103 protein-coding genes are annotated in these 106,696 nt (G+C 65.4%); 45 read left to right on the plus strand and 58 right to left on the minus strand.

Annotated features, from left to right (window positions below):
- From BLS52_RS12525 to BLS52_RS12540, 4 genes are all read left to right on the plus strand, one after another.
- Window positions 1-338: transposase (locus BLS52_RS12525; protein WP_139186266.1), on the plus strand; the 338-nt coding region annotated here is incomplete at its 5' end.
- Window positions 339-686: 348 nt separating this feature from the next.
- Window positions 687-1,295, plus strand: coding sequence for an NYN domain-containing protein (locus tag BLS52_RS12530; protein WP_090587143.1), 609 nt, complete (start codon window positions 687-689; stop codon window positions 1,293-1,295).
- A gap of 45 nt (window positions 1,296-1,340) precedes the next feature.
- On the plus strand, window positions 1,341-3,080 hold the full coding sequence (locus BLS52_RS12535; RefSeq protein ID WP_090587145.1) for a hypothetical protein: 1,740 nt from the start codon (window positions 1,341-1,343) through the stop codon (window positions 3,078-3,080).
- Window positions 3,081-3,321: 241 nt separating this feature from the next.
- Complete coding sequence (locus BLS52_RS12540; RefSeq protein ID WP_090587147.1) at window positions 3,322-4,605, plus strand: M20 family metallo-hydrolase; 1,284 nt, start codon at window positions 3,322-3,324, stop codon at window positions 4,603-4,605.
- Between the two features lie 50 nt (window positions 4,606-4,655).
- Here BLS52_RS12540 and BLS52_RS12545 read toward each other — a convergent pair whose 3' ends face one another.
- The 4 genes from BLS52_RS12545 to BLS52_RS12560 all read right to left on the minus strand — a co-directional run bounded on the left by BLS52_RS12545 (window position 4,656) and on the right by BLS52_RS12560 (window position 9,747).
- A complete protein-coding gene (locus BLS52_RS12545) occupies window positions 4,656-5,255 on the minus strand; it encodes a dihydrofolate reductase family protein (protein ID WP_090587148.1) in 600 nt (199 codons plus the stop codon).
- A 211-nt stretch (window positions 5,256-5,466) separates the two neighbouring features.
- On the minus strand, window positions 5,467-6,732 hold the full coding sequence (locus BLS52_RS12550; protein ID WP_090587150.1) for an ArgE/DapE family deacylase: 1,266 nt from the start codon (window positions 6,730-6,732) through the stop codon (window positions 5,467-5,469).
- A 1-nt stretch (window position 6,733) separates the two neighbouring features.
- The gene (locus BLS52_RS12555) at window positions 6,734-8,059 is read right to left on the minus strand and encodes an MFS transporter (protein WP_090587152.1); all 1,326 of its coding nucleotides are present in this window, start codon (window positions 8,057-8,059) and stop codon (window positions 6,734-6,736) included.
- A gap of 2 nt (window positions 8,060-8,061) precedes the next feature.
- Window positions 8,062-9,747 carry an amidohydrolase gene (locus tag BLS52_RS12560; protein WP_090587153.1) on the minus strand — a complete coding sequence of 562 codons (1,686 nt, stop codon included), beginning with the start codon at window positions 9,745-9,747 and terminating at the stop codon, window positions 8,062-8,064.
- Between the two features lie 126 nt (window positions 9,748-9,873).
- On the opposite strand from BLS52_RS12560, the gene BLS52_RS12565 reads away from it, so the two are divergent.
- Entirely contained in the window at window positions 9,874-11,097 is a 1,224-nt protein-coding gene (locus BLS52_RS12565) for a PucR family transcriptional regulator (RefSeq protein WP_090587155.1), read from the plus strand.
- 28 nt (window positions 11,098-11,125) lie between these two features.
- On the opposite strand, the gene BLS52_RS12570 is transcribed toward BLS52_RS12565, so the two are convergent.
- On the minus strand, window positions 11,126-11,527 hold the full coding sequence (locus BLS52_RS12570; RefSeq protein WP_090587157.1) for a type II toxin-antitoxin system VapC family toxin: 402 nt from the start codon (window positions 11,525-11,527) through the stop codon (window positions 11,126-11,128).
- On the minus strand, window positions 11,524-11,769 hold the full coding sequence (locus tag BLS52_RS12575; RefSeq protein WP_090587159.1) for a type II toxin-antitoxin system Phd/YefM family antitoxin: 246 nt from the start codon (window positions 11,767-11,769) through the stop codon (window positions 11,524-11,526). The genes BLS52_RS12570 and BLS52_RS12575 overlap by 4 nt, the downstream gene beginning before the upstream one ends.
- Window positions 11,770-11,893: 124 nt before the next feature.
- Between BLS52_RS12575 and BLS52_RS12580 the strand changes: the two genes are divergently transcribed.
- Genes BLS52_RS12580 through BLS52_RS12590 form a run of 3 tightly spaced genes read left to right on the plus strand, consistent with a single transcriptional unit; the run spans window position 11,894 to window position 14,575 of the window.
- Window positions 11,894-12,463: a TetR/AcrR family transcriptional regulator gene (locus BLS52_RS12580; RefSeq protein ID WP_175460165.1), complete on the plus strand. Its 570-nt coding sequence runs from the start codon at window positions 11,894-11,896 to the stop codon at window positions 12,461-12,463.
- Between the two features lie 27 nt (window positions 12,464-12,490).
- The gene (locus tag BLS52_RS12585) at window positions 12,491-13,285 is read left to right on the plus strand and encodes a maleylpyruvate isomerase family mycothiol-dependent enzyme (RefSeq protein ID WP_217636758.1); all 795 of its coding nucleotides are present in this window, start codon (window positions 12,491-12,493) and stop codon (window positions 13,283-13,285) included.
- 54 nt (window positions 13,286-13,339) lie between these two features.
- A complete protein-coding gene (locus BLS52_RS12590) occupies window positions 13,340-14,575 on the plus strand; it encodes an NYN domain-containing protein (RefSeq protein ID WP_090587162.1) in 1,236 nt (411 codons plus the stop codon).
- A 31-nt stretch (window positions 14,576-14,606) separates the two neighbouring features.
- On the opposite strand, the gene BLS52_RS12595 is transcribed toward BLS52_RS12590, so the two are convergent.
- The 9 genes from BLS52_RS12595 to BLS52_RS12635 all read right to left on the minus strand — a co-directional run bounded on the left by BLS52_RS12595 (window position 14,607) and on the right by BLS52_RS12635 (window position 26,828).
- On the minus strand, window positions 14,607-15,005 hold the full coding sequence (locus BLS52_RS12595) for a type II toxin-antitoxin system VapC family toxin (RefSeq protein WP_090587164.1): 399 nt from the start codon (window positions 15,003-15,005) through the stop codon (window positions 14,607-14,609).
- Complete coding sequence (locus tag BLS52_RS12600) at window positions 15,002-15,268, minus strand: type II toxin-antitoxin system Phd/YefM family antitoxin (protein ID WP_090587166.1); 267 nt, start codon at window positions 15,266-15,268, stop codon at window positions 15,002-15,004. The genes BLS52_RS12595 and BLS52_RS12600 overlap by 4 nt, the downstream gene beginning before the upstream one ends.
- Window positions 15,269-15,319: 51 nt before the next feature.
- Complete coding sequence (locus BLS52_RS12605; RefSeq protein WP_175460166.1) at window positions 15,320-16,444, minus strand: Wadjet anti-phage system protein JetD domain-containing protein; 1,125 nt, start codon at window positions 16,442-16,444, stop codon at window positions 15,320-15,322.
- Between the two features lie 55 nt (window positions 16,445-16,499).
- Window positions 16,500-19,904, minus strand: coding sequence for an ATP-binding protein (locus BLS52_RS12610; RefSeq protein ID WP_090587169.1), 3,405 nt, complete (start codon window positions 19,902-19,904; stop codon window positions 16,500-16,502).
- Window positions 19,901-20,608: a DUF4194 domain-containing protein gene (locus tag BLS52_RS12615; protein ID WP_245702850.1), complete on the minus strand. Its 708-nt coding sequence runs from the start codon at window positions 20,606-20,608 to the stop codon at window positions 19,901-19,903. The genes BLS52_RS12610 and BLS52_RS12615 overlap by 4 nt, the downstream gene beginning before the upstream one ends.
- The gene (locus BLS52_RS12620; protein ID WP_090587171.1) at window positions 20,605-22,056 is read right to left on the minus strand and encodes a DUF3375 domain-containing protein; all 1,452 of its coding nucleotides are present in this window, start codon (window positions 22,054-22,056) and stop codon (window positions 20,605-20,607) included. The genes BLS52_RS12615 and BLS52_RS12620 overlap by 4 nt, the downstream gene beginning before the upstream one ends.
- A gap of 255 nt (window positions 22,057-22,311) precedes the next feature.
- Complete coding sequence (locus BLS52_RS12625; protein ID WP_090587172.1) at window positions 22,312-23,685, minus strand: protein kinase domain-containing protein; 1,374 nt, start codon at window positions 23,683-23,685, stop codon at window positions 22,312-22,314.
- 106 nt (window positions 23,686-23,791) lie between these two features.
- Entirely contained in the window at window positions 23,792-25,069 is a 1,278-nt protein-coding gene (locus tag BLS52_RS12630; protein WP_090587174.1) for an SAM-dependent methyltransferase, read from the minus strand.
- Window positions 25,070-25,190: 121 nt separating this feature from the next.
- The gene (locus tag BLS52_RS12635; RefSeq protein WP_090587175.1) at window positions 25,191-26,828 is read right to left on the minus strand and encodes an ABC-F family ATP-binding cassette domain-containing protein; all 1,638 of its coding nucleotides are present in this window, start codon (window positions 26,826-26,828) and stop codon (window positions 25,191-25,193) included.
- A 260-nt stretch (window positions 26,829-27,088) separates the two neighbouring features.
- Between BLS52_RS12635 and BLS52_RS12640 the strand changes: the two genes are divergently transcribed.
- Complete coding sequence (locus tag BLS52_RS12640; RefSeq protein ID WP_245702851.1) at window positions 27,089-27,433, plus strand: DUF427 domain-containing protein; 345 nt, start codon at window positions 27,089-27,091, stop codon at window positions 27,431-27,433.
- A gap of 146 nt (window positions 27,434-27,579) precedes the next feature.
- Here BLS52_RS12640 and BLS52_RS12645 read toward each other — a convergent pair whose 3' ends face one another.
- On the minus strand, window positions 27,580-27,999 hold the full coding sequence (locus BLS52_RS12645; protein WP_090587177.1) for a GlcG/HbpS family heme-binding protein: 420 nt from the start codon (window positions 27,997-27,999) through the stop codon (window positions 27,580-27,582).
- 163 nt (window positions 28,000-28,162) lie between these two features.
- Here BLS52_RS12645 and BLS52_RS12650 point away from each other — a divergent pair, with 163 nt between their 5' ends.
- The 4 genes from BLS52_RS12650 to dhaK are packed head-to-tail and all read left to right on the plus strand — an operon-like array spanning window position 28,163 to window position 31,535.
- Window positions 28,163-29,026, plus strand: coding sequence for a class II fructose-bisphosphate aldolase (locus tag BLS52_RS12650; RefSeq protein ID WP_090587179.1), 864 nt, complete (start codon window positions 28,163-28,165; stop codon window positions 29,024-29,026).
- 1 nt (window position 29,027) lies between these two features.
- Window positions 29,028-29,855 (plus strand): HAD-IA family hydrolase, encoded by an 828-nt coding sequence (locus tag BLS52_RS12655; protein ID WP_090587180.1) that lies wholly within the window; start codon window positions 29,028-29,030, stop codon window positions 29,853-29,855.
- Window positions 29,852-30,490, plus strand: a complete 639-nt coding sequence (gene dhaL, locus BLS52_RS12660) for a dihydroxyacetone kinase subunit DhaL (protein ID WP_090587182.1) — start codon at window positions 29,852-29,854, stop codon at window positions 30,488-30,490. The genes BLS52_RS12655 and dhaL overlap by 4 nt, the downstream gene beginning before the upstream one ends.
- A gap of 49 nt (window positions 30,491-30,539) precedes the next feature.
- Window positions 30,540-31,535, plus strand: a complete 996-nt coding sequence (gene dhaK / locus BLS52_RS12665; RefSeq protein ID WP_090587183.1) for a dihydroxyacetone kinase subunit DhaK — start codon at window positions 30,540-30,542, stop codon at window positions 31,533-31,535.
- Window positions 31,536-31,627: 92 nt separating this feature from the next.
- On the opposite strand, the gene BLS52_RS12670 is transcribed toward dhaK, so the two are convergent.
- On the minus strand, window positions 31,628-32,665 hold the full coding sequence (locus tag BLS52_RS12670) for an ATP-dependent 6-phosphofructokinase (RefSeq protein WP_090587185.1): 1,038 nt from the start codon (window positions 32,663-32,665) through the stop codon (window positions 31,628-31,630).
- Between the two features lie 188 nt (window positions 32,666-32,853).
- On the opposite strand from BLS52_RS12670, the gene BLS52_RS12675 reads away from it, so the two are divergent.
- Window positions 32,854-34,734 (plus strand): hybrid sensor histidine kinase/response regulator transcription factor, encoded by a 1,881-nt coding sequence (locus tag BLS52_RS12675; RefSeq protein ID WP_090587187.1) that lies wholly within the window; start codon window positions 32,854-32,856, stop codon window positions 34,732-34,734.
- Between the two features lie 40 nt (window positions 34,735-34,774).
- On the opposite strand, the gene BLS52_RS12680 is transcribed toward BLS52_RS12675, so the two are convergent.
- The 3 genes from BLS52_RS12680 to BLS52_RS12690 all read right to left on the minus strand — a co-directional run bounded on the left by BLS52_RS12680 (window position 34,775) and on the right by BLS52_RS12690 (window position 36,725).
- The gene (locus BLS52_RS12680; RefSeq protein ID WP_090587189.1) at window positions 34,775-35,674 is read right to left on the minus strand and encodes a sulfite exporter TauE/SafE family protein; all 900 of its coding nucleotides are present in this window, start codon (window positions 35,672-35,674) and stop codon (window positions 34,775-34,777) included.
- Window positions 35,675-35,721: 47 nt separating this feature from the next.
- Complete coding sequence (locus BLS52_RS12685) at window positions 35,722-36,021, minus strand: rhodanese-like domain-containing protein (RefSeq protein WP_090587190.1); 300 nt, start codon at window positions 36,019-36,021, stop codon at window positions 35,722-35,724.
- A 113-nt stretch (window positions 36,022-36,134) separates the two neighbouring features.
- A complete protein-coding gene (locus tag BLS52_RS12690; RefSeq protein WP_090587192.1) occupies window positions 36,135-36,725 on the minus strand; it encodes a rhodanese-like domain-containing protein in 591 nt (196 codons plus the stop codon).
- A gap of 128 nt (window positions 36,726-36,853) precedes the next feature.
- Here BLS52_RS12690 and BLS52_RS12695 point away from each other — a divergent pair, with 128 nt between their 5' ends.
- Entirely contained in the window at window positions 36,854-37,111 is a 258-nt protein-coding gene (locus tag BLS52_RS12695) for a metal-sensitive transcriptional regulator (RefSeq protein WP_026545554.1), read from the plus strand.
- A gap of 30 nt (window positions 37,112-37,141) precedes the next feature.
- Here BLS52_RS12695 and BLS52_RS12700 read toward each other — a convergent pair whose 3' ends face one another.
- Both BLS52_RS12700 and BLS52_RS12705 read right to left on the minus strand, forming a co-directional pair.
- Window positions 37,142-38,407: an MFS transporter gene (locus BLS52_RS12700; protein ID WP_175460168.1), complete on the minus strand. Its 1,266-nt coding sequence runs from the start codon at window positions 38,405-38,407 to the stop codon at window positions 37,142-37,144.
- An 88-nt stretch (window positions 38,408-38,495) separates the two neighbouring features.
- On the minus strand, window positions 38,496-39,905 hold the full coding sequence (locus BLS52_RS12705) for an MBL fold metallo-hydrolase (protein WP_090587194.1): 1,410 nt from the start codon (window positions 39,903-39,905) through the stop codon (window positions 38,496-38,498).
- Window positions 39,906-40,432: 527 nt separating this feature from the next.
- Here BLS52_RS12705 and BLS52_RS12715 point away from each other — a divergent pair.
- On the plus strand, window positions 40,433-41,653 hold the full coding sequence (locus BLS52_RS12715; protein ID WP_090587197.1) for an NRAMP family divalent metal transporter: 1,221 nt from the start codon (window positions 40,433-40,435) through the stop codon (window positions 41,651-41,653).
- Window positions 41,650-42,444: a putative hydro-lyase gene (locus BLS52_RS12720; protein WP_090587281.1), complete on the plus strand. Its 795-nt coding sequence runs from the start codon at window positions 41,650-41,652 to the stop codon at window positions 42,442-42,444. The genes BLS52_RS12715 and BLS52_RS12720 overlap by 4 nt, the downstream gene beginning before the upstream one ends.
- 144 nt (window positions 42,445-42,588) lie before the next feature.
- Here BLS52_RS12720 and BLS52_RS12725 read toward each other — a convergent pair whose 3' ends face one another.
- The 6 genes from BLS52_RS12725 to BLS52_RS12750 all read right to left on the minus strand — a co-directional run bounded on the left by BLS52_RS12725 (window position 42,589) and on the right by BLS52_RS12750 (window position 48,694).
- Entirely contained in the window at window positions 42,589-43,257 is a 669-nt protein-coding gene (locus tag BLS52_RS12725) for a GntR family transcriptional regulator (RefSeq protein WP_090587199.1), read from the minus strand.
- Window positions 43,254-44,993: an acetyl/propionyl/methylcrotonyl-CoA carboxylase subunit alpha gene (locus BLS52_RS12730; RefSeq protein WP_090587200.1), complete on the minus strand. Its 1,740-nt coding sequence runs from the start codon at window positions 44,991-44,993 to the stop codon at window positions 43,254-43,256. Before BLS52_RS12730 ends, BLS52_RS12725 begins: the two co-directional genes overlap by 4 nt.
- 2 nt (window positions 44,994-44,995) lie before the next feature.
- Window positions 44,996-46,690: a 5-oxoprolinase subunit B/C family protein gene (locus BLS52_RS12735; RefSeq protein ID WP_245702852.1), complete on the minus strand. Its 1,695-nt coding sequence runs from the start codon at window positions 46,688-46,690 to the stop codon at window positions 44,996-44,998.
- The gene (locus BLS52_RS12740) at window positions 46,687-47,445 is read right to left on the minus strand and encodes a LamB/YcsF family protein (protein ID WP_090587202.1); all 759 of its coding nucleotides are present in this window, start codon (window positions 47,443-47,445) and stop codon (window positions 46,687-46,689) included. Before BLS52_RS12740 ends, BLS52_RS12735 begins: the two co-directional genes overlap by 4 nt.
- A 159-nt stretch (window positions 47,446-47,604) precedes the next feature.
- Window positions 47,605-48,039 (minus strand): DoxX family protein, encoded by a 435-nt coding sequence (locus tag BLS52_RS12745; RefSeq protein ID WP_090587203.1) that lies wholly within the window; start codon window positions 48,037-48,039, stop codon window positions 47,605-47,607.
- Window positions 48,040-48,118: 79 nt separating this feature from the next.
- Window positions 48,119-48,694 carry an NADPH-dependent F420 reductase gene (locus tag BLS52_RS12750; RefSeq protein WP_090587205.1) on the minus strand — a complete coding sequence of 192 codons (576 nt, stop codon included), beginning with the start codon at window positions 48,692-48,694 and terminating at the stop codon, window positions 48,119-48,121.
- Between the two features lie 90 nt (window positions 48,695-48,784).
- Here BLS52_RS12750 and BLS52_RS12755 point away from each other — a divergent pair, with 90 nt between their 5' ends.
- Entirely contained in the window at window positions 48,785-49,264 is a 480-nt protein-coding gene (locus BLS52_RS12755; protein WP_090587207.1) for a MarR family winged helix-turn-helix transcriptional regulator, read from the plus strand.
- 206 nt (window positions 49,265-49,470) lie between these two features.
- A complete protein-coding gene (locus BLS52_RS12760; RefSeq protein ID WP_090587208.1) occupies window positions 49,471-50,937 on the plus strand; it encodes an HNH endonuclease signature motif containing protein in 1,467 nt (488 codons plus the stop codon).
- A gap of 180 nt (window positions 50,938-51,117) precedes the next feature.
- Here the strand turns inward: BLS52_RS12760 and BLS52_RS12765 are convergent, their stop codons facing one another.
- Window positions 51,118-51,894, minus strand: a complete 777-nt coding sequence (locus BLS52_RS12765) for an SDR family NAD(P)-dependent oxidoreductase (RefSeq protein ID WP_090587210.1) — start codon at window positions 51,892-51,894, stop codon at window positions 51,118-51,120.
- Window positions 51,891-52,613, minus strand: a complete 723-nt coding sequence (locus BLS52_RS12770; protein WP_090587211.1) for a FadR/GntR family transcriptional regulator — start codon at window positions 52,611-52,613, stop codon at window positions 51,891-51,893. The genes BLS52_RS12765 and BLS52_RS12770 overlap by 4 nt, the downstream gene beginning before the upstream one ends.
- 200 nt (window positions 52,614-52,813) lie before the next feature.
- Between BLS52_RS12770 and BLS52_RS12775 the strand changes: the two genes are divergently transcribed.
- Window positions 52,814-54,334, plus strand: coding sequence for a GntP family permease (locus BLS52_RS12775; RefSeq protein ID WP_090587213.1), 1,521 nt, complete (start codon window positions 52,814-52,816; stop codon window positions 54,332-54,334).
- 114 nt (window positions 54,335-54,448) lie between these two features.
- On the opposite strand, the gene BLS52_RS12780 is transcribed toward BLS52_RS12775, so the two are convergent.
- Entirely contained in the window at window positions 54,449-55,735 is a 1,287-nt protein-coding gene (locus tag BLS52_RS12780) for a hypothetical protein (RefSeq protein WP_245702853.1), read from the minus strand.
- A 60-nt stretch (window positions 55,736-55,795) separates the two neighbouring features.
- On the opposite strand from BLS52_RS12780, the gene BLS52_RS12785 reads away from it, so the two are divergent.
- The 3 genes from BLS52_RS12785 to BLS52_RS12795 all read left to right on the plus strand — a co-directional run bounded on the left by BLS52_RS12785 (window position 55,796) and on the right by BLS52_RS12795 (window position 58,331).
- Window positions 55,796-56,257 (plus strand): DoxX family protein, encoded by a 462-nt coding sequence (locus BLS52_RS12785; RefSeq protein WP_090587216.1) that lies wholly within the window; start codon window positions 55,796-55,798, stop codon window positions 56,255-56,257.
- A 48-nt stretch (window positions 56,258-56,305) separates the two neighbouring features.
- Window positions 56,306-57,268: an AEC family transporter gene (locus BLS52_RS12790; protein ID WP_090587217.1), complete on the plus strand. Its 963-nt coding sequence runs from the start codon at window positions 56,306-56,308 to the stop codon at window positions 57,266-57,268.
- Between the two features lie 67 nt (window positions 57,269-57,335).
- Entirely contained in the window at window positions 57,336-58,331 is a 996-nt protein-coding gene (locus BLS52_RS12795; protein ID WP_090587219.1) for a threonine ammonia-lyase, read from the plus strand.
- Here BLS52_RS12795 and BLS52_RS12800 read toward each other — a convergent pair.
- The 3 genes from BLS52_RS12800 to BLS52_RS12810 are packed head-to-tail and all read right to left on the minus strand — an operon-like array spanning window position 58,328 to window position 59,650.
- Window positions 58,328-58,882, minus strand: a complete 555-nt coding sequence (locus tag BLS52_RS12800; protein ID WP_090587221.1) for a hypothetical protein — start codon at window positions 58,880-58,882, stop codon at window positions 58,328-58,330. The genes BLS52_RS12795 and BLS52_RS12800 overlap by 4 nt on opposite strands.
- 34 nt (window positions 58,883-58,916) lie before the next feature.
- On the minus strand, window positions 58,917-59,177 hold the full coding sequence (locus tag BLS52_RS12805; protein WP_090587222.1) for a DUF3072 domain-containing protein: 261 nt from the start codon (window positions 59,175-59,177) through the stop codon (window positions 58,917-58,919).
- A gap of 17 nt (window positions 59,178-59,194) precedes the next feature.
- Window positions 59,195-59,650 (minus strand): hypothetical protein, encoded by a 456-nt coding sequence (locus BLS52_RS12810; protein ID WP_090587224.1) that lies wholly within the window; start codon window positions 59,648-59,650, stop codon window positions 59,195-59,197.
- 89 nt (window positions 59,651-59,739) lie between these two features.
- On the opposite strand from BLS52_RS12810, the gene BLS52_RS12815 reads away from it, so the two are divergent.
- Window positions 59,740-60,996 carry an MFS transporter gene (locus BLS52_RS12815; protein ID WP_090587226.1) on the plus strand — a complete coding sequence of 419 codons (1,257 nt, stop codon included), beginning with the start codon at window positions 59,740-59,742 and terminating at the stop codon, window positions 60,994-60,996.
- A 24-nt stretch (window positions 60,997-61,020) separates the two neighbouring features.
- Here the strand turns inward: BLS52_RS12815 and BLS52_RS12820 are convergent, their stop codons facing one another.
- Window positions 61,021-61,761 carry a FadR/GntR family transcriptional regulator gene (locus BLS52_RS12820; protein WP_026545572.1) on the minus strand — a complete coding sequence of 247 codons (741 nt, stop codon included), beginning with the start codon at window positions 61,759-61,761 and terminating at the stop codon, window positions 61,021-61,023.
- A 153-nt stretch (window positions 61,762-61,914) separates the two neighbouring features.
- Between BLS52_RS12820 and BLS52_RS12825 the strand changes: the two genes are divergently transcribed.
- The 9 genes from BLS52_RS12825 to BLS52_RS12865 all read left to right on the plus strand — a co-directional run bounded on the left by BLS52_RS12825 (window position 61,915) and on the right by BLS52_RS12865 (window position 71,003).
- On the plus strand, window positions 61,915-63,222 hold the full coding sequence (locus tag BLS52_RS12825) for an ABC transporter substrate-binding protein (protein ID WP_245702854.1): 1,308 nt from the start codon (window positions 61,915-61,917) through the stop codon (window positions 63,220-63,222).
- Window positions 63,223-63,349: 127 nt separating this feature from the next.
- A complete protein-coding gene (locus BLS52_RS12830; RefSeq protein WP_245702855.1) occupies window positions 63,350-64,273 on the plus strand; it encodes a carbohydrate ABC transporter permease in 924 nt (307 codons plus the stop codon).
- Window positions 64,270-65,169, plus strand: a complete 900-nt coding sequence (locus BLS52_RS12835; protein WP_245702856.1) for a carbohydrate ABC transporter permease — start codon at window positions 64,270-64,272, stop codon at window positions 65,167-65,169. The genes BLS52_RS12830 and BLS52_RS12835 overlap by 4 nt, the downstream gene beginning before the upstream one ends.
- A gap of 3 nt (window positions 65,170-65,172) precedes the next feature.
- Window positions 65,173-65,697 (plus strand): gluconokinase, encoded by a 525-nt coding sequence (locus BLS52_RS12840; RefSeq protein ID WP_090587227.1) that lies wholly within the window; start codon window positions 65,173-65,175, stop codon window positions 65,695-65,697.
- Entirely contained in the window at window positions 65,687-66,832 is a 1,146-nt protein-coding gene (dgoD, locus tag BLS52_RS12845) for a galactonate dehydratase (RefSeq protein WP_090587228.1), read from the plus strand. The genes BLS52_RS12840 and dgoD overlap by 11 nt, the downstream gene beginning before the upstream one ends.
- A 35-nt stretch (window positions 66,833-66,867) precedes the next feature.
- A complete protein-coding gene (locus tag BLS52_RS12850; RefSeq protein ID WP_090587230.1) occupies window positions 66,868-67,512 on the plus strand; it encodes a bifunctional 4-hydroxy-2-oxoglutarate aldolase/2-dehydro-3-deoxy-phosphogluconate aldolase in 645 nt (214 codons plus the stop codon).
- Window positions 67,502-68,470, plus strand: a complete 969-nt coding sequence (locus BLS52_RS12855; protein WP_245702857.1) for a sugar kinase — start codon at window positions 67,502-67,504, stop codon at window positions 68,468-68,470. Before BLS52_RS12850 ends, BLS52_RS12855 begins: the two co-directional genes overlap by 11 nt.
- 46 nt (window positions 68,471-68,516) lie before the next feature.
- The gene (gene manD, locus BLS52_RS12860; protein ID WP_026545576.1) at window positions 68,517-69,746 is read left to right on the plus strand and encodes a D-mannonate dehydratase ManD; all 1,230 of its coding nucleotides are present in this window, start codon (window positions 68,517-68,519) and stop codon (window positions 69,744-69,746) included.
- A gap of 108 nt (window positions 69,747-69,854) precedes the next feature.
- The gene (locus tag BLS52_RS12865) at window positions 69,855-71,003 is read left to right on the plus strand and encodes a carboxylate-amine ligase (RefSeq protein WP_090587232.1); all 1,149 of its coding nucleotides are present in this window, start codon (window positions 69,855-69,857) and stop codon (window positions 71,001-71,003) included.
- 83 nt (window positions 71,004-71,086) lie between these two features.
- Here the strand turns inward: BLS52_RS12865 and BLS52_RS12870 are convergent, their stop codons facing one another.
- A complete protein-coding gene (locus tag BLS52_RS12870; protein ID WP_245702858.1) occupies window positions 71,087-71,935 on the minus strand; it encodes an endonuclease/exonuclease/phosphatase family protein in 849 nt (282 codons plus the stop codon).
- 281 nt (window positions 71,936-72,216) lie between these two features.
- Between BLS52_RS12870 and BLS52_RS12875 the strand changes: the two genes are divergently transcribed.
- Both BLS52_RS12875 and BLS52_RS12880 read left to right on the plus strand, forming a co-directional pair.
- Window positions 72,217-73,563 (plus strand): GmrSD restriction endonuclease domain-containing protein, encoded by a 1,347-nt coding sequence (locus BLS52_RS12875; protein WP_245702859.1) that lies wholly within the window; start codon window positions 72,217-72,219, stop codon window positions 73,561-73,563.
- A gap of 225 nt (window positions 73,564-73,788) precedes the next feature.
- Window positions 73,789-74,820 carry a GTP pyrophosphokinase gene (locus BLS52_RS12880; protein ID WP_090587237.1) on the plus strand — a complete coding sequence of 344 codons (1,032 nt, stop codon included), beginning with the start codon at window positions 73,789-73,791 and terminating at the stop codon, window positions 74,818-74,820.
- A gap of 83 nt (window positions 74,821-74,903) precedes the next feature.
- On the opposite strand, the gene BLS52_RS12885 is transcribed toward BLS52_RS12880, so the two are convergent.
- Genes BLS52_RS12885 through BLS52_RS12930 form a run of 10 tightly spaced genes read right to left on the minus strand, consistent with a single transcriptional unit; the run spans window position 74,904 to window position 85,381 of the window.
- A complete protein-coding gene (locus BLS52_RS12885; RefSeq protein WP_090587238.1) occupies window positions 74,904-75,755 on the minus strand; it encodes a fumarylacetoacetate hydrolase family protein in 852 nt (283 codons plus the stop codon).
- A 42-nt stretch (window positions 75,756-75,797) separates the two neighbouring features.
- On the minus strand, window positions 75,798-76,544 hold the full coding sequence (locus BLS52_RS12890) for an SDR family NAD(P)-dependent oxidoreductase (RefSeq protein WP_090587240.1): 747 nt from the start codon (window positions 76,542-76,544) through the stop codon (window positions 75,798-75,800).
- 37 nt (window positions 76,545-76,581) lie between these two features.
- Window positions 76,582-77,295 (minus strand): GntR family transcriptional regulator, encoded by a 714-nt coding sequence (locus BLS52_RS12895; RefSeq protein WP_090587241.1) that lies wholly within the window; start codon window positions 77,293-77,295, stop codon window positions 76,582-76,584.
- On the minus strand, window positions 77,292-78,476 hold the full coding sequence (locus BLS52_RS12900; RefSeq protein WP_090587243.1) for a fumarylacetoacetate hydrolase family protein: 1,185 nt from the start codon (window positions 78,474-78,476) through the stop codon (window positions 77,292-77,294). Before BLS52_RS12900 ends, BLS52_RS12895 begins: the two co-directional genes overlap by 4 nt.
- On the minus strand, window positions 78,473-79,975 hold the full coding sequence (locus BLS52_RS12905) for an aldehyde dehydrogenase (NADP(+)) (protein ID WP_090587244.1): 1,503 nt from the start codon (window positions 79,973-79,975) through the stop codon (window positions 78,473-78,475). The genes BLS52_RS12900 and BLS52_RS12905 overlap by 4 nt, the downstream gene beginning before the upstream one ends.
- A gap of 26 nt (window positions 79,976-80,001) precedes the next feature.
- Window positions 80,002-81,306 carry an enolase C-terminal domain-like protein gene (locus BLS52_RS12910; protein WP_090587246.1) on the minus strand — a complete coding sequence of 435 codons (1,305 nt, stop codon included), beginning with the start codon at window positions 81,304-81,306 and terminating at the stop codon, window positions 80,002-80,004.
- 37 nt (window positions 81,307-81,343) lie between these two features.
- On the minus strand, window positions 81,344-82,624 hold the full coding sequence (locus BLS52_RS12915) for a TRAP transporter large permease (protein WP_026545584.1): 1,281 nt from the start codon (window positions 82,622-82,624) through the stop codon (window positions 81,344-81,346).
- Window positions 82,625-82,632: 8 nt separating this feature from the next.
- Entirely contained in the window at window positions 82,633-83,244 is a 612-nt protein-coding gene (locus BLS52_RS12920) for a TRAP transporter small permease (RefSeq protein WP_090587247.1), read from the minus strand.
- The gene (locus tag BLS52_RS12925) at window positions 83,241-84,278 is read right to left on the minus strand and encodes a sialic acid TRAP transporter substrate-binding protein SiaP (protein WP_090587249.1); all 1,038 of its coding nucleotides are present in this window, start codon (window positions 84,276-84,278) and stop codon (window positions 83,241-83,243) included. Before BLS52_RS12925 ends, BLS52_RS12920 begins: the two co-directional genes overlap by 4 nt.
- Window positions 84,279-84,337: 59 nt before the next feature.
- Entirely contained in the window at window positions 84,338-85,381 is a 1,044-nt protein-coding gene (locus BLS52_RS12930; RefSeq protein WP_245702860.1) for an Ldh family oxidoreductase, read from the minus strand.
- A gap of 151 nt (window positions 85,382-85,532) precedes the next feature.
- Here BLS52_RS12930 and BLS52_RS12935 point away from each other — a divergent pair, with 151 nt between their 5' ends.
- Window positions 85,533-86,129, plus strand: a complete 597-nt coding sequence (locus BLS52_RS12935) for a DnaJ family domain-containing protein (protein WP_090587250.1) — start codon at window positions 85,533-85,535, stop codon at window positions 86,127-86,129.
- Between the two features lie 19 nt (window positions 86,130-86,148).
- A complete protein-coding gene (locus tag BLS52_RS12940) occupies window positions 86,149-86,886 on the plus strand; it encodes a GAF and ANTAR domain-containing protein (protein ID WP_090587252.1) in 738 nt (245 codons plus the stop codon).
- On the opposite strand, the gene BLS52_RS12945 is transcribed toward BLS52_RS12940, so the two are convergent.
- Window positions 86,883-87,602 (minus strand): YoaK family protein, encoded by a 720-nt coding sequence (locus BLS52_RS12945; RefSeq protein ID WP_090587253.1) that lies wholly within the window; start codon window positions 87,600-87,602, stop codon window positions 86,883-86,885. The genes BLS52_RS12940 and BLS52_RS12945 overlap by 4 nt on opposite strands.
- 134 nt (window positions 87,603-87,736) lie before the next feature.
- On the opposite strand from BLS52_RS12945, the gene BLS52_RS12950 reads away from it, so the two are divergent.
- Complete coding sequence (locus BLS52_RS12950) at window positions 87,737-89,548, plus strand: gamma-glutamyltransferase family protein (RefSeq protein WP_090587255.1); 1,812 nt, start codon at window positions 87,737-87,739, stop codon at window positions 89,546-89,548.
- Window positions 89,532-90,227, plus strand: coding sequence for a GntR family transcriptional regulator (locus BLS52_RS12955; protein ID WP_090587256.1), 696 nt, complete (start codon window positions 89,532-89,534; stop codon window positions 90,225-90,227). The genes BLS52_RS12950 and BLS52_RS12955 overlap by 17 nt, the downstream gene beginning before the upstream one ends.
- 91 nt (window positions 90,228-90,318) lie before the next feature.
- Here the strand turns inward: BLS52_RS12955 and BLS52_RS12960 are convergent, their stop codons facing one another.
- The 9 genes from BLS52_RS12960 to BLS52_RS13000 form a co-directional block, all read right to left on the minus strand.
- Entirely contained in the window at window positions 90,319-91,575 is a 1,257-nt protein-coding gene (locus tag BLS52_RS12960; protein ID WP_245702861.1) for a phospholipase D-like domain-containing protein, read from the minus strand.
- Window positions 91,576-91,599: 24 nt separating this feature from the next.
- Complete coding sequence (locus BLS52_RS12965) at window positions 91,600-93,039, minus strand: APC family permease (RefSeq protein WP_090587258.1); 1,440 nt, start codon at window positions 93,037-93,039, stop codon at window positions 91,600-91,602.
- 103 nt (window positions 93,040-93,142) lie between these two features.
- Window positions 93,143-93,787 (minus strand): MBL fold metallo-hydrolase, encoded by a 645-nt coding sequence (locus BLS52_RS12970; RefSeq protein ID WP_090587259.1) that lies wholly within the window; start codon window positions 93,785-93,787, stop codon window positions 93,143-93,145.
- A gap of 65 nt (window positions 93,788-93,852) precedes the next feature.
- Window positions 93,853-94,383: a hypothetical protein gene (locus tag BLS52_RS12975; RefSeq protein WP_090587261.1), complete on the minus strand. Its 531-nt coding sequence runs from the start codon at window positions 94,381-94,383 to the stop codon at window positions 93,853-93,855.
- Window positions 94,380-95,675 carry a serine/threonine-protein kinase gene (locus BLS52_RS12980; RefSeq protein WP_090587262.1) on the minus strand — a complete coding sequence of 432 codons (1,296 nt, stop codon included), beginning with the start codon at window positions 95,673-95,675 and terminating at the stop codon, window positions 94,380-94,382. The genes BLS52_RS12975 and BLS52_RS12980 overlap by 4 nt, the downstream gene beginning before the upstream one ends.
- A gap of 85 nt (window positions 95,676-95,760) precedes the next feature.
- Window positions 95,761-96,426, minus strand: coding sequence for an aspartate/glutamate racemase family protein (locus BLS52_RS12985; protein WP_035779152.1), 666 nt, complete (start codon window positions 96,424-96,426; stop codon window positions 95,761-95,763).
- Between the two features lie 137 nt (window positions 96,427-96,563).
- A complete protein-coding gene (locus BLS52_RS12990) occupies window positions 96,564-96,758 on the minus strand; it encodes a hypothetical protein (RefSeq protein ID WP_026545596.1) in 195 nt (64 codons plus the stop codon).
- 42 nt (window positions 96,759-96,800) lie between these two features.
- Entirely contained in the window at window positions 96,801-97,601 is an 801-nt protein-coding gene (locus BLS52_RS12995) for a mechanosensitive ion channel family protein (RefSeq protein ID WP_084033785.1), read from the minus strand.
- A 160-nt stretch (window positions 97,602-97,761) separates the two neighbouring features.
- Window positions 97,762-98,604, minus strand: a complete 843-nt coding sequence (locus BLS52_RS13000; RefSeq protein WP_090587264.1) for an NAD-dependent epimerase/dehydratase family protein — start codon at window positions 98,602-98,604, stop codon at window positions 97,762-97,764.
- A 44-nt stretch (window positions 98,605-98,648) separates the two neighbouring features.
- Between BLS52_RS13000 and BLS52_RS13005 the strand changes: the two genes are divergently transcribed.
- Window positions 98,649-99,155, plus strand: coding sequence for a metallophosphoesterase family protein (locus BLS52_RS13005; RefSeq protein WP_090587266.1), 507 nt, complete (start codon window positions 98,649-98,651; stop codon window positions 99,153-99,155).
- 100 nt (window positions 99,156-99,255) lie between these two features.
- The gene (locus tag BLS52_RS13010; protein ID WP_090587268.1) at window positions 99,256-100,341 is read left to right on the plus strand and encodes a S1C family serine protease; all 1,086 of its coding nucleotides are present in this window, start codon (window positions 99,256-99,258) and stop codon (window positions 100,339-100,341) included.
- An 18-nt stretch (window positions 100,342-100,359) separates the two neighbouring features.
- On the opposite strand, the gene BLS52_RS13015 is transcribed toward BLS52_RS13010, so the two are convergent.
- Complete coding sequence (locus BLS52_RS13015) at window positions 100,360-100,929, minus strand: hypothetical protein (RefSeq protein WP_090587269.1); 570 nt, start codon at window positions 100,927-100,929, stop codon at window positions 100,360-100,362.
- Between the two features lie 306 nt (window positions 100,930-101,235).
- A complete protein-coding gene (locus BLS52_RS13020) occupies window positions 101,236-102,096 on the minus strand; it encodes a hypothetical protein (protein WP_090587271.1) in 861 nt (286 codons plus the stop codon).
- Between the two features lie 382 nt (window positions 102,097-102,478).
- On the opposite strand from BLS52_RS13020, the gene BLS52_RS13030 reads away from it, so the two are divergent.
- From BLS52_RS13030 to BLS52_RS13045, 4 genes are all read left to right on the plus strand, one after another.
- Window positions 102,479-104,002, plus strand: a complete 1,524-nt coding sequence (locus BLS52_RS13030) for an MDR family MFS transporter (RefSeq protein WP_425425041.1) — start codon at window positions 102,479-102,481, stop codon at window positions 104,000-104,002.
- A gap of 4 nt (window positions 104,003-104,006) precedes the next feature.
- Entirely contained in the window at window positions 104,007-104,555 is a 549-nt protein-coding gene (locus BLS52_RS13035; protein WP_090587272.1) for a GNAT family N-acetyltransferase, read from the plus strand.
- 60 nt (window positions 104,556-104,615) lie between these two features.
- Window positions 104,616-104,957, plus strand: a complete 342-nt coding sequence (locus BLS52_RS13040) for a YciI family protein (protein WP_026545603.1) — start codon at window positions 104,616-104,618, stop codon at window positions 104,955-104,957.
- Window positions 104,958-105,236: 279 nt separating this feature from the next.
- Window positions 105,237-106,625 (plus strand): DUF222 domain-containing protein, encoded by a 1,389-nt coding sequence (locus tag BLS52_RS13045; RefSeq protein ID WP_090587273.1) that lies wholly within the window; start codon window positions 105,237-105,239, stop codon window positions 106,623-106,625.
- Window positions 106,626-106,696 lie beyond the last annotated feature (71 nt).

The following is a 106,696-nucleotide window of genomic DNA, read 5'->3' on the forward strand; positions in this document are numbered from 1 at the left end:
GGGGTATCTATCAGCGGATCGTCGCCGCCTACCGGGAACCGAATAAAACACGAGGGAAGCAGATGATGCAGGCCGTGATCGGCTCGGTCACCAGCGGCGTTCCGGCTGCACTCATCGAGATCCGCCGGATCGGCCGGACACTGAAGCAACGTGCCGCTGACGTCCTCGCGTTCTTCGACCGCCCCGGCACCAGCAACGGGCCCACGGAGGCGATCAATGGGCGCCTCGAGCACCTCCGCGGCTCAGCCCTGGGATTCCGGAACCTCACAAACTACATTGTCCGCAGCCTGCTCGAATCAGGCGGCTTCAGACGCCGGCTACACCCTCAATTACGATGAGCCAATTAACCGGAAAAGTGCAGCCCTGATAAGAGTTGATGCCGTAATTCATCGGGTTTTCACTCGAGGGCTACCGCAGGGCGCGCGGGGGAAGTATTATTCGCCCGGGCAACTAGAATGACCGCAGGTTTCCAGTGGCCAACAAAAACGGCCCCTCATTGAGGGGCCGTCGAGCTACAGTCGTTGGACCGTAGCGGGGTATAAATCAAATATAGCAGAACCTGCCCGTGGCAGCGCCTGAGCTATCCGGAGACATCCCCCTGTGGATAACGATGCCGGGCGCGGACCGCACCACTGTATGTTGGCGATGAGCGACCCATTACTTAGGAGGAGACCCAACTGCCCAGAATGGTGATGTACGTCGACGGGTTCAATCTCTATAACGGCCTTCATCAGTCCTTCGGCCGCAAGTATTTATGGCTTGATTTGGTGAAGCTGGCAGAAGCATTACGGCCGAAAAACGACGTGCTGCAGGTTAAGTACTTCACCGCGCCAGTGCTGAACGAGCCGGGCGCACAGGCACGGCAGAATTCTTACTGGCAGGCTCTGCAGACTGTGAATGGCGGTCGCATCACCATCATCCAGGGCAGGTATCAGGGGAAGAACCGCACTTGCCGCTCCTGTAACTCAACCTGGACTGTCTATGAGGAGAAGGAAACAGACGTCAGCATAGCCGTCTCACTGGTTGCGGATGCAGCAAGAAATGCTGCAGATTCCTTCCTTTTGGTCAGCGGGGACAGCGACCTGGCCCCAGCGGTGAGGATGGCGAAGGAATTGAATCCAAGGTCATTCGTTACCGCGGCATTCCCGCCAGCCAGGTTTTCCGCCGAGTTGAAGAGATTAATGCCGGCGTCCTTTCATATCGGCCGCGCCAAGATCGCGCAGTGTCAGCTGCCAGACCCCGTACTTCAGGCGGACGGGACCGTCCTGCACCGTCGGCCGAGCAAGTGGAAGTGACACAGGTTCCATGGTCCGCGGACTCGAGGATGACATCATCGGATAATGAGCCCGAAGAGCCGTACCCGGAAGCCCAAGTCCGCAGGCAGGAACAAGGCGCGCAGAACCGGCCCGCCCGGCAACCCCATCGCCGAGGTGTACCGGTCGGTGGTCCAGTCGTTCACTGTGGAGGCGGACCACACATCGTCGCTGCACAGCGAGCTCCTGGCGTCCAACCTCTACTCGGTCATGCATGAGACCACCAACCTTGGGCCGGGCATCGACGAGCAGCTGTTCGGCGAGTGGGCGCGGTTTGTCGAACGGCAGCGGGACCGTCCGGCGGCTGCCATGCTGTGGGCTCTTGCCCAGGTGGCCGACCCGCCCGCCAATAGTCAGGCTGCAGCGGCCGCCCAGCGGCTTACCGACCTGGGCGTCCCAGAACCGGCGTGGCTTGCACCGTTGCGCAAACTGGAGGCGGCCGAAGCCTGGATGCTGACGGACGTGTTCGGGGATTCCATCGAGTTTGTCGTTGAGTTCCGCACCGGTCGCCGCAAACACGGCATGGCCATCACTATCGACACCAACCATCTGGGCGGGTACGCCACCAACATCGTCTTCGATCACAACGCCCGCAAGCTCCGACAGGACAGGGAACGGTTCGCCAAGCACATGGACCCGCTGATGCGCTTCGAGCCGGCGTCGCTGGCCGAGGTGCGCGCCCGCGGTATCGCCGCAATCGAAGCAACGGACGTGACCGAGGATCCCGACGTCGGCCCCGAGTATGAGGAGCACCGCGCACTGGCACTGAGCAGACTCCTCACGCTGCCGGGCGGTGACGTCGTCGACCTCGCCGAACACCGCATACCCGGCCCCGCCGAGGAGCTGGCGCGGTTCGAGGAGGACCAGGGCGAAACGGAAAAGCTCGTCGGCGACTTCCTGGCGTCCCTCGAGCACGACCCTGCCGAGCCCGACTCCGGACTCGACGCGAAGTTCGCCCGGCTTGCCGAACTGGCAATCGACTACGGGCGCAATTACGACGACGGCCGCCTCCTCCGCGTCAGCCCACCGAAAATCAGCACTTTTGCCGGCTGGTTCCTGCCTCACAAGGTAGGGCTCGACGACGCGGAGCAGGCTGCGCTGGCACCGTTCCTGAGCGCCTGGATCTCCTGGTGCGGCCGGCGTCAGGGCCTACCGTGGATGGCGGTCGAGATGGTGCAGGAGTCTGCCGCGGCCACACTTGACGCAGTAAGCCTGCTGGAGGAAGACGAAGAGGATGACCTCCCATCTCCCGGCATGGCTTTCCTCGAAGGGGTGGACGTGGACTCCATCGAGGACGCCCAAGCCGTCATGGAACGGCGGCAGTTTGCCATGCCCTACTTCGGCACCTGGATCGGTCAGGAAGACTATCCGCGGCTCAACCCGAACAGCGCTGCGGAGCTGCGGCTGCTGGTACTCGGCGAGCTGAAGGAACTCCATGGCGTAGGCAAGCAGGAGTATCCGCGGTCGGGGGAACCGGATGGCTCGCCCGTCTGGAATGCCGCGCTGCGGGAACTGGTGATCTCCCAGCTGTGGCATGACGAACCGCCTCAGGTATGGGAAGCGGCCCAACGGCTACTGGCTTTGGGGCTGGAGCGCGAGGACATACTGGACCGGCTGCAGGAGGCACTGTCCGGGCACGTGGACGCCCGCGAACTCGGACCACTGCCCGACGGCGGCATCAGCGCGGTGCACTTGCCGGGGTATGTCGCGTCGCTCGCCACACTCGGCGCAAGCGGAGGCAAGGGCGGACATCTGCGGCCGGTGTAGTCCTCTGCAGAGCAAAAGACCGGTCCAGACAGGAATCCCGAGAGGGGCGATACGCCGTTCGGAATGGTGCAGGCACTTTTCTGAGAGGACATACCCGCTTTGGCGCCCGTCGCAGGGAAAGGGTGAGACTGTGCAGAATCACAATCCGCCCACCCGAAGTGGTTGTCCGGTGCCAGTGCCCGCAACGGGTTGTCCTGCAACGATTGTGTAAACCAACCGATCAAGCTGAGGACAAGCAACCATGAGCAACGGCGCCGTGCCCGAACCCGATCCCACCAAGTTCACCGGCGCCGACGCCGCGTTCCTCCAGGACTTCGCCACCCTCTGCACCTTCGGCGCCACCTCCGGCGGGGGAGTGGACCGGCAGGCCGGCTCACCGGCCGACGGCGAACAGCGCGCCTGGCTGACCGGACTCCTGGAGGCCAAGGGGTTCTCCGTGTCCTTCGACCAGGTGGGCAACCAGTTTGGCTTGCTTGAGCTGCAGCCGGGTGCGCCCTACGTGCTGGTCGGCTCCCACCTTGACTCCCAGCCCACCGCCGGACGGTACGACGGCGCCTACGGCGTTCTCGCCGCAGCCCACGCAGCCTTCCGGCTGGCAGAGGAATGGCGGGCGGACGGCAGGTCCCCGCGCTACAACCTCGCCGTGGTGAACTGGTTCAACGAGGAAGGCGCACGCTTCAAACCGTCGATGATGGGTAGCTCCGTCTACACCGGAAAGATGACTGCGGAGACCGTCCTCGCCACCGAAGACCCGGCGGGCATCACCGTCCGTGAGGCACTGGAAGCGACCAGCGCGCTGGGGGAGGGTGAAGGCCCGAAGGCCGCCTACGCCGCCGAAATCCACATCGAACAGGGCCGCAGCATGGAGCGGAACGGCGTCACCATCGGCCTGGTCGACTCCAACTGGGCGGCAAATAAGTACCAGTTCGAGGTCCACGGCGAACAGGCCCACACCGGCTCGACAGTCATTGCTGACCGGCGTGACGCGCTCCTGGGCGCCTCGATGCTGGTGGTCACCGCGAGGGAAATCGCCGACTCCTTCCCCGACGGCGCCGTCCACACCTCCGTGGGCCAGCTGGACGTCTATCCGAACTCGCCCGTGGTTGTACCCTCGCTGGTGACCCTGCTCCTGGACCTGCGCTCTCCCGACGAGGAACTCCTCGCCCAGGCTGACCGCATGCTCCACGACCGCATCGGTGAGATCGAACAGTCGGCCCGGGTGGACATCCGCAAGACCGGATCCCATTGCTGGCCGGTCACCCCGTACCAGCCGGAGGGCGTGGCGCTCGCCGAGAAGATCGCAGCGAACCGGGGACTGACCCATGCACGGGTGAAAACCCTGGCCGGCCACGACTCCACCAACCTCAAGGACATTGTTCCCACGGTGATGCTGTTTGTCCCGTCTGTGGAGGGCATCTCGCACAACGAGCACGAGTACACCACTGACCAGGACATCATCGACGGTCTGCACACGCTCACCGACGTGGTCCGCAGCCTGTGCCTCGGGGAGCTCGACCAGCGCTAGGATCCGTCGGTCGCTCCGCCAGAGGAGGAGGCGCTCGCGGAGTCGGTGAATCAGTCCGTTGCGGAGTCGGCTGAGCGCTCGATCGAGTAGCGGAGCACTACCGCTCCGTTGCTGAATGTCCGGGTGCCCTCAAGCGTGAGGTTGAGCCGGATATAAGGGGACTCGAACGATGGCCGGCCCTGACCCAGTACCACCGGGTGCACGCAGAGGTGTATCTCGTCGACCAGCCCGAGCCGCAGAAAAGTGGTAGCCAGGTTCGCGCCGCCGATGGCGATGTCCCCGCCCGCCTGCGCCTTCAGTTCCGCAATCTGTTCAGGCACCACGTCGGACAGCACCGTTGCGTTCCAGCCCTCCCCGCCGATGTCCTTCTCGGTGAGGGTCCGGGAAAACACGAATTTCGGGGTCTCGCGCCAAATCTGCGCGAACTCGACGGCCACTGCCGGGCTGTCCGGATCCTGGTCCGCCGTGGGCCAGTACCCGGCCATCAGCTCATGGGTCACTCGCCCGTCCATGAAGGCTCCCATGGCACGGCACTGATCGTTGAAGTACTGGTGCAGCTCGTCGTCCACCCGGTGCCAACTGATGTCCCGGTCCAGCCCCTCGAAGAATCCGTCCAGTGACACGGACATCATCAGGATGATCTTGCTCATGCGGGTACCTCCGGGAGGATCGGAAGGCGGGGCGACCGCCGTCGTACTTTCCAGTGAAGCACCCGGTCGGTCAGAGGAACAGGGTGTGCATCCGGGCAGCCGACCGCCAGAGCCCAGCGAGGAGGCCTAACGCAGGAGGAGCCCGGCCACACGGCCGAGCTCCTCCCGCGAAATGGATCCTGCGAACCGAATCCTGTGGAGCTAACGGTTCCTACGCGGTTTCGGTGACGCCGCACCAGTCGGCGATGAACAGGGCGATGGTCTTGGTCACCTGGCGTACCGATTCGAGGTGCACTCGCTCATCGAACCCGTGGATCGCCTCGGACACTGGCCCGTAGACCAGCGCCGGAATCCCCGCGTACAGCGTGAAGACCCGGCCGTCCAGGTAGCCCGGCGTCGTGAAACTCTGCAGCTCCGCTCCGAAGACGTCCTGATGCGCGGCTGCAAGTGCAGCCTCGGCGTCCGACCCTTCCTCGAGCACGTAGCCCTCCGAGAAGAAGCCCGTCCGCTCGGCCTGCACCGAGGCGCCGCCACCGGTGTTCCGGAGGCACTCCTGGATCTCCTCCCACGCATCGGCGGCCGCGACACCCGGATACAGGGCCGCACGGACGTCGAATTCGCACCAGGAGGGAACGCTGGAGGGCCAGTCGCCGCCGGAGATCATGCCGATGTTGAAGTTGATCGGATGATCGAGGTCCTCGAAGTGCCGGTGGCTGCCCTGATCGGCGTTCCACTTGGCTTCGAGTTCCCGCAGCGCGCCCATGACCGGGTACGCGGCCTCGATCGCGTTGAAACCCGAGGCCATCTCCCGCACATGGGTCGGCTTGCCGGACACGCGCACCCGGAACCAGATCACCCCGACGTTGGCTCGCACCAGCATGTTCTCTTCCGGCTCCGGGATAACGACGGCGTCTGCCGTGTACCCGCGCTGGAGCGCCGCCAGCGAACCGTTGCCCGTGCACTCCTCCTCCACAACGGACTGGAAGTGGATGGTTGCCGCCGGTGCGAGACCGGCGGCGCGGAGGGCATCGAACGCGAAGAGGTTGGCGGCGAGCCCCGCCTTCATGTCGCCGGCGCCGCGGCCGTACATCCAGCCGTCCTTCACCACGGCGTCCCAGGGGCTGCGTTCCCACGTGTCCTCGGGCCCGGTGGGCACTACGTCGATGTGCCCGTTGAGGATCAGCGACCGGCCCTTCTCCTCCGGAGGAGTGTAGGTGCCCACCACGTTGGTGAGGTTCTCGAAGGCAACGGTGCTGGGACCGTAGCCCACATGCCCGGCGAGGGCTTCGCCGTCGAGCGTCCAGCGGTCCATTGTCAGACCCCGGGACTCGAACTCGACGAACATGAGGTTCTGCGCGCTGGCCTCGGCCGCCCTCAGCGAGGGATGCCGGACCAGCTCCGCAGTGAACTCAAGCTGGCGGTCAAAGGCTGCGTCAACGGCGTCGGTGATCCGGCGCGCTATCTCGGGATTCAGCATGCTACTTGACGATTGCCTTGTCCTTGACGCGGAGACGCTCACCGAAGAATCCGCCGGCAGCGGTGATCAGCGATACCACGATCAGCAGCACGGACGCGGTCCAGGACGCTCCGCCGGAAACACCCAGCAGTGCGACGGCGATCAGCGGCAGGAAGCCGCTCAGCGCGCCGGCCAGGTTGTAGCCGAGGGCAACGCCGCTGTAGCGCAGCTTCGGCGGGAACAGCTCGGTGAGCAGGGCGCCGGTCACGGAATAGGCCACGGACAGCAGCCCGATGCCGAGGGTGACGGCGAGGATGATGGCCGCAGGGTTGCGGGTATCGATCAGCCAGAAGAGCGGGAACGCTGCGGCAGCGGTCACGAGGCCGCCGATGAACGTCATCCTGCCCGGGCCGATCTTTTCGCTGATGCGGCCGATAACCAGGATGACGCCGATCTGCACCACAGCGGCAATCAGGGTTGCGTTCACCATGAGCTGGCGGTCCATGCCGAGGGTGGTGGTGCCGTAGCTGATGACGAAGGTGGTCATCACGTAGAACCCGCCGACTCCGAGGAAGGCGGCCATGATGGCGACGATCAGCCGGCCCCAGGCCAGGCGGAAGACGTCCACAGCGGGGATTTTGGCGCGTTCCTCGAGCTTGACCAGCTCGTTGAAGATGGGGGATTCCTCAACCTTCAACCGGATGTACAGGGCGACGAGCAGCAGCGGGAAGGCTGCCAGGAACGGCAGGCGCCAGCCCCACGAATCGAAGACCTCAGCGGGCATGAGGAGCACCAGGGCAAACGCGCCGGAGGACATCAGAGTGCCCACGGGGGAGCCCACCTGCACCAGTGCCGCATACCGGCCGCGCTTCTCGATCGGAGCGTGTTCCACGGCGATGGTCATGGCGCCGCCCCATTCGCCGCCGACCGCGAGGCCCTGCACCAGGCGCAGGATGGCCAGCATGATGGGCGCCGCGAGTCCGATGCTGCCGAAGTCGGGCAGCAGGCCGATGAGGCCGGTGGCCACACCGATCGCGACGATGGTGATCAGTAGAGCCGGCCGGCGTCCTACACGGTCACCGATGTAGCCGAAGAGCACGGCGCCCAGTGGACGGGCCGCGAAGCCGACGCCGAAGGTTGCGAACGCTGCCATGGTGGCGGCCGTGGGATCGAGTTCGGTGAAGAACAGGCGGTTGAACACAATGGCGGCGGCGGTGCCGAAAAGGAAGTAGTCGTACCACTCAAGGGCGGTGCCGACGAAGGCCGCGCGGGCGATCTTGCCCGCCTCGGCTCCGCTGACAACGGGAACGGTGACGTCCTCGCCCTGGGTTTTCTCAGGTGGTTGCATGATCAGTTGTTCTGCCTCTCAAGGTAGGACGGTGGTTGGACGGTGGGGGTGGTCTGTAGGTCGGTGAGGTAGTTGTGGCCGAAAACGCAGTTGCCCTCGAGCACAGTTGCCAGCACAGAGATCCGGGCGATTTCCTCGACGGGTACATCGGCCGGGTGGGCCGAGAGGAAGACGAAATCCGCGAGTTTCCCCGGTTCCAGGGTTCCGCGCTGGTCTTCCTCGCCGGCGGTCCACGCGGCGTCGACGGTGTACGCGCGCAGGGCGGTTTCGGCGTCGACGCGTTCCTGCGGGCTGATGGTGGCTCCGCCCGAGGTGCGGCGGGTGACCATGGACTGCATGCCGAGCAGGGGCGCCCCGGATGCCACCGGGCGGTCCGAGCTTCCGGGCACGCGCACCCCGGCGTCGAGGAAGGACCGGTGGCGGTAGATCCAGGGTTCCCGCTCGGGCCCGACGGCGTCTGCCATGGTATCGCCCACCTCATACAGGAAGTGGGGCTGCGGAACCGGCGTGATTCCGAGCTCGGCGAACCGCGGGAGCTGGTCGGGCCGCACCAGGCCGGAGTGCTCGATGCGGTGCCGCGCTTCGGGCCGCGGCAGCTTCTCCTGGGCGGCGGCGAAGGCGTCCAGGGCGACGTCGACGGCGGAATCACCGATGGCATGCGCCGCGACGTTCCAGCCGGAACAGTGGGCGTCCACCATCCGCCGGGTCAGTTCATCGAGGGAGAGCTGGAAGCTGCCGGTGCCGTGGTCGTGATCGCAGAACGGCTCGGTCACGGCGGCGGTCCGGCCGATCAGCGAGCCGTCAATGAAAATCTTCATGGCACCGAGCCGGACGTGGCTGTCGCCGAACCCGGACGCAATGCCCAGGTCTAGGCCGAAGGTGATGCCGTCCGCCTCATGGGAGTCCAGCGGGTGCAGGGCGTCGCTGACGGCCATCAGCTGGACGCGGGTCTTCAGGAGCCCACGGCGCCGGGCTTCGGTGTAGGCGGCGAGTTCCACGGGCGTGCGGCCGATCCAGCCGGACCCGATGCCGGCCTCCACCACGTGCGTCAGGCCCTCGGAGGCGTAGACCTCGCTGGCCGCGCCGATCGCTTCCGCCAGATCGACGACCGGGTAAGGGACCATCAGGGCGGTGACCAGCTTCTGGGCCTGCTCCTCGAGCAGGCCGGTCGGTCCGTCGTCGTCCGTGGCGACCGTCCCGCCTTCCGGGATGGGAGTTGATCCGTCGAGCACACCCGCGCGGTCCAGCACCTCGGTATTGACGGTGCACAGGTGCCCCGACCGGTGTTTGAGCCAGACCGGCCGGCCGGGCGCGGCGCCGTCGAGGCGGCTGCGGTGCGGATGCCCGCCCATCACGGTGTCGTCGTAGCCGGAGCCTACTACCCACGCGCCGTCGGGGAGGTCGGCAGCAAACCGGGCAACGGCGTCGTACAGCTCGTCCAGCGTGCGGCAGCCGGACAGCTCCAGCTCGGCCAGGGACTGCCCAAACCACGCCATGTGATTGTGCGAATCACCAAACCCGGGAACGACGACGGCGCCCGCACAGTTGAGCGTGCGCCTCGCCGGCAGGGCGAGGACGTCGTCGTCGAATCCCACGATGCGTCCGTGGAGCACGCCCATCGCGTGCGCGGTGGGGGCAGTATCAGCGAGGGGGAAGATGCTGGCGTTGACAAGTTTGAGATCGAGCATGGTCTGTGCGGATCGTCTTTCGGAGGTGGAGGGCAGCCGCGTGGAAACCGGCCCCTTCAATGGTGGTCTGGATCACCTCGGCAAACAATGGATGAACACAGTGCGCTCCGGTTCTAGAATGGGCATATGCCCAGTGAAGCGTCCGCGGATTTCCCTCAGGCGGCCCGCGGTCCAGCGGGCCGACCGGTGGTTTCGGAGGTGGTGGCCGCCTGCCTGGCCGACATCGACCGGATCGCCCACCAGTTCCTGCTGGAAGTGCAGGCCATTGAGGGATATCCGGGATCCTCGGTAGTGGACCGGGATCTGGAGGAGACGGCGGTGGCCTCGCTGGAGCTGCTGCTGCGGCTTATCGGCGAGCTGCCGATCCCGGAGCGGCTCGCGGGGATTTCCGATGCGCTCGGTCACCGCCGAGCCGCGCAGGGCGTACCCCTGGAATCGCTCCTGCGGGCAGTGCGCATGGACTTCCGGATCCTGTGGACCGCGATGCTGGAGAAGGTGCCGCCCGAGTTCCTGCCGGATTTCACCCAGGATGCGGTGCGGGTGTGGGAGGCGGTGGAGTTTCACACCATCCGGGTGCACGCCGGTTACCTCGATGAGCTCGCCTCCATGGCGCAGGAGAAGGAGGCACAGCGCGCGTTCCTGCTCTCGCGGCTCCTCACCTCTGACGGCAAGGACCCGCAGCTGCTCGGGCAGGCCGCGCGTGCGCTGGGGGTGAACCCGGAGAGCAGTTTCCTCGTTGCGGTGGCGGCCGGACACGCGCAGAAGGCGTTCCGGGCCGGCGTGGTGCGCGCCGGCGTCGAGCAGTTCCTGCACGAGCGCGATGGTGCGCTGATCCTTATTCTCGAGGACGTTCCGGCGCGGGCGGGGAAGAAGCCGGAGGGGACGCGGCCGTGGCTTATGCCGCTGGACTGTTTTGTTGCTCCGCCCGCTTCATCCCTGGCGGAGGTACCGAGGATGCTGCGGATAGCGCTGGAATCCTTGCCGGTGGTGACGCCGGAGAATCCCGGCCGGCAGACGGTCCGTGACGCGTGGGGTGAGGTTGCCGCTGTCCGGCTCGGCGAATACGGGACTGTTCTGGCCGACACTGTACTGGGGCCGCTCCCAGCGATTTCCGTACACGAAAAGGAGCGGCTGATCGAAACGGTGCAGGCGTACTTCCGGACCGGTTCGGTCTCCGAGACTGCCGCGGAGCTGTACTGCCACCGCAACACCGTGCTGAACCGGTTGGCACGGTTCAGCCGGCTCACCGGATTTGATCCCGCCAAACCGCAGGACGCGGCGACGGTGATCGCAGCGCTGCATGTCGAAAAGGCACGGGCGCAACTGCCGCCGTCGTCCGCCGGCTTGTAACCCATGAAACAGGCCTATGTCACGCTGCTCAGAGTGAGATGACCCGGACCAGATCCTCAAGCCCGGCGAAATCGTCACCATTGCGGGTGTAGAGGTCGAGATTGTGCGCGTGGGCAGTGGCGGCAATCAGGAGGTCCGCTACGCGGCTCCGCGGCTTCCGTCGCTGCCCCGCTACCGAGGCCACCACCAGCCCGTAACTGCGGGCGGCCGCCCCGTCAAAGGGGATTGGCTCGAACCTGGATTCAACCTCCTGCAGCCGCATCTGGCGCTTCGCAGCTTCACCCGGGCTGCTTGCGAGGTGAGGGCCGGCAGCGAGCTCGGCAGCGGTAATTGCTGAAATTGCAGCCTCGTCCGGCAGAGCTGCCGCAACGGCGGGGTCATGCCAGTCGATGACCACCGACGTATCGAGAAGGCCCCGTGTGGCGGTCACAGGCTCTGATCAATCTGTTGGTCGAGATCAGCGCGAAACTGATGCCGGTCAATCCGGACGCCCGCTCCCGCGAGGGCCGCTAATTCATTGCGGGGAACGAACACGCGTCGGCCGGCCCTGACCGGTACCAGTTCGGCGACGGGTTCGCCATTGCGCGTGATGATGAAAGTTTCGCCGGCCCGCACAGCGTCGATCACTTTCGCGTTGTCGTTGCGCAGTTCCCGTTGAGCAATGGTTTTCATGGGATAAGTATAGTGTTTCTGCTACATAGTGCTACGGTCGTCGCACTATAGGTGCATCCCTTGACCTGACGGTCTACAAAAGCGCATAATCCTAACTGTGTTAGGAAATCCTACTCGCGATAGGTTGGCCGAACGGCGGGAAGCGTCCCGCCGGGAGATCGTGAATGCGGCCTGGTCGATCGCGCGCGAGGATGGGCTGGCGGCCGTGACCCTGCGGGAAGTTGCGGCACGCGTGGGGATGCGGGCGCCGTCGCTGTATACCCACTTCGAATCCAGGAACGCGATCTTCGATGCGATGTTTGCGCAGGCCTGGCGGGACCTCATCGAACACATGGAAGCGGGCATCCGGGAAGCCTCCACGATGTCCCTGCGCGACTTCCTCAAATGGAACTCACGCACTTTCTTTGAGTTCTGCGTCAGCGATCCACCCCGGGCGCAGTTGATGAACCAGCGGACCATTCCCGGGTTCGAGCCCACGCCCGAGGCATACGCCCCGTCGCTCGCTGCCTGGCAGCGCTTCCGTGAGGAACTGGTTCCGTACGGTGTCACCCGGACCGAGGACATTGACCTTTATACCGCGCTGCTGGGCGGGCTCATTGACGCACAACTGGCCAACGATCCCGGCGGCGACCGCTGGGAGAAACTTCTGGACCGCGCCGTCGACATGTATGTCGACGGGCTCGACCTTCCCTGACCACTCTTCTTGCACAAGGAAAAAGCCATGACCATTTCCACCGCGCCGGCCGGCACCCGGAAGCACCCCCGCCGGCCCGCACTGGACCACAGCAATGCCATGCGGCTGGCACGCGACGAATACGCACGGGTGGCTGACGCCGTCGTCGGGCTTTCGCCGGACCAGTGGACGCTGCCCACTGACTGCCCGGAGTGGGACGTCCGCGCCATGGTGGCGCACATCTGCGGGATGGCCGCGATGGCCGCCACACCATGGGAGACCAACCGGCAGATGAGTGCCGCAAAGAAGATCGTGGCGCGCACCGGCGTCGAAGGGATTGACGCGCTCACCGGGCTGCAGGTTTCCGAGCGGTCGGATAAGACCCCGGAGCAGCTCACCGCCGAGCTGCGCTCGATCGGGCCGAAGGCTGCGGGCAGCCGACGCCGGATACCGGCCTTCATCCGCAGCCGACGGCTGCCTGAGGAACAGTCAATGGAGGGCATGTCGGAATGGTGGAGCATCGGCTTCCTGACGGACGTTGTCCTCACCCGGGACCCGTGGATGCACCGCGTTGACCTCAGCCGCGCTACCGGCACAGACATGGTCCTCACCGCGGAGCACGACGGCGTACTGATCGACGACGTCGTCCGCGAGTGGGCGGGTCGGCACGGACAGCCCTACCGGTTGCGGCTGACCGGCCCGGCCGGCGGGACTTGGAGCGAGGGCGACGGCGGTCCTGAGCTTGAGCTCGATGCGGTCGAGTTCTGCCGGATCCTGTCCGGTCGGGCGCCTGAGTCATCATTCACCAGGGAGGGCCTGTTGCGGACGTTCGTACCGTTCTGAGTCCAACCCTGAAAACCTGTTGGCAGTTTCACAGCGGGCTGGAACACTTACGGCATGCCGGATTCTTCCCCGCTTCACAGTGATCCTCCGTCGCGGGCCGCCGTCTTTGTCGATTTCGACAACGTGTACACGGGGTTGAAAGCGCTGGATCCGGCGTCAGCGGAGCGTTTCGCCACCGATCCGGGTCACTGGATCAAGGCAATCGCGGAGGCGGCGGACGGCAACGAGGGCCGGAGCACGCGCCGATTCCTCATCCGCAACTGCTACCTGAACCCCGCGATCTACTCGAAATACCGCTCCTTCTGGACCCGTGCCGGATTCCGGGTGATTGACTGCCCGTCGCTGACCCAGCAGGGAAAAAGCAGCACCGACATCAACCTGGTGCTCGACGCCGTGGATGTCCTCGCCGGTGCGTCGCACATCGAGGAGTTCTTCATTGCCTCCGCGGACGCGGATTTCACGTCCCTCGTGCAGCGGTTCCGGGCGGCGGACCGGCGCACCACGGTCATTGTTGCCGGAGCTGTCGCGGCAGCGTACCGGGAGATGGCGGACGCCGTCATCCAGTCCTACGAATTCGTGTCGATGCTCGACGCGTCCACGGCGGCACAAAGCGGCCCGGCGAGCCAACCGGCGCCTCCCGCCAACTCGGCCCCCAGCAAGGTTTCGCACAAGTCCGCCGAAGAAGCAGTGCGGAGCTTCGTCAAGCACGCGCCTGGTCCCGTGGCGGGCGCGATCGTCGCTCACCGGGCGACGGCAGTCGAACCGCTCCTGGCCAATGACTGGGACGGGCACGGGAAATTCGGCACGTGGATTTCGCAGCTCGGGGGAGGGATCGAGTACTCGCCGACGCCGCAGCCGGGCTGGGTGTGGGACTCGCGGCGGTTCTCGCAGTCTGACCTGCCTCGAGCCGCCGAATCACCCGCACCCCGGATCGGGCAGCAGGTCTGCAGGGTGACGGACGCGCCCGAGCTGTCCACCGCGCAGTACCGGCAGCTGTTCACGTCGATGGCGGCTCTCGCCTCCGACTCAACCAGCCGGAATGAGCTGGCGAAAATGGTGCGGGATGCCTGTGTTGAGGCAGACACTCCGGTCTCCCGGTCCGCAGTGAACTTCGTGATTCAGGGGCTGGTCTCGGCCAAGACTCCGCTCACGGGCGGTGCGAGCGCGTCCAGCCTCGCCGCCGTGTGGGTACGCAATGTGGAGACCATGTGCCGCATTGCTGGCATGCAGCTTGACTCGAAGGAAACCGCGGCGCTCAGGGAGTGGGCCGGTGGCGGGTTAGTGAAGTAGCCCTGAACGTCACCGGTTTTCATCCCATGAATCAGCCCTGCCCAGGGGCGAGCGTACGGAGGCCGGCGCTCGCAGCAGCGGTGAGCAGTTCGCCGTCGTATGCCACCAGCATGTCTGCCTGTAACCGGATAGCTGCCGCGAGGTGAATCGCATCCGCACTTCGCAGCCCACCTGCAAGCGCGGCCGCGTACAAGAGGTCAGCGCGTGTAACATCGACAAGGCTGATTGAGTTCACCACCGAGTTCACCAGTTCCGGCGCCAGCCGCGCGCGACGTCGAGCAGCGCAGTGAAGCTCCGTGTACAGGAGCATGGAGGAGATGAGCCGGTCGCCCCGGGCAGCGGCTGCCGTCAATTCATCCGCGAGCGGCGCCGACTCGGTTTCGTCGATGAGCAGCTTGAGCGCCGCAGAGGTATCAACGTAGACAATCATCGGTCGCCACGGAGATCCGCCAGGACGTCTGCGGAGTTCTCACCCTGCTGAACACGCGGAATCACACGGAAGTCCACGGCGCCGGTACTAGCCGGCCGGACGTTTCCGGACAACAGCAGTTGTTCAAACGGCGACAGAGACGGCGGAATGAGCGTTGCTGCGGCCTCGCCGTTATTTGTCACAGTGATGGTTTCACCGGCTCGGACCCGTTCGAGGATTTTGCTGCTCGAATTCCGGAGCTCCCGGTGCGGAATTGTGGTCATGACTGCCTCCTGTAGCAACTGTAGCACTGCGGGTTGTTCCTGGAAACGACCTCAACCGGTAGCGGCAATTTCTGCGCTCGCGAGCAGGCGTTCCAGCGCGTACCTCCACTCGATGCGTTCCTGCTCGAGGCGGACGTTGCCGCGTTTCCGGAGCTCCTCCAGGACCTGCTCCTCGGCAGGCAGGAGGTGACTGAAGACCCCGGTCGACGGCACAGGTTCCTCAACCCATAGGTCGCGATAGGCCTTGAGCGTCTCGAGATCCATCAGGACCGTGGAAACGTCGGTGCACAAGGACCGCACCCGGTTCAGGATTGCAAAGCCGTGGGAGTCCAGGTCACCCCAGTAGATCACCCGGCCGTCGCGGGCCCACGGGATGCGATCCAACCGGTCGACCGCATATCCGGAACCGTGCAACACCACCGCACCGGGAACCGGCGGCATGGCGATCACCGACTCGAGGTTCTCAAACACGAACACGGTCCGCGGTCGGATCTGCAGCGCCGCCAGTTCCTCCACCGACGCCGAGATATCCACCAGCCCGCCTGGGCTCAGGGCCGGGTCCAGGAACCGAACCCGCACCAGCACCGGCGGCGCACCCAGGCCGAGCGAATCATGCCCCGTCACTGAGGCGAAGAGCTTCTCCACCAGGCCACGATGCGCCGACACCCACTTGGTGTCCACGCCCCGCACCGGAAGCTGCCGGATGTACAGGCCGGACTGCGGATTCTCTTCGAGCCAGCGCAGCACCTGCAGTAGCCGGTTGAAATCGGCGTCGTCCAGCTCCGCAATCCGGCGGGCGCTGCGGCGCACGGCATCGGCCAGTGCATCTGACGGAAAGGCGGCAAGCAGCGCTTCGGCTCGCGCGCTGATCCGTAACCAGTGCTGGGCCTTCCGGGCAAACCGGGCCACCTCGCCGGCACCGTTCAACCGAAGCCGCTCCGGTACCTGCTGAGCACCAAGGCTCGCCCAACGGCGCGTGCCCCACACCACCGCGTCTCCCAGCCCCACCTCCCGCCAGGACCGAACCCACGCGATGGCCTCCTCCTGGCCGGCAAGCGCAGCCTGCTCAGTGGGCGGATGCAGCGGGAAGTCGACGACGGCGCCACCACCTACTACCGCCCACTCACCGAATGCGCGCTCATACTTGCCGGCCGCCGTCGTGCGCGCCTGCTCCACGCTGACCCACGGTCTTCCCGCACCCGGCATCAGACGCTGTGCCGTTCCGGACTCATCAGGCGCCAGATCCGTCCGCAGGTCCGCCGGCTGCTTCTGTCAGTTCGCCGTCGCCGATGGACACGACGCCCACCCGGGAATCCCGGAAGTCCCGGCACACCACCAGCGCTATCCCGCCGACGTAATCCTCAAGCGTCTGCAGCAGCTTCAGGGGAGTGGCCAGCACCATGTGGAAGCCGAACTCGAGGAACACGTTCATGGCCATCCGGGTGAACGCGCTGTCCGCCTTGTCGAACGCCTCATCCAGGATCACCGTGCCGTAACCCGGAATGTCATCCTCATCCTCGGCCAGCTGGTACCGCAACGCCGCGGCCAGGCAGAAGATCACCAGCTTCTGCCGCTGCCCACCGGAGAGACCCGCACTGGAATCGTGGATGTTGACGGTGGTTCCCGCCTCATCCAGCTCCATCCCGGTGAAGCGGACATGCTGACGCGTGTCCAGGACCTGCCGCTGCCACGCACGGTCCCCGGCCTCACTCGACGACAGCCGCGTCATGAGCCGGTTCATCACATCGAACTTCTGCTCGGCCGCCTCGCGGCTTTCCTCGGCCCAGGAGCCTGCCGAGATGGTCTGGAGATCCTGCATGAATTTGGTCTTGGCGTCGGAGTTGTTGTCCTTGACCATGATCTTCAGGTAGCGGCCCTGATCGAAGGGGGAGCGGCGCAGCGACCGGTTCACCGGATCGATCCGCTCCCGGATCTGCCCCGGCGCGCGGCGGATCTCGTTCGCCAGCTGCCCGACATTCCGCTGCGCCTGGCTTTCCAGCAGGTCAAAGAACTTCTGCTCGAAGTCCGGCAGCCGGTCGGCGCGCAGCTTTCCGAGGATGTCGAGGAATCCGCCGCGGTCCGTGATCTCTGCGGTGAGGTCGCCCGCCACCGCCCGCCAGGAGGCAACGAACGCAAACTGGATCGCAGTGATTGACTGCTCCGCAGCCTGGACGGCTTTGCGGGCAGCGTTCTCCTCCTCGGTCAGCGCCCCGCTGACACGAAGTGCGACGCCGTCGATTTCCGCATGCGTGATGCTGCGGCGGACGCCGTGGAACCGCTGCTCCAGCTCCTCCGCATCAGCGTCTTCGACCGGGGTTCGCGCTTCGGCGGTGAGTTCGGTGATGACCCGGTCCAGTTCCTTCAGCCGGCTGTGCTCCTCGGCGACCACAGTGCGCTTGGCGGTCTCATGTTCCTTCGCGGCACGCAGCCGTTCCGCAGCGTTCTGCTGGTCCTTTTCGGCGAGCCGGAGGTCACTGCTGGCTGCCCGCAGGCTTTCGAGGCGCTGGAGCTGCAGACGGCGGTGCTCCTCCGCCGCTGCCACATCCACGTCATCCCAGCTGCGATGCCGCAGCGATTCCAAGGCGCGGACGCGGTCCAACGCAGCCTCGCGCATCCGCTCGGCCTTCTGGACCTCCCGGTTCGCCGCCTCCAGATCCCGGACCGTGTCCTGCAACAGGCGGATCAGGTATTCGACCTTGGCCTCGTTGTCGAAGCCAAGAATCCAGAACTCGCGGTCGTCGAGCCGGTGTCGGTCGTCCTTCTCGTAGCGGGTACGCGAACGCTTGACCTGCCCGGCCAGAGTGACGCCCTTCTCCAACGGCTTCAGTTCAGCAGGGTCCTCCACACACTCATAGTCATAGAGCCGGGACAGCTGGCTGTGGATCCACGCAGCCATGGGGCCATCACGGACTTCAAGCTTGTGGATCAGTGAACGGTCAGAGCCGGCTGTGCGCGGCTCCTCCACGCGAGGCCCCACCACCTCGACCACCACCCGCGTCCCGAGATCCATGCTGTTCATCGCCGCGGAGACGGCAGTTTCATGGACGGCCGGAACCAGCATGATGGTCGCCAGCGGTTTCAGGACGCGTTCCAGCGCGCCGGTCCACGCGGCTTCACCGGTCCTGATCTGCAGCAGCTCCGCGACGAACGGCAGGCTCGAGGTGGGCAGTCCGGTGGCCTGCGCGATCTTCTGCCTTGCCTGCAGGTTGCGCCGGTCCATGTTGGAGGACTGCTGGCGGAGTGCGCGGATGTCACCCGTAAGCGCGTCCCGACGGCGGGCCAAGTCGGTCCGGGCGCCCCGGAGCTCGTCGAGCTGCTTATCGCCGCGCGCACGCGCATTCTCAAGCTCGGCCCGCTCCTGCTCGGCAGCGGCGCGCAGTTCCTCAAACTCGTGCAGCGAGCCGGGGAAGGTGATGCCCACCGAGCCCAGTTCCTGCTCAAGGTCAGCCTGCCGGTGTCGTACTTCCTGTTCCTTCGCCTCGGCGAGGGTGACCCATTCACGCTGCTGTGCCAGCGCCTGGCCGCCGCTGCTCTCAACATGGGTGCGGGCCAGCGCATGAGCCTGCTCTGCCTCCTCGATGGCGGACGCTGCCAGGTTCAGTTCAGCCCGCGCGATCTTCAGCCCGTGCTCGGCCGTTTCCTTCTCCTGCAAGGCCAGCCGCAGCTTCCAAGCGTCCTTGAAGGGTTCAAGGGCATGCCGCAGCCGGGCCGCATGCTCGATGACGCCGGTGCCCTCCTCATACTGCCGGCACAGCGGCACCAGCGGCTGAAGGTGCTCAACCTGCCGGCGGGCGTCCACCACCAGACGGTGCGCCTCGGCAAGCTCGGAGAACTGTTCGACGGCGGTTTTAGCCAGTCGGAAGGTCGCCGGCTCATCGAGCATGAAGTTGCGGAAGAGCTCATCGAGATTGCCCAGGCTCTTGGCCGACTGGGTCTTGTGCAGCAGCAGCAGCGCGTTGTCACTGGCGATGCCGAGAACGCTCCGGAACCTGCGCGCAAAACTGGAGTGCTGGTCCGTGACGATTCCCGCTTCGGGCCAGGCGGCCTTGATCCGGCGGGGCTCCAGGCCGTTGCGTGCGAACTCCTGGAAGTCCGGGAGGGAAGCGTCCTGCTGCAGCAGGATGTGCAGCTCGCTGACCTCGGAGGGTGAATTGCTGCCGCGCTTGAGGTGGTACAGCTTGACCAGGATCACCGGATTTTCGCTGCGACCGTTGCGGTAGCGCAGCAGGATACCGCTCCAGGTGGCACCCGGTCGGAGGTGGTCGCTGGCCACCTCGCCGGTGACCTCGTCCGCCTGCCGGCGCCAGGCGCCCCGGATATAGCTGACGATCGAGCGGTCTTCCCCGCGGCTGGAGGCATCCTGGGCTGCGGCGTTGAACCGCAGCCACTTCCGGGGAGTCAGCACGGCGGCGATGCCGTCCAGGAGAGAGGATTTTCCGGAACCTGAGTGGCCCGTGATAAGGAAACCTTCCCTGGCCACGTCCACCGTGTGGTGGCCCTGGAACGTTCCCCAGTTCACCAGCTCCACGCCGTCCAGGCGCCACTGTCCGGGGAGCGTGCGCTCAGATGCGGCGGCATCGTCCTGGGGCGCGGTGCCGTCCTCGAACTCGAGGCCGGGCAGGGTTTCCGTGCTCATGCTGTGTCCTCCTCCTCATGTGCTGCGACGTCCTCGGCCGTAGCCTCGGCGTCGCCGGTACCGCGGGCCGCGAGCCTGCGGTACTCGGCCTGGACGGCGGCAATCTCATCCGCGCCGAAAATCAGGCTCAGCACGGCGGAGACCTCGAAGCGGTCCTCGGTACTGGTGGCCGCGAGGATGCCGTACGTGACCATCTTCTGCCAGGAGGAGTTGATCCGTTTGGCGAATCCCGCCGGGTCCGAGTCCGTGGCTCCACGGTAGACCTGCAGCTGGTCCGCAACCTCGTCCTTTCCGACAATCACCCGCTCCCGGCCGTCACCGTGCAGCAACTGCTGGCGCAGATGCAGCAGCATGGCCGTATCCATGAACGTCAGGGGGTGGCTGCGCATCACCTTGGGAGCATCCGTGTCCGGGACGCGGACGTTACGGGCGAAAGCGAGCTGACTCTCGACGTCGACCACCAGTTCAAGGTAGGCATCCGCGAGGCGCGACCGGATCTCCGATTCGTCATTGAGCAGGGCGGCCCACAGATGGCCATGCCGCTCGGCGGAGAGAAACGGTCCGCGCAGCAGCTGCACCAGGGCGCGGCGGGAGGCATCGCGCAGGGTTCCGGTATCGCCGTCCCAGAGCGCGGTGTTGTCCGGCCGGCGTTCCGGGCCCGCCTCCATGCCGTGGTGGAAACTGGTTTCAGTGGAGGCTGTCATGACACCTTCCGGGTGAAGAGGTAATGGGGAACCACGCCGTGTCTGGCCACGCCCTGGGAGGATTTCCAACTCACCGGCTCCTCGCCGCTGAGCTCGCGGGCCTGATTCTCAGCGAGGACCAACAGACCGACGACGCTGGCTACTCCCTGTGTGGCCGGATGCTCCTCCAGTATTTCAGCTATGGTGACGGCACCGCGGCGCCCCAGCACGTCATTGACGTTGGAGATGAGTTCCTTCATGTCGATCTCTGAGGCGCGGGCGAGCTCCCGGAGCTCCCGCAGGTCCACCGGCGCCGCATCTTGGGTCTCGATGCTTCCAACGGTTTCCGAATCTGCCGGGTTATGGAGGCTGAACGCTGCAACGGTGCCGAGCGGCACGGAGGTCAGGTCGAGATTCAACCCCGTCTGCTGCCACACCCTGACGCTGCTGCTCAGCTCAACACCTTCCTTGAGGGTGGACCGCAGGAGCGAGTTGATCCGCCGGTCCTCCTCCAGCTCCTGGCTCTGAACAAAACGCCGCAGGCTGCGGGAGAGGTGCGTCATGACGTCATGGACCTCCCCGCTGAGATCCTGCAGGGCGGGGAGCATACGGCGCAGGAAGCGGGTCTGGCGGGGCGTCAGCTCACCGGCGAAGTCGCGGTCCAGCACCCTGCCCACTGATTCCTCGAACTCGGTGCTCTGTTCCGGGTCGAGAATCAGGGAGAAGAAGCCGTTGAAGCTGCGCCCGGCGTCGGACTCGGAGAGGTGGTCCACACCGCGGAAGATGTCTTCCAGCACCGTGCCCCGCGATCCCTCCTGGCTGATGAGGCGCTCGCGGAGTTGCCGGTTGATCGCTTCAAGCTCGCCGCGGACCCGGGCGAAGTCGCTCGGCAGTTCGTCGGCGAGCAGCAGCAGTTCGGTGGCGCGTTCCAGTGCACGGTCCGTGCTGAGCACCTCGAAGTTTCCGGCCTGGACCCGCTCGATTTCGGCGGTGAGACGGTCCTGCTCCGCCCGGAGTGCTTCCAGGCGGGACGCCGAACTGGGGTCGGTGTCCCGGGCCAGCTGCCGCAACGCGGTGAAAATGCTGGACAGGCGGGATTCCGTCACCGCCTGGCGCGGCTCGGCGAGCTGGGTGACGAACTGGATGGCCATGAGTGCGCCGGGGGACAACTCGAAGGTTTCACCCCGGGCCTCCTCCGAAACCCGGCGGATGAGGATGCCCTCGTTGCGCCACTCCGAGCAGTACGCCTGCGCCGTCTGCGGAAGCTCGAAGCCATGGTCGCGCAGCTCCTGGAGGTCCGCGTCGATGAGCTCAAAGAGCTCCGGCGCGGGCCGGCGCCTCTCCTCGCCGCCCAGGTGGGTTCCCAGGAGTGCGACGGCGGCTGATGCGTTCCGTCCGCGCAGCAGCGACCAGGCAGGGCTTTCCTTCGCCAGGCGGTCGGCGGCGTAGGCAGTGCTGAGCGTACTCACGTCGTCTAAGGTACATGCCAGTACCCCCAGCAGGCGTCCCGGTGCCAAAGCCCAGCAACATCCGAAAAAGTTCCAATAAATCTCTGGACTCCACACGGAGCCATTTATTAGAGTTCCAGGTGAAGAAACCGGTAGGGGCGCTTACGGCGTCCGGAGAGGAGGAGTGCATCACCGCTGACGAATACCGATCATTCACAATCCAACCGGACGAAAGCCCCTCTCGAGGGGCTTTCCTTTTGTCCGATCGGCAGGGACCTAGTCCCGCGTGCTGCGGGCTTCCAGCCGGAGCTCCAGGTCGTTCATCACAATGGCTGCCAGATCCTCGAGGATCCGCGTCTCGTCCGCAGTGAACTGGCGGGACTCCGTGTCGAGAATGCAGAGCGTCCCCAGGTTGAAGCCGTCCCGGGTGCGCAGCGGAACCCCCGCGTAAAACTTCAGCCCGTACTCGCCGGCCACCAGGGGATTGGACAATGCCCGCGGGTCGATTGCGGCATCCTCAATGATCCAGGGGTCGTTCTGGAGAATGGCCGAGGCACACAGCCCGGGATCCCGGTCGAGTTGCTCTACGTCCGTCCCATGATGGGACTTGAACCAGATGCGGTCGTGATCAACGATGCTGACAATCGCCGTCGGCACGGAAAATATCCGCGCGGCAAGGGACGTCACCCGGTCAAACGCCCCGTCCGGAGGTGTGTCGAGGATGTCATAGCGGCGCACTGCAGCCAGCCGCTCCTCTTCGTTGTCCGGCAGCAGGGAACCCGTCAGCTTGTGCCGCGAGCGGTCGGCGACAGCCTGCTCGTGCAGCGCCATGGCGACTTCCCGGGCGGATGGTCTCCCGGCCGGATCAGTGGAGGTCATGGCGGTGAGCAGCGCTGACCATTGCGGGTGCAGGTCTGCCGGGATTTTCGGCCCGCGAAAGAGCCTGACGACGGCGCTCTCCACCGCCGGACCGGGAAACTCGAGTTTCCCGGTGATGCACTGCAGCAATACGAGGCCCAGCGAGTACACATCGCTGGCAGGGCCGATGGGCTCGCCCCTGACCTGCTCCGGACTCATGTAGGCGATGGTCCCGGTCAGGGAGTTCGCGTCGTCGCTCTTGGTGCCGGCCAGGGCAGCGACGCCGAAGTCCGTCAGCTTGGCGCGCATCCGGGCGTCCTCGGTGCCGTAGTCGAAGAGCATCACGTTGGCGGGTTTGATGTCACGGTGGACCACAGACCGGCGGTGGATGTAGTCCAGACCTTCGGCGAGGTCGCACCCGATCTGCGCGGTCTGACGCAACGGGAGGGTCCCCTGCCGAAGGCGGTGCCGCAGATCCGGACCCTCGACCAGTTCCATTACCAGGTAAACGCTCGGAGAGTCCGGTTCACTGAGATCGGAGCCAGCGTCCAGCAACGCGACCAGGCTGTGGTGGTTCAGCCGAGCCAGGACCTTGACCTCATCGTCATTGCGCCGCTGCTGATCTTCATTCAGCACATCAGTGGGGATGAGCTTGATCGCCACATCGCGTTTCAGGAACTCATCACGCGCCCGGTACACCGTGCCCTTCGCCCCGGATCCGATCCGTTCGAGCAAGCGGTATCTTCCGCCGAGGTACACCCCGGTAGTGCTGTCCGTGGCCGCCTCGACCATGATCTACCTTCCTGGCTGAACGGTTCACTGGGCGACGGATGGGGCATGCATCGGCGGTACGTTTCGGCCACGTCGATTCTATCGGGACCTAGCGATCCGAACATACCTAGAAGTTGCGCCGCAGCGGCGGTTCCTCTCCGCCCGGGCGCTGCACCAGGATCTGGTTCACGCCGTTCAGTCCACGCTCAAACCCGAGTGCACTCGACGCCATGTACAACCGCCATACCCGCGCGCGGCCTTCGCTGGTGAGCCGCACCGCTTCATCCCAGTTCTCCTCGAGGTTGTGCACCCAGGCACGGAGGGTCAGGCCGTAGTGTCGGCGCAGCGCTTCGACGTCGAGCACTTCCAGCCCCGCCGATTCCAGCGCTCCCAACATGACCGTGAGGCTGAGCATCTCGCCGTCGGGGAAAACGTAGCGCGGGATGAACGAGTCCGGGTCCGGCGGCATCTCGCCGGCGTTCCACGAGATGGCGTGGTTGAGCAGTCGGCCGCCCGGGCGCAGCAGGCTGTTCAACTTCGCGGCGTAGTTACCGATCTGCTCCTTCCCCACGTGCTCGGCCATGCCGATGGAGCTGATCGCGTCGAACGGACCGTCGCTGATGTCGCGGTAGTCCTGTACCCGGATTTCGATCCGGTCGGAAAGCCCGACGTCGGCCGCCCGCTTCCGGGCGAGCGCTGCCTGTTCCTTCGAGAGGGTGATACCGACGACGTCGACTCCGTAGTTCTGCGCCGCGTGCAGCGCGAAACTGCCCCAGCCGCAGCCCACGTCCAGCACCCGCATGCCCTCCTTCAGGCCGAGCTTGCGGCAGACCAGGTCGAGCTTTGCTTCCTGGGCCGCGTCCAGGCCGGTGTTCTCGTCTTCCCAGACCGCACAGGAGTAGACCATGGACCGACCGAGGACGAGTCGATAGAAGTCATTGCCGACGTCGTAATGGTGGGAGACGGCTGCGGAGTCGCGCTTCTTCGAGTGCAGCCGTCCGGTCTTGGTGACGTCCATTTCCTCCGGCGGGGGAGCGATCGGCAGCCCCACTGCTCCGACGCGGATAGCGGTCCTGAGCAACCGCCAGCGCTCGCCGAGCGTGGGCGGGCGGAAGGCCTTCACCTCGGCGAACTTGCCCACGGAGCTGAGCACGGAGAAGCTTTCGAAGAGATCGCCATTGTCGTCGATGTCACCGGCCACGTAGGCGCGGCTCAGGCCGAGCTGGTTCGGTGACCACAGCATCCGCCGCAACCCGCGCCGGGACCGGAACTCGATCACCGGCGCGTTGACCGGCCCTGCCTCGGAGCCGTCCCAGGCCCGCAGCCGCAGCGGGATCTCTTCGGTGCCGAGGATGATCGCCAGGGCCCCGGCCAAACGTGGTGCCACTCCCTTTTTCTTCGCCATGGTTCTTGTCTACTACGACTCGGGTGAGGGAGCCAGAGGGCACCACCCCGGAACTTTTATCCACCTCTGGTGGCCTCAACCGGTGGGGAAGCCGCCGAAGGTGCACGAAGGTTCCGGGGTTTTAGAGCACCCGGACGTGCCCGGCGTCGACCTCCCACCGCGCATCCAGCCGGACGTTCTCGAGCATCCGGCGGTCGTGGGTGACCAGGAGGAGCGCACCCGTGTAGTCCTCCAGTGCCTCCTCGAGCTGCTCGATGGCCGGCAGGTCCAGATGGTTGGTGGGTTCGTCGAGCACCAGCAGGTTCACCCCGCGGGCCTGCAGCAGCGCCAGCCCGGCCCGGGTGCGCTCGCCGGGGGAGAGCATGCCCACCCGGGCGCCGGTCTGCGCCGCCTTGAGCCCGAACTTGGCCAGCAGCGTGCGGACCTCCGCCTGCGCCAGCTCCGGCACGGCCGCCTCGAACGCGGCAGCAAGCGTCTGGTCTTCCGCGAGCTGTCCGCGGGCCTGGTCGATCTCGCCGACGGCGACGTTGGCACCCAGCGAGGCTGCGCCGTCGTCGGGCTTCTGATGGCCCAACAGGAGGCGCAGCAGTGTGGATTTGCCGGCGCCGTTGGGACCGGTGATACCCACGCGCTCACCGGCGTTGAGCTGGAGCGATACCGGTCCGAGCGTGAAGTTTCCCTGCCGGGCGACCGCCGCATTCAGGGTTGCCACCACCGAGCTGGAGCGCGGCGCGGAACCGATGCTGAACTGGAGCTGCCATTCCTTGCGCGGCTCCTCCACCTCGTCCAGGCGGGCGATGCGGGACTCCATCTGGCGGACTTTCTGGGCCTGCTTCTCCGAGGATTCCATGCTGGCACGGCGGCGGATCTTGTCATTGTCCGGGCTCTTCTTCATCGCGTTGCGGACGCCCTGCGAGCTCCATTCGCGCTGGGTGCGGGCGCGTGAGATGAGGTCCTGCTTCTTGTCGGCGTATTCCTCGTACGCCTCGCGGGCGTGCCGTTTCGCGACGGCGCGTTCTTCAAGGTAGGCGTCGTAACCGCCGTCGTATACGGCTACCTGGTGCTGGGCCAAGTCCAGTTCCACCACCGTGGTGACGCAGCGGGCGAGGAACTCGCGGTCGTGGGAGACCAGCACCGCGCCGCCGCGCAGGTTGCGCATGAACGCTTCCAACCGGGCCAGTCCGTCAAGGTCCAGGTCATTGGTGGGCTCGTCGAGCAGGATGACGTCGAACCTGCTGAGCAGCAGGGCGGCGAGGGCAACCCGGGCGAGCTGGCCGCCGGACAACCCGGTGACAAGTGCGTCCTGCGCAACGCCGGGTGCGACGTCGGCCAGTACAGCCGGGAGCCGATCCTCCAGATCCGCGGCACCAGAGGCGAGCCAGTGCTCCAGTGCTGCGGCGTAGCGGTCGTCGGCGCCTTTGACCTCTGCGCCGAGTTCCTCAGCGGCCTTCTCCATGGCCTCAGTGGCGGCGGTGGCTCCGGTGCGGCGGGCGATGTACTGTTCGACTGTTTCGCCGGGTGTCCGCTCATGTTCCTGGGGAAGCCAGCCGACAAAGGCGTCCTTGGGTGCGCACATGACGGTTCCCGCGAGCGGTTCGTCGACGCCGGCGAGCAGCCGCAGCAGCGTGGACTTGCCGGCACCGTTGGCTCCGACCACTCCGACGACGTCGCCCTGCGTGACGGTCAGATCGAGGTTGGAAAAGAGGGTGCGGTGGGCGTGGCCGCCGGAAAGCGCCTTGGCCACGAGGGTTGCAGTCATTGATTCAGTGTAGGAGCCCGCCGGTCCGGGTTCCGGTTCAGGTGCTCCTGCGAAGCACGCCCGCGGCAACGAGGCCGAGGATGGGGCCTTGGATCAGGTGGCCCGGCACACTCATGATCGCCGTTTCCTCCCGTGAGTAGTGAACTGTGAACTCACGGTAGGACCGCTGCACGGAGGGTTCAGCAACCTGGTGCACACAAGGGGAGGGAATTCCGGTCTCCGACCGTTGAATTATCTGTAATCCAGCACACTGTGCCCGGGTGGGGGCGAGGCTACAGTTCCTGAGAATCACAGGAAGCAGAACCGGAAGGGTAATACGCATAGCACGGGCAATCTGGAATGGTGCAGTCATCGCTGAGTCGGACGACATCGTGGTGGTTGAAGGAAACAGCTACTTCCCGAGGGAATCGGTCAACGATGATTACGTGAAGGGCAGCGATATGCATTCGACCTGCCCATGGAAGGGGAAAGCCAGCTATCTCACTCTCGACGTGAATGGCCAGCAAAACGAGGACGCTGCATGGTTCTATCCCGATCCCAAGTCCCGGGCTATGCCCATCAAGGACCGGGTGGCGTTCTGGCGGGGTGTCACCGTCGAGGGCTGACTATTGTCTCTGGGCGGCGGAGTTGCGAAAACTGCCGCTTTCGAAGCCCCCGACCGGTGTCCTACGATCCTGGCCATACCCGGCGTGAAGGGTCACGCAACCCGTCCCGCGCGCTGGTGATCCTCTGCCGGAGGCCCTAAAACCGCCTAGAACGCAGCGACTCCCGCCTCAGCGACTTCCTGGTCCTGTTCGATCGTGCCGGTCGAGACGCCGATCGCGCCGACGATGCTCCCCTCGCGTACCAGCGGAATGCCGCCGGGGAAGACAACGAGGCGTCCACCGTGCGCGTCGTTCAGCCCATAGATCGGTCCCTCCGGCCGGGTGAGTTCCTGAAGATCACCGGTCTCGCACTGGAAGGCGATGGCGGTGTACGCCTTGTTGATGGCAATGGTGATGCTGCCGATGTTGGCTCCATCCATACGGACATGCGCCTTCAGATTGCCGCCGGCGTCGACGACGGCGATGTCCATCGGCTGCCCGATCTCGGTTGCTTTGGCGGCCGCGGCGTCGATGACGCGGCTCGCTTCCTCGGCGGTGACTGTCTCAAGCACGGTTCCAGCTGCCATGGGAGGGTCCTGTCGGTAGGGGATGATTGAGCAACCTAAGCACGGCAACGGTGCACCTGACGAGGTGGTGATTACCCTCAATCCGGGGGGTGGGTAACCCCCCATTCCGGCCCGCCGTGCGCCGCCCTACTGTGGTGGGGAACCTACTCAGGAGGTATGTGTTGTGGGCGTTGTTCCCCTGAAAGACATTCTCGATCCCGCGTTCGATGCCCGCTACGGCGTACCGGCAATCAACATTTTCAATGATCTGACCATGGAAGCGGTTCTTGCCGGTGCCGTGGATGCCAGATCACCTGTCATTCTGCAGACGTCGGTCAAGACGGTGCGCAGCATCGGTTCCCGCGTGCTGTTCGACATGTGGCAGTCATTGACCCGGGGCATCGAGGTGCCGGTGACCCTTCACCTGGACCACTGCCCGGACCGTGACGTTGTCACCGAGTGCCTCAAGGCCGGCTGGAACTCGGTTCTTTTTGATGCGTCCGAGTTGCCGGTCGAGGAAAACCAGCGCCAGACCATCGAGGTGGTTGCTGAAGCGCGCAGCTACGGTGCGCAGGTTGAAGGCGAAATCGAGTCCATTACCGGCGTGGAGGACGATCACGGGTCGGACGACGTTTCCGAACAGCAGAGCCTGGAAACCGCTCTCGCGTTCATCGACGCGACCGGCATCGACGTTTTCGCGCCGTCGATCGGCAACGCACACGGCTCTTACAAGGCCGCTCCCGTGCTCGACGTCGACCGTGTCACCCAGATCGTCGAGGCCCGTAGCATTCCCATTGCGCTGCACGGCGGCAGCGGGCTCAGCGCTGAGCAGTTCGCCGACCTTATCGCCAGGGGCTGCGCCAAGGTGAACATTTCCACGGCACTCAAGGAAACCTACATGCAGTCCTCGCTCGCGTTCCTCAAGCAAGCCGAGCAGAACAACAAGTGGGATCCGCCGTCGCTGTTCAAGCACACCCGCGGAGAGATCATCGCCATGGTCACCGAGCTCACGGAACAGTTCGGCAGCGCCGGAAAGGCCGGAAACTGAGATGCCCGCACTCATCTTCGACTGCGACGGCGTGCTCGCGGACACAGAACAGCACGGCCACCTGCCCGCTTTCAACCAGACCTTCAGCGACTTCAACGTTCCGGTCCAGTGGACCACGGAGGAGTATGCCGAGAAAGTGAAAATCGGCGGCGGCAAGGAACGGATGCGCAGCATCCTGACCGAGGAACTGGCCGGCTCGCTCGGACTCAATGACGACGCCGCCGTTGACCAGGCCATCCGTGACTGGCACAAGCGGAAGACCGAAATCTACAAGGGAATGGTCGAGAGCGGCGCTATGCCGGGACGGCACGGAATCGCACGCATCGTCGCTGAAGCGCACGACGCCGGGTGGACCCTGGCGGTGGCCTCCACCTCCGCGGAACCCGCCGTCCGTGCAGTACTCGGCCACGCCGTCGGCCCGGATCTCGCCGCGCACTTTTCCGTCTTCGCCGGGGACATCGTGCCGCATAAGAAACCGGCACCGGACATCTATCTGGTAGCTCTCCGCGACCTGGGACTGGAGCCGGATGACGCCGTCGTTATTGAAGACAGCCGCAACGGCATGCTTGCTGCCCTCGGGGCTGGGCTGCGAACCATAGTTACGGTCAGCGGCTACACGAAGGAGGAAGACTTCAGCGGCGCATCGCTCGTTGTTTCATCCCTCGGCGATCCGGAAAACGGTGAGCCGGCCGAGGTCCTGCAGAACCCGCTCGGCCTCGATGTGCCCGACGCCGTCTCCCTGTCCGTCCTGCAGGACATCCTCGCGCAGCCACGTCCGGCAGCACCGCAGCCCTCCACCACCGCTTCGACCCCTACGGAGAAATCATGACCGCCACAGATCTCGCTGATGTCGAATTCGTTGTCCGTACCCTTGCCGAGACGGCAGTGGACAAGGAAAAGGAGTTCGGCGACCTTGACGCCGTCGTCGGTGACGGTGACCTCGGCTACTCACTCGCGCGCGGGTTCGAGAAGGTGCTCGCCGACTGGGACGGCTTCAAGCGCGACGACGTCGCCACCTTCCTGCAGCAGGTGGCCGTTGCCATCTCGAGCCGGATCGGTGGAACCTCCGGACCCCTGTGGGGCACAGCATTCCTGCGCGCCTCCGCCGCCTCGAAGAATTTCGATACCGTTGACGGCGCGGCAGCTGTCGCAATGCTCCGGGCCGCGGCCGACGGCATCAAGGCCCGCGGCAACTCCGACCTGGGCGACAAGACGCTACTGGACGCCCTCATCCCGGCCACCGATGAACTTGAGCGCCAGATCCAGTCCGGCGCCGACGCCGGCGAGGCACGCGCAGCTTTCGCGAAAACCGCACGTGAATGTGCCGACGCCACCAGCAAGCTGGAGGCCAGGCGCGGCCGGGCCAGCTACAGCGGCGAGCGCAGCATCGGCTCTCCTGACGCGGGTGCCGTGGCAATCACCATCATGATCGAGCGCATTGTTTCTGAGTGGGGCAATCGCTGAGTTTCACCCGTTCACTGTCCAACAACCATCACAACGATGTGGAGTTTCCATGAAGAAGTTCGTCAATGATCCGCAGCAGTTTGTCCCCGAGATGCTTGAAGGCCTCGCGCTGGCCAATCCGGACACGCTGAAGTACGTCCCCGAGTACAACCTCATCATGCGCGCTGACGGCCCGGACGAGAACAGGGTCTCGATCGTCCAGGGTTCCGGCTCAGGCCACGAGCCTGCCCACGTGATGATCGTAGGAAAAGGCATGCTCGACGCCGCGTGCCCCGGTGACGTGTTCGCCGCGCCGCCGTTCGACTACGTGTACGAGACCACGAAGATGCTTGCCTCGCCCAAGGGTGTGCTGCTGCTGGTCAACAACTACACCGGCGACAAGATGGTTTTCGAAATGGCCCAGGAGATGTCGTCTGCCGAGGGCATCAACGTCAAGACTCTGTTCATCAATGACGACGTGTCGGTGGAGGATTCCACGTACACGATCGGTCGGCGCGGTGTGGCCGGCAACTTCTTTGTGATCAAGGCAGTCGCGGCCGCGGCCGAGCGCGGAGCGGACCTCGACGAGGTCATCCGCATCGGTGAAAAGGTCAACTCGGTCACCCGGAGCATGGGTGTGGCGCTCACTGCGTGCACCCCTCCGGCGAAGGGCAGCCCGCTCTTCGAACTGGGTGAGGATGAGATCGAGATGGGTGTCGGCATCCACGGCGAGCCGGGCCGCCGTCGGGCCAAGATGATGCCTGCCAACGAGATCGTGGAGGAATTGCTCACCCCGATCGTCAAGGATCTCCCGTTCGGAGACGGCGACCGTGTGGCCCTCATGGTCAACGGCCTTGGCGGGACGCCCATCAGCGAGCTCTACCTGCTGTACGGGCAGGCTCACAAGCGTCTGGCCGAACAGGGCATAACGGTTGGGCGCAGCTATGTGGGCGAGTACTGCACCTCCCTGGACATGGCCGGCGCCTCCTTCACCCTGGTCAAGCTCGATGATGAAATCGAGCAGCTTCTCAACGATCCGGCGGAGATCCCCATCCGGGTGTTCTGATCCGACCGCAGCTCAACGGAAGAGCCCGTCCACTCACCTGGACGGGCTCGTTCTGTGGTTCTGTCCTGCGCTCTTTGCGTGGTGGTTCGCGTCTATCCGAAGAGGAAGGACGCTTCGTCGTAGCGTTCCGGCGGCACAGTCTTGAGGCGCCCGACGGACTCCTCCAAACCGACACGCACGATATCCGTTCCCCGGCTGGCGACCATGGTGCCCCAGTCCGCATCCTTGACGGCGTCGACTGCAGCCCGGCCCAGGCGGGTGGCAAGGACTCGGTCGGCACCGCTCGGGGCACCGCCACGCTGGATGTGTCCAAGCGTGGTGGACCTGGTTTCGATCCCGGTCCGCTCCTCGATGATGGGGGCCAGCTGGTCCCCGATACCGCCCAGTCTCGGCCGGTTGAAAGCATCGAGCCCCCGCTCGGAGTGCGGCTGGGTCATCTCGGTGGAGACGAAGCCCTCAGCGACCACCACCAGCGGGGTGCGCCCGCGCTGGAAGGGCTGCTGCACCCAGTCGCAGATCTGGTCCAGGCTGGCTTTCTGCTCCGGAATGAGAATGGCATGGGCGCTGGTGGCGATGCCCGCATGCAGTGCAATCCAGCCGGAGTGGCGTCCCATGACCTCGGCGATCATGCAGCGGTGGTGTGATTCCCCAGTGGTTTTCAACCGGTCGATCGCCTCTGTGGCGATCTCGACCGCCGTGTGGAAACCGAAGGAGTAATCCGTGGCCGAGAGGTCGTTGTCGATGGTCTTGGGTACCCCGACAATCTGCACACCGTGGCTGCTGAGGATCTGTGCGGCCGCGAGCGTCCCTTCGCCGCCGATCACAATAAGAGCGTCGACGCCCGCGGAGCGCAGATTCGCCTTGATGTGGGCCACCCCGCCGGCTTCGCCGCGCTCGCCGAACGGACTGGTGCGCGATGTGCCGAGGATGGTTCCACCAAGCTTCCCCAGCCCACGGACGCTCATCCAGTCAAGGTCGATGAAATCGGCTTCCACCAGGCCGCGCCAGCCATCGAGTATGCCGACAAATTCCTGTCCATGGTCCCGGCTTCCACGCAGTACGCACGCGCGAATCACCGCGTTGAGGCCGGGGCAGTCTCCTCCGCTGGTCAAAATACCGATGCGGGTCATTGGGCATCACACATCATCGTCGTGCCTCCTGGATGCTGATTTCGGTGAGCGGAGGGAGTCCCCCACCACCCTTCTACACAACCACTTGCGCGAATCCGGCAAAATGAGGATTAACCCGAACGTAGCCATGAGGGAATACCCGCAGGGTGTGGCCCGTTACGTGAGGACTGAGCGTCAGAGAGGACGTCATGGACATCGTTGCTCAAGGATCCGCCTCCCTTCAGAGTGGTTCCCGCCGAATGACCGGTGTTCCCGAAGAACTCGATCCCATGGTGGGCATCGCAAGGGACCTCGCCGGACGGTTCGAGCTCCAGACGCTCCTTCAGCGCATCCTCGGACACGCTACATCGCTCCTCCACTGCCAGTCCGGATCCATTGCCCTCGTGGATGAGGAGAAGGGCACCTACACCAAGAAGGTGGATATCGGTGTCGGTTGCCAGGAGGGCCAGACCTTTTCACTCGGCGAGGGGCTTACCGGCAGGGTCGTCGGGAGCAGGTCCACCGTAGTCCTCGGCGCTTATTCGGAGATTGAGCGCGGCCACATCGCTGCGAGCGACCCGCGCTGGGACTGCGCCGTAATCGGTGTCCCCATCCAGTGGGATCAGCAGATCGTCGGCGCCTTCATCGTCTTTAGTCCTGACAGCGACCGCACCTTCACACGCGACGAGGCCCGGCTCGCCGAACTGTTCGCCAATCATGCCGCCATTGCGCTGGCGAACTACGAACTGCATGCGAAGGCTGCAGCCCGAGAGCGTGAGGCGGCCGTCGCTGCGGAACGGGAACGTGCGGTCCGGGATGTACACGAAACGCTGGGACGTTCACTGACCTCACTCCTGCTCAACCTGGACGGTGCCGAAGAGGCTCTGGCAGGCGCTGCGGAAATCCCGGCTTCGGAATTGCGCAAAGTGTCTGTCCACATCAGTACGGCCAGAACTGTTGCACACGATGCATTGGCTGAGACGCGGCGGACAGCGCTCGGACTGGGACCGTCGTCGTTGGCCGGTAGATCGCTTGAGGATGCAATCCGGGCCGAGCTTTCCTGGGTTGAAGCCATGAGCGGGGCGGAAACACGGCTGACGCTTATCGGCGAGCAGCCCGTCATTACGCCCGAAGTGGAGCACCAGGCATTCAAGATTGTCCAGGAAGCACTCAACAACGTGGTCACGCATGCACGCGCCTCAACGGTACGTGCCGGGCTGATCTACGATAACTCCTCCATGTCACTTGTCATTGAGGACAACGGCAGGGGATTCGACCCGGCAGCAGCCCACGGTGACCACTCCGCGTTGCCCACCAGCTGTCTTGGCCTGCACGGTATGACATCGCGGGCCGTACACCTCGGCGGCAAGCTGCAGATCGAGAGCGTTCCGGGTTGGGGAACCACCATCAAAGCCGTGCTTCCGCATAGAACCCCGGACAGGGAAGCAGACCATGAACCGCGCTGGCGCATCCTTATCGCCCACGACGCCCCTGTGGTGAGCGCGGGACTTGCGAGGCTCCTGGGTATCGCTGAACCGGCCATCCAGGTGGGAGCCGAAGTTCATTCCCCGGACCAGATGCTTGAAGCGTACGAACTGCTGCGGCCCGACGTTGTGCTGATGGACCTCGACATGGTGCACGCAGACCCCGGACTTGTCGGGCGGATGCGGGAGTTGGATCCCGCAGCAGTAGTCGTAGTGCTGACCGACAATCCGACCGTGGATCAGGTGCGATCGGCGAAACAGGCGGGTGTTCGCGGCTTCATCAACCGCCGGGCGAACGGCGACTCTATCGCGCGAACCATTGTCGCAGCCGGACAGGGGCAGGCGCTGTTGGAAGGGGAAGTGTTCGATCGGCTCCTTGATTCGTCAACGGAGAACGACGCCGAGAAGCTGACTTCCCGTGAACAGGAGGTCTGCTCCATGGTTATCCGCGGAATGGCTGACAAGCAGGTTGCCCGTGAGCTGCAGATCTCCGTCAAGACGGTCGAGAAGCATGTGGGCTCTATTCTCCGCAAGACGGGTGCACGCAACCGGACCATGCTGGTAGGGCTGAGCGGACGAACTGGGGAGTCGATGTCGTGGACCTGAGCTTCGGGCGAAGATCCAGCCGGTAATGCGATGGCGCCTCTCACGCAGGGGCGGCGGAGGCGGACCGGCGTCCCGCCGTCGTTCGCCCGGTGCGCAGCGGGCAGCGGGGGATGAGGAACCAGCAGGCCGCTGCGGTGACGGCGAGGACGCCGGCGGTGATGGCGAGGGCGGTTCCCCAGGGGGCGGGGAGTTCCTGGACGAGGACGAACACGCCCATGACGAGGACAAAGATCCCGAAACCCTTCCGGAGAGCTGCTTCCGGGATACGGCCGGCGAGGCGGGCGCCGATGAGGGAGCCGACGACGGCGGCTGCCGTGACAGCGGCGACGAGGCCCCAGTCGAGGCTCACGGTGGTGAGATAGCCGGCGAGCCCGGCGAACGATTTCATGGCGATCACCACCAGTGAGGTCCCGACGGCGATGGGCATGGACAGTCCGCCGAGGAGTGCCAGCGCGGGGACTACGAGGAAGCCGCCGCCTGCGCCGACCAGTCCGGTGACGAGCCCGACGATGAGCCCTTCGATGATGACCTTGCCGATGGGTAGTTCCCCGTTGTGGGTGGTGGCTGGCGCCTTGTTTTTCCGGCCGCGGATCATGGCGATGGAAGTGGCGATCATCATCAGGGCGAAGGCGATCATGAGGATGGTGCCGGGGATACGTCCGCCGAGGAGGCCGCCGCCGAAGGCGCCGGCCATTCCGGCGGCGCCGAAGATGAGGCCGGTGCGCCATTTCACGCGGCCTTTGCGGGCGTGGTCGATGGCGCTGACGGCGGAGGTCACGCCGACCACGAAGAGCGAGGCGGCGATGGCTTCCTTGGCGTCGAGTCCGGCGACGTAGGTGAGGATCGGTACGGTCAGGATGGATCCGCCTCCGCCGAGCAGGCCGAGCGACAGACCGATGACCACTGAGAGAAGTACGGTCGCGAGCAGAGCAACGCTCATGGGTTGGTGTTCCTTTCGGGCGGAGGGGCCGGGTGGGTGCGGGAGGGTCAGCGGGTGGTGGGAAGTCCCGCGTCCTGCCAGTCGAACATTCCGCCGTCCATGGTGTCGGCGGTGTAACCGGCGGTGTTGAGGGCTTCGGCAACGCGGGCGCTGCGGTTGCCGCTGCGGCAGACGACGATGACCGGGCGTTCCCGGTCGAGTTCCTCCAGGCGGGACATCAGGTGCCCCATGGGGATGTGCAGGGCGCCGGGGATCATGCCTTCGGCGACCTCGAAGTCTTCGCGGACGTCAAGGATCTGGGCCTGGTCCCTGCGGGAGTTCGCCTCGTGAATGGTGATTCCGGCCATGGTGGTCCTCTTCTCTCGTGTCAGGTTTTGTGTCAGGGGGTTTGAGTGGAGGGTTGGGTGGGTGGACCGGGTGCCCTGCCCGATGGGGGACAGGCAGGGCCCCGAAGTCTTTGTCAGCTGCCGGCGGGGATCTGGTTGATCGCGGCGGCGGCGGTGGGTTCGCTGGCGGTTTTGTTCCACGGCATCTTCGACAGGGCGTTGCCCATGGCGCAGGTGTTGGTGGCTGCGGAGAACGTCAGCCCGGTGCCGATTGCTCCGGCCAGCAGGCGGAGCTTCGGTGAGACGAGCTTGCCGGCCAGCAGTCCGGCGAGCACGAGGGATCCGGCGGTGAGGCGCACCTGGCGCTCCAGATCCCAGCGCTGGGCTCCGCGGACAACGTCGCCGCCGGCAGCGGCGAAGCCGGGCACGCCTCCGGTCAGGATCAGCGCCGTATCAATGCCGACTCCGTCCAGACGCTGGCGTGCCTGCTCGGCGCGGACGCCGGACTGGCAGACCAGCACAACCCGCTGCCCCAGCCGTTCGGCCAGCTCATCGGTGTGCTCGGAGAGCAGGGGAAGCGGAACGTTGTAGGAGCCGCGGATGTGCATGGTCTCGAACTCTGCGGCGGAGCGCACATCAACGATGATCAGGTCCTCATGCCGGGTGATCCAGTCCCGCAGGGTTTCAGGATCGAGGGCGGTCACGGTGGAGGTGTTGGAAGCCAAGGGTTTCCCTTTCGAATGTCAGCGGGTTGAACTGTCGTCATCAATCCTGCCACATACCCCAGGGGGTATGCAACAAACCCTAGGGGGTATATACTTGGGGAAGGTAATTCGTCTTCCAGGAGGATCTTGTGCAGCTCGACACCACTGAACTCACGCCGGTCATCAACCGGCTCAAGCGCGCCACGGGGCAGCTGACTGCGGTCACGCGCATGCTCGAGGAGGGTCGGGACTGCAAGGACGTCGTGACCCAGCTCGCGGCCGTGTCCAAGGCACTGGACCGCGCCGGCTTCGCGATCATCTCCTCGGGCCTCGAGCAGTGCATGGCCGAGGGCGGCAACACCATGGACAAGAAGGACCTGGAGAAACTCTTCCTCGCACTGGCCTGAGCCTCACCTGTTCCCGCCCGGCGGGAGCGTCTACCGCGCCGTCGGGTGGGTTTCATACATGCGGAGAGCAACCACGAGGGCTGCCGCGGCACTGAGAGCTGCGGCGGCCCATACTGCTGCGTGCAGGCCGGCGACATCTGCCATGATTCCGCCGATGACGGCGCCGAAGGCGTAGCCAAGGTCCCGCCAGAGCCGGTAGATGCCTACCGCGCGTCCCCTCCAGGCCGGTTCGGCGACATCTCCGATGGCTGCCAGCAGCGTTGGGTACACCATGGCGGTGCCTGCGCCCAGCAGTATGGTGCCGACTGCCCAACCCGGGAATGTGCCGGCGAGTGCGATGACGGCGAGCGCCGCGGACTGAAGCCCCATCCCGGCCGTGATGAGTCGTTTGCGGCCGTAGCGGTCCGAGAGTGCGCCGGTCGCCAGCTGACCCACACCCCAGACGCCCGGATAGAGCGCGAAGAGGAGCGAAATCTGCCCCAGCGACAGGTCGGCTGTTGCGAACAGGAGCGGAAACAAACCCCAGGCGAGGCCGAAGTTCAGGTTGTTGACCAGTCCGGCCTGGCTCGCGGAGGCCAGCGCCGGTTCGCGCCAGGTGCTGAGCGCGAAGATGTCCCGACTGCTGTGGGTGGTGCCCGAACGCAGTGATGGGAGTCGGGGTGTGCGGTGGTGCTGTTCGAGGGCGGCATGGCCCCGGGTTTCCTTCACCAGCAACGCGGAGAGCGTGAGTCCCAGGGCCACGTAGGCCGCGCCGAGCAGGAACGGTGCCGGGCGTAGGCCGTAGGTGGCGGCGAGGTGCCCGGCCAGCAGGGATGTAATGGCCACGGCCCCGTAGCCGGCGGCTTCATTGAGTCCCATCGCGAGCCCGCGTTTATCGGGGCCGACCAGGTCTATTTTCATCACGACCGTGGTTGACCAGGTCAGGCCCTGATTGATTCCGAGCAGGACATTCGCCGCGACCACCCATCCCCAGTCCGGGGCCAGAATGAGCATCACGGGGACTGGCACGGCGAAAAGCCAGCCGATCAGGAGGACGGGTTTGCGTCCGAGCCTGTCAGCGAGGATTCCGGCGGCGTAGTTGCTGGCTGCCTTGGTGATTCCGAAGGCGGCGATGTAGGTGAAGATGACCGTGTAGCCGGTCAGGCCGAAGTCATCGGCGGCGAGCAGAGGCAGCACCGTCTGTTGCTGGCCGACCACACCTCCCACCAGTGCGTTCACGGCGACCAGCAGGGCGAACTGGGCAGCGTTGGCTCTCAAGCCGAGTGTGGCCGTCCCGGCCAGTTCATTGCGGGTCACGAGGTGCTCCAGGGGTTGTCGGGGTGGGCACGGCAATGGGCCCGCGCGTGAAGCAGCGGACCCATTGCCTGTCGGTGGAGTCAGCCTGCTAGCTGACGGTGGTTGACTTCCGGGAGGTGTTCCATGCTTCCCAGCCTGCGTAGCTGCCGTCGAGTTCGACGACGTCGTAACCTGCCCTGCGCAATGCGCTGGCTGCGACGGAGTTCCGGACTCCGCTCTGGCAGTAGGTCACGATGGTGCCCTCGGAAGGGAGCTGGTCCTGGTTCCAGAGCACCCGGCCGGCGCTCAGTTGCGCTGAACCCGGGATGTTGCCGGCGGAGTGTTCGGTCTTGTTCCGCACGTCCAGCAGCAGTGCTGGCCCGAAGTTCTCGAGGTCAGCTGGTGCGAGTACCTTCGGTGTGGTGGCCGGCAGACCGTCCAGGGTGGGTGTGAACCCGGTGATGTTGTCGATACCGACCCGCACCAGGTGATCCCACATCTCCTGGGCCGCTTCCTGGTCTGGGGCCAGCAGGACCAGCGGCCGGTCATCGGTTTCCGGGTCGTAGGCCCAGGCCCCGAAGCTGGCCATCTTGTTCCCGGCGGGGATGTTCAGGGCGCCGGTGACGGTTCCCTGGTGCACCTGGTCGTTCGAACGGGTGTCAACGAACGTGACCCTGTCAGCGGCGAGGTCGCCGGCAAGTGAAGCGTTGTCCAGCTGCGGCAGTTCACCGCGGAGGCCCATTACGTCCGGGCCGAGGCGGTTCTGCCGCTTCATGCGCCCGAAGTAGGCGTGCGCGTCGGGCTGGCCGTCGAGGAGTTCGCGGACGAATCCTTCCTCGTCATTGGCTGCGAGGTAGGGCCCCCACCAGGCATAAAGGCGTTCGTAGCCCACCGTCGTGGACGGGATCGCGCCGAGGGCCTTGCCGCAGGCGCTGCCGGAACCGTGGCCGGGGTAGACCTGCACGTGGTCGGGCAGGGTCAGGAACTTCTCCCGCAGGCTGGCGAAGAGCTGCTTCGCGCCCACAAAGCGGGTGTCCTGTCCGCCGGCAGCCTCATCGAGGAGATCCGGCCGGCCCAGGTCACCCGAGAAGACGAAGTCGCCCGAGAGTAGGTAGCCGGGCTGGTCGCTGAACGCGCCGTCGGTGATCAGGAACGCAAGGTGTTCCGGGGTGTGCCCGGGGGTGTGCACGGACTTGATGGTGATGTTTCCAGAGGTGATGGTGCTGCCGTCGTAGAGCCGCTCAGCGTCGAAGCCGTACTGCCAGTCCTCGCCGCCCTCACCGGAAACGTACATCGCGGCGCCGGTGGCCTCGGCCAGTTCCCGCGTGCCGGAAAGGTAGTCGGCGTGGATGTGCGTTTCGGTGACCGCAACGATCTTCATTCCGTGGGCCGCCGCCAGCTCCTGGTACGGGGCGATGTCCCGGCGGGCGTCCACCACCACAGCCTCGCCCTTGGCCTGGCAGCCGATGAAGTAGCTGGCCTGGGCAAGATCCTCATCATAGATACGTTCGAGAAGCATGATCGTCCTTCCGTTTGTCCGGTTCCGATACCTAGGGGGGTATCGCTCTGACATTCACAATAATACCAAGGGGGGTATCCATGCAAGCTCCATTTGGTTGGATAAAAATACCCCTAGGGGTATAGTGGCCCAGGAAAGTCTGATTCAACGAAAGGACCCGCAATGTGCCGGACCACCACGTGCATGTACTGCCGCAAGACCACCTGGAGTGGCTGCGGCAACCACGTCGACCAGGTCATGCGAGGCGTGCCCAACGGTGAGCGCTGCACCTGCTCGGCCGTCGACCCGCGCGGCACCACCCGCGAAAAGGGCTCCGCGGGCACCAGCTGGCTTAGCCGACTGTTCGGCCGCTCGCGGGTGTGACTAGAGAACTCTGGCGCCAATAGGGAATCAGCCCGCGCCGCCGTCGTCGTTCTGCTTGTCTGAAAAGTTGTTGAACAATTCCTTGCCAACATTGTTCAACAACCTGTATCGTCACTGGGGACGATAATTGTGACTCCAGTCACCCCGACGTTACGGACGGACCCATGGCAGACGGCAGCACCAAACTCGAAATGACCTCCTCGGCACGGCGGACAGCCCTGCTGGGCGCAATGTTCCTGATGGCCACCAGCGCCATCGGGCCCGGCTTCATCACCCAGACCACGGTCTTCACGGCCCAGCTTGGTGCGGCGTTCGCCTTCGCGATCCTCGCCTCCATCCTCATCGACATCGCCGTCCAGATGAACGTCTGGCGCGTTATCGGCGTCTCCGGGCTGCGCGCCCAGGAGCTTGGCAACCGGGTGATTCCCGGCGTCGGCTACTTCCTGGCCGGCCTGGTGTTCCTCGGCGGTGTGGTCTTCAATATCGGCAACATCGCCGGTACCGGCCTCGGCGCCAACGCAATGCTCGGCGTCGATCCGAAGATCGGCGGCGCGGTGTCCGCGTTCGTGGCCATCCTGATCTTCCTGAGCAAGCGGGCCGGCATGGCGTTGGACCGGATCGTCGTGATGCTCGGCGCCGTGATGATCCTGCTGATGATCTACGTGGCCATCGTCGCCGCTCCGCCGCTCGGTGAAGCACTCAAGAACACCTTCCTTCCGGAGCAGGTCGACTTCCTCATCATCACCACCCTGGTGGGCGGCACGGTGGGCGGGTACATCACCTATGCCGGCGCGCACCGCATGCTGGACTCCGGCGCCACCGGCGTTGAACACGTCCGGCAGATCACCCGCAGTTCGGTGATCGGCATCATTGTCACCGGCGTCATGCGGGTCCTGCTCTTCCTGGCGATCCTCGGAGTGGTCGCAGGCGGCACGGTGCTGAGCAGCGACAACATGGCAGCTGAGGCGTTCGGAGCCGCTGCCGGCGAGATCGGGATGCGGATGTTCGGCATCGTCCTCTGGGCCGCAGCCATCACCTCGGTGATCGGCGCCTCGTTCACCTCGGTCTCCTTCATCACGTCCTCCAAGACCGCAGAGCGTAAGCGGAACCTCATCACCGTCGTCTTCATCGCCTTCTGCGCAACCATGTACCTCTTCCTCGGCCAGGCGCCGCAGCAGCTGCTGATCTTCGCCGGTGCGTTCAACGGCCTTATCCTCCCCGTCGGCTTCGGCGTACTCCTCTGGGTGGCCTGGCGGCGCCGCGACCTGATGAACGGCTACGACTACCCGAAGTGGCTGCTCATTGTCGGTGTGGTGACCTGGCTGCTGACCCTGTTCCTGGGCTGGAACTCGGTTCTGGGACTGGCGCAGCTGTGGTCGGCATGAGCCGCATCGCCGATCGCGGCGCTGCGACCCCGGCCGAGGCACGGGCGGCCTTCCGCGACGGACTGGTGGAGCCGACGTCGGGCTGGTCCCGTGGGTATGCGCAGGCCAACGTGCTGGCAATCCCGCGCGAGCAGGCGTTCGACCTCCTCCTTTTCGCCCAGCGCAACCCCAAGTCGTGTCCTATCCTGAGTGTGCTCGAGCCGGGGGAGACCACCGGCCCGCTGCTCGCCGGCGGGGACATCCGCACCGACGTCCCGAAATACACGGTGTACCGCGACGGCGAAAAGGTCGACGAACCGACGGACATCACCGGCCACTGGCGCGATGACCTGGTCACCTTCCTGATCGGCTGTTCCTTCACCTTCGAGGCAGCACTGCAGGACGGGGGCGTCCGGATTGCGCACATCGACCAGGGCGTGAACGTGCCCATGTTCCGGACCAACCGCGAGTGCGCGCCGGCCGGGGCCATGTCCGGCCCGCTGGTGGTGTCCATGCGTCCGGTTCCGGCGGCCCAGGTGGCCGACGCCGTCCGCATCACCTCCCGCTACCCGGCGGTCCACGGCGCACCGGTGCACATCGGCAACCCGGACGAGCTGGGCATCAGCGACCTCGGTGCACCGGATTTCGGGGAGGCCGTCCGGATTCCGGAGGGTCATCTGCCGGTGTTCTGGGCCTGCGGCGTGACCCCGCAGGCGGCGGTGATGCGTTCTCGTCCGCCGCTGGCGATCGGCCACGCGCCCGGGCACATGCTGATCACCGACGCGCGGGACAGCGACTACCTGGTGCCCTGAGCGCCCCTTTCCGGGAACTTTTGCGCACGTCTGGTGACTCCGACGCCGTCGGGGTCACCAGACGTGCGCAAAAGTTCCGGAGGTGGGGCGTAGGGGCGAAATCCCCGAGGTTCCAGGCGGCCGGCGATCGACGGCCCAGGGGTTTCAGCGGGCGTCGCCCTCAAGGTGCGCCAACAGCTCGGCTTCGGCGGCGTCGAGGTACTCGCGCAGCTCCGCCGCCGCCAACTCGTTCTCACCCGCGCGCAGCCGCTTCACCAGCTGCGCGTTGCGGTCAACGTAATAGGTGTGGAAGTCCGGGGCGGACGCCATGGCATGGAACACCAGCCGCATCTCCGCGAGCACCCGGTCCATCAGCTCCCGCAGCGACCCACTCCCCGTCAGCGCCACCACGGCCTCGTGGAACGCCTGGTTGGCGTTGGCCATGTCGGGCACGGAGCCGGCGTCCCGTGCGGCGCGGGCCCGCCGGATGATGTCCTCCATTGCGTCGAGCTCCTCGGTGGACGGCCGCCCCCACAGCACGGCCGCGGGTTCGATGGTCCGGCGCACCCGGTAGATCTCCCGCACCTCTTCCACGCCCGGGGCTGCGACAAAAACACCCCGGTTCGGGATCCGCGTCACGATCGACTCGCCCGCCAGCGTGGTGAACGCCTGCCGCAGCGTATTCCGGGACACCCCCAGCGACGCGGACAGCGACTGCTCCGACAGCTTGGACCCGGGCGTCAGCTGCCCCGCCGCGATCCGCGCCCGCAGCACCGAGGCGATCCACGCCGTCGTATGCGCGTGCTCAGCCTGCTGCTCCACTTCAGTGCTCATGAAGCAACGGTACCCAGAACTTCACCGCGGACGACGGCGGCACCCGGCTGCTGCTCCCCGCACCGGAAGGTGCCGGCGGAGGAGGCAGAAACCACCGTCTCCATCTTCATCGCCTCCAGCACGGCGAGGGGCTGGCCGGCGCTTACCGGGGCGCCGTCGTCGGCCAGCCACTTCACGAGGTTGCCGCCCATCGGGGCGGTGACTGCGCCGTCGTCGTGCTGTGTTTCCGGGGTGGACGACGACGGAGCGGCGCCGCTTCCGCCTGTCATCAGAGCGTTGAACACCTGCGCCGGCAGTCCCAGCTGGACGGCCTTGCCGTCGAGTTCGACGGTGAGCGTCTCGCGGCGGGCCACCGAGCCGGCGAGGCCGCTGCGCAGCGAGGCCTCGAGGCGTCCGGCGAACTCGGACTCGATCCACGTGGTGTAGACGCCGAGCCGGTCGGGCTGCGTGAAATCGGGGTCGCGCACCACGGCGCGGTGGAACGGGACCACCGTCGGGACGCCCTCGATGCGCAGCTCGTCGAGGGCGGTGCGGGCACGGCGCAGTGCCTGGGCGCGGTCCTCGCCGTGGACGATCAGCTTGGCCATCAGCGAGTCGTATTCGGCCGGGATGCTCGATCCGGAACGGACGCCGGTGTCGACCCGGATGCCGGCACCCGTCGGCGCCTCGAAGACGTCCACCGGTCCCGGCGAGGGGAGGAACCCGCGACCTGCGTCCTCGGCGTTGAGCCGGAACTCGATCGCGTGGCCGTGCGGCTCGGGATCTTCCGTGATCGAGACCGGCAGGCCGGCGGCGATGCGGAACTGTTCGCGCACGAGGTCCACGCTTGAGGTCTCCTCGGTCACGGGGTGCTCAACCTGCAGGCGCGTGTTGACCTCGAGGAAGGAGATCACGCCGTCGGGCGCCACCAGGTACTCGACCGTGCCGGCCCCGGTGTAGCCGGCCTCGCGGCAGATGGCGCGGGCCGATTCATGGATGCGGGTGCGCTGTTCGTCGGTCAGGAACGGCGCGGGGGCCTCCTCCACGAGTTTCTGGTTGCGGCGCTGCAGCGAGCAGTCGCGGGTACCCACCACCACAACGTTCCCGTGGGTATCCGCGAGCACCTGCGCCTCGACGTGCCGGGGCTTGTCGAGGAACCGTTCCACGAAGCATTCGCCGCGCCCGAACGCCATGGTGGCCTCGCGGACCGCGGATTCGAAGGCGTCGTCGATGTCTTCAAGCCGGTGCGCGATCTTCAACCCGCGCCCGCCGCCGCCGAACGCCGCCTTGATGGCCACGGGGACGCCGTGTTCCTCGGCGAAGGCGCGGACTTCATCGGCGTCGGCGACCGGTCCGTCCGTGCCCGGGACCAGCGGGGCGCCCGCCCGGACGGCGATCTCACGGGCGGTGACCTTGTTGCCCAGGCTGCGGATCGCGTCCGGCGACGGGCCAATCCACGTGAGACCGGCGCCCTGCACCGCCTCGGCGAAGTCGGCGTTTTCGGAGAGGAAACCGTAGCCGGGATGCACGGCGTCGGCACCGGCCCGTGCTGCGACGTCGAGCAGTTTGGGGATGTTCAGGTATGTGTCCGCGCTCGCGGAACCGCCCAGTGCGTACGCCTCGTCGCTGAGGCGGACGTGCAGCGCGTCGGCATCGGGGTCCGAGTACACCGCCACGGACGCCAGTTCCGCATCCGCGCAGGCGCGGGCAATCCGCACGGCAATTTCGCCGCGGTTCGCGATCAGGATCTTCTTCATGGTCAGGGCTCCATTTCGACAAAACGTATGGTGGTGCCCGGCGGCAGCTGGGCGGCGATGGGCAGATCCTCCGGTACGACGACGCCGATCACCGGGTACCCGCCCGTCACCGGATGATCGGCCAGGAACAGGACGGGAAGGCCCGACGGCGGCACCTGCAGTGAACCCGCCACCACGCCTTCGCTGGGGAGTTCGTCGGTCCGTGCCCTTTCGAGGGGCTGTCCGTCTGTTACTGCCAGGCGTACCCCGATCCGGTTGGACTCGGCGGTGACGGACCAGTCCTGTGCGGTGAATGCAGCCTGTGATTCGGGCGTGAACCAGTCCTGGCGGGGACCGGCGGTGATGCGCAGCTGCACGGGTGTGTTCGCGTTGGGCTCCAGAAGCTCTCCGGGCAGTGTCGAAGGCTCGGGGGTCCCCACCACCCGCAGTGAGTTGGCAGGACACGCCGCCAATGCGTCGGCATTCGCGGCGTGTCCTGCCAACTCAACGTGGGGGAGCTGCTGGTCGACGGCGCCCACCGGGAGCACCGTCCCCTGCGTGAGGGGTGCGGGGCCGATGCCGGACATCAGGTCGGTCGCGCGGCTGCCGAGGACGGGCGGGACGGCGATTCCGCCGCGGACCGCGAGGTAAGTGCGCAGACCGGCGTCGGGTAGGTCGAGGTGCAGGCTTTCGCCGTCATGCAGGGCGAACGGGGCGCACATTGGTGCGGGCCGGTTGCCGGTGTCGCTGCGGATTTCGGTGGGTGTGGGCGCGCCCGTGAGGGCCAGCGTAAGCTCACCGTGCGCCTTCACCGAGAGGCCGCCGAGGACGCTTTCGACGACGGCGTCCCCCGGCTCATTGCCCACCAGACGGTTGGCCTGCCGGGTGCTGGCGGCATCCGCGGCACCGGAGACAGAGACGCCGAGGTCGCTGAGTCCGGGCCGGCCCAGGTCCTGGATAAGGCTCTGCGGGCCGGGCGACAGTACCTCAAGCGACGGTGAGGTAGCGGCGGCGGGGCCGGCGCCGTCGTCGTTCTCTGCTGAAGTGTCTGCCTCTTTTACAGTGTCAGCAACCTCGATGACCTCCCGAACCGCGACGTACTGCACGGTGGTGCCGGGGCGGAGGAGGGCGGGCTGGTCGCGGTCGAGGTCCCACATGCGGGCGGCGGTGCGGCCGATGAGCTGCCAGCCGCCGGGGGAGCGGCGCGGGTAGACCGCCGAGAAGTTGCCGGCCAGTGCCACCGATCCGGCGGGTACGGCGGTGCGTGGGGTGTCGCGGCGCGGGACGTTGAGTGACTCGTTTTCGCCGACGAGATAGGCGAAGCCGGGGGCAAAGCCACCGAACGCAGCGGTCCACAACTGGCCGGTATGGGCTTCGATGACGCCGTCCGCGCCGAGGCCGGTGAGGGTGCCGACGTCGGTGAGGTCATCGCCGTCGTACACCACCTCGATCCGGACAGGATCGCCCGTCAATCGGGTGTCCTCCGACGGGGTGGGATCGAGTGCGGCGATCGATGTCCGTGCGGTGCGGGCGCTGGTGGGGGAATCGAAAACGGCCAGCACGGTCTGTGCTGCGGCGAGGACGTCCACCTGGCCCTTCAGCGGATGCTGCACCAGGCGGGCGTGGACGGCGAGTACGGAATCGAGCGATTCGAGGTCGATGAGCAGTGCGCGTGGTCCGGCCCAGCGGATCTGTGCCTGCGGGATCCCAGGACTCACACGAAACTCCGGATCCTGACGCCGGCAGCCTCGAGTTCGCGGCGGACGGCGGCGGACATCGCCACGGCGCCGTCGGTGTCGCCGTGAAGGCAGATACTTTCGGCTGAGGTCCTGATGGTGGAGCCGTCGCGGGCGATGAGAGTGCCTTCAGTGGCGAGTCGGACCATGTTGGCGGCGACGGTGTCCTCGTCGTGGAGAACGGCGTCCGGTTCGCGGCGGGAGACGAGGGTGCCGTCGGGGTTGTAGGCGCGGTCGGCAAAGGCTTCGGAAACTCCGCGGAGGCCAGCGGCTTCGGCTTTGCTGAGTGCCACCGAGCCCGGCAGCAGCAGCATCGGGAGGTCGCTGCCGAAGGCTTTGACGGCGTCGACCACGGCCTGGGCCTGGACCTCGTGGGTGACGATGGTGTTGTAGAGGGCGCCGTGCGGTTTCACGTAGCGGATGGTTCCGCCGGCTGCCCGGGCGATCGCGTCGAGTGCGCCGATCTGGTAGAGGACGTCGTCGGCCAGTTCTGTGGGGGAGCAGTCGAGAAAACGGCGTCCGAAGCCGACGAGGTCGCGGTAGCCCACGTGGGCGCCGATGGTGACACCGGCGGCGACGGCGTCGCGGCAGGTCTGGGCGATGGTTGAGGGGTCGCCGGCGTGGAAGCCGCACGCCACGTTGGCGCTGGAGACGGAGCGGAAGATGGCGGCGTCGTCGCCCATGGTCCAGTTGCCGAAGGACTCGCCGACGTCGCTGTTGAGGTCGATGTAAGCCATAAGTGATCCTCGTCTCGTTAAGTGGTTCACTCAGCATGCCTCATGACGCAGGATTGTTCAACAATGTTTGGTGATCGGGTTGCAAAAGGAGCGCCGCCGCACGCACAAAAAAGGGAGGGAGCCTCATCGAGGCTCCCTCCCTTTCTGTTACTCCCTGCGTTACGAGAGCACGTTCACCCGTGAGTCGCGGCGGCCGAACAGTGCGTAGTCGGCGGACGCGCGGCCTGGTCCGACCAGCGCGAGGGCCAGTGCAGCAGCACCAAGCAGCAGTACAAGCTCGTAGCCGTTGTTGGAGACAAAGATGCCGGCCGAGAGGTGCACCAGTACCAGGGCGCCCAGCATGTCGAGTGTCAGCAGGACTGCCACCGGGCGGGTCAGCAGGCCGAGGATCAGCGCGATACCGCCGACCAGCTCCAGCGTTGCAATAAAGGGTGCTGCGATGTCGGCCATGGGGATTCCCATGTCGCCGAACGCGGCGGTGGTGCCGGCGATGGTCCATTCGTTGTACTTCTGCCAGCCGTGTGCGGCGAAAAGGAAGCCGACGACGACGCGGAGAACGGTACGGGCGGTGGTGGTCAGGGTGGCGTTGTTCATAAGGATCCGTTTCGGGGTCTGGGTGGCGGTGCCTCTGGTTGGCGGGCACCGCCGTCGTACGTGTGTGTCCTGTGAATGCTTAGCGGACGAGGGCGAAGCCGCTGGTCCACTGGATATTCTCGCCGGCGGCGAGGGTCAGCTGCAGGAAGCCGATGGCTTCGAGCTCGCGTGCGCGGGCCAGTGATCCGGCGTCGACCGCGTCCACGCCGCCTGCTTTGACAGCGTCGGCGAGGGTGTTCTTGGCGTCGGCGTCGTCACCGGCGATGAGCACGGTGGTCTGGTTCTGGCCGACGGTCTTGGAGCCGAGGGTTGCGGCGAAGTTGGTGTTGAAGGCCTTGAGAACCTTCGACGACGGCAGTGCGGACGCCAGTTCGGCGGCGGCGGAGCTGTCGGACGGGACCACGAGGGAATCGAAGGTTTCGAAGTTCAGCGGGTTGGTGATGTCGACGACGATTTTGCCGGCAAGCTGCTCACCGTACTGTGCGGTGATGTCTTTGAGGGCGGGGTAGGGGACAGCCAGAACGACGACGTCGCCGTTGACGGTGGCGCCGGTGCTGGAAGAGTCGATGTGCTCGACGGACGAGCCGCCGGCTGCAACAACGCTTGCAATGGCGCTGCCCATGTTGCCATTGCCGAAGATGGTGAACGAAGTCATGTGGAGCTCCTTTGTGGGAATTGCTTGCGGATACAACTAAAAACCTAGCACCGATTAGTTGTAGTTGCAAGCGTTACGTAGAATGAAGCTATGACGCGATGGCTCAGCAGGGAAGAACAGGATGTATGGAAGCGGATGGCGGCTGTGCTCGAGCTGCTGCCCGCGGCGCTCGACGGGCAGTTGACGCGCGACGAGGACCTCACGCACTTTGAGTACTTTGTGCTGGCCTCGTTGTCCGAGGTGCCGGGGCGTACCCTTCGGATCACGGCGCTTGCCTCCCAGACCAATGCAACGCTTCCCCGGATTTCCCGGGTGCTGACGGGCCTGGAGAAGAAGGCCCTGGTGGAGCGGAGCGAGTGCAGCGAGGACCGGAGGGCAAAGAACGTGACGCTCACCGAGACAGGCTGGACAAAGCTCGTCGGTGCGGCGCCGGGTCACGTCGAGTTTGTGCGGGGGATGGTGTTCGACCAGCTCACAGCCGAGCAGGTGTCGCAGCTGTCCGACATTACGACGCAACTCCTGAAGACACTCGACCCCGAGGGCAAGATGTTCGCCTCGTTGGGGAAGTAGGACTCGAGTCTTTCCTTGCTGCCGGGCTCGCATCGGGGGTCTTGTTTTGGCGCTTGGGCGCGCGGCCCGGGTTGGCGACGCTGGGCTTCGTCTCGGCGCGCCGATTCGGTGCTCTTGTTTTTGGATGCGCCCCGTGTACTGCCTCGCTTTCAAGCGCCACTCTCGACGCCAGCGAAAATGTCGTAGGCAGATGATGTTATGGGTTCATGGCGGGGAAGCACTCAACCTGGGTCTCTGAGGAGACGGCCCTGTGGGCGTCTGACTCAGTCATGGGCCCGTTGGTGGGGCAACTGGCTCACCATCCCGTGACCCACCGGGATCTTGAGGCGTCGCTGGAATGTCTGGGGGAACTCGCGTCCCTGCGGGCATGGGTTGACGCACAGGAGGCGAAACTGCTGACCCGCATCGCTGAACTCACAGTGGGTGCCCTTGCCGCGGATGGGTACGGCGGCCTTGTTGCACAGGAATATGGGGAGAGCCTTGCGGCGGCTGAAATCGGTTCGGTGCTACGGATTCCGGATGGTTCGGCAGGAAAGCTCATCGACCAGTCGAAGCTGCTGGTGAGTTTCTTCCCCTCCACCGTGGAAGCGCTTCAGCTGGGGAAGATTTCGCGGCGGCATGCTGTGGCTGTTTCGCAGGAGTGCTGTGGTGTTCCCGAGGATGAAATCCCAGAATTTGAGGACCAGCTGCTCGAGATCGCCCGGGAAACAACGGTTGCGAAGTTGAGCCACCGGGCGCGGCGTCTTCGTGAGCAACTGCATCCCGAGTCGTTGGAGAAGCGGCGGGAAAAGAAGGTTCGTGACCGTTCCGTTCTGGTGGAGCCCGACCGTGACGGCATGGCCTGGTTGAGTGCCTACCTGCCGGCGGAGGAGGCCTACGGGATTGAGCACCGCATCGATCTGACAGCCAGGGCTCTGCAGTGCCCGGATGAACAGCGGACGCTGAGCCAATTACGCGCGGATGTGTTTTCCGATCTGCTGACCCATACCTGTGCGTCGGACCCGACGGTCGAAGCGGCCGGTGCGGTCGCAGCGCCTTCACCGTCGGCGTCGTCTGCCTTTGGGTCATCGTCGGGGCCGTCCGGTGCCCAGTCGTCAGGCTTCGCTTCGTCGGCCGGACAGCCAGGCGGATCCGGACAGTCAGCAGGACCCGGACAGTCCAGCGGCTATCGGGGAATCGCCGCCCGCGTCTTTGTGACGGTGCCGGTACTGACTTTGCTTGGCGGAGATGAACCCGCTGAACTGGACGGCTACGGCCCCATCGATGCGGAAACAGCGAGGCGGCTGGCCGGGCACGCGCCGTCGTTCACCCGCCTTCTGACCCATCCGGAAACGGGAGCGGTCCTGTCGGTGGGCAGGACGAGGTACACCCCGCCCAAAGATTTGCAGGACTGGGTCAGGGTGCGGGACAGGACGTGCCGGCATCCAGGCTGCAACCGTGTGGCGGTGCGGTGCGAGATCGACCACACGACACCGTGGTCGCAGGGAGGGGAAACCTGTGCAGGTAACCTCGGAGCATTCTGCAAGCGTCACCACATGTTCAAGACATTGAGCTTCTGGAAACACCGACAACCGGTCGAGGGGACAATTGTGTCCACCTCATTCGCTGGGCGGACCTACATCACGCGTCCGGAACCGTACGGTGCCAGAGCACAGGCGCCGCCGCCGTTTTGAGAGGCGGGGCTTGAAATGTGCGGGCCCCTGCGCTCACACAAGTGGCCGGCTCACACAAGTGGCCGGCTCGCACAAGTGGCCGGCTCGCACAAGTGGCCGGCTCGCACAAGTGGCCGGCTCGCACAAGTGGCCGGCTCACACAAGTGGCCGGCTCGCAGCTGGAGCCGGCCACCGCGGGAGTCAGGAAACCTGCAGGCCGCCGTTGATGTCGTATGTGGCGGCGGTAATGAATCCGGCGTCCGGCCCGACGAGGAAGCTGATGAGCGCTGCCATCTCGTCCACGGTGCCCACCCGGCCAACCAGGATGTCCTTCGACATATCGCGCTTCCGCTCCTCGGTGAGGGTTCCGCCCATGATGTCGGTATCCACCGGGCCGGGAGCAATGCAGTTCACGGTGATGCCGTGTTCGCCCATTTCCCGCGCGAGCGCCCGGGTGAATCCGATGATCCCGGCCTTCGACGCGCTGTACGCAACCTTGGAGTAAGTTCCACCGCCGCGCTGCGCCGAAATGGACGAGATGCTCACTACACGCCCCAGCTTCCGGTCAATCATCCCGTGAAGTACGCGCTGCGTGACGAGGAAGGTGCCGGTCATGTTCACCGCGAATACACGTTCCCAGGCTTCCTTGGTCTCCTTCATGAATTCCGTGGGGGAGCTGATGCCCGCGAGGTTGGCCAGCGCCACGATCGGCGGCAGCTCAGCCTCAATGCGGCTGATCGCGGCATCGACAGACGCTTCGTCGGAGACATCCGCGCCGACTCCGATGGCCTTGACTCCGTTCCGCTGCGCAATGTCGGCTGCAGCCTCTTCTGCTGCAGCGCCGTCGATATCGAGGATGGCAATGTTCCAACCCTCGCGGGCGAGCCGGTCTGCGGTGGCCCGCCCGATCCCGCGAGCCGACGCTGCTCCGGTGAGTACTGCCGTGCGGTCAGAGGGGAATGCTGCTGTTTCTGTCACGTTTGCTCCTGATGTTGATCGTTCTGATGGATGAAGTGTTCGTAGTCGTCATAGGTCTGGTTGATGTGTGCCTGCATGGCTTTCCGGGCAACCTCCGGATCGCGGGTGCGGATCGCGTCGAGCACCAGCGCGTGGTGCTCCATGGCATGCTTCTGCACTTCAAGGAACGACGACGTCTCGCGCCTCATCGTGTACAGCAGCTGCTCGAGCGGGCCGAGTATCACCGGAATAAAGGGATTCGCCGAAGCGCGGAAGACGGCTTCGTGGAAAGCAAGGTCAGCGGTGGTGACTGCATCAAGGTCGCCCGCCTCGTGAGCGCGCCGCAACGCCTCGTTGGTGGACTCCATGAACTGCAGGTCATCTTCCGTGGCGTTCAGGGCGGCCAGCTCAGCCGCGCCGATCTCCACCATGCGGCGGATCTCCAGCAGGCGGAGCGAAACATCGGGGGAGGTGGTGGCTGCCGAGGCAGACCGGATGATCGCCTGCAGGTCCGTCCACTGGGCTGTCGGTTTCACATAGGTTCCGAGCCCACGCTTCACCTGGACAATGTTCTGCGCCTGCAGCTTTTTGAGTGCTTCCCGGACAGTCAGCCGGCTGACGTCGGACTCGGCAGCCAGTTCAGCCTCCGAAGGCAGCGACGCTCCCGGCGGATAGGTGCCCCTGATGATTCGATCGAGGATCTCCTCAAAGACCGACTCAGCCAGTGATGTACGTGCCACCGGGGCACCCCCTCACAGGCCAGCGGGCAAGCAACGTTGCTTCTCGCATGTGCACTGTACTTTCCTTCAACTTTTACTTGTCAGATGTCATATGTGTAGTGCTAGTGTGTCATTCAGCACACTGCTCGTCAACGCACAGCGGGCATCGTGCTGATCTAAGACGGCAACGAGGCTTGCTTAGCTGACGAGGAGCACACTACGTGGATCTACAACTACTTTTGGCGCTGGTTCTTGGAATCGCGACCATCATCATCCTGGTGCTGAGGACGCGTCTCGACGCGTTCGTGGCACTGCTCATTGCCGCCCTGGTAACGGGCATCGTTGCGGGACAGGCTCCGCTCGAGATTGTTTCGGCCATCACCACCGGCTTCGGCAACACGCTGGCTTCAATCGGCATTGTCATCGGGCTCGGAGTCGGCATCGGAAAGATTCTGGAAGTCTCCGGGGCCGCAAACTCCCTGGCACTGGCATTCCTGAAGCTTTTCGGCAAGGGACGTGAGCCCTGGGCGCTCGGAAGCGTTGGCGCCCTGGTTTCCATCCCGGTCTTCTGCGACTCCGGATACGTCATCATGAACCCGCTTGCACGTTCCATTGCACGGGTGAAGCGCGCGGGCTACATCACCCTCGCACTGGCGCTTGGCTGCGGCATGACCCTGACGCACCACCTGGTGCCGCCCACCCCCGGACCGCTTGCTGTCGCCGGCATCCTTGGTGCTGACCTCGGTGCCCTGATTCTGGCGGGCCTTGTCTTTACGGTCATCCTGCTTCCCATCGTGGTCATCTACGCCCGGTGGATTGGGCCCAAGATTGAACCCGACATGTCGCAGAGCGTCCGCGAGATGGTCTATGGCACGGCAGTAGCCCGGTCGGGCGGACGCACTGCCACGGCAGTTGCGGATCACGACGACGCCGGTACTCACGGCGACGGCGCGCCCACCCTTGGAGATTCCGAGAGCATGCACGGCTCCTCCGTGGATATCGATAACACCGACCTCGGCGCGCCTCCGGCCGGTGCCAAGCCGCACCGGGTTGGAGCGTTTGTTGCTTCCCTTCCGCTGCTTGGTCCGCTGCTGCTCATCATCCTCAACACAGTGAGTGCCGCGATCGACCAGAATAACCAGGGCGTCATCGGCACCGGCGAGTACGAGCCCTCCACCTGGGCAGTACCGCTGGCATTCATCGGTAACCCGGTGGTTGCGCTGGTCATCGGCGTCCTGCTTGCGGTCTACGTTCTGCTGCCGCGCTGGACCCCGCGCTCCAAGGTGCAGGGCTGGTTCGCGGAAGCTGCCGCGTCCGCAGGTCTCATCCTGCTCATCACCGGTGCCGGCGGCGCGCTTGGTCAGGTCCTCCGCAGCTCCGGTGTGGGCGACGCCCTCGCCGAAGCGATTGCTGCGACGCCGCTGCCTGCGTTCCTGGTTCCGTTCCTGATTGCAACGCTCGTTCGTATTGCCCAGGGTTCCGGCACGGTTGCAATGATTACGGCAGCGTCAGTCACGGCGCCGCTGGTCACCTCGCTGGGTATCGATCCGATTGTGGCAGCGCTTGCCTGCACCGCCGGCTCTATGGTCTTCAGCTACTTCAATGACTCCTACTTCTGGGTTGTCACGCGCTTCGCCGGACTGGACGGAACTGCGGCACTGAAGGGCTGGTCTGGTATTACGACGGCGGTCTGGGCAGGTTCCATCCCGCTCCTGTTCATCGCGAACGCAATCCTCGGTTAACACGCGGGTGAGCTGATCCGCTATACAGAACCGCTCCCGGGAGATGTCTCCCGGGAGCGGTTCTGTTTAGGCAGCGCACACGTTGGTTATGACGCTGCTTCGAGCCTGCAAGGTTTATCGCAGCCGGATGTTCGAAGGATTGCCCGGGACGGCGACTGCTTTCAATCCCGACTGGTTGGCGTGAAGAAGGCACCACTTGGCCAACTGCATGCCGACGAGCTTACGGACAGACTCGTGCTTTGCCTTCACGAGAGGTGTCGCTGCCGAGCCGAAGACAGCAAGACTGATGCCGTTCTTCCCATGCAGCGCAGGATCACGAAGTACTGCAACCCACGCTTTACCCAACGCAGCCTTCGCCGCATCGGCGCTGCCATTCACGTTCGTGAATTCTCGGGTCAGATGCGCCTTCATGCGCTCCAGGTTTTTCAAGCGCTCGCTTGCTCCGGCTGGTGTCAGGACGGCAGCCGAGCTTACTGGTGCAGGTGCAGCACGAGCGGGAGGTGCCGGTATGTGAGCAACCGATTGCACCCCCATGGGTTTCGGTCGCGCCGACTTTTCATTCACTTGCCCATCGATCCCGAACTCGGGCTCGACTGACTGCTCGGCAAGAAGCGTGAGATGGCTAAGCTCGCGGTGCAGTTTGGCGATCTCGCGATGGATCTCACTGATTCGCTTCACAACGCTGGCACGAGTTGGCGGAGTCTCTGCCTGAGCTGTGTGGAGCTTGGCTTCCACCTCGGAGGAGATACTGCACCGGAAGAGGGCGCAGAGGGTTCGCGCGAGCGGGAGGCGGTCTCCGTCGTCGTGCAATAGCAGGGGAGAAGGGCTCGTCAGGGTCTGCACCACTGAAGCAAGGTTCTCCAGGGTTCCGTAGACTCTTCCAAATCGAAAGCGTTCCATAACCGTTGCGGAATCGATTTGGGGACAATAGACACACTGTGCCAGTCTCAACTCCGGCTCGTTGAAACCGGAAAAGTGCGGCTTCAGGACTGACCGACGGATCACCGCACGAACAACGTCGAGCTGGCCGGAGACCTGTTCTATGGGGTTCGGGACGCCGGTTCCGTTGCCCAGTAGCCATGGCTGCCCGGTATCTGCGGCAAGTGCTACGGCCTGCGGGAACCGCTTCCACTCGCTCACCATGAGGACGCCGGTGACGGTGTTATAGAAGAACCAATCGATTTCAGCGACCGCGCGGCCTGGCGCCTCAACCCGGCAGTTGGTGAACGCCCAGACGTCGTCGTTGAGCAGCGATGAGAGCCTGGCGACATCCTTTTGCGCAGGTTTGTGCGCCGCCGAATTGGTGGAAGGAAAGTGCAGCAACGTCTGGCCTTGATGGGTGCAGGGGATGGTGAAGGAACCCCAACCCCGCACCAGCCGCGCAGAGAGCGCTGAGCTCATCGTAACCGAGCCCGCGGAAACTCGGATTGAACGAGACCCGAGGCGATTAGGCTATGACAAATGGCGGCCACCCCAACCTCAACACCTCGAACATCCATCGCGAGAACAGCCGCCCGCATCCTTCTGGGCCTCTTCCTGCTGGCAGCCGGCACCGCCCACCTGACCTTCGCCCGCTCCGAATTCGCCGCTCAGGTGCCGGCCTGGCTACCGCTCAACACCGACGTCGTCGTAGTGGTGTCCGGCGTCGTCGAACTGGTTCTGGGCGCTGCATTGATACTCCTCCGCCAAATGCGACAGCGGGTCCTGGTGGGATGGATAACGGCAGCCTTCTTTGTCGCCGTCTTTCCCGGCAACATCGCCCAGTACCTCGAAGGAGTCGACGCCTTCGGACTCGACACCGACCGCGCCCGGCTTATCCGGCTCTTCTTCCAACCGATCCTGGTCCTGTGGGCACTGTGGTCCACCGGCGCATGGCACCACCGCCGATTGCTACGCTCCTCAGGTGAGCACCTGCGCCGCTAACGGCATCCCGCCACGACCACGATCGGACGTGGCGCCATCGACATAGACGTGGTCATTGCGCTTGTCGGTGCGGTCATTCTGATCGGAATGGGTTCGATTTTCCGGCACCGGTTCATTCCCAGCCCGGAGTTCTGGTCCGGACTCGAAAAGCTGGTCTACTTTGTGCTCCTGCCCTGCCTGCTCGTCACCGGACTCGCCGACGCCGACTTCGCCTCCATCGAGCCTGGACCGATGGTCCTGGTGCTGGCCGCCTCAGCATCCTTTGCAGCACTGCTCGCCTACGCCACCCGCCGCCCCGCCGCAGGCCAGAACGGCCCGGCATTCACCTCCGTCTTCCAGGGCACCGTCCGCTTCAACACCTACATCGGAGTAACGACGGCGGCAGCCCTCTTCGGATCCGACGGCATCGCCATCGCCGCACTCGCCAACGCCGTCCTGATCCCGTTCGGCAACCTTGCCTCCACCATCGCGCTCGCCCACTACGGACACCACAAACTGCGCGGTTCCGCCGTGGTGCTCGCCGTGTTCCTCAATCCGCTGATCCTGGCGTGCGCCGTCGGACTTGCCGCAAACCTCATCGGCTCCGTACCGGGAGTACAAAGCTTTCTCGATACGCCGGCACCGGCCGCAGTCCTGCAACTCCTGATCGCGGTTCTCGGGCTGCTCGGGGGAGCGGCACTGCCTATCGGTCTCTTCTGCGTCGGCGCCGGATTGCGCGGACGGCTCGTCACCAGGGAGTCGCTACGCCCGGTCGCAGCAGCACTGGTGCTCCGGTTCATCCCGGTTCCGGCCGCGACGCTTGGCCTGTGCCTCCTGCTGGGATTCACTGGCCCGGCCGCCGTGGTGTGCGTGGTCTTCCAGTCACTGCCCACCGCTACAAGTTCCTACGTCTTTGCCCGACGCCTCGGCGGCGACGCCTCCCTCATGGCCCAGATCACCGCCGCACAGACCGTCCTCTCGGGTGTAGTACTGCCGACGTGGATTCTGGTCGCCCTCACGGTGCTCATGTAAACAGTGACCCACGCAGGCACAGCCCTCACCTAAGCGCGGAGCCCATATTGCTCGCTAGGATCGATCCATGGAAACCCGCGAAGCCGCCGCAGATACCCTCGTCACCCTCAGCGACATCGAAGACGCCGCCGAACGCATCAGCGACCTGGTCCTGCGGACACCGCTCATCCAGCTTCCGCACCCCGAGCGCCCGGACGAGATCCTGCACTGCAAAGCTGAATCCCTCCAGCCCACCAGCGCCTTCAAGCTCCGCGGCGCCTACAACACCATTGCCCAGGTGCTGGATCAGGCCCGTGAACACGGCATCGTCGCCCAGTCCTCAGGCAACCACGCCCGTGCAGTTGCCTGGCTGGCACACCGGCTGAACCTCCGCGCCGTCATTGTCATGCCCGACGCCGCACCGCTGCCGAAGATCGCCGCCGTACGTGCACTCGGAGCAGAAGTGGAGATTGTTCCCTCAGCCCTACGCGACATCCGCGCCCACGAACTCGTTGCCGAACACGGCTACGTCCATGTTCCGCCCTACGACGACCCGCGGATCATCGCCGGGCAGGGGACCGTGGGACTCGAAATAGTGCAGCAACTGCCCGAGGTGGACACCGTCCTGGTGCCGATTTCCGGCGGTGGCCTCATCTCCGGAATCGCTACCGCGGTCAAGGGGATGAAGCCTGAAACCCGCGTGATCGGAGTGGAACCGGAACTCGCCGCGGACGCCGCCCAGAGCTTCCGCGAAGGCCGCCGCATCACCTGGGAGCAGGAACTGACCTACCGCACGGTGGCCGACGGCCTGCGCACCCCCGCCCTCGGGGTGCACCCGTGGGAGCATGTGAAGCGCTACGTCGACGACATCATCACGGTCACCGAGGAGCAGATCCTCTCCGCCATGCGCCACCTCACCCTCGAAGGCAGGCTGGTGGTGGAACCGTCCGGCGCCGTTGCCACGGCTGCCTGGATGCACGGACTCATTCCCGGCCATCACGACGGCGACACGGTAGCCGCCGTCGTCTCCGGCGGATCAGTGGACCCGGCCCTGCTCGCGAAAGTGCTGCAGCGGCAGTTCTAGAGCCGTTCGAGGAAAGCGGTGAGCAGTTTCACCCACTGCTCGCGCGCGGCGTCGTTCGCTTCCGGGGAGGGCAGGCCCATCTGGCTTGCCACGATCGACGCGGTCCCGTTCTTCTTGGGCTCGCTGGTGACAAGGACCGATGAGCCGTCCCGGGCACGCGATCGCCACGTCAGACGCCGGTCGGATCCACCGGTCTTCGGAGGTTCAGCGAGCAGCAACTGTACAGTCGCGTTCCCGGCAGCGAACTCCGACCACCGCGCCATGAGCTCCTTCAGACCGAGCGCCGTCGACCTGCTCACGCTCAGCTGGAACGTGCCGTCGGAACGCTGCCCGGGAACCCGCCGCCCGATGTGGTGCTCGTAGGCGACCGCTATGGACTGCGCCCACCAGCCGGCCGAGTCCATGGTGCCGTCAAGTTCCTCATGAACCTTCAGCGCAATGTCCTTGTGGCTCAGGTCCCGGCCTCCAACCGAGTCCAGAAACCTGAGCCACTGGTCCCACGAGCGGTTGGTGGCCCGCTCGATGGACGCAATTTTGGAGTCGGTTGCCATTCCCGAATACTGTCACGCCCCACCGACGTTTGAGTTACCCGCCGGTCTGCAACTCATCCGAGCCGCCGGACACCCGTCCACTGGACTTCTGCAACCGGTCAATGTGCTCGGATGCTTCGGCCTTGGTGATATCGGCAGGAATCTCCTCACCGGCTTCCCGCGCCAGCGTATCCAGATAGCTGCGCTGGGCCTCGGTCATGGGTTCATCACCGGTGACCCAATCTTCAGGGTCACGGGCGAAACCGCCCTGTGGTTCCGGCGTCGGGCTTCCCAGTGTCTTGTCAGACATGTCCATGCTCCTTCGATTGGAAATTACGGCTGTGCTTCCGGCGGCAGCGCTTCATGGTGGGCGCGGCCGTGCGTCCGGCGGTCTTCCTTCATCTCGGCTTCGAACAGGTGCCGCTTGCCCTCGACGAGTTCATCGCGCGCACGCTTTTCCAGGGCTTTGAACTCCGAGTAGTAGTGGTCGTCATAGTCCTCGACAATCTGGAACGTCCACCGCCCCTCAATGACATTCCGGCCCACTATGTTCTGCTCCAGCTCATCGGCGAGGCTGTCATGCCCGGCTTCGCGCAGCAGATCCACGGCCTCACCGAGGGCAAGATCCCCCTTGCCGGTCAACCGATGGAATCCATACAGAAGGCCGCGGGCGTGCTCCACCACTTCGAGCGCTTCCGAGAGCTTCCCGAGCGCCTCCACCGTCTTGTCCGAAGCCGATGCGGGCCGTTGATGGTTGCTGTCCGGCCCGTCCGATCCTGAGATAGTCATACTGCTTACCATATACAGCACGAGCGACGGTTGGGGTGATTTTCGGCTCCGCCCTATGCCGATACTCCGCACCCGCCTACCCTGAATTCATGCCCACCAACAGCTGGACACCGGCCGGCAGCAGTACGACGACGGCGCCTGACCTCCCAGCCATCCAGCGCCACACCGTCCGGGTCCTCATCGCAGCCCAAATCCTCGGTGGGATCGGTATGGGATCAGTCCTTTCGATCGGCGCTGTGATGGCCGCCGTGATCTCCGGTTCCGAAGCGCTCTCCGGCACTGCCGCCACGCTCAGTACGCTTGGTGCCGCGGCCAGCGCCATTCCGCTGGCGCGGCTGGCCCAGCGGCTTGGACGCCGCACTGCGCTGACCACGGGTGCACTTATCGCGGCGTCGGGATCGCTCACCGTGGTGGGGGCGGCAGCGCTCGAATCCTTCCCGCTCTTGCTCCTGGGGTTCGCGCTGCTCGGCGTGGGCGTCGCCGTCAACCTGCAGTCCCGCTTTGCAGCAACGGACATTGCAAGCTCCCAGCGTCGGGGCCGCGACCTTTCGCTGGTGGTCTGGTTCACCACCGTCGGAGCGGTCCTCGGCCCCAACCTGATCGGCCCAGGCGAAGTGGTGGCCGATACGCTCGGCATGCCTGACCTGACCGGGCCCTTCCTGATTGCCGCTGCCGCACAGGTCGCGGCTGCGGCAGTGTATCTCGTGGCACTGCGGCCTGATCCGTACCTCCTGAGCCGCACCCTACCGTCGGACCCCAGGGATGACGCGCCCGGAATGGTGCGGGGCAGGGGAGCGCTCATCTTCGCGATCGGGTCCGTTGCGGTCAGTCACGCGGTCATGGTGTCGGTGATGTCCATGACTCCCGTGCACCTGGTGAACCACGGCGTGACGCTGACCATCGTCGGCCTCACCATCAGCCTGCATATCGCGGGCATGTATGCGCTGTCGCCGGTGTTCGGCTGGTTGAGTGACCGGGTTGGACGGGTTGGCACCATCCTGATCGGCCAGGCGCTGTTCATCGTCTCACTGACCTTCGTCGCATTCGGGGCGGACAGCCCCGTGCTGGTCACGATCGGCCTGATTTTCCTCGGCCTGGGCTGGAGCGCGTCAACGGTGTCAGGTTCGGCCCTGGTGGCTGACCTCGTCACCGGCGCAGCACGTGCCCGGATTCAGGGCCGCACTGACCTCTCCATGAACCTTGCCGGCGCGTTCGGTGGCGCAGCCTCGGGCGTGGTGCTGGCCATGGTGGGCTACTCGGGCCTGGCCTGGGCGGCCGGGTTGCTTGTGCTGCTCATCGTGGCGGGCGCGACGACGATGCGCACCGCCCGTCCGCTCTCCGTGTAGAGGATCAAGAGAGCAGCGCAGGTCCTACTTGTGCGCCGTTTCATCCCAGAGTGTGCTCATCTCCGTCATCGCCCGCTCCATGATGGCGAGCATTGCGGCGTGCGCGTCCACGGCGTTACCGCGCTGAATCGCGCTCGCCACATCCACATGCATCTGCAGCGCTTCCTCATGCGGATGATCGGGCATCATGCCGTAATGCGTGCGGCCGGTCAGAACCTCTGCAACCAGTGAGTTCAGCTTGCCGAACATCTCGTTCCCGGAGCTAGACAGCACCAAATGGTGGAACTGGATGTCGAGTTTCAGGAAAAGTTCCGTGTCGCCATCCCGCCCGGCGGCCCACAGTTTTCCAGCCAGCCCCATCAGCTCGCTGGCGTCGGCCAGCGGAGCACGCATGGCGGCAAGGCGAGCGGCCTGGGGCTCGACGGCGGTGCGCAGCTCAGTGAGCGAGCGCAACTGTGCCACCCGCCCCGGCGAAGCGAGGCGCCAACGGATGACCTGCGGATCGTAAAGGTTCCATTCGGTTGCGGGAAGGACCTGCACACCCACCCTTCGGCGGGACTGCACCATCCCCATTGATGCAAGAACGCGGAGCACCTCGCGAATTACTGATCGTGAAACCCCATAACGTTCCTCAAGCTCCTCGATGCGCATGATGCTGCCGCTCTGCCACTCACCCGCGCCGATGGCGAGCCCCATCTGGTCCACCACCGATGCGTGAAGGCCGGAAAAGGCGACGTCGGAGGGTTGGGAATCGGCGGCTGACATGGAGGAAGCGTACCAACAGCATCCCAATCGCGACTGTGCGTTGCATAAGTATGATCTTTGTGACTACACTCACTCGATATAGCAGATGTAATACATCTACTCCAGCCCCGCATCCAGCGGTCGGCCCTCAATGAAGAGAGAATTGGAGACACAGTGCAACGCACAATCCTGCGGAAAGCCGGCATCACGGCAGCAATCGCAATGTTCGCCGGCGGGTCACTGGCCGCATGCGGCGGCAGCGGCGGTGAAGGTGGGGAGGAAGCAGGTTCGGACACCCTGCGGGTCACCCTCGCCAACCACGTCTGGACCGAGCAGATCATCGCCGCCATCCCGGAATTCGAAGAGGAAACGGGTCTCACGGTTGAGGTGACCCAGCTTGGTGAAGACCAGCTGTCAGCCCAGTACAACGTGCAGCTCAATGCCGGCACGGACGAGATCGACGTCATGATGTACCGCCCGCTCCAGGAAGGAAAGCTGTTCGCACAGAACGGCTACCTGGCTGACCTGACCGAGCGCGTTGAAGCCAACAGTGAATGGGACTGGAGCGATTTCCAGCAGGGTCCCGTGGATTCCACCACCTATGAGGACAAGGTCGTCGGAATTCCCACCATCACTGAGCGTGAGGTCCTCTACTACCGCACCGATCTCCTGGAGCAGGCAGGGTTGGAAGTTCCTGAAACCCTCGAGGAACTCGAAGCCGCCGCCAAGAAGATCAACGAAGAGAACCCTGACGTGGCAGGTTTCGTGGCCCGCACCGGCAAGTCCCCGGCCGTCACCCAGTTCTCCAGCTTCCTGTACGGCTTCGGTGGTGACTTCATCGATGACGAGGGCAATTCCGCCGTCGCCAGCCCCGAAGCAAAAGAGGCCTACGCCTACTACGGACGCATGATCAACCAGTATGGACCGGAGAATGTCAGCACTGACATGAGCTGGCCCGAGGCCATGGCCATCTTCACCCAGGGTGGCGCCGCGTTCTACACCGAAGCTGACAGCCTCTACCAGAACGCTACGGACCCGGCGAACTCCCAGGTGGCGGAGAACGTGGGCTTCGCACCGATGCCCGCCGGACCGGCCGGCTCCAAGCCCTACAACGTTCCGTCATGGGGCCTCGGCATCAACGAGGCATCGAAGAACCAGGACAACGCCTGGAAGTTCGTTGAGTGGGCCACCAGCCAGGAAATGGTTCTCAAGATCCAGCAGGAAGGCGTTCCGGGACCCCGCCAGTCGGTCTGGGCCAATCCTGAAGGTACGGCAACCTACCCCGAGGACCTCGCAGCGGCCATCGAAGTCAGTGCCGAAAACGGTGTCGGCCACGACCGCCCGCTGGTCATCAACGTCGGAGAAGCCCGTGAAGTAGTGGGCGAGCCCATCGTCGTCGGAATCACCGGCGGTGACGTTGAGGACGCAGCTGAAAAGGCCAACGAGGCCTTCCAGAAGTTCCTCGACGGCGAACGCAAGTAAACCGATCCGCTGAAGCAGCCGCCGTCGTGCCCGTGAAGCTCACGGGCACGACGGCGGTACTCGCCGGAATCTCCCGGGCTGGCTCCCGATTGAAAGACTTCCCTTACCATCCCCAAGGACGTGGACAATGACCGTCGCCTCCCTGCCGCAGAAATCCGCGTGGAAGGCCTATTCCGACTGGGCTAACAACCACCGGAAGTGGCTTTTCGCGGCACCGGCTATGGCCTTTGTTGCCATCCTCATCATCTTCCCCCTCGCCTGGACCCTCTACCTCAGCCTCACCGACGCTTCCGGTTCAGTCCGCGCAGAATCCGAGTTCATCGGCTTCGCGAACTACACAGAGGTCCTCACCGACACCGACCGCTTCTGGCCGGCCGTAGCCCGCACGTTCATCTTCACCGGTGCAGCGCTCCTGGTTCAGATGGTGCTCGGTATGTGTATCGCCCTCCTGCTGTGGCGCCCGTTCAAGGGTGAGAAATGGGTCCGGGTGGCCATCCTCCTCCCGCTCGTAGCTACCCCCGTTGCCGTCGGCATGATGTGGCGGCTCATCTTCGACCCGAATATCGGCTTCGCCAACCAGGCACTCGCCTGGTTCGGCATCCCCGCACAGCCCTGGCTCTCAGGACAGGACACCGCGCTGGCCACGGTCATCTTCATCGATATCTGGCAGTGGACGCCCATGGTTGTCATCATCCTGCTCGCCGGGCTCACCTCGCTTTCCGAGGAGCCGGATGAAGCCGCACGCATCGACGGCGCCAACGCCTGGCAGCGCTTCAAATTCATCACCGTTCCGCTGATGATGCCCACCATCATTGTGGCCATCCTCCTGCGCAGCATCGACGCCCTGAAGACCTTCGACCTGCTCTACGCCACCAAGGGACGAGGCGGTGGCTCCTTCAACGAAGTAGAGACGCTCAACGTCTACGCCTACGGACTGAGCTTCGACTACAACGATTACGGGTTGTCGTCGACCGTGCTGATTATCTTCTTCCTCATCATCATCGCCGCGATGTGGGTCCTGACCCGCCGCCGGAAGGACGTCCAGAAATGAGCAGCGTTGTCACCCCGAAAATGCTCCGGCCCGGCGCCGAAACGGCCGCCCGCCCGCCCGCACAGCGGCGCCGCCGGAAGCCGCTTGCCACCAGGGCCTATAAGGTCTTCCGTGTCGTCGCCCTGATTGTGATCGTCCTGTCGTTTCTCGCCCCGCTGGCCTGGATGTTCCTCGCATCGCTGAAGACCAACGTGGACATCTACGACGCCAGTAAGACCCTGATCTTCGAACCGACCACCGCGAACTACGAGACAGTCCTCGGCCGGAACAACTACCTGTCCTTTGTCTTCAACAGCTTCTGGGTAGCCTTCGCCTCCACAGCACTCTCACTGATCATCGGTGTTCCGGCGGCCTACTCCATGAGCCGCTTCGCGATGCGCCGCTCTGCCCTCGTGGTCCTCATGGCACGCATCATCCCCGGAGTCAGCCTGCTGGTCCCGTGGTACTACGTGTTCTCCAACCTGTCCATGGTCGGCGGGTACACGGTTCTCATCCTGTCCCACATGTTCGTTGCCCTGCCGCTGATCGTGTACATCCTGATGTCCTATTACGACTCCATGCCGCTGGAACTGGAAGAAGCGGCGCGGGTTGACGGGCTGACCCACATCGGCGCCTTCCTGAAGGTCACTCTGCCGCTCTCGATGGCGGGCATCGCCACCGCGAGCATCCTGGCGTTCATCTTCTCCTGGAACAACTTCATGTTTGCCCTGGTGCTTTCCGGCGCTGATACCAAGACCCTGCCCGTCGCTATCTTCAACTTTGTGGCGTACGCCAGCATCGACTGGGGAGGCCTGATGGCGGCCTCGGTGGTGGTCACCATCCCGATCATGGTCATTGCCCTGTTCACGCAGAAGTACATCGTCTCCGGCCTCACAGCCGGCGCGACCAAGGGCTAGGCCATGGCGGAACCATCAACCCCACCGATTGTCATCATGGGGGTGCAGGGCTCTGGGAAAAGCACGCTCGGTGCGCTCCTGGCGGCCAGGCTCGGCGCCGACTTCGTGGACGGCGATGATCTCCATCCGGAGCAGAACAAGCAGCTCATGGCCGCCGGAACCCCCCTCACGGATGAGAACCGGCTGCCCTGGCTCCATGCCGTCGGAAAGGAACTGTCGAGGGGCGCTGACACGGGCGTCGTCGTCGCCTGTTCCGCACTCAAACGCTCCTACCGGGACCTGCTGCGCGGACATGCGCCGGAACTCTTTGTCCTCCATCCGTACGGATCGAGGGAGCTGGTCGCGGCGCGAATCTCCGCGCGGGAGCACGAATACATGCCGCCGACGCTTCTCGCCTCGCAATACAACACCCTGGAATTGCCGGGGGACGACGAACTCGGGCTCACCGTGGACATCGCTCTCCCGCCGGACGTAATCGTTGACCGCGTCTGTGCACACCTCACCGAAAGCAGCGTCCATGCGCATTAGCCGAATAGAAACCTTCCTCGTCCCGCCCCGTTGGCTCTTTGTTCGGGTGGAGACCGACAGCGGGATTGTCGGCTGGGGTGAACCCGTAGTCGAAGGCCGCTCCGAAACGGTGCGCACCGCGGTCGAGCAGTTGTCCGAGCTGCTCATCGGGCAGGATCCGCTGCGCATCGAGGATCACTGGCAGGTCATGACCAAGGGCTCGTTCTACCGGGGCGGGGCGATTCTCGCCAGCGCGGTAGCAGGTCTGGACCAGGCGCTGTGGGACATCCATGGGAAGTCGCTCGGAGTTCCGGTACACCAGTTGGTGGGCGGGCATGTCCGTGACCGGATCCGGATGTACGGCTGGATCGGCGGCGACGAGCCGGCAGAAATTGCCGACGCCGTCGCCGCCCAGCTCTCCGTGGGGCTCACCGCCGTGAAAATGAATGCCAGCGGCCGAATGAAGCCGCTCGGCAGCGTCGCAGCGATCAACGAGGTGGTGGAGCGCGTCGCCGCAGCACGGGAGGTCCTCGGCCCGCACCGTGACGTTGCGGTCGACTTCCATGGACGATTCACCCTTGCCGATACCCGGCGCATCGCGCCGCTCCTGGAACCGCTCCACCCGTTCTTCCTCGAAGAACCCACCGTGCCGGAGAATTCACATCTGATCGGCGGGCTCACCAGCTCCACCACCATTCCGGTGGCCACGGGGGAGCGGCTGTACAACCGCCAGGAGTTCCTTCCGGTGCTGCAGGCGGGCATCGCGGTGGCGCAGCCCGACCTTTCCCATGCCGGGGGCATCACCGAGGTCCGGAAGATCGCCTCGCTCGCGGAAATTTTCGATGTGCAGCTGGCCCCGCACTGCCCGCTCGGACCGCTCGCGCTGGCGTCCTGCCTGCAGGTCGGCTTCGCGACGCCGAACTTCCTCATCCAGGAGCAGAGCATCGGCATCCACTACAACCAGGGTGCCGAGGTGCTGGACTATGTGTTGGACAAGACGCCGCTCAAGTTCGTCGATGGCTATGTGGAGCGCCTGACCGCTCCCGGCCTCGGGATCGAGATCGATGAATCGGCTGTCCGCATCGCAGACAAGAGCGGGCACGCGTGGCGTTCACCGGTCTGGCGGCACGACGACGGCGCGTACGCCGAGTGGTAAGCACACCCACGCACCCAGCCAGTAAGGACAGATCCATGACCGGTTTCCTCGACGGACTAAAAAAGGCACGCCTGCTGGCGATCATCCGGGGAAGTGACAGTGCGGCATCGGTTCGCACCGCCGTCGCACTTGTCGAGGAGGGTGTCACCTATCTTGAGGTTTCCCTGAATACTCCGGGCGCGCTGGAAGTTATCCGCAGTGTGCGGGACGAAGTGGGTGACCACGCCACCATCGGTGCCGGAACTGTGTTGACGGGCGACGACGCCGGACGGGTCTCGGACGCCGGCGGACAGTTCCTGGTGACGCCCGCCGTTACGGCCGCGGTGGACGCCGGGGTGCTACTGGGACTGCCGGTCCTTGCCGGCGCGCTCACCCCCAGTGAGACGTTTTCCGCAATGGACCGCGGCGCAACGGCGATCAAGCTGTTCCCTGCCTCCCTCGGCGGACCTGCCTACCTTTCGGCCCTGCGCGATCCATTCCCGGAGATCCCGTTCATTCCCGTGGGTGGGGTCAATGCTGCGGCTGCGGCCGATTATCTCGATCGGGGGGCCATCGCCGTCGGTGTGGGTTCGCCCCTGATTGGAGATGCAGCCGGCGGGGGCGACCTGGCGGCACTTCGGCGGCGGGCACACGAATTCCTTGGTATCGGTTTCAGGAAGGAACACCCGGATGAGCGGTGAGCGGCTGGCCACCTCCCAGGTGCTGACCTTCGGCGAGACCATGGGATCCATCCGCGCCGGGGGGCTGCTGCGGCACGGGGGTGCGATGTCAATGTCCCTCGCCGGCGCCGAATCCAATGTCGCGATCGGGCTCGCCCGCCTCGGCCACAGTGTCCGTTGGGTCGGTCGGCTCGGCCAGGATGAGATCGGCAGCTTTGCCTTGAGGACGCTTCGGGGGGAGGGGGTCCTCACTGACGCCGTCGTGCTGGACTCCAGCAGGCCCACCGGGCTCATGCTGCTCGAAAAACGTATCGCGGATGTGTCGCGGGCCGCTTACTACCGTGCCGGATCTGCCGGCTCGGCGTTGGATTTCGATGACCTCTCAGCGGCGCTGGATGCCGGACCGGCGGTTCTTCACCTCACGGGTATCACTCCTGCGCTTTCTGGCGGCGCTGCCAGGGCAACTCTCCTGGCGGCCGAGGGCGCGCGCGAACGCGGCATCAAGGTCAGCTTCGACGTGAACTACCGCGCCAAGCTGTGGGACCGCAAGCCCGCCGCCGAAATCCTGACGTTTCTGGCGGGACTTGCGGACATCCTCATCGCGTCCGAAGACGAGATCGGTCTCGTTGCCGGATCCGCCGGAGAGCTGCCCGAGAGCGAACTCGTCGGCGAATTGCAGGAGCGCGGGGTCGGCGAAGTTGTGGTTAAACGGGGTGGATCCGGTGCAACGGTCTACACAGCTGCGGCCACCCATCATCGAGAGGCCCTGGAGGTGCCCGTGGTGGATACAGTCGGCGCGGGTGACGCCTTCACTGCCGGCTACCTCTCAGCTCTGCTCGACGGCGAACCGATCGAGCAGCGACTGCTTCGCGGCGTGACGCTGGGAGCGTTTGCCGTTGCTGCGACGGGCGACTGGGAAAACCTCCCTGACCGCAGCGAGTTGTCCCTCCTGCAGTCCGCCGGAACCACCATCCGTTAGTTGAACCCCAATACAGCAGAAACTCAATGCAGCAGAAAGAAACACCGTGAAAATCCGTTCCGCAGAAGTGATCGTTTCCAGTCCCGACCGCAACTTCGTCACGCTGAAGATCACAACCGAGGAAGGCATAACCGGCCTCGGTGACGCAACGCTCAATGGCCGCGAACTGGCCGTTTCGGCCTACCTCGAACATCACGTGGTTCCGTTGCTGATCGGCCGGGACGCCCATCGCATTGAGGACACCTGGCAGTTCCTGTACCGCGGCGCATACTGGCGGCGCGGACCGGTGACCATGGCAGCGATCGCCGCCGTCGACGTCGCGCTGTGGGATATCAAAGCCAAAGCAGCGGGCATGCCGCTGTACCAGCTGCTGGGAGGAGCAAGCCGCACAGCCGTGCGGGCGTACGGACACGCCAGCGGACGAGACGTGCCGGAGATCCTGGACTCCGTGCGTGAGCACCTTGAGCTGGGCTACAAGTCCATTCGCATCCAGACCGCGGTACCCGGAATCAACGCGGTCTACGGGGTCGCTGCCCAGCCCACGGCAGGGGGAGTGCGCTACGACTATGAGCCTGCGCAGAGGGCGGCACTGCCCGCCGAAGAGGACTGGGATTCACGCGCGTACCTGCGGCACATACCTACCGTGTTCGAGGCCGTCCGCAACGAGTTCGGCCCCGAACTGCCGCTTCTTCACGACGGTCACCACCGGCTCACGCCGATCCAGGCGGCCCGCTTGGGGAAGTCGCTTGAACCGTACGACCTGTTCTGGCTTGAGGACTGCACACCGGCCGAGAATCAGGACGCCCTGCGGCTGGTCCGCCAGCACACCACCACCCCGCTGGCGATCGGCGAGGTGTTCAACACGGTGTGGGACTACCAGACGCTCATCCGTGAGCAGCTCATCGATTATGTACGGTCAGCAGTCACGCATACGGGTGGCATCAGTGCCATGAAGAAGATCCTCGACTACGCCGCGCAGTACCAGATCAAGTCGGGTATCCACGGACCGACCGACATCTCACCGGTGGGTATGGCAGCAGCGCTTCACCTCGACCTGGCAATCCATAACTTCGGAATCCAGGAATACATGCGGCATGGAGACCTGACGAACGAGGTGTTCGAACAGTCCTTCACGTTTGTGGACGGGTACCTGCATCCCGGTGACCAGCCGGGGCTCGGTGTGGAGCTCAACCTCGAGGCGGCCGCATCCCACCCCTATGAACCGGCCTACCTGCCGTTCAACCGCCTGAAAGACGGAACCATTCACGACTGGTAGCTACCACGGTTCCGGCCGACCATAGCTGAAACCGCCGCCATTGCTTATCCTGAATAGACAGTTCAGCAGTGAGCCATGGACCTCTCCCTTGGGAGAAAGGTGGTCGCTATGCGGACGTTTGGCGTGGAGGAGGAATTCCTCCTGATCAATCCTCTCTTGTTGTGTCCCGAAGCAGCAGCCGACGCCGTCCTTCTCGCCGCCGGCAGCAGCGGACTGATGAGGGAATGCAAACAGGAGCAGATCGAAACCGGAACCGAACCGCAGGTCTCCCTGACCGCCCTGAGCGCCGACATTCGCCGGCAGCGTGCAACCGCCGATGAGGCGGCGGCCCGCATCGGCGTCCGGATCGCGGCCCTTGCAACCTCGCCAACCGAAATCAGTACCGAGCTCACCGCAGATCCGCGGTACCTGAAGATGCAGGATCGGTTCGGTTTGACGCTCCGCGACCAGCTGACCTGCGGTTGCCACGTGCACGTCGCCGTGGAGTCAGACGAGGAAGGCGTCGCCATCCTCGACCGTATCCGGGTCTGGCTGCCGGTGCTGTCCGCCCTGAGTACAAATTCACCGTTCTGGAAAAGCGAGGACTCGGGCTATGCAAGCTATCGCACCCAGGCATGGAGCCGCTGGCCCACAGCAGGCGTGTATGAGGTTTTCGGCTCGGCGGCCGCTTACCACGACCTCGTCGAAACCCTCATCGCCAGCGAAGTGCCGATCGACAGGGGCCAGATCTACTTCGATGCACGCCTCAGCGCACGTCACCCCACCGTCGAGGTGAGAGTGGCCGACGTTTGTCTTCAGGCCGACGATGCAGTGCTGCAGGCCGCACTGACGCGCGCTCTGGTCGAGACAGCGGCGCGGGAATGGACGCGCGGCGTAGCGCCCATCCCCATGCCGGCCGCCCAGTTGCGGCTCGCCGCCTGGCGGGCAAGCCGTTACGGCCTGCACGGCGAACTGCTCGACCCACAGCTGAACGTCCTCCGGGATGCGCGACACGTGGCGCGCTCCCTGTTCGAGCACGTCCGCCCGGTGCTGGCGGAGCAGGGGGAAGAGCCCATGGTCGAATCCCTGCTCCGCCAGACCCTCATCCGGGGAACCGGCTGCAACCGGCAGCGCGCCGTCTACGCACGGACCGGAAGTTTCGCCGAAGTAGTGTCCGACGCCGTCTCGCTCACGAACAGCGTCAACAGTCCCCGCAGGAGACCGCAGCCGAAGCCCGTGTGTTTCCAGTTCAGAAGCGACGAGCTGTATCAGGCCTGACGGACTGGTTTCTGCCGATCGGTCATACCCTTTTGCAGGCAGCCTTCGCCCCGTACCGGGGTGCGGCAGGGCGTTGCTTGCCCCTAGCGGTTCAGTCCGTTGGGAGTCTGGCTGACCTCCAGGTCGGCAATAACCGGCAGGTGGTCCGACGAATCAGAGTCTATGACCTCCGCAGACACCGGCTCGATCTGGCCCTTTGTCAGGATGTAGTCGATGCGGCGGTTCGGGTTCTCGACAGGGTAGGTGAAGTCGTCGGGCTGACCGAGTGCCTCGAAAACATCGCTGAACTGGCTGAGGACCGTCTCCATTTCCGGTGTGCCGGGTACGGCGTTCAGATCGCCGACCAACACTGTAGGCCTGTCCATCTCCTCGCTGATGGCAAGGATCTCCTTCATCTGTGACTGGCGCTGTTCACTGCGCTGATGGTCGAGGTGGGTGTTGTAGAAGCTGATGTGGTTCCCCTCGACGTTGATGACCGTTTCCAGCAGGCCGCGCTGCTCGGTCGGCCGGACCTCGTACTCGATGTTGGTGAGCAGGTGGTTCTCGGTCCTGAGGATCGGGTACTCGCTCAGGACGGCGGTACCGTACTGGCGGCGCTCGGTCTGCCCTGCTGCCGGATCACGGTCAAGATTGGCTGCGTATGCATAGTGCATGCCCAACCGCTCAGCCAGCCAGGCGGCCTGGTCCTCGAAGTCGCTGCGGGAAGACCAGTGGTTGTCGACTTCCTGCAGCCCGATGATTTCGGCACCGGAATCTTCGATGACTTCGGCATTACGTTCCAGATCCAGGTTGTCCGCAGGATCAGCACCGTGGTGGATATTGAAGGACATGACGCGGACGCTGGTGGCGTCCGGTGTCGCGGCAGCCGGGGCGGCTCCCGCCCCCACAGCCAGGATGGCGGCAGCGCAGACAGACAACAGTTTCTTGAACACAGGTATCCTCCGAAGCGATTCGCGCTTGTCCGGTCCGGACAGCGGGCGCTCACCGGCTTGGTGCGGGGCGCCTTTCGCGACGCTACGTGTCCCAGGTGACGCACCGTCGTCGTACGTGGAAAGAACCAGTGAATGAGGAGTGATGACCGCTACGCAGCGAGCTTTTTTGGGGAGGACACGGGTTATCCACATTTTTGTCCAAGGAACGCACTAGCTACCTCGGGTGTGCTAGCGGGGTCTCGATACGATGGGAGTACAACACTCGTACCGGGGGACGCTCCATGAATTTTTCGCCACTGCCTTCTGCCCAAAATCGCGATTCGCCGCAGGGCAGACGCACCGCCAGGACGTCAACGATGATCGTCGGAGGGTTCGGCCTGTTTCTGATCGCACTCGGTCTGATCACGAGCGGTATCGGCGGCGCGCTGATCCTGGCAGCCATTCTGGCGTTGTTCACCGGTCTCTACACGGTGCTCACCGGACGCGGATCGTGGGCACGCCTGGCGGGACGCAAGGCAGGGTCGATCGTCACAGCAGCCAGTGTTGTCGCCGTCGTCGTGGGTGGAGCACTGATGCCGCCCGCCGTAGACACCGTCCCAACAGCAACCGCTGAGCAGACAGAGACCGCCGCAGAACCGACCGCAACAGCAACGGCACCGGCCACCAGATCGGCGGTTCCCACCCCATCGCCGACGCCAAGCCCGTCTCCTTCCGCCGACGTCGCTCCCGTTGATGATGACGACGTTGCGGAAGCACAGGGCGATCCGGCTGCACCGCAGGACCAGCCGGAATACGGCGTCAAGGCACTCGCCCTGCTTGAGACGCTGCCGATCAAGGGCCGCGCACCGAAAACCGGATACGACAGGGACCAGTTCGGCCAGGCATGGCTGGACGTCGACCGCAACGGGTGCGATACCCGCAACGACATGCTCAACCGGGATCTTCACGACATCGTCCATGCCAACTCTGTTCCGTGCAAGGTGCAGGCCGGCACCCTGGACGATCCCTATACCGGAACCACCATCCCGTTCCTCCGCGGGCAGAACACCAGCAGCGACGTCCAGATCGATCACGTGGTTGCGCTCGCCGACGCCTGGCAGAAGGGCGCGCAGCAGCTCACCTTCGAACAGCGCGTAGCCTTCGCGAATGATCCGCTGAACCTCCAGGCAACGGACGGCCCCACCAACCAGCAGAAAGGCGCAGGCGACGCCGCAACCTGGCTCCCGCCGAACCGGTCCTTCCGCTGTGAATACGTTGCGCGGCAGATCTCGGTGAAGGCTACCTACAGTCTCTGGGTTACCCAGGCCGAGCACGATGCGATGGCACGCATTCTGTCGAACTGCGCGGACACGATGGCGCCGACCAACCAGTCTGCGCCCGAGCCGGAACCCGCGCCCACACCAGCGCCTGCGCCCGCCCCGGCACCCGCTCCGGCGCCGGCACCTGCACCAGCGCCTGCTCCTGCGCCGGCCCCCGCGCCCGCACCGGCCCCGGCACCTGCTCCGGCAGCCGTCTATTACCCAAACTGCTCAGCGGCACGCGCGGCCGGTGCTGCTCCGGTGTACGCCACCCAGCCAGGCTACGGGCGTCATCTCGACAGGGACGGCGACGGCGTCGGCTGCGAATAGCTCGGCCGACGCCCGGACACCGCGGCCGACTCTAGCGCCGGAGCCCATAGGTCGAGCGGGAGTCGATAGTTGATGGGAAACGGTGCAGGCTCTGCAGGCATTGACTGCAATGAGTGCACTGCCTGCACTCCGCCGGAAGCAACATAGGCGCTTTGGCGCCCACATCGAAGGGCCGCGCGGCTACTGTGTAACCACTGACGGCGTTTTGGGGGAAGCAGGAGGCAGATGGATCCGGATCCCGCCCATGATCGGCTCATCAACCGGTGCCTCGATGAATACGCTGCCACCCAGCACCAGAAGCGGGCCGCAGCGAATGCCATCCAGGACGCTATTGCTGCACGCCTCGACGACGACGGCCTGAATTACCACGCGATCGAACACCGGGTGAAGGATCATCAGTCCCTCGAACAGAAGCTCCGACGCCGAAATCCGGACGGTAGCCTCAAATACGCCGACGGGTTGAGCGGAATCGACGACATCATCGGAGCGCGGGTGATCACCTTCCTCCAGCTCGACGTGGAGCGGGCCATCACCGCCCTTCGCAACTCCTTCGAAGTGATCGCACATGTGGACAAGACCGCTGAACAGCGTGAGAAAGGCGAGTTCGGGTACTCAGGCCAGCACCTGGTACTAAGAATCAGCGAAGACGCCGCACCGAACGGATGCCGTCACCACATCGGCGAACGCTTCGAAGTGCAGTTCCGCACCATCCTCCAGCATGCATGGGCGGAGTTCGAGCATGACATCCGCTACAAGAGTGCCGGCCCGGTGCCGCCCGAGGTCAACCGCGCCTTTACCCTCGCCTCCGGCCTCATTGAGCTTGCCGACAACCAGTTCAGCACCATCAGCAACGTGGTCGCCGCAGAGAAAGCCAACCCTGACGAATCAACCAGACTCCTCCCCGAGGACCTGACCGGCGAAGCGCTGGAACGCATTCTCGAACACTCCCTGCCGAACAACCCGCGCAGCCGCATCGAACAATACGAATGGCTGCGCGAACTGCTGGAAACCCACGGCATCACCACGGTGGCCCAGGCATCCGAGCTGATGGGGTCCGCTGACTGGGAGGGCATCGCCCGCAGGATCCAGTACAAGTTCGCGCCGGGCCACGTCCGCGCCGCCGATGACCTGCTGCTGGTCCGCTACGGCCAGGAACATATCGACAAGACGCAGACCCTTGGCCACGACCGCAACCGGCTCGGGAAACTGAATCACCGGCTCCGCAGACTGCGCGACGAGCCCGGCACCCAACGCTGAGTGCTTACAGGGCTGAATGCGCACCACCACGACGGCGGAAAGCGCTATTCGTCCCGTAGCTGAGCACTCAGCGAGGCGGTAGTTCAGGCACCCACGACCCGCTGCTGCTGCTCGCCCAGACCGTCAATGCCGATGGTCATGGTGTCGCCGGCAGCCAGATAGGGGAACCGGCCGGAGAGCGCAACGCCCTGCGGGGTACCGGTGTTGACCACGTCTCCCGGATCCAGCGCCATGTACTGGGAGAGGTCGCGAATGATCTCGGCGACGCTGAAGACCATGTCCGCGGTCGTCGAATCCTGTCGCGACTCACCGTTGACACTGGAATACAGGCGCAGCGCCTGCGGGTCCGCGACATCCTCCGCCGGCACCAGGGAAGGACCCATCGGGTTGAAGGTCGGTGCGCACTTGCCCTTTGACCACTGACCGCCGGAGTGCGCAAGCTGGTAGTCCCGCTCGGAGACATCGTTGCTGATGGTGTACCCCGCGATGCACTTCAGCGCCTCCTCGGCGCTCGAGAGGTAGGAGGCCCGCTTGCCGATGACGACGGCGAGCTCCACCTCCCAGTCCACCTTCTGCGCGCCCGGCGGAATGACGACGTCGTCGTTCGGCCCAACCACCGTGTTGGGATGCTTGAAGAAGATGATGGGAGCCTTGGGCGGCAGGTCACCGGTTTCCGCAGCGTGCGCTGCGTAGTTCATGCCGACACAGACGACGGCGCCAATTCCGCTGAGCGGCGCGCCCACCCTCAGGGATGCAGCGTCCCCAAGCTCCGGCAGGTCGCCCGCAGCGAGCGCTTCGCGGATCCGCCCGGTACCGCCGTCGGCCAGGAAAGCGCCGGTGATGTCCGGGGTGAGTCCGCGCAGGTCGTAGGTGGCGCCGTCGTGGCGGACAGCAGGGATTTCCCGGCCGTGCTCGCCCAGTCGCATCAATTCCATGTCAGGTCTCCTTCGTGTTCTGTGATGGGTTGCCCGGGCGCGCTAGCGCCGCAGGAGCAGGCTGTGCATGCCGCCGTCAACGGACAGTGAGGTGCCGGACGTGGAACCGTTGGCCGGGTCGGCGAGGAATAGTATCGACGCCGCCACCTCGTCCGCCGAGACCAGCCGTCCGTGCGGCTGGCGGGCCTCGAGCGCCTGCCGTTCGGCGGCAGGATCCTCGGCAGCATCGAGCAGCCGGGAAACCCAGGGGGTGTCCGCCGTGCCGGGATTGACGCAGTTCACCCGGATGCCTTCCGCCAAATGGTCGGCAGCCATGGCACGGGTCAGCGCCGCGACGGCCCCCTTGCTCGCCGAGTACAACGCACGCTGGGGAAGACCATGCGTTGCGGCGACCGACGCAGTGTTCACGATCGCCGGGCAGCCGGACTCGCGCAGGTGCGGCAGGGCAGCCCGGGACACCCTGGCGATTCCCACAACATTGATGTTGAGCACCCGCAGCCACTCGTCGTCGTCGTTGTCCGCGACGCTTCCGGCCGCGCCGACACCGGCGTTATTGACGACGACGTCGATCCCGCCCAGTTCCCGTGCTGCCGAGGCCACGGCCTCGTCAACCGACGCAGGATCACCGACGTCGCAGGTAAACCCCGCAACACCCTCCGGCAGACCCTCCGGCCGCAGGTCGAGCACCGCCACCCGTGCGCCGCGGGCGATCAGGGCGGAGGTCACGGCGGCGCCGATTCCGGAGGCACCGCCTGTTACCAGGGCGCGCACGCCCGCAAAAGATTCCATCGTCAACATCCTTGTCAGTCCGGGAGAGGTAGAGAGGTCAGCAGAGTTTGGCCGGCGGAGGGACCCTGAGCTCGGAGTCTTCCTGGGAGAACGCCTCTGCGAAGCGGTGGTAGGCGCCGATGAGGTGCCGGTGCATGGCTTCCTGTGCGGCATCCGGGTCGCACGCAGCGATCGCGTCCACGATCCCGCGGTGTTCCTCCACCGTGGTGGTTCCCTGGTAATCAGCCGGGTGGAGACGGAAGAGGTGCAGGTGGCAGTGGGTCGCCCGGTAGGCGTGCAGGGCAAACTCGTTACTGCTGGCGGAGAGGATGCGGTCATGGAACACGGTGTCGTGGGCTACCAGCTGGTGACGGACGTTGCCCTCCTGCGCGGTGCCGGACTCGAACTCGTCGAGGGACGCCCGCAGGGTCCTCGCCGGGTTGATGAGACGGTTCACCGCCGCCGCCCGAGCCGCCCATGGCTCCACGAGCAGGCGGAACTCGAACAGTTCCCGCAGTTCGGCGGTGTCCAGGAGTGCCGTGGTGCGGTACCCCTTGCCCGGAGTCTTGACGATGAGCCGATCACCCTCAAGCTGGCTGAGGGCTTCACGGATGGGTGTCTGGGAAACACCGAGTTCCCGGGCCAGCGCGTCAATGTTGATCTTGCCGTCCGGCGGCAGCTGCAGGTCGAGGATCTTGGCGCGCAGGATCCCGTAGACGTCTGTCCCTGACCGTCCCCGGGGTTCGGCGTCCCGCACCGCGGCGTCGGTCATTGCGCACGCGCCATGTCTGTGCGCTTCTGCGCCAGGATGTACTGCAGCTGGCTGCCGATCCCGAACCGCCAGGGCTCCAGGTCCTCCGTCGGTGCCACCATGTTGGTCAGTGTACCGAGCCGTTCGCTGCGGATCTCCACGACGTCGCCCGTCTTGTGGGTGAAGCCCATGCCGGGGGCGTCCCGGTCCTCGTTCGGTGCGAACAGTGTTCCGGTGAACAGCACAAACCCGTCCGGATACTGATGGTGGGTTCCATAGGCCGCGCCGACAAGCTCCTCGAAGGGACGGCTGAGCCGCTCGACGCTGTTGGTTCCGTTCAGGGTGTATCCGTCGGTCCCGGTCACGGTGAGGTGAATGGTTTCCCGGCGGGCGTCGTCGAGCGTGTAGGAGGCGTTGAACAGCCGCACAAAAGGACCGAGCGCGGCCGAGCCGTTGTTGTCCTTCGCCATTCCGAGGAGCAGCGCACTGCGGCCCTCCACATCGCGGAGGTTGACGTCGTTGCCCAGGGTGCAACCACGGACACGCCCGGTGCTGTCCACCACGAGCACCAGTTCGGGTTCGGGGTTGTTCCAGGAGGAGAAGGACGGGATGCCGATGCGCGCCCCGGTGCCCACGGCGGACAGAACGGGAGCCTTGCTGAAGACCTCGGGATCCGGACCGATTCCGACTTCCAGGTACTGCGACCAGAACCCCTCGCGGACGAGCACCTCCTTGACGCGGGCTGCCTCCGGTGACCCCGGACGCACGCCTGCGAGGCTGCCGCCCAGGGCTTCATGCACCTGTGCGCGCATCTGCTCGGCAAGCGTGAAATCACCCGCGCAGCGTTCCTCGATCACCCGTTCGATCATGCTGTCCACGAAGGTGACCCCGCAGGCCTTCACCGCCTGCAGGTCCACCGGCGCCAGCAGGTGGGGCACGCCGTCGTCGTCCATTGCGGCACCGGCAACGTCGGCGAGATCCCAGCGCCGTGCAGCGGAAGAACGGGCGTCCTCAAGCAGCGCGGCCGGGTTCTCCCCGTTGAGCAGTTCGGAGACGGTGGCTGCGTGGTCAAACAGGTCCACCAGGGTATTCCCGTCCAGCAGGACGGGACGGGGACCGCCGGTTTCCGGGTCCCACAGGCGCCCGACCAGCAGTGCCTGGTCGGCGTCGTCGGGCAGCAGGTTGCTGATCGAAGCGGTCATCGCGCACCCTCCCGGGAAACGGACTGTGCTTCCTCAAACCGGCCGTCCACCCGGCGGCGGATGCCCCACGGGTTGGCCTCCCGCAGGGCCGGCGGCAGCGCCTGGTCGGGCACGTCCTGGTAGGCGACGGGGCGGGTGAAGCGGCCGACGGCGGCGGTTCCGACCGACGTCGTCCCCGGTGCAGTGGTGGCGGGGTAGGGTCCGCCATGCTGCTGCGCGTAGGACACCGTGACACCGGTGGGCCAGCCGTTCCACAGCACGCGGCCCGCGATGCCGGTGAGGGTGTCGAGCAGGTCGCCGGCCTGATCGGCGTCATCCGCGTGGATGGTGGCCGTGAGCTGGCCCTCCATGAGCCCGGCCAGCCCCGGAAGTTCCTCCGGACTGCTGTAGCGGACCACCACGGTCGCGGGACCGAACATCTCCTGCCGCAGGATCTCCGGATCCGCCTTGACCGCCGCAGCATCGGTGAGCAGGACGGTGGGGGAGGGAACCTCGTCGTCGGATCCGGGAATGAGCGTGGTCACGCCGTCGATGCCGGCGAGACCGTCCCGCGCCTGACCGAAGGAGTCCCGGAGCCCCGGGGTGAGCAGCTTCCCGAGCGGCGCCTTCTCCAGGGCGGGGCTGAGGGCGCCACGCAGCTGCTCCTCGGTGGCCGAGTCCGGGACGAACAATACGCCCGGCTTGGTGCAGAACTGCCCCATGCCCATGGTGAACGAGCCGGCGTACCCGGCCAGGATGTCCGCCGACCGTGAGGACCAGGCCTCCGGGAGGACAAAGACAGGGTTGATGCTGCCGAGCTCGCCGTAGAAGGGGATGGGCTCGGCCCGGGCGGATGCGCGGTTGAAGAGGGCCCGGCCGCCGGCGGTGGAGCCCGTGAACCCGATGGCCTTCACCAGCGGGTGGTCAACCAGCGCCTCGGCCGCCTCCCGACCGTCGACGACGCCGAAGAGACCCTCCGGCGCACCGGCATTCCGCAACGCCTCCACCGCAATCTCCGCTGTACGCAGCGCCAGCGTCCTGTGCCCGCTGTGGACTTTATGCAGGACGGCGCAGCCCGCTGCGAGGGCAGACGCTGAGTCCCCGCCCATCACGCTGAACGCGAAGGGAAAGTTCGAGGCGCCGAACACGCCGACAACGCCCAGCGGGACGTTGACCCGCCGGATATCGGGGCGCGGGCCCATACCCCACTCAGGATCCGCGTGGTCGATCACGGCATCCAGTACGACGCCGGTGCGCACCTCTTCGGCGAACAGTTCCAGCTGGAAGGCAGAACGCTTCAGTTCGCCCTGCAGGCGGGCCTCGGCGAGGTTTGTGTCAGCCATGCCGAGCTGCACCAGTTCCGCGGCGTTCTCCCGCAGCGCACGTGCGAGGGCGTCGAGCCAGCCGGCACGCGTCGAGGGGGTGGCGCCCGCGGCAGCTAGGAACGCAGCGTGCGCGTCAAGGGCTGCGCGGTCCAGTTCCTCGCGGGTGGTGGCAATGGTCAGGGTGGTGGCAGTCATGGGGCTCCTTCCGGGTTGGTTCCGCGTCAGCGTGCGTTCAGTTCCTGCCAGCCGGCACCGGCGGGGAACGCCCACCGTGCCGTGGATTCGCTCAGCATCTCCGCGCCGACGCCCGGCAGTTTCGGCGCCTGGTAGCGTCCGCCGGTGACGACCACGGGCTCGGCGAAATGCTCGTGAAGGTGATCGACAAACTCGATGACCCTGTCCTCCATGGTGCCGGTGATGGCCGCGTAATCGAAGAACGAGAAGTGCTGGACCAGCTCGCACAGGCCCACTCCGCCGGCATGCGGGCAGACCGGGGTGTCGAACTTCGCTGCGAGCAGCAGGTTGGCGATATTCTCGTTGACGCCGGCCACGCGGGTGGAGTCGATCTGCATAATGTCGATCGCACCGGCCTGGAGCAACTGCTTGAAGATGATCCGGCTCTGGACCGCCTCGCCGGTGGCCACCTTGATGGGGTGGACGGCCTTGCGGATGGCGGCATGGGCCAGGATGTCGTCGGTGCTGGTGGGCTCCTCGATCCAGTACGGGTTGAAGTCCTGCAGCTGGTTGACCCAGTCGATGGCCTCCTGTTCCTCCCACCGCTGGTTGGCGTCGATGGCGATGCGGATGTCGGGACCCACCGCTTCCCGGGCCAGGGACAGACGACGGCGGTCATCCTCGATGCTGCCGGCGACCTTGAGTTTGATCATCCCGAACCCGTCCGCGACGGCCTCCTTCGACAGGCGGACCAGCTTCTCATCGCTGTAGCCCAGCCAGCCCGGGGTGGTGGTGTAGGCGGGGTAGCCGTGCTGACGGAGCTCGGCAATGCGCTCCTGCTTGCCTTCCTGCCCGCGCTGGAGGATGTCCGTGGCGTCCTGCGGTGTGAGGGCGTTGCCGATGTGGGTAAAGTCGACAGCGCTCACCACCTCGTCGACGGGCATTTCGCTCAGGAGCTGCCACAGGGGCTTATTCTCCCGGCGGGCACGCACGTCCCAGAGCGCGTTGACGATGCCGCCGCAGGCCATGTGGGAAACGCCCTTTTCGGGCCCGAGCCAGCGCATCTGCGAGTCGTGGACCAACCGGCGGGAGGCATCCCCGAGGTTGTTGACCAGCTCGTCGGTGTCCCGGCCGACCAGCAGTTCACCATAGCTGTCCATCGCCGCGGTGATGAGTTCGTTGCCCCGCCCGCAGGTGAAGACGAGACCGTAACCGCGCTCGCCGTCGTCGGTTGCTATTTCCACGTAGGCGGCGGAGTAATCGGGGTCCACATTGACGGCGTCGGAGCCGGAGAGGTCCAGCGAGGTAGGGAAGCGCACATCGGTGGTGCGCACAGAACTGATGCGTGACATGGGTAGGTCCTTGTTCGGTTGGTGCGGAAGGTCAGGTCTAGAGGAAGCCCAGCAGCGTGGGCAGGCCGACGGTCAGGGCCGGGACAAACGTGATGATCAACAGGGTGAGGACCATCGGGGCGAAGAAGGGAAGGATGCCCTTGATCACCGTGGGTACCGGTGCGCGGGTGACGCTCGAGAGGACAAAGAGCACCAGGCCCACCGGGGGAGTGATCAGGCCGATCAGCAGGTTGAAGATCACCATGATGCCCAGGTGGATGGGATCGATCCCGAAGGTCTCCGCTACGGGGAGCAGCACCGGCACCAGGATGAGGATCGCGGCGGTGGGTTCGAGCACGCAGCCGACCAGCAGGAGCAGGATGTTCACGAGGATCAGGAACACGATCGGCTGGTTGGTGATTTCCAGAATCAGGTTCGCCGCAACCTGCGGAGCCTGTTCGCGGGCCAGGACCCACCCGAAGAGCGCGGCGGCGGCCACGATCAGGAGCACGGAGCCGGAGGTCTCCACCGTGGTCAGCAGGGTCCGGTAGATCTTCCGCCAGGACAGCATCCGGTAGGCCAGAGCCAGGACGAAGATGTAGATGACGCCGATGCCGCTTGCCTCCGTCGGCGTGAACACGCCGCTGAGGATGCCTCCCAGGATGACGACGGCGGAGCCCATGGCCGGCAGCGCGGCCAGCGTGGTGCGTCCGCGCACCTTCCAGGTGGATTTGGGCAGGCGGAGGTCCTCCCGCTTGCGCATGATGATCCAGACGGTGAGGCAGAGGGAGGCGACCAGCACCAGGGCAGGCACGACGCCGGCCATGAACAGGGCGCCCACGGAGACTCCGGCGGTGACCGCGTAGATAACGGCCGGGATGCTGGGCGGAATCATCGGGGCGATGAGACTGGAGGCGCCGGTGACGCCGAGCGCGAACTCACGCTTGTAGCCGCGTTCCACCATGGCGGGCACCTGAACGCGGCCCATGGCGGCGGCATCGGCAATGGCTGCCCCGCTCATCCAGGAGAAGCCGAAACTGGTGGCGACGTTGACGTAGCCGAGGCTGCCGCGCAGGTGTCCGATGGCTGCTACCGCGGCATCGTAGAGCTTGTCCGTGACACCGGAGACGTTGGCCAGGTTGCCGAGCAGGATGAACATCGGCACGGCGAGGATGGCGAAGCTGTCCACACCGGAGACCGTTTGCTGCACGGCCGTGCCGATCCGCGCCGTCGGGTCCATGATGACGTACGCCACGGACGGAATGAGCAGCGCGAAGGAGACCGGCACCCGCAGGGCGAGCAGCACCAGCAGCGCTATGAGCATGATGAGGAGGGTCATGAGCTGTCCTAGACCGCTTCCCGCTCGAGGTTTTCCATTGCGTCAGGGACAACCTCGGGGTGGCGGATGTTGAGGTAGATGTGCAGGGCGGCGTGCAGGAAGATGAGCGCAAATCCGGTCACCGCGGCGCTGTAGACGACGCTCATCGGCAGGCTGGTCGCGGGAGCCAGGAGTCGGTTGGCTCCCGCCGCGAACTCGGCGCCGGCCACCGCCATGACGGCGGCGGTGACAACCACCGCCGTCATGGCGAACGTGTCCAGGACAATGGTGCCGACCCGCCCCAGCTTGCTGGCCAGCAGGTCTACCGCGATATGGATGCGGCGCGCCATCACAAAGCCCGCGGAGACGAAGGTGAACCACAGCAGTGCGAACCGCGCGAGTTCCTCGGTCCAGCTGAACGGTGTGTTGAACACGTAACGGCTCACCACCTGGAGCACGATCAGACCTAGGGTCGCCACCAGCAGGCCGCACGAGGCAACCCGCTCGACGTTGACCAGACCCCGGTAGAGCCGGCTGCGCTGTTCCGCGAAGTCCGGCTCATCCGGCTCATGGGGGACGTGGGCACCGGTCGAGAGGTTGTTCTCATTCAGCGCGTCGGCACGGGAAGAGCGTGAACTCACCGGGCGTCCTTGATTTCCTGGTACAGCTCACCCCAGGGCTGCTGCAGCATGGCTTCCTCTGCGGCGGCCGCGAAGGACTCGCGGTCCACGTCCTCGTTGACCTGGATGCCGTCGCCCGACTTCCACTCCTCGAGGATGCTCTGTTCCTGCTCCTCGATGCATTCGCGGGTGGCGTCGGCAGCCGCCGCCATGGCGCCCTCGAGCGCACCGCGCTCTTCCTCGCTGAGACCTTCGTAAACGGTGCGGCCGGTGGTGATCTGGACGCCCTGGATCATGTGGCCGGTGAGGTTGATGTAGTCCTGGACCTCGTTGAACTTGGCGGTGGAGATGGTGGGGATCGGGTTCTCCTGGGCGTCGATGACGCCCTGCTGCAGCGCCAGGTACACCTCATCGAGCGCCATCGGGGTGGCGGTGCCGCCCATAGCCTTGATGTTCTCCAGGTACAGCGGCGCGTTCGGCGTGCGGATCTTGAGTCCGGCGAAGTCCTCCGAGGTCTTGATCTCCTTATTGGCGGTGACGTGGCGGGTTCCGTAGTACCAGCTGGAGAGGACCTTGATGTCGGAGCTTTCGTAGAGCGAGTCAAAGACGCCAGCCATGGTCTCGCCCTCAACGGTCTCGATGAAGTGGTCAACATCCTCGAAGAGGTAGGCGCCGTCCAGCACTGCTGCGTCTTCTTCCCAGACTCCGAGGAAGGAGGGGCCGGCGACGGCCATGTCGAGCGCACCGGACGCGACCTGCTCCAGAGACTCGGACTCGTTGCCCAGCTGTGCGGCGGGGAAGCTTTCGACTTGCAGTCCGCTTCCGTCGAGCTCTTCCTTCAGTGTGGTGATGCCGCACTCTTCAACGGGGTGGCCGGCGTCGTATACGTGCGCCAGACGGAGGGTCTTGGCATCCGTGTCTGCCTGCGCAACCTCCTCGCGGTCCACCGGCGTGCCGACATTGCAGGCCGAGAGCAGGAGCGCGGCGCTTGCAGCGAGGCCGAGGGCTGCAGCGGAACGACGACGGCGGGCGGGGGTGGAGTGTTCGAGCTTCATTGCTGGATTCCTTCCGGGAATACGGTTGTGAACGGTTGGGTGATGAGTTCTAAAAGCGGTCAGAGGATCGATGGGATGGAGAGTTCCTGGGCGAGTGTGCGCAGCTGGTCCGCCGTGGAAGCGGGTAACTGCACCGTGGAGCCGGCTTCGGTTTCCCGGATCCGTTCCGGATCCCCGGGGGCGTGGACCGTTTTGCCTGCCGGTCCGGCATTGCGCACCTGCTGCTGCAGGTCCGCAATGCGCGCTTCGGTGGAGGCACGGCCGGCGAACGCTTCAGTGTCGATTCCGACGACGAGGTGCCCGTTGTTCATCCGGGATGCAGGGTTGGACCAGATGTCGACGGTCTCGAAGGCGTACGTTGCGGTGGTGAGGGATGAGGCGAAGGCCTCAAGGAGCACCGCAACGGCCGAACCCTTGTGGCTGCCGAAGGGAATCATGGATCCGGCTGCTGCGGCTTCCGGATCGGTGGTGGGGTTGCCTTCAGCGTCGACAGCCCAGCCCTCGGGCAGCGGCCGCCCTTCATTCTTCGCGGCGATGACCTTGCCGTAGGCGCCGTTGCTTGTGGCCAGGTCTGCTGTCAGCGGCCACCCGTCGGCGCTGGGCGCACCGAGCGTCAGCGGGTTGGTGCCCAGCACTTTGGTGAGGCCGCCGTGCGGGGCAACCACCGGTCCGGTCGAGGAGGTGATGAAGGAAAGGAAGCCGGCGTCGGCGAGCTGGTCGCTCCAGAAGGCGCCGGCGCCGTAGTGGCTGCTGTTGGAGATCGCGACGGCGGCGATGCCGTGCTTCCGTCCGGCCTCGATGACCCGGGTGACGGCGGCCTGCATGGCCACCTGCCCGAGCGCTCCGTCCGCATCGAGGGTGGCGACGGCGTCACCTCCCCAGGAGAAGGTCATCGACGGCGCAGGATTGATTCCCCCGAGGCGGAGGGCTTCGGAATACAGCGGCAGGCGCAGCAGTCCGTGGGAGAAGATGCCGCGCTGGTCCGCCTGGACCAGTGATCGCGCGGTGAGGGCGGCGTCATCCGAGGGGACGCCGCGGGTTTCCAGAACCGTGGCGGCGAGGCGGCACAGTTCCTCCGCGGAGTAAGTCAGCTGGGATTGCAACGGTGAAGACCCTTCAATATAGGAATTACCTGAATCCTATATACAAAGTGCGGCGGATCACAACCCCGCCGCTCTTTGACGCTGAAAGTGCCGCTTGCCCAGTCCCTCGAACCCTCGGAATACTTGGGGAGAGAAAGGGAAGCAGGTACCCATGAACCATCAGAGCGAGCGCGCAAGGCGGCTTGAACGCATCTCCGAGTACCGTGCGGCCCGCCGCTCGGGAAACAGTGCCTCCGAGGCCAGGGAGCAGGTCGACGCCGGCGACGAGGACCAGGTCCGGATCACCGATTTCGCTGCCAAAGCGGACTTCGAGATCCGGCAGGCAACCGCCCGGGGTGACTTCGACAACCTCAAGTATGCGGGCAAACCCATCCCGGGACTCGGCACCTCACTCGATCCGGATTGGTGGGTCAAGGGCCTGATTGAACGGGAACAGCTCTCCGGGCTGGCTCCGGCGCCATTCCGGCTGAGAAAGGAAGACACCGAGCTGGACGGCATGCTCGACAGACAATTTCAGGAATCGAGAGTCCGCGAGATCCTCGAGGACTTCAACCGGCAGGTCATCGACGCGCGGCGGCAGCTCCTGGGCGGACCGCCCGTCGTCACAAAAACCCGTGACATTGAACAGGAAATAGCACGCTGGCGCGAACGCCGGGCCGTCCGCGCGGCTCAGGCGGCGGAAGTAGCCCCGCAGCAGGCGAGCCGCCCGCCGTGGTGGCGCCGTCGTCGTCGTCGTGGGTTGGGGTGACCGGTGCTAGTGTGCCGTCATGACTGAAGACATTGAGGAAAGCCTTGTGCGCAGGGAACTGCAGGATCTTGTCCTGGAAAGCGCACAGATCGAGGAGTTCCTCGATGGCATGGTCAAGATCGCCGCACGTGAGCTGACCGGGCTCACCGGCCAGGAAATCTATTCGGCAGTCACGCTCCTGCGGCCCAAACGCACGGCGACGGTTGCGAGCAGCAGCCGGGAGGCCAAGAACATGGATGAGGTGCAGTACGCCTTCAACGACGGACCCTGTCTGCGGGCGGCCCGGGAACATTACACGGTTGTGGTGGAGGATTTCCATACCGAGTCACGTTTCGGTGAGTACGCCCGGGCAGTGGAAAGCCATGGCCTGCGGTCCGCGATCGGTGTCCCGATTCTCCTGGAAGGTGAAGCCGACGCCGGCCTGGACCTCTACTGCAAGGAACCCAACGCGTTCAGCGCCGAAGCCATCGATGCTGCCGAGCAGTTTGCCCGCCGGGCATCCCGCTCGCTCCAGATCGCAGTCCGGGTCAGCTCACTGATGGAATCCCGGCAGCACCTGACGGCAGCGATGGAGAACCGCACCACCATCGATATTGCCGTGGGCATCATCATGGGCCAGAACCGCTGCAGCCAGGAAGAGGCCGTGAATATCCTGAAGGCCGCCTCCAGCGCACGGAACGTCAAGCTCCATGCCGTCGCCGCCGCGGTAGTTGAACAGGTCAACCAGTCAAGCGCCACCACGCATTTCGACGCCTAGACCGCAATCTCGGACAGTTCCGCATCCCGGAGCGCCGCCCGGTCCTGGCGGTACCGCACGTGCCCGGCGATCGCGACCACCGCGGAGAGCAGGGCGGAAATGGCGACTCCGACCCAGAGGTCGATCAGCAGGGCGAACCCGCCTGCCACCGCGCCGAGGCCAATCAGCAGGATTGCAAGCGCCCTGCGCGCCCAGAAGGCACCCTTGCCGCCGGCCAGCCGCGAGTCGGATGCCAGTCCGGTGATGGTCGAGGTGACGACGACGGTGGTGATCTCCGCGACCTTCAGCCGCTTGGCGGCGGCGGCCTGGATTCCCATCACCGTGGCGAGGGCTGAGGTGATGACGCTGCCCAGGATCTCGTCCGCGTTCACGTCCATGAAGCCGACGACGACGGCAATCGCCGTGGTGCCCACGGCCACCGAGCCGAACGCCACCGAGGTGCGCCCGGACCACCCGGCGGGCGCCTTGCGCAGCAGCCGGCCGGCGAGGACGGCTCCGACCATGAAGAAGAGCAGCGCGAGCGCGGGACGCAGTACGGGGAGATCGTCCCCGCCCGCTACAGCCATTCCCAGGAGCACCACGTTGCCGGTCATGTTTCCGGTGAAGACCCTGTCCAGCCCCAGGTATCCCACTGCATCGATCACTCCGGTAGAGAAGGTGAGGATCAGCATCAGGGTCAGATGGAGTCGGTCGGTTGTGGGCCGGGTGGCTGCCATGCGGGTCCCCTTATAAGGATGAGAAGCTTCAAGAAGAAAGACTGAGAGATGATCTTCGAACGAATGTATACGAAATCTCGTTATTACGCTATTTTGTATACAAAGCTACGAGCATCGACGAGAACGGACCAAAGATGACCTCCTTCACCACACCCGACTCCTTCACCACGCGTCCCACCCTCCAGGGCAGCTTCGGCATGAGTGCCTCGACCCACTGGCTGGCAACGGCGTCAGCCCAGGCGGTCCTGGAACGCGGCGGAAACGCGTTCGATGCCGCGGTCGCCGGAGCATTTGTGCTCCATGTTGTGGAACCGCACCTCAACGGACCCGGCGGCGACATGACCGGTGTCTTCGCGACCGCCGAAGACCCGTCCCGGCCAGTCGTGCTGATGGGTCAGGGACCCGCGCCGGCCGCCGCCACCCGTGAGCACTACCTCGCTGAGGGCCTTGAACTGGTCCCCGGCGCCGGTGCCCTCGCCGCTGCCGTTCCGGCCGCCGTCGACGCCTGGCTCCTGCTGCTCCGCGACCACGGCACCTGGGAACTGGGTGATGTCCTGGCGTTCGCCATCGGGTACGCCCGCAACGGGCACCCGATCGTGGGCCGGGTGGGCGCAACCATCAACGCCGTGAAGGACCTTTTCGCTGAGCACTGGCCTACCTCGGCGGCCCTGTGGATGCCGGAGGGCAGGATTCCCGCAGAGGGCGAGATCCTGAAGAACGAGGCGTACGCGTTGGTTCTCGACCGGCTGGTCGAGGCTGCCTCGGACGCACCGTCGAGGGAGGACCGGATCGACGCCGCCCGGCGTGAGTGGCGCGAGGGCTTTGTGGCCCAGGCCGCCGTCGAATTCATCAAGACCCCGCACCGTCATTCGTCCGGACAGGATCATGCCGGTGTCATGACGCTGGAGGACTTCGCCGGTTTCCAGGCCGGTTACGAGGAGGCCACCACCCTCGAGTTCCGCGGCTACACCATTGCGAAGACCGGGCCCTGGGGGCAGGGACCCGCCCTGCTGCAGACCCTCGCCATCCTGGACGGGTTCGACGACGACCGCCTGGATCCGTCCACCGCCCTCGGTGCGCACACCATCCTTGAAGCGCAGAAGCTTGCCATCGCCGACCGCGAGGCCTACTACGGTGACGCTGCGGTGCCGATGGATTACCTGTTGTCCGAGGAGTACGCCGCGGAGCGCCGGGCGCTGATCACCGACCAGGCCTCGGCCGAGTTCCGGCCGGGCAACGTCCCGGGACACACGCCGTTCATGCCGCCCTTGCGCACCGAGTACACGCCGCCGGCACTCGCCGGGGAGGCCGTCTTCGCCGGAGTCGGCGAACCCACCGTCTCCCGCAGCGGCGAGACCCGCGGTGACACCTGCCACATCGACGTTGTGGACCAATGGGGCAACATGGTGTCCGCGACGCCGTCCGGAGGCTGGCTGCAGTCATCCCCGACCGTCCCGGAACTGGGGTTCTGCCTCGGCTCCCGCCTGCAGATGACCTGGCTGGAGGAGGGTGCGCCGTCGTCGTTGGAACCGGGTAAACGGCCACGCACCACGCTGACGCCCACCCTCATCCTCAAGGACGGGAAGCCGGTGGTGGCGCTCGGATCGCCCGGCGGCGACCAGCAGGACCAGTGGCAGCTGCTGTATATCCTGCGCACCATCGTCGGCGGATACGCTCCGCAGCAGGCAATTGACGCACCGTCCCTGCACACGACGTCGATTCCGGGCTCGTTCTTCCCACGTACCTGGGAGCCCGGCGGCGCTGTGGTCGAGGACCGGCTGGGCGAGGACGTCATCACGGACCTTGAACTGCGCGGACATCAGGTCACACGTGCGGGGGACTGGGCGCTCGGCCGGCTCTCCTCGGTGGGCAGCGACCCGGAAACCGGCGTGCTGACGGCCGCAGCCAATCCACGGGGGGCACAGGGCTATGCAGCCGGCAGGTGATGAGGAGGCCGCGCCGAAACAGCGCGTCCAGGACGAAATCCGCAGGGACATCATTTTCGGCTCGCTGCCTCCGGGCACCCGGGTAACCGAGACTGCGCTCGCAACCAAGTACGGGATCTCCCGTGTTCCGGTCCGGGAGGCGCTGCGTGCACTGGAGGCGGAGGGCTTCGTTGAGTCGAAGCCCTACGCCGGGTCCACGGTGTCCAAAATCCCGGTCGATGACGCCGAGGATCTCTTCTTTGTCCGTGAGGCGCTGGAATCGGCGACAGCCCGCCGCGCCGCCCGCCGCGCGGCCGCTCAGTTCGATTCAGGCGCCCCGAGCTCGGAGTGGTGGAACGCACGGAAGCTGCTGGCCGGCATCCTCGACGAGGGCGACGCCGCAGTGGCCCAGAACCGCCTGGACCTGCTGCCGGAGCTCAACATCCGGTTTCACCTCGGTATTGCCGAGCTCAGCGGGAGCTCGTCGCTGACGGCACTGCTGCGCCAGATCGCCGGCAAGATCGAGTGGCTGTACGCGACCGACGTCGACAATCGCGGCAAGGAGTCCTGGGGCGAGCACCGGAGCATCATCGCAGCAATCGACGCCGGCAACTTCGCCGATGCGGAGAAGCTGATGGCCAACCACGTGCACCAGTCGAAGGAAGGCTACCTCGACCGCTTCTCAACGGAGCAGTCCTGACCCACCCCTGGTGAAGTTCTTGTCGCCGTTCTGCTGTTAAAACGCCTCCATAACAGCAGATAGGCGACAAAAACTTCCAAGGGTGCGGGGGTTAGAGGAACGGACGGAGCGGCGCCAGGATCGCTTCACTGGCTCGGGCCACCAGGTGGCGGCCCTCCCATTCCTCGATCGGCAGTTCACGGCAGTTGCTGCTGTCAATTTCGAAGATGCGTTCCATGGTTGAGGCCAGGTTCCGATCAAACATTTCGATGTTGATCTCGTAGTTCCCGGTCAGGCTCAGCCTGTCGATGTTCGCCGTTCCCACGGTGGACCATTCCCCGTCGACCGTTGCCGTCTTCGCGTGGATCATGGCGTTCTGGTACAGCAGGATCTTCACGCCGTCGCGCAGCAGCGCTGAGTAGAACCCGCGGGACAGCCAGTCGGAAACCACATGATTGGAGTCCTCGGGCAGGATGACCCGGACGTCCACGCCGCGCTTGCTGGCCCGCAGCAGGGCGTCAAGAATCTGCTGGTCCGGAATGAAGTATGCGGTGGTGATGTAGATGTGGCTGTGTGCACGGTTGATGGCGTCCAGGTACACCCCGCGGATCGGGAAGACGAGGTTCGCCGGAATGTTATTCACGGCCCGCAACCGCGGTTCCCAGAAATCGGCGCTGGTCTCCTCAAGGGGACGGTGACGCTGAGTGGGCGCAGCATTCCAGAACGCCACGAACGCCTGGCGCAGCTCCCAGACGGATTTGCCCTCGAGCTTCAGATGGGTATCGCGCCATTTGGAGGCGTAGAGGGAGCCGATGTTGTAGCCGCCGACATAGCCGATGGAATCGTCCACCACCATCACCTTGCGGTGGTCGAAACCCGTTCCCCGGATGTTCGTGAAAAGGATCGAGGGGCGCACCACTGGGAACCGGAACACCTCCACGTTCGGGTGGAACCGGTAGAAGGTCGGCGGGACCACCAGGTTCGCGAACCCGTCATAGATGACGTAGACCTTCACACCGCGGGCCGCGGCGTCGTTGAGCGCATCCTTGAACTGACGACCGATCGCGTCGCCCTTCCAGATGTATGTCTCCAGCATGATGGTGTGCCGGGCAGCCCGGATGGATGCCAGCATGTCCTCATACAGGTCATGACCGTAGGTGAAGACTGTGACCTCCGAGCCGGCCACCTCGGCGTCGAAAATGCCCGGATGCGGAAAACCGGGACGCTTGCTGCGCAGCTTCCGCTGGACCGCATCAATGAGAACGATGGCGGTGATCACCATTGCCTGCACCGCTGCGAATGCCATGGCCGCCCGCGCCAGCAACGAACGGGTCAGGGCAAACAGATGAAGACGGCGAAGAGTGCGCATAGAAAGAGCGTAGTGGGTATGGACCTAACGCTTCCTGAGGGCCGCCAGCAACCGGTGCTCCGCGTCTTCACCGGGCGCGATCCCGCCCGGGATCCTGAACAGGAAGAACATGCCGAGTACCCACCAGAGACCGAAGAGAATCCACGGTGGGGGAGTGAGCGCCGCGGGCATGCCGGGCAGATAGAGGCTCAACAGGGCTACGCAGAGAACGGCTGCTGCAATGCCGATGATCAATCCACCGTTGCCGGCGCCCCCGACGCGGAGCGGCCGGTCCATCGAGGGCTCACGCCGCCGCAGGATCACAAACACCACCGAAACCAGGATGTACGCGATCACAATGCTCGGCGCGCCGGAGTCAACCAGCCACACCAGCATGGACTCGCCGAAGAACGGAGCGAGGAAGGACAGCCCACCGATGAACATCAGGGCATTGGCCGGCGTGCGGTAGGTGGGGTGCAGCTTGCCGAACCAGGCGGGCAGCATGCCGGAGCGCGCCATCGAGTACATCAGCCGCGAGGCCCCCAGCAGCAGCGAATTCCACGAGGTGAGGATGCCCGCGATACCTCCGGCGATCAGTACCTTGGCCATCAGGTCGCTGCCGAAGAGCGCACCCATCGCATCGGCGGTGGCGATATCGGCCTCCACAATCTCGTTCGCGGGCATGGCCGACGACGTCGTCAGGATGGTCATCACGTACCAGACGGTCGCCATGAGCACGGCGACCACCACGAGCTTGCCGATCTGGCGGGCAGGGATTTTCACTTCCTCGGCTGACTGCGGGATCACGTCGAACCCTACGAAGAGGAACGGAACCACCACCAGGACCGCGAAGAACCCGGCGGACCCGCCCGTGAACAGCGGCTCCATATTGCGGGCCGAGCCGCCCGTGAATGACCCGAAAATAAGGATCAACCCGATGAGGAGGAGGAAGAGCACCACGAAGGTCTGCGCGACACCGGCCAGCTTGACCCCGCGGATGTTGATGAACGTGATGACGACGGCGGCCAGCGCACCGACGAGTGCCCAGGTCAGGAACACCTGGCTGCCGGCCACCTCCCACAGCGGGATCTGGTTCAGCCCGGGGAACAGGTACAGCGCCGTCCGCGGCAGTGCCACCGCCTCAAACGCGACGATCGTGACGTACCCGCCCGTGATCGCCCAGGAACCGATGAAGGACCAGCGTGGCCCCATGCCGCGCAGGATGAAGTTGTGCTCTCCGCCGGCCTTGGGCATGGCTGCGGTCAGTTCGGCGTAGGTCAGGCCAACCACACCCATGATGACGCCGCCGGCCACCATGGCCAGGGTTGCGCCCATGGTGCCGGCAGAGCCGATCCAGCCGCCGGTCAACACCACCCAGCCGAAACCGATCATCGCGCCGAACCCCAGTGCGAGCGCATCCCAGTTGCCCAGGACCTTCAGCAGGGATGCATCCTCTGCCCCCGCCGTCGTCCGCTGTTCTGCCATGAGTGTTGCCCCTCTCGCGCGGCCGGCGGTACCGGCTCAATCAACAAGCGTGAGATGAGCTTAGTACCGTGGTGCCGCCGCGGACAGGGACTGGCAGCAGTAATTACGACGGCGATGCCACCCGTGCCGGCGGATTGTGGCCTGGGCAGATCCAGGCGACACCGCCGGCGGCAATCCGCCGCCGGAGGTCCTCGGTGCTGCGGGCGGCGAGCGGGTTGTCGCTGTTGAGCGCGCTGTAGAAGCGTTTGATTGTCCCGTCCCGCTCAGCGCGGACGGCATCGCCCGAGAACAGCACGTCGCCGAGCTGGAAGGCCATGTGCCCCGGGGTATGTCCGGGGAGGGGGAAGGTCCTGAGTCCCTCGAAGAGCTCGCGCTCGCCGTCGAGCTCGGTGACGGAATCGGGCAGCTCGACCGGGGCTGCCCGGAACAGTGCCCGGCGTAAACGCGTGGGAGGCGGCACCTCGCGGCGCAGGATCGCCGCGTCCGCCGCACCGAGCCACACGGTGGCCCCCAGTTCGCGCTGGAGGCGGAGCGCACTCTGGGCGTGGTCGGCGTCGTAATGGGTGAGCAGAATATCCGTCACCTGTCCCACGATCGGAGCGGCGTCGCGCAGTTCGCCCTGCAGGGCGTCGCAGCCGCCGGCCATCCCGGGATCGACGACGGCGGTGTGCCCGGGAGTGCGCAGCAGGTATCCGTTGGCTCCCCTGGAGCGCTGGAGCTGATAGCAATTACCCGTGATGGTGCGCATGCCGTGCCTCTTTCTCGCTTCTGGTAGGCCTCAGCGTAATGGTGCGCCGGCGGAGCGCGATACGGCTAGTCGTCCTCGCGGTCCTCTTGCTGCTTCTGCCGTTCCTTTTCTTCTTTTTCCGCCTGCTTCCGGGCTTCTTCCGCCGCTTCCGCCGCTTCCTCCGCAGCCTTCCGTTCCCGGTCGCTTTGGGTTTCCCCGGGATCCCTGCTGTCTTCCTTACCGCCCTTGGCGGGCGCGGTGAAAGTCGGCACCGGTGCCGGTTCGGCCGGAGGCACCGGCGCAGGCGCAGGTGCAGGCGCCGGCGCCGGCGTTTCGGTCTGGATCGAGGCGACAAAGGCGTCGATGTTGTCCTGGATACGCAGGGCGCGGCCCTGAGTCACGGCACCGGAATCCTCGGCTGCCTGGACCTCGGCCCTGAGGGCGTCGGCCTGGCTCAGCGCACCGTCGAGGTTCCCTTCCTGCGTCAATGTTGCGAGCTCCCGGACCTGCCGCTGGAGCGACTCGGACGTGGCCGGGTCCAGGGCCTGGGCGCCACCGCAGGCGCTCAGCGCCGGCAACATCAGCGCGAGGGCGAGAACCAGCCGGTTCGGTCTCATGGCTGCACGCTTTCGTAGAGTTCGGTCAACCGTTCGCCCGGAACCCCGGGTACGGATGGCAGCGGTTCCGGCGCCGGGGTGGGAGCAAAGAGTCCTGACAGCATCACACCCAGCAGCACCAGAACCAGTACGACGACGACGGCGCCCGCCGCCAGCCAGCGCCGGCTACGCGGGGGAGACTTCCGTTGTGTGGGCCTGCCCGGCCGTGCCGGCTTCCGTTCCGCAGTTCTGCCCGCACGGCTGTCCGGGTGGCTGCCCGGCCGGCTGGCCGGCTCCGGCTGCCGGGTTGGCTGCTCGTTCAGCCCCAGGACGAAGGCCCTTCGGGTCGACTGGGGATCCTGGGCGGCCCCCGGCAGGACCCTGGTCTCGGGCCCTGGATCACCGGCCGGAAGCGGCTCCTCGAGGAAAGCGTTGCGCTGCGCTGCCAGGATGCCGGCCACCTCGGCGGCGGAAGGGCGTTCACCAGCGGTGCCTGCGGTCATGCGTGAGATGAGGTCGCGCCAGGCAGGATTGACCGAGGCGGGGATTGCGGGAGCGCGGTGCAGGCGTGCGAGCGCGGTTTCGAGTCCGCGGCCCTCGAAAGCGGGTTCGCCCGTCAGGCATTCCAGCAGAACCAGGCCGAGGGCATAGAGGTCCGTGGCGGCACCGACCGCTTCACCGCGAGCCTGCTCGGGGCTGAAGTAGGCGGCCGTGCCGATGGTTTCACCGGTGGCCGTGAGCCGGTCGCTGTCCATCTGCCGGGCGATCCCGAAGTCGGTCAGGACGTAGCCGAAGCGGCCGGATGACGGCTCGGCCTCGCGGCTGAGGATGTTGGAAGGCTTCACATCACGGTGGGTGATGCCCTTCGCATGGACATAGGCCAGGGCGCGCGACACGTCGTGACCGATGGCCCAGGTCTGTTCCGGGCCCAGCGGACCGCTGCGCAGCAGTCGGTGGAGATCGGGCCCGTCAACCAGGTCCATGACCACCCAGCCCGAACTGGCAGAGTGACCGACGTCGTGCACCTTGACCAGGCCCGGATGGTCAAGGCTTGCCAGGAGGCGAGCCTCGGCGCGTTCGCGTTCTGTGGGGCGGTCTTCTGGCCGGCCGCGGAAAAGCTTGATGGCGACGTCCCGGTCGAGCAGTTGGTCGTGGCCCCGGCGGACCTCCGCCATGCCGCCGCTGCCGAGAAGGTCACCCACGGTGTAGCGCCCGTCCAACACGTCCCCGGCGGGGTCACTGCTGCGCCACGCGGTGCTGGAAGGTGCGGAGGCCGGGGCGGGCATCCTGCCGGGCGGAGGGGGAAGCTGCATGTCAGGCACCTCCTCATTGTCCGCCGTCGTCGTCCTTTCATGAAAGCGCACAGTTCAGCCGGGCTCAAGACTAGAACCCAGGTTCTCACGACACTCTCATCTCCAGCTGACGGCGTGCGGAGATTTCTGTGGCGAGTGCAGTTCCAGCGGCCAGGACTGCATCCACCACGGGCACGCTGGACCGGCGGCGAAGTTCGGCGGCCACGCCCATGCTGGTGAGCCCTGTGCAGGCCTGAAGGATCACGTCGACGTCGGCATTCAGGAGGCGTTCGGCAGCACGATAGGTCTCGAACACTCCGGAGGGCGTGAGCAGGTCGCTGGTTGTGAGGACGCCATGCGGCGACTCAGCGGCGAGCAGATGGCGTCCGAGGACGCGGCTCACCGCGCCGGGTGTGGCTGAATTGAGTGTCAGAACGCCAACCCGAGTGCCGAGCGAGAGCGCAGCGGCAGCCCCTGCAGAGCCGGCTCCGACCACGGGCACTGACAGAGTCTCCCGGAGCTCATCGAGCGCGGGATCGGAGGAACAGCTGATCAGGATGCCGTCAACCTCGCGGGAAAGGGAATCGGCAACCGAACGCACCTTGGGTGCGGCGGCGTCGTGGCTTGCGTCGTCATGGATGCCGTGCGGTTGGTCGGCGACCGCCCGGGAGGTGACGCGGTGGCCGGTCGCATCGCGCACAACCCGCCCGTGCGCATTGAGCAGACGCCTGTCTGTGGTGCTGAGAACCCTGATCAGTCCGATGTGTGCCATGGTGCCTTCCGGGATGGGCGGTCCGCCTACACAGCAACTCTCGCCGGGCACGGTTTCCACGGTGTTTCCCGGTCGTTAGCATCACAAGAAAAAGGGAGGGCGCGTTCAAACGCACCCTCCCTTTCCGCTGCCGTGGTTCAGCCGAGCAGGCCGCCCAGCCCGCCACCGAGCTTGCCGAGGAGATCCTGCGGATTGATGCCGAGCTTCTCCAGCAGGCCCGAGTCGCGTTCGGTGTCGACCTGGTCAGGCAGTTCCTGCTCTGCCTGCTGGGCCTTGTCCTGGTCTCCCTGGTTTCTCAGGAGGTCAATGATCTGCTGCTTGTCGATATTCATGCTGAGTTTCCTTTCTTTCGCGGGTCAGTGAACCGGTATGAATCAGCGGAAACGGGGAGCGTTGGGATCCTCCGGCCGGGTCGCCGCATGGCTGCCGGAGGTGTCCGCCGTCTGGGTGCGTGCCTTTGCATCCTGGGCAGCGCTCTTCAGCTGCTCCGTCGGCCGGGGTGAGGACTGCGCCTCGGCCTTGACGCGGGGTGCTTCTGCTTCAGCCTTGTTCAGGTAGTGCTCCCAACGCTGGGACATCGGCTTGATGAGCCCGCCGCCGACACCCACGACAATCACGCCGACAATTGCGGTCAGTACGGCGATGAGGATGGGCGTGGTAACCGTGGTGGCGATCTCAACCTGGTTGAGTGCCGCGATGATCCCGATGCCCAGAATGAAGACGCTTGCGATATTGGCAAGGATCTTCCCGTAGGAGAGGCCACCGAGCGTGCCCTGGATAAGGTTCTTCACCGCTGCAGCGATGGCGGCCGCGATGATGACGATGATGATGGCCACAATGATCTTCGGCAGGAACGCGATGATTCCTTCGAGCAGGTCGCTCACCGGGTTCGGCCCAAAGACCCCGAACGCGAACTGGAGCACAAACAGCACCAGCGCGTAATACACGATTTTGGCGATGATGTCGCTGGCATCCAGTGACGACTTCGCGAGTGCCTTCTTGACGCCGCCGCGCTCTACGACCCGGTCAAAACCTACGCGCTCAAGCAGCTTCTCCAGCGCTTTGGCGATCGCTTTGGCAATGATGAGCCCGACGATCAGGATGACGAGGAACAACAACAGCTTCGGTACGAACTCGATCACCGACGCGAGACCGCTTCTCAGTGTTTCTTCCATGGAATCTCCCTCTGTGAAGCTTCGCGAACCTGGATGGCATCGCGAGGCCGCCAATCCGCCGTAACGTCTGCCCGGCGGGGTGCACGTCTCCCACAGTAGGCACACTTCAGGGAAATAGAAAGGTTGCTTGGTATTAAATTTTCCGTGGCGGCGGGTGAATTCAGGGGTGCCGGACGCCGGATCCCTGCAGGACCGCCCGGTAGCCTTCCCGGTAGGTCGGGTACGCGAACCTGAAGCCTGTGCTGCCGAGGAGCGCATTGCTGCAGCGCTTGCCCGTGGCCGGGAGCGCGGGATCCGGTGCCGCTCCGGCCTGCAGCTGCACCCCCATTTCGGCGGCGAGGAATTCCTGCACGTCGGACAGCAGCGCGGGTTCGGCATCGGTCCCGAGGTAGGCGGGAGCAGGAGCGTCGAGCCCCGCGAGGTGCACAATCGCCGCGGCTGCGTCATCCCGGTGGATGCGGTTGGTCCAGTGCGGTGCCCCGCGGCTTACTTTTCCGCTGCGGACCTGGTCGATCAGCCGCGTTCGGCCCGGCCCATAGATGCCGGAGAGCCGCAGCAGCACGGACTGCGGCGCACGCTCGGCCAGCATCTTCTCAGTGTCCGCCAGGACCGCGCCGGTGGCGGTGGAAGGCGCGGGCGGGCTGTCCTCGCTGACCCATCCGCCGTCGTCGTTCCCGTGCACTGCGGTGGAGGAGATGAAGATGATCCGCCGCGGCACTACGCCGTCCCGGGCCAACGCATCCAGCAGGTTGGCGGTGCCGTCCTGGTAGGTGGCGCGGTAGGCGGCTTCGGTCCGGCCGTCGGCTGTGAGCGCAATGACCACGACGTCGGTGTCGGATGGGATGGGTGGGAGATCGCCGGTGAGGTCCACCGGGACTCCCTCGATCTGCGCCGGCAGCTTCCCGGGCGACCGCCGCCAGCCCACCACCCGGTGTCCGGACTCCGCAAAACCAAGTCCGGCCTGGGTGCCGAGATCTCCGCAGCCTGCAATCAAAACGGTCATGCTTTGAGCTTCCCACATGTACTCTGCGTGCCAGACTGGAGCGCATGCCCACCCGATTGCTGATCATCGCCGACACCCACCTGCCCCGACGCGCCAGGCGCCTGCCGCCGGCGGTGTGGGAGGCGGCAGAGGCAGTGGATGTCGTCGTCCACGCCGGCGACTGGGTAACCGTTGAGCTCCTCGATGAACTGGAACGCCGCACGCAGCGCCTCATCGGCGTGTACGGCAACAACGACGGCCCGGACCTCCGCGAACGGCTGCCGGAAACCGCCCGTGCCGAGATCGACGGGGTGCGGTTCGTCGTGATCCACGAGACCGGGGCAGCGGCAGGCCGGGAAAAGCGGATGGACGCTGCGTTCGATGACGCGGAGGTGCTGGTCTTCGGGCACAGCCACATCCCGTGGGACACCACAACGCCGGGGGGAATGCGGCTGCTCAATCCCGGATCCCCGACGGACCGCCGCCGACAGCCCGCCTGCACCTACCTCACTGCAGAGACCGACGACGGCGCCCTCACCGCCGTGAGGCTGCATGAAGTCACCCTCCGGTGAGGTCGGAAACCGGTGATGCAGGGAACTGCCCTTCTGATCCGGTCCGCCGGTTGGTAGGAATAAGGGAGAGAGAATTGCCGACTACGAAGGAGTTGCCGTCATGAGTTGCGCTACGAGGCCTATGCGGGCGAGGGGGCTGGCCGCCGTCGTCGTTGCTGTTGTGCTGGCATTGACGGGGTGTACCGCTCCAGAGGAACCGGAACAGGAGAACGGCACCGCGGTTTCATCTGCCACAGCGGCGCCCGGTGGGAATGACGGCAATGCCGGCGGACCGCCCGACGCAGTGGATATCCCGCAGATTATCGACGACGTCCAGCCCTCCGTGGTGACCATCTTCCTTGAGCGAGGAGGATTGGGCAGCGGCGTAATTTACAGCGAGGACGGACTGATCATCACCAACGAGCATGTTGTCCGCGGTGCGGAGGAAGTCCAGGTTGCCTTCGCCGACGGCCAGCGTGTTGCCGGCACGGTGGTGGCCTCCGATGTGGTCACGGACCTCGCGCTGGTGCAGGCGGACCGGACCGGACTTCCGCCGGCCGAGTTCCAGACGGAATTGCCGGAGGTGGGGGAGCTTGCTGTGGTGATCGGCAGTCCGCTGGGCTTCGAGAACACAGCCACGGCGGGGATCATTTCCGGTCTGCACCGGGAGATTCCCGGGTCAGCAACCAACAGTGCATCGCTCGTGGACCTTGTACAGACCGACGCGGCAATCAGCCCCGGCAATTCCGGAGGCGCACTGGTTAACAGCCGGGGCCAGGTGGTCGGGATCAGCGAGGCCTACATTCCGCCGCAGGCGGGCGCGGTATCGCTAGGTTTCGCGATTCCGGCAGGCACGGCCGTTGAGGTTGTCGAGGAACTGCTTGAGGACGGATCCGCCGAGCACGCTTTCCTTGGACTGGCGCCCCGGACCGTGACGCCGCAGATTGCCCAGCAACTGGGTGTCAGCGCGGAACAGGGTGTTGTGGTTCTCGCGGTGGAAAACGGCGGTCCCGCTGACGAGGCCGGGATCCGGGCCGGAGACATCCTGGTGTCCCTGGACGGTGAACCGCTGGCCAGCGCGGAGCAGCTGCTGGCGGCGCTGCGCGCGTTCAATCCCGGGGAGACGGTCACCGCGGAGCTGATCCGCGAGGGCGAGAACTCGGAAGTCGATATTGTCCTCGGCGAGCGGCCGGTGCGGAACGGCTGAGCCTTGAGCTCTCAGGCCTCAGTCGCGTCCCGGCTCAGTGGTCCGGTTCAGCATGAAGGACAGCGCGAAGGCCAGGATGGCGGCGGCGAAGAGGACAAACTTCGCCGTCGTCAAAAAGCTTGCGAAGTCCACTTCCGAGGAGGAGATGTCAGGGGACGCAAACGCGGCCTCAAGTGCCAGGTTCTCGGCGATATCGACTGCCGCATAGAGCACGGCAACGGCGTAGAACGGCCAGCGGAGAGGGGTCTGCCCGCCGAATCTCCGGACCAGCAGGATGATGAGCGCTGCAAAGGCCACCAGAAACACCAGATCCCAGAAATAATGCACACTCTGGTAGCGCTCCACCAGCGGTGCGTCCAGGAGGCGGCGGACGGACTCCACATAACCGGCGTCGTACCCGCCGATCATGGTGTCGGGGAGCTGGATACCGACGGCCTGCTGCACCGACTGAAGCTGCAGCCAGCCGAGTGCCAGTGAAACCACCGACACGGCAGCCGCGGCGATAATCAGCCATGCTGCGGGACGCCTTGATCCGGTGCGTTCGGGGTTGTCGACGTTCCTGCGCCTGTCTCTTCTGGTGTCTGCCATGTCTCCCATTCCCCGGTGATGGGGCTGAGCAGCCCCGCGGTGCGGTTGGTTCAGTGGCGGCGCCCGGCGGCCTTGACCGCCGGCGCCACTTCGACACTAAGGGGGCTTATCAGCGGCCACAACGCGGCGTAATAGGTTTGTGACCGGCCAGGCGCTGGCGGGACTTCCCGTCTCCTGCTGCTGGAAGCGGGGCCATCGGCGCGGTGACGGGGATCGGAACAGGTTCAGGAAGATCCACCGTCCCGCCGCGGCGGCGCGGATTGTTATTTCCGCGTTATGTGGCCGCGAAGGCAGGGGCCACGCACTTCAGCGGGTCAGCTTCTCGACCGCCTTGCGTGCCCGGTCAACCTCGCGGGCTGCTTCCTTCGCCGTGCGCTCTGCTTCCGTGCGCTCGCGTGCTGCATCATCGGCGTCGTCGTCGATGACGTCGATGTCCTGCTCCAGCGCCCGGATCCGCTTCCGCAGGTCCTTCACCTGTTGGGCGAGTGACTCACGGTCCCGGTCGAGCTGCTCCACCCGCTCCCGGGCACGCTTCAGCGCCGCCGCTGCTTCCTCGGAGCGGTCCTCAGCGTCCTCCAGATCTGCCCGTGCCTCGGCTGCCGGGTCCGCTTCCGGCTCGGCGTCGCTGTGCCCATCCGCCGCCGATCCGGCGGCCGGTCCGCCGGAATCGAAGGGGCCGCCCACGGCGCCCGACAGATCCACAGCTTCCCAGCCGCTCGCCTCCAGTGCCCGGACCAGGCGTCCGGTGGAGACGGCGGCGGCAGCACCGGCGTCGGCCATTGCCGCTTTCAGTGTCTGCTCCACTTCCAGCGCGGTAGCGGGGCTGGGCGGATGGCCCAGCTCCCCGGCGAGGGCCGCGCCGTCCTTGACGAGCGCCGAGATGAGGTGCTGGCGCTGGGTGCCCAGTTTCTTCAGCTCGCCCCGGTCCAGCTGCTCCTGGGCCTCGCGCATCGCGGCACCGAGTGTGAGCGCCTCCCGCAGCTGGTCACCCCGGTGCACGGTCATCATATTGAGCACCCAGGCGGACGCAGACGGTTTGCGCAGTGCACGCACATCCCTGGCCAGCGCTTTATCATCCAGATTTTTGGCGCGCTCATTACGGGCAGCAGTGAAGGCGTCCAGAGTCTGTGCATACAGCTCGGACGCGATGTCGGCGAGGTCAGTCACTGTAGGTGGATCCGCAACCCTTACTGCAGGGGCGGGACGGAAGGACCCGGTTCGGGAATCGGCCGATCGGGCGAGGGGCCGGGCCCGGGCTCCGGCGGAACGTTGGGGGTGTCCGGTCCAGGATCGGGAATCGGGTACGGCGAGGGGGAGGGCTGCGGTTCGGGCGCGGGTTCACCGGGAGGCCGCGGCTGCGACGGGTCGGGGTGCGGTTCATGAGGCGGTGGGATGGACATTCCGGTTACCTTCTCTCCATCGGCGGGTGCGCTCAGGAGCAACAGTACGCCGGACGCTGCGGGTGGGGAATAAGCGGCGCCCGGCTGTGCTTGTTACTTCTGGCTGCGCACACTCCTGCGCGCCTTTTCAGTTTCTTCAGGGGGATTTTGTGCCGCAGCACACGGACAAACGCACGCAGGCCGACGACGGCGCAACACCGGTCCCGGAGGCCGGTATTCCGGCCCGCGACCGGCTGGTCATTTCCCTGCTCCTGGTCTCCGCCTTTGTGGTCATCCTCAACGAGACCATCATGGGGGTCGCGCTCCCGCGCCTCATGGACGACCTCCAGATCACTGCTTCCGCCGGCCAATGGCTGACGACGGCGTTCATGCTCACCATGGCCGTGGTTATCCCGATCACGGGCTTTCTCATCCAGCGCTTCAACACGCGGCCGGTCTTCCTTGCCGCGATGACCCTCTTCAGCCTGGGCACCCTGGTGTCGGCCATGGCACCCGGATTCGGAATGCTGCTCGTCGGCAGGGTGATCCAGGCGGGCGGAACAGCGATCATGATGCCGCTGCTGATGACCACCGTGATGACCCTGGTGCCGCCGTCCTCGCGAGGCAAGACCATGGGCAACATCTCGATCGTCATCTCCGTCGCTCCCGCGATCGGCCCCACCATCTCGGGCGTCATCCTCAGCGTGCTCGACTGGCGCTGGATGTTCTGGCTGGTGCTCCCCATCGCGGTCGGTTCGCTGGTTCTTGGCGGCATCCGGATCCAGAACGTCACCACGCCGCGCCGCACTCCGATCGACGTGCTCTCGGTCATCCTCTCGGCGTTTGCCTTCGGCGGCATTGTCTACGGGCTGAGCCAGTTCGGGGAGGGTTCCGGCGGATCCGGGGTGCCGAGCTGGCTGCCGCTCCTCGTGGGCCTCGTGGGCCTGGCCTGCTTCATTGTGCGGCAACTGGTGCTGCAGCGCCGGGACCGGGCGCTGCTCGATTTGCGGACGTTCCTTTCGCGTACCTTCACCGTGTCCATTCTTGTGCTCGCCATCAGCATGATGGCCCTGTTCGGAACGATCATTCTGCTGCCCATCTACCTGCAGGACGTTCTGGGCCTCGAGCCTGCCGCTGCCGGTCTGATGCTGCTGCCCGGCGGGCTCGCCATGGGTCTGCTCGGTCCGGTGGTGGGGCGCGTGTTTGACCGTCACGGCCCCCGTGTCCTGGTGGTTCCGGGTTCTCTCCTCGTCGCCTCCGCGTTCTGGGGACTCACGCTCGTGGACGTTTCAACACCCGTTCCGCTGGTTCTTGCCGCCCACGTGGTCTTGAGCATCGGACTTGCCGGAATGTTCACCCCGCTCTTCACCTCCGCCCTCGGCTCGGTGGGGCCGCACCTCTATTCCCATGCCAGTGCGGTGGTCGGCACCATCCAGCAGTTGGCGGGTGCGGCGGGAATTGCGCTTTTTGTCTCCGTCATGACGCTGCAGACCGGTGCGCTGGTGGAGGCGGGCAGCGCCGAGGTGCCTGCACTGGCGGGCGGAATCCGGATGGCGTTCCTGTGTGGAGCGGTAATCTTCCTGTTTGCGGTGGTGGCCGCCCTCTTTGTCCGGAAGCCGGCGGCGCCCGGCCTTCCGCCGTCGTCATCAGTGCACGACGGCGACAACGCAGCAGCCGCTCCGCTGGCACACTAGGGTCATGTCCTTCTTCACCCCGCCGCCGGTCCTCACCACACCACGGCTGCGGCTGGAACCGCTGGGTCCGCAGCATCTGGAGGAGACCTGGGCTGGGCTGCAGAACCCGGAGTCACGGCGCCTTACCGGCACCCACGCGAACTTCACCCGGCGCCAGGCGGAGGAGTGGCTCGCCGGGCTGGCAGCCACCGACGGGCGTGCGGACTGGGCAATTGTCCTCGCTTCGGACGGCAGCCACATCGGCGAAGTGGTGCTGAACGACTACGACGAGGACAACTCGTCCATCGGTTTCCGGATCGCGCTGAATGCGGACGCCCGGTTCGGGCAGGGCTACGGTACGGAGGCAACCCGGGCTGTTGTCGGGCATGCCTTCGACGTCATCGGAGTGCACCGCATCGGCCTGGAGGTGTACGCGTTCAACCCTCGCGCGCAGCGGGTGTACCAGAAGGTTGGGTTCCGGGTTGAGGGGCGGCTGCGGGACGCACTGCACTGGAACGGCGAGTGGATTGACGCCGTGGTGATGGGAATGCTGAAAACCGACCCGCGGCCCTGATCACGGTGTAGCATTCAGCCATTTCCCGGACAAAATTTCCTGGACAAAGGAGTCTGCGTCATGACCAAGTATCTGATCTCATTTCCGAGCGCGGCCATGGTGGTCCCCGAGGAAGGACTGCAGGCCCTTTCCGACGCGGCGCGCGCGGTGGTGCGGGAGGCCAAGGACGCCGGTGTGTGGGTGTTCGGCGGAGGCATCAATGAGAGCATTCCGCCGGTTATGGTCGACGGCGCTGGGACCGTCATAGAGGGCACGTACCCGCAGACACGTCAGATGGAGGGCGGTTATTCCGTGCTGGAACTGCCCTCGTACGAGGCGGCCCTCGAGTGGGCGGCTAGATTCGCTGCCGCCTGCCGATGCGCCCAGGAGGTGCGTGCGTTCCAGTACGATCCCGAGAGCTGAGCTGAGCTGAGCTGAGCTGAGCTGAGCTGAGCTGAGCTGAGCTGAGCTGAGCGGGGCGCTGGGCTTGGGGCGCTCGCGCATTACCTCCGGCGTCTGATCCGAAGGTCCGGCCGGGTTGAGCTGGTCTGATAGATCACTCTGGTTGCCGACGTTCGGAGCTCCTTCTGGGTTGGGCCGAGTCGAGCTGATCTGAGCGCTGGCGGAGACTCGGGCGTCGGCACTCGAGGATCCCTTTGGTCGGATCCGAAAATGTCAGTGGCGGGTGGTTGAGTGGTTTGTATGGAGAAGGGGACCGCGGAGAGGGTTGGGAGTGCCCGTCAGCCGGTGTGTGGCGGGGCGTATGCCGGGGGCGTCTATGCGGCGGAGCTTGAGCGGGCGTATGCGGAGGCGTGCGGGGAGTGGCCGGAGGGTGAGGTTGGCCTTGATTGGGCGGAGGAGGGGCTCAACGAGTACGGGATTGATGAGCATGCCCGGGCGCGGGTGGAAGAGGCGGTCCCGTCGACGCTGCTCTACCGACTGGAGGAAGGATCCCCGGCCCGGGCGCGGAGGTGCCAGACGTTGGGTGACACCCTGGATTTGTTGCGGGCCGCGGACCGGTTGGCGTCGTGGGTCGCTGCCCGGCAGGCGGTGTTGCTGGCGCAGGTCCTGGACCGGGTCCAGGACCAGGAACATGTCCTACTGACCGGGAGAGCAGACCCAGGCGCGGGCCGGGATGGAGGTGCGGGGTTGGGGTTCATGTTGGCGGCGCAGGAGATTGCCCCGTTGTTGCGGGTGCCGGGGCGGACGGCCCAGCGGATGCTCGGCGATGCGGTGCGTCTGACGCGGGAGTTGCCGGGGACGTGGAAGGCGTTGGAGGAGGGCCGGGTCAGTCCGGTGCAGGCGCAGGTCCTGGTGGAGGAATCCGGGTCCCTCCCGGTCGAAGCCCTACCCGGTTTTGAGGAGGCGGTCCTGGACGCCGCTGGCGGGTTGACCCGCCCGAAACTGGCACGCCGGTGCCGGCGGGTCCGCGAAGAGCTACACCCCGAGACCATCACCGCCCGGAGGGTGCGGGCGGTGCAGGACCGTTGCGTGAGTGTTCAGCCGGAGCAGGACGGGATGGCGTGGCTGGGCGCGTACCTGCCCGCGGAGCAGGCGCACGGGATTTTCAACCGGGTCGACGCCGCCGCCCGCTCCCTCCAAGGACCCACTGAGGCCAGGACGCTGTCTCAACTCCGCGCGGATGTGTTCGCTGATGTGCTGACCCACACCTGTGCCGGGGACGTGAAGAAAGGCACCGGGTTCCGCGGCATCGGGGCGAGCGTGTTCGTCACCGTCCCCGTCATGACCCTCCTGGGACATAAGCGAAGCGACTGGCAAAACCACCCGACAGACACGGAACACGGCACCGGGGCAGGTGCCCGGAGCATCAAGGGCTCCGGCGGAAACAGCGCGGAACGTAGCGGCGGCACTGGCCTTGACCCCGGGGCTGGCGTCCCCGCCGACGTGAATGTTGGTGCTGCCGCTGGCGTCGCCGGCGCAGTTGTCCCGGACCTAACCGGGTGTGAGAACGGGTTGCTGGACGGGTACGGTCCGATTGACCCGGAGACCGCGCGGAGCCTTTCCGCGCATGCGCCGAGTTTCACCCGGATCCTGGTCCACCCGGAAGAGGGTGTTTCATTGAGTGTGTAAGGGGTCCGGCCTGATGTGATGGTGTGGCCGCTGGTTTCACCATCTGAGAGGACGGCCCTTTTGGGCGAGAA

The organism is Arthrobacter subterraneus, assembly GCF_900099735.1.
GTDB lineage: Bacteria > Actinomycetota > Actinomycetes > Actinomycetales > Micrococcaceae > Arthrobacter_D > Arthrobacter_D subterraneus.

Excerpts from the sequence above, each read along its gene's own strand:
- BLS52_RS12950 (WP_090587255.1), top strand. The coding sequence starts at position 87,737 with ATGACCTCCTTCACCACACCCGACTCCTTCACCACGCGTCCCACCCTC.
- BLS52_RS12925 (WP_090587249.1), bottom strand. The coding sequence starts at position 84,278 with ATGAAGCTCGAACACTCCACCCCCGCCCGCCGTCGTCGTTCCGCTGCA.
- BLS52_RS12880 (WP_090587237.1), top strand. The coding sequence starts at position 73,789 with ATGGATCCGGATCCCGCCCATGATCGGCTCATCAACCGGTGCCTCGAT.
- BLS52_RS12835 (WP_245702856.1), top strand. The coding sequence starts at position 64,270 with ATGAGCAGCGTTGTCACCCCGAAAATGCTCCGGCCCGGCGCCGAAACG.
- BLS52_RS12980 (WP_090587262.1), bottom strand. The coding sequence starts at position 95,675 with ATGCAGCTTCCCCCTCCGCCCGGCAGGATGCCCGCCCCGGCCTCCGCA.
- BLS52_RS12630 (WP_090587174.1), bottom strand. The coding sequence starts at position 25,069 with ATGGCGAAGAAAAAGGGAGTGGCACCACGTTTGGCCGGGGCCCTGGCG.
- BLS52_RS12725 (WP_090587199.1), bottom strand. The coding sequence starts at position 43,257 with ATGAGCACTGAAGTGGAGCAGCAGGCTGAGCACGCGCATACGACGGCG.
- BLS52_RS12655 (WP_090587180.1), top strand. The coding sequence starts at position 29,028 with ATGCCCGCACTCATCTTCGACTGCGACGGCGTGCTCGCGGACACAGAA.
- BLS52_RS12685 (WP_090587190.1), bottom strand. The coding sequence starts at position 36,021 with ATGGCCGGAATCACCATTCACGAGGCGAACTCCCGCAGGGACCAGGCC.
- BLS52_RS13015 (WP_090587269.1), bottom strand. The coding sequence starts at position 100,929 with ATGGCAGACACCAGAAGAGACAGGCGCAGGAACGTCGACAACCCCGAA.
- dgoD (WP_090587228.1), top strand. The coding sequence starts at position 65,687 with ATGCGCATTAGCCGAATAGAAACCTTCCTCGTCCCGCCCCGTTGGCTC.
- BLS52_RS12755 (WP_090587207.1), top strand. The coding sequence starts at position 48,785 with ATGACGCGATGGCTCAGCAGGGAAGAACAGGATGTATGGAAGCGGATG.
- BLS52_RS12895 (WP_090587241.1), bottom strand. The coding sequence starts at position 77,295 with ATGACCGACGCCGCGGTGCGGGACGCCGAACCCCGGGGACGGTCAGGG.
- BLS52_RS12720 (WP_090587281.1), top strand. The coding sequence starts at position 41,650 with ATGAGCCGCATCGCCGATCGCGGCGCTGCGACCCCGGCCGAGGCACGG.
- BLS52_RS12810 (WP_090587224.1), bottom strand. The coding sequence starts at position 59,650 with ATGACTATCTCAGGATCGGACGGGCCGGACAGCAACCATCAACGGCCC.
- dhaK (WP_090587183.1), top strand. The coding sequence starts at position 30,540 with ATGAAGAAGTTCGTCAATGATCCGCAGCAGTTTGTCCCCGAGATGCTT.
- BLS52_RS12875 (WP_245702859.1), top strand. The coding sequence starts at position 72,217 with ATGAATTTTTCGCCACTGCCTTCTGCCCAAAATCGCGATTCGCCGCAG.
- BLS52_RS12865 (WP_090587232.1), top strand. The coding sequence starts at position 69,855 with ATGCGGACGTTTGGCGTGGAGGAGGAATTCCTCCTGATCAATCCTCTC.
- BLS52_RS12995 (WP_084033785.1), bottom strand. The coding sequence starts at position 97,601 with ATGGAAGAAACACTGAGAAGCGGTCTCGCGTCGGTGATCGAGTTCGTA.
- BLS52_RS12960 (WP_245702861.1), bottom strand. The coding sequence starts at position 91,575 with ATGCGCACTCTTCGCCGTCTTCATCTGTTTGCCCTGACCCGTTCGTTG.
- BLS52_RS12915 (WP_026545584.1), bottom strand. The coding sequence starts at position 82,624 with ATGACCCTCCTCATCATGCTCATAGCGCTGCTGGTGCTGCTCGCCCTG.
- BLS52_RS12730 (WP_090587200.1), bottom strand. The coding sequence starts at position 44,993 with ATGAAGAAGATCCTGATCGCGAACCGCGGCGAAATTGCCGTGCGGATT.
- BLS52_RS13000 (WP_090587264.1), bottom strand. The coding sequence starts at position 98,604 with ATGACCGTTTTGATTGCAGGCTGCGGAGATCTCGGCACCCAGGCCGGA.
- BLS52_RS12985 (WP_035779152.1), bottom strand. The coding sequence starts at position 96,426 with ATGGCACACATCGGACTGATCAGGGTTCTCAGCACCACAGACAGGCGT.
- BLS52_RS12550 (WP_090587150.1), bottom strand. The coding sequence starts at position 6,732 with ATGCTGAATCCCGAGATAGCGCGCCGGATCACCGACGCCGTTGACGCA.
- BLS52_RS12740 (WP_090587202.1), bottom strand. The coding sequence starts at position 47,445 with ATGGCTTACATCGACCTCAACAGCGACGTCGGCGAGTCCTTCGGCAAC.
- BLS52_RS12955 (WP_090587256.1), top strand. The coding sequence starts at position 89,532 with ATGCAGCCGGCAGGTGATGAGGAGGCCGCGCCGAAACAGCGCGTCCAG.
- BLS52_RS13010 (WP_090587268.1), top strand. The coding sequence starts at position 99,256 with ATGAGTTGCGCTACGAGGCCTATGCGGGCGAGGGGGCTGGCCGCCGTC.
- BLS52_RS12780 (WP_245702853.1), bottom strand. The coding sequence starts at position 55,735 with ATGAGCTCAGCGCTCTCTGCGCGGCTGGTGCGGGGTTGGGGTTCCTTC.
- dhaL (WP_090587182.1), top strand. The coding sequence starts at position 29,852 with ATGACCGCCACAGATCTCGCTGATGTCGAATTCGTTGTCCGTACCCTT.
- BLS52_RS12795 (WP_090587219.1), top strand. The coding sequence starts at position 57,336 with ATGGAAACCCGCGAAGCCGCCGCAGATACCCTCGTCACCCTCAGCGAC.
- BLS52_RS13005 (WP_090587266.1), top strand. The coding sequence starts at position 98,649 with ATGCCCACCCGATTGCTGATCATCGCCGACACCCACCTGCCCCGACGC.
- BLS52_RS12840 (WP_090587227.1), top strand. The coding sequence starts at position 65,173 with ATGGCGGAACCATCAACCCCACCGATTGTCATCATGGGGGTGCAGGGC.
- BLS52_RS12535 (WP_090587145.1), top strand. The coding sequence starts at position 1,341 with ATGAGCCCGAAGAGCCGTACCCGGAAGCCCAAGTCCGCAGGCAGGAAC.
- BLS52_RS12890 (WP_090587240.1), bottom strand. The coding sequence starts at position 76,544 with ATGGAATCTTTTGCGGGCGTGCGCGCCCTGGTAACAGGCGGTGCCTCC.
- BLS52_RS12820 (WP_026545572.1), bottom strand. The coding sequence starts at position 61,761 with ATGTCAGCCGCCGATTCCCAACCCTCCGACGTCGCCTTTTCCGGCCTT.
- BLS52_RS12585 (WP_217636758.1), top strand. The coding sequence starts at position 12,491 with ATGACCATTTCCACCGCGCCGGCCGGCACCCGGAAGCACCCCCGCCGG.
- BLS52_RS12900 (WP_090587243.1), bottom strand. The coding sequence starts at position 78,476 with ATGACCGCTTCGATCAGCAACCTGCTGCCCGACGACGCCGACCAGGCA.
- BLS52_RS12935 (WP_090587250.1), top strand. The coding sequence starts at position 85,533 with ATGAACCATCAGAGCGAGCGCGCAAGGCGGCTTGAACGCATCTCCGAG.
- BLS52_RS13040 (WP_026545603.1), top strand. The coding sequence starts at position 104,616 with ATGACCAAGTATCTGATCTCATTTCCGAGCGCGGCCATGGTGGTCCCC.
- BLS52_RS12625 (WP_090587172.1), bottom strand. The coding sequence starts at position 23,685 with ATGGTCGAGGCGGCCACGGACAGCACTACCGGGGTGTACCTCGGCGGA.
- BLS52_RS12565 (WP_090587155.1), top strand. The coding sequence starts at position 9,874 with ATGCCCAGTGAAGCGTCCGCGGATTTCCCTCAGGCGGCCCGCGGTCCA.
- BLS52_RS12760 (WP_090587208.1), top strand. The coding sequence starts at position 49,471 with ATGGCGGGGAAGCACTCAACCTGGGTCTCTGAGGAGACGGCCCTGTGG.
- BLS52_RS12805 (WP_090587222.1), bottom strand. The coding sequence starts at position 59,177 with ATGGACATGTCTGACAAGACACTGGGAAGCCCGACGCCGGAACCACAG.
- BLS52_RS12800 (WP_090587221.1), bottom strand. The coding sequence starts at position 58,882 with ATGGCAACCGACTCCAAAATTGCGTCCATCGAGCGGGCCACCAACCGC.
- BLS52_RS12745 (WP_090587203.1), bottom strand. The coding sequence starts at position 48,039 with ATGAACAACGCCACCCTGACCACCACCGCCCGTACCGTTCTCCGCGTC.
- BLS52_RS12975 (WP_090587261.1), bottom strand. The coding sequence starts at position 94,383 with ATGAGACCGAACCGGCTGGTTCTCGCCCTCGCGCTGATGTTGCCGGCG.
- BLS52_RS13035 (WP_090587272.1), top strand. The coding sequence starts at position 104,007 with ATGTCCTTCTTCACCCCGCCGCCGGTCCTCACCACACCACGGCTGCGG.
- BLS52_RS12560 (WP_090587153.1), bottom strand. The coding sequence starts at position 9,747 with ATGCTCGATCTCAAACTTGTCAACGCCAGCATCTTCCCCCTCGCTGAT.
- BLS52_RS13045 (WP_090587273.1), top strand. The coding sequence starts at position 105,237 with ATGGAGAAGGGGACCGCGGAGAGGGTTGGGAGTGCCCGTCAGCCGGTG.
- BLS52_RS12600 (WP_090587166.1), bottom strand. The coding sequence starts at position 15,268 with ATGACCACAATTCCGCACCGGGAGCTCCGGAATTCGAGCAGCAAAATC.
- BLS52_RS12990 (WP_026545596.1), bottom strand. The coding sequence starts at position 96,758 with ATGAATATCGACAAGCAGCAGATCATTGACCTCCTGAGAAACCAGGGA.
- BLS52_RS12940 (WP_090587252.1), top strand. The coding sequence starts at position 86,149 with ATGACTGAAGACATTGAGGAAAGCCTTGTGCGCAGGGAACTGCAGGAT.
- BLS52_RS12610 (WP_090587169.1), bottom strand. The coding sequence starts at position 19,904 with ATGAGCACGGAAACCCTGCCCGGCCTCGAGTTCGAGGACGGCACCGCG.
- BLS52_RS12905 (WP_090587244.1), bottom strand. The coding sequence starts at position 79,975 with ATGACTGCCACCACCCTGACCATTGCCACCACCCGCGAGGAACTGGAC.
- BLS52_RS12555 (WP_090587152.1), bottom strand. The coding sequence starts at position 8,059 with ATGCAACCACCTGAGAAAACCCAGGGCGAGGACGTCACCGTTCCCGTT.
- BLS52_RS12590 (WP_090587162.1), top strand. The coding sequence starts at position 13,340 with ATGCCGGATTCTTCCCCGCTTCACAGTGATCCTCCGTCGCGGGCCGCC.
- BLS52_RS12830 (WP_245702855.1), top strand. The coding sequence starts at position 63,350 with ATGACCGTCGCCTCCCTGCCGCAGAAATCCGCGTGGAAGGCCTATTCC.
- BLS52_RS12750 (WP_090587205.1), bottom strand. The coding sequence starts at position 48,694 with ATGACTTCGTTCACCATCTTCGGCAATGGCAACATGGGCAGCGCCATT.
- BLS52_RS12705 (WP_090587194.1), bottom strand. The coding sequence starts at position 39,905 with ATGCTTCTCGAACGTATCTATGATGAGGATCTTGCCCAGGCCAGCTAC.
- BLS52_RS12855 (WP_245702857.1), top strand. The coding sequence starts at position 67,502 with ATGAGCGGTGAGCGGCTGGCCACCTCCCAGGTGCTGACCTTCGGCGAG.
- BLS52_RS12910 (WP_090587246.1), bottom strand. The coding sequence starts at position 81,306 with ATGTCACGCATCAGTTCTGTGCGCACCACCGATGTGCGCTTCCCTACC.
- BLS52_RS12850 (WP_090587230.1), top strand. The coding sequence starts at position 66,868 with ATGACCGGTTTCCTCGACGGACTAAAAAAGGCACGCCTGCTGGCGATC.
- BLS52_RS12545 (WP_090587148.1), bottom strand. The coding sequence starts at position 5,255 with ATGAGCAAGATCATCCTGATGATGTCCGTGTCACTGGACGGATTCTTC.
- BLS52_RS12670 (WP_090587185.1), bottom strand. The coding sequence starts at position 32,665 with ATGACCCGCATCGGTATTTTGACCAGCGGAGGAGACTGCCCCGGCCTC.
- BLS52_RS12675 (WP_090587187.1), top strand. The coding sequence starts at position 32,854 with ATGGACATCGTTGCTCAAGGATCCGCCTCCCTTCAGAGTGGTTCCCGC.
- BLS52_RS12815 (WP_090587226.1), top strand. The coding sequence starts at position 59,740 with ATGCCCACCAACAGCTGGACACCGGCCGGCAGCAGTACGACGACGGCG.
- BLS52_RS12615 (WP_245702850.1), bottom strand. The coding sequence starts at position 20,608 with ATGACAGCCTCCACTGAAACCAGTTTCCACCACGGCATGGAGGCGGGC.
- BLS52_RS12680 (WP_090587189.1), bottom strand. The coding sequence starts at position 35,674 with ATGAGCGTTGCTCTGCTCGCGACCGTACTTCTCTCAGTGGTCATCGGT.
- BLS52_RS12575 (WP_090587159.1), bottom strand. The coding sequence starts at position 11,769 with ATGAAAACCATTGCTCAACGGGAACTGCGCAACGACAACGCGAAAGTG.
- BLS52_RS12635 (WP_090587175.1), bottom strand. The coding sequence starts at position 26,828 with ATGACTGCAACCCTCGTGGCCAAGGCGCTTTCCGGCGGCCACGCCCAC.
- BLS52_RS12945 (WP_090587253.1), bottom strand. The coding sequence starts at position 87,602 with ATGGCAGCCACCCGGCCCACAACCGACCGACTCCATCTGACCCTGATG.
- BLS52_RS12540 (WP_090587147.1), top strand. The coding sequence starts at position 3,322 with ATGAGCAACGGCGCCGTGCCCGAACCCGATCCCACCAAGTTCACCGGC.
- BLS52_RS12970 (WP_090587259.1), bottom strand. The coding sequence starts at position 93,787 with ATGCGCACCATCACGGGTAATTGCTATCAGCTCCAGCGCTCCAGGGGA.
- BLS52_RS12595 (WP_090587164.1), bottom strand. The coding sequence starts at position 15,005 with ATGATTGTCTACGTTGATACCTCTGCGGCGCTCAAGCTGCTCATCGAC.
- BLS52_RS12965 (WP_090587258.1), bottom strand. The coding sequence starts at position 93,039 with ATGGCAGAACAGCGGACGACGGCGGGGGCAGAGGATGCATCCCTGCTG.
- BLS52_RS12885 (WP_090587238.1), bottom strand. The coding sequence starts at position 75,755 with ATGGAATTGATGCGACTGGGCGAGCACGGCCGGGAAATCCCTGCTGTC.
- BLS52_RS12530 (WP_090587143.1), top strand. The coding sequence starts at position 687 with ATGGTGATGTACGTCGACGGGTTCAATCTCTATAACGGCCTTCATCAG.
- BLS52_RS12645 (WP_090587177.1), bottom strand. The coding sequence starts at position 27,999 with ATGGCAGCTGGAACCGTGCTTGAGACAGTCACCGCCGAGGAAGCGAGC.
- BLS52_RS12785 (WP_090587216.1), top strand. The coding sequence starts at position 55,796 with ATGGCGGCCACCCCAACCTCAACACCTCGAACATCCATCGCGAGAACA.
- BLS52_RS12715 (WP_090587197.1), top strand. The coding sequence starts at position 40,433 with ATGGCAGACGGCAGCACCAAACTCGAAATGACCTCCTCGGCACGGCGG.